Source organism: Paenibacillus sp. MER 180, assembly GCF_023713665.1.
GTDB classification, from domain to species: Bacteria; Bacillota; Bacilli; order Paenibacillales; family Paenibacillaceae; genus Paenibacillus_B; species Paenibacillus_B suaedae.
In genome coordinates, this window is record NZ_JAMAVT010000002.1 from 57672 (window position 1) to 173014 (window position 115343).

Here is a 115343-nt window from a genome sequence, read left to right on the forward strand (position 1 = left end):
GTGATGTGAATCAGACCAGCATGATGGCTCCCTATATTGGGGCTGCGACCAAGGCAGGAATTATTGGCGGTTATGAAAATGGCACGTTCCGTCCGAACGAGTCGATCAACCGTGAACAAATGGCAATTATGCTCGTTCGAGCTATGGAATATACAGGACGCAATGTGGCTTCGAACCCGAGCGCACTCAACAAGTTCAATGATCGCGGACAAGTGAGCAGCTACGCTCGCGACGGCGTAGGCAAGGCAGTATCCGCAGGGATCGTGCAAGGGATGACCGCGAATACATTCCAGCCTAAGGCTACCGCGACACGTGCGCAGGCAGCAGTTATGCTGAAACGCATGCTCGAGCAAATTGAATATTTAGGATAATCGCATTTCAGCGAAAATCCGTTGAGCAGGCAGATGGGATCAAACGAAAGAAGTTTGACAACCGTCTGCCTGCTGCTTATACTAAATTATTGGATAGGTATATGGAACAAAACGAAGACGAAAACGAGTAAGCTGAAGCCCTAGGAACAGAGAGAAGATTCCGGATCGGCATATGCCGGCTGGCTGCAAGAATCTTCACCTTGAAGAACAGCTGAACGCTAATTTCTGAGTGTGAATGGAACTTCACCGGGACGTACCCGTTATCAACGTCGAGGCGATCGCAGACGCTTTTCTTGCCCTTGCTTGCATGATACGCAGGCTTGATAAAATGGGGTATGATGTATGCGATAACCAGGGTGGTACCGCGATATATGAATCGTCCCTGATTTTCAGGGGCGATTTTTTTTATTTTTATATAACAAACTATTGGGGGCGTTTACTCATGAAGGCTAGTGAAATTCGCGAAAAATGGTTGAAATTCTTTGAAAGCAAAGGGCATCACATTGAGCCAAGCGCATCGCTTGTACCACACAATGACCCATCCTTGCTCTGGATTAATGCGGGTATGGCACCGCTCAAGCCTTATTTTGACGGACGCGTGAAGCCTGAGAACCCGCGCATCGCAAACTCGCAAAAATGTATTCGTACGAACGATATCGAGAATGTCGGCAAGACTCGCCGTCACCATACGTTCTTCGAAATGCTGGGGAACTTCTCCATCGGCGATTATTTCAAAGAAGAAGCCATTACATGGGCTTGGGAGTTCTTGACAAGCAAAGAATGGATCGGCTTCGATCCGAATCGTCTCTATGTTACTGTCCATAACGATGATGAAGAAGCGTACAAGCTGTGGAATGAGAAGATCGGCCTTCCTGCTGACCACATTGTGAAGACAGGCGACGACAACTTCTGGGATATCGGGGAAGGCCCTTGCGGTCCTTGTACAGAGATCTTCTACGATCGCGGAGAGAAGTACGGAACATTGGAAGAGGATCCAGAATGCTATCCAAGCGGAGAGAACGAGCGCTACTTGGAAGTATGGAATAATGTATTCTCTCAATACAACCATAACAAGGATGGCAGCTACACGCCGCTTCCGAACAAAAATATTGATACAGGAGCCGGCTTGGAGCGCTTCGCTTCAATCTTGCAGGATGTGGACTCCAACTTCGATACTGACTTGTTCCAGCCGATCATTCAAGCAACATGCCGCATTGCAGGCGTGAAGTATAATGAGCGTCCTGAGTTCGACGTTGCTTTGAAAGTAATCGCAGACCATGTTCGTACCGTAACATTCGCTGTAGGCGATGGCGTTCTGCCATCGAATGAAGGCCGTGGTTATGTAATCCGCCGCTTGCTGCGTCGTGCAGTCCGTTACGGCAAGATCCTCGGCATCGACCGTCCATTCATGGTAGAGCTGGTACAGACGGTATGTGAGGTAATGGGCTCACATTATAACGAAATCGTTGAAAAACGCGAGTTCATTGAGAAGGTAATCAAAAACGAGGAAGAGCGATTCCATGAGACGCTTGTAGAAGGCTTGGCGATTCTGGAAAGCTTGGCATCTGCTGCGAAGCAGGAAGGACGCACGCAAATTGGCGGACAAGAAGCGTTCAAATTGTATGACACGTATGGATTCCCATTCGATTTGACAGAAGATTATGCTTCTGAACATGGATTGACTGTTGATCGTGAAGGCTTCGACCAGGCGATGCAAGAACAGCGTGATCGTGCCCGTGCAGCTCGTCAAGATACGGGAAGCATGAAGGTACAAGGCGGGCCACTTGCTGATTACACGACTAAAAGCGAATTCGTTGGATATAATGAGTTGGTAACTGAATCCAGTGTACTGGCACTGATCGTGGATAACGAAATGGCAGAAGAAGCACAAGTAGGCTCGACTTGCCAAGTAGTGCTTGATCGCACGCCATTCTATGCGGAGAGCGGCGGCCAAGTAAGCGACAGCGGTGTCCTTACAGCAGCTGGATTCAAAGGAGCAGTCGAAGATGTATTGAAAGCTCCTCATGGCCAACATATCGCAGTAGTGCGCGTGGAAGAAGGAACACTGCGTGTCGGCATGCAAGTACAAGCTGCAGTAGCTCGCGCGATACGTGAGGATATTATTAAGAATCATACTGCGACACACTTGCTTCATAAGGCGCTCAAGCTTGTATTGGGTGAGCATGCGAACCAAGCAGGATCTCTCGTGCAGCCTGACCGTCTTCGCTTCGACTTCACACATTTGGGCAGCATTAGCGAAGAGGAGCTTGTGGACATCGAGCATCGTGTCAACGAGCAAATCTGGAAAGGCACACAGCTTGTTATCGAATCGAAATCGATTGATGAGGCCAAAGAAATGGGCGCAATGGCGTTGTTCGGTGAGAAATACGGCGATATTGTACGCGTCGTACAAGTCGGTGATTACAGCATTGAGCTATGCGGTGGCTGCCATGTTAGCAGCACCTCGGAAATCGGTCTCTTCAAGATCGTGAGCGAGAGCGGTATCGGCTCTGGTGTACGCCGTATTGAGGCTGTAACGGGTCGTCATGCGTATCAGTATATGGAGGCGCAATTGGAGCTGTTGAAGCAAGCAGGTTCCTTGCTTAAATCGAATGTAGCGGATGTACCGAAGCGTATTGAAGCTATGTTCTCACGTGAGAAGGAGCTGTCCCGCGAGAATGAATCGCTTAAGAGCAAGCTGAGCAGCATTGAAGCAGGACAATTGACAGACCAAGTTAGAACCGTTGCTGGTGTTCAATTGCTGGCTGCACAAGTCGATGCAGGCGGTATGGATGCACTTCGTACGACGGCAGACGAATTGAAGGCGAAGCTTCCAGAAGCGATTATCGCACTCGGTGCAGTAAATGAAGATAAAGTGAACTTCGTTGTTGCTGTTGCTCCAGAGCTTGTAAAGAAGGGGCTTCATGCCGGCAAGTTGATTAAAGAGCTCGCTTCTGTGTGCGGCGGTGGCGGTGGCGGCCGTCCTGACATGGCGCAAGCTGGAGGCAAAGACGCTTCCAAGCTGCCAGAGGCATTGGCTCTCGTGGATGAGCTTGTTGGGAAGCAGCTTGGCGTATAATATAAGAGAGGGGAGCCCTGCAATAGGGGCTCCCTGATCCGATTCCATAGGGAGGTTATTGTCGTCAAATTTGTGAACAATGCCAAGCTTTGGAACGGAATATTTTCTAGTTTGTTCGGGTATGTGTTATGATAAGAGTAAAGCGAGGTGTTAGCGATGAATTCCATGGATAAGACGATGAAGTTCAATGTAAAAGCGGAGGAACAGCAAGCTTCCAACGAAGATATCCTGTTGTCTGTCTATGATGCGCTTCTCGAGAAGGAATACAATCCTATTAACCAAATCGTTGGTTATCTTCTATCCGGGGATCCCGCTTATATCCCGCGGCATAACAATGCTCGAAGTATCGTGAGGAAGAAAGAGCGGGACGAACTGATTGAAGAATTAGTTCGCTTCTACTTGAATCATCACCGATAAGTCGCGAGGATGAATGCAGCACGGATAGAGAAGTAAGCATCACTGGATGAATACTGGGAGAGACTGAATGAAGATTCTTGGCTTGGATTACGGAGATCGACGGATCGGTGTCGCGATAAGCGATGCTTTTGGTTGGACGGCACAAGGACTTGAAGTCATTGAGCGTCGCAAACCAGAGAATGATCTGAAGCGACTTGGTGACATTGTGAAGGAGCACGGCGTGGAAGCCTTCGTCCTTGGACTGCCGAAGAACATGAATGGCACAGTCGGACCTCGGGGCGAGCTAAGCATGTCATTTGCAGAACAGTTGAAGCAGTCGTTCGGATTGCCCGTTCACCTGTGGGATGAACGCTTGAGTACGGTGTCGGCAGAACGCGCATTGCTGGAAGCTGACGTCAGTCGCAAGAAGCGTCGACAAGTCATCGATAAGATGGCGGCAACCATTATATTACAAACATATCTTGACTATCAATCAAGAAGGTGAGGGGTTACTATGACACGAGATGAACATTTGCAAGAAGAACCGGAGATCATTTATATTCCGGACGACGAGGGCAACGAGGAAGAATTCGAAGTCATTATGAAGTTCGATGTAGATGGCACGGACAAAAAATATATGATGGTCGTACCTGTCGATTCTGATGATGAAGATGCGGATGAAGTGTATGCGTTCCGTTATGAAGAAGAGGACGACGATTTGAAGCTGTTTACCATTACGGACGAAGAAGAATGGAATATTGTCGAGGAAACGTTCAATACGTTATTTACAGCGGATGAGGAGAATGAAGGGTGACCGAACGACTTGAACTTCAATTGACAGAACAGCTAAAGAATGCCTTCGGTCAATTCGTTGAGATGACGGATGAGGCCGGTCACAGTCGTGTCCTATCGTTAATCGCTGAATTCCGGCTTGATGATCGAGCGTATGCAGTACTTCTTCCAGAAGGTGCTCAAGAACCGGAGCAGGAACTGTATCGCATTATCGGGAGCGAAGCAGAAGGCTGGGAGCTCGAAACGATCGAAGATGATGACGAGTGGGAAGAAGTAGCTGAGCTGTATGATGAATTAACGTACCGAGACGAATTTTAATTTGTCGTTTTTAGAGTCGGTGGATGGCATCGGCTAACTGATATTTTACGGAAAAAGGGCGGATTTCCGCTCTTTTTCCATGTAGGGGAGTGTGTGGATGAAGAAAGGCTCGAAGGTGCTGTTCACAATCAGCCTTGTGCTTCTACTCGTAGCTGGCGCTGGTGTTGGTTATATATGGAGCGGGATGCGTCCGCTCGCGCAAGAAGAACGGGAGATTCCCGTTTCGATTCAACAGGGCTCTGGAACAGCAGCAATCGCATCACAGCTGGAGGAGCAGGGAATTATTCGCAATGCACTCATTTTTAAAGTGTATTTGAAATGGAACGGGGAGGGAAGCCGCTTCCAAGCGGGGAAATACGCGTTCCGTCCCGGTGTTACCTATGACGACATTATCGCGAAGCTCAACAGCGGGGAAGTCGTGCCGGAAGAAATGGTTCGCTTCACGATTCCAGAAGGCTATACCGTAGAACAAATTGCGGACAAACTAAGCAATGATGGAATTGTGGATAAGGATCGCTTCTTGAAGCTGGTGAATGATACGGCTTGGCTTAAGGGACAGGCTCCGATCGCTGCTCATATTCCGGCTGACGCCAAGTTGAAGCATCGACTTGAAGGATACTTGTTCCCTGAGACCTATGAGTTGAAGAAGGGGAGCTCTGAGGAAGAAATTATTGCACGGATGGTGCAAGAGACAGAGAAGCGATTGTCGCAGGCTTCCCCAACTTGGGAATTCGATTTGAAGACGCGCGGGCTTACGCTGCACGATATGCTGACCTTGGCTTCGCTTGTTGAGCGAGAAGCGGTTGTGGATGAAGAGCGTCCATTGATTGCGGGCGTCATCGATAATCGAATTGCGAAGGGGATGCGTCTGCAAATTGATGCCACCGTTCAATATGCACTGGACAAGCCGAAGGAACGTTTGTATTATAAGGACTTGGAAATCGACAGTCCTTACAATACGTATAAAATAGATGAATTGCCGCCAGGGCCTATTTCCAGTCCAAGTACGGCCTCCATTCAAGCAGTATTGAAGCCGGAGGCTTCAGAATATTTGTATTATGTGACGAAAAAAGACGGCACCCACACGCATCTGTTCGCCAAGACATTCCCAGAGCATCAGCGTAATATCGAACAGAGCAAGAAAACGGCAGCACAATAGAAAGCGGTGAAATGAACATGACTTATCAACCTGAATTGCTTGTTACCGCAGGCAGTGTTGAGGAATTGGAACGCTTGCTTCAAGCAGGCGCGAATGCAGTCCTCGTCGGGGAAGAAAAATATAGCATGCGCATGCCAGGCGAAATGACCATTGCAGATATCGAGGCAAGCCTGCCGATCGTCCGCAGCCATAACGCCAAACTGTATGTTGCAGTAAATAATATTATGCATAATGAGCATCTGACAGATCTGTCGACTTACTTGAAGCGACTTGAGGAACTGGGCGTTGATGCGATTGCCTATGGCGATCCAGCTGTAATTATGGTTGCACGAACAGCAGCGCCAACTCTTCGTCTTCAGTGGAATGCGGAGATGACATCGACGAACTACCGGACAGCTCAGTACTGGCAGAAGCGTGGCGCAAGCCGTATCGTTGCTGCCCGCGAGCTGAACCTTGAGCAAGTGGTAGAGATGAAGCAGCAGCTTCCGGATATGGAGGTTCAAGTTCAAATCCATGGGATGACGAATATTTATCATTCCAAGCGCCATTTAGTTCACCATTACATGCGTCATCTTGGCAAAGAAGAAGGCACATATGAGGTAGGGATGGAGCAGAAGCTGTTCCTCGTAGAGCGAGAACGTCAGGATGAGAAGTTCCCGATGTATGAAGATGCGAACGGAACACATATCATGAGCTCAGACGATATGTGCTTCATCGAAGATTTGAAGTTGCTGCTCGATGCACACATTGACAGCTTTAAGATCGAAGGAATTTTGAAGTCGATTTCATATAATGAAACTGTTGTTCGCGTGTACCGCGAAGCGATTGATAGCTATATTGCCGATCCTGAAGGGTATTCCATGAAGGAAGAATGGCTGGAACGCATTCGTGCGGTTCAAGATCCAGAGCGAGAGCTCTCATTCGGATTTTTCTATAAAGAACAAATGTATTAAGGAGGGGGCGTACAACGATGAGTACACAAACGAAACGTAAATATAACGGCAAGCGATATCGCTTGGATAAGCCGGAATTACTTGCTCCCGCCGGTAATTTGGAGAAGTTGAAGTTCGCTATTCATTACGGTGCGGATGCCGTGTACATTGGCGGACAAAAATACGGTCTGCGTTCCAATGCGGACAATTTCAGCTTTGAAGAAATGCGCGAAGGTGTGGAGTTCGCTAAAAAATATGGTGCGAAGGTGTTCGTGGCGACGAATATTTATGCGCATAATGAAGATATAGAAGGCTTAGAAGAGTATCTTCGCAACTTGGAGGATGCGGGCATTAGTGCCATTATTGCTGCAGATCCATTCATTATTGATACTGCGATGCGCGTAGCGCCGAAGCTGGAGGTTCATGTAAGTACACAGCAGTCCATCGCGAACTGGCAGACGATTCAATACTGGAAAGATGAAGGCATGCCTCGCGTCGTCTTAGCTCGGGAGACGAGCATGGATGAAATTCAGGAGATGAAAAATCACGTCGACATCGAAATTGAGGCCTTTATTCATGGTGCGATGTGTTCTTCTTATTCTGGACGCTGTGTGTTGTCCAACCACTTCACAGACCGCGATTCCAACCGTGGCGGCTGCTGTCAATCATGCCGCTGGAAATACGATCTGTTCGAGGATGACCGTGCAGATGCAATGGATATGATCAGCGAACAGGAAGCATCTGGTTCGTCTGTATTGGAGCAGTTCCGTCTAGGCGTCAATCAAAAGGCGTTGTTCGATGAGAATGACAATGCGTTCGCCATGAGTGCGAAGGACTTATGCATGATCGAGCATCTGCCGGATCTGATCGATGTTGGGGTGGACAGCTTCAAGATTGAAGGCCGGATGAAGTCGATTCACTATGTGGCTACGGTCGTTAATGTGTATCGGAAAGTTATTGATGCGTATATGGCCGATCCGGACAATTATGAGCTGAAGCAGGAATGGCTGGACGAGATTTATAAGGCGGCTAACCGTCCTGTCAATACAGGTTTCTTCTACGAAGAGCCGGATCATGAGGATCATATTTACGAGCCGGAAGACAAGCCGGCACCTTATGATTTCGCTGGATTGGTTATGGACTACGATGCTGAGACAGGCATCGCGACGGTTCAACAGCGCAATCACTTCAAGGTTGGAGCTGAGGTTGAGTTCTTCGGCCCGAACAATACGTTCTTCAAGCAGAAGGTAGAGAAGCTGTGGGATACAGAAGGCAATGAGCTGGATGCAGCTCGCCATCCGCTGCAACTTGTGCGTATGAAGGTCGATCAGCCGGTTACGTATTTCGATATGATGCGTAAGAAGAATGCCAAAGCGTAAGTGATTTAGAATAACAGAATAGTATTGAGCCCTTACCGATGGTAGGGGCTTTTTTTGTGCAGAAATAATGCCGAGTAGGTACGAACAAAAGGATAGGTTGGCGCACGATCCAACGCTTGTGGTTATCCATAAGGAGAAGTGGGCAGTAATGGTACTGATAAGGAGAAACGGACTTCGTTTGTGGATAAGGAGGTGGATGAAGTGTTGTCGCGCCAACGTTCGAAGCGGCAGAAGCTCATGTACAATCGGCTTGTTCTGCTCGCATGTGCCATTACCGTAATGATCGGAATCTATATTGTTAGATTGGGCTGGCTCCAGCTATTGTTCGTGCACAGCAAGGTGGATGATGGAGTCCATACCGTTCTGCAGCGCACCGTCATTCAACGGGCACGTGGTGTAGTGCTGGATGATGGACGTGGCTTGATCGTAGATCGGGCTGGGCGCCCGTATACGGTGCAAGTCGTGAAGGCCCTTGTCCTCTTCCCAGTGAATAAAAATGCTATTCGTACGGATGCGGTTCGGAGCATGGCGCTTTGGCTGCACGAGTCAGAACAAGAGGTTCGGCATCGATGGGAGGAGCTTACCGAACCTTACATTTGGCCGAATGAGAAGGATAAAAAATTGCCCTTCGAGCTGAGCGCGGAGCAGGCCGATCGAGTTCAATTATCTGATTGGGAAGGGATTCGAGTACTTCCATATACGGTTCGGTATCCGCTTCGTCAGCATACTCCGCAATGGGTAGGGGCTATTGCGGATATGACGGATACATCGAACTATGAGCATTTCAAGCAAAGTGGCAACAATGCTAGTTCAAGTATTGTTGGTGTATCGGGTTTGGAACGAACGTTTGAACCATTGCTCAAAGGATTGGGTGCCACGACAGTCGTCCATTATACAGATGCAAGTCAACTTCCGCTGCATGGACTCGATGTGCGCTTACGGCGTCCTGATAATCCATATTATCCATTAAGGCTTATTACGACAACGGATCAGACAATTGAAGCTGCTATTGAACAAGTACTTGATCGGTATCATATTGAGAAGGGATCGGTAGTCGTTCTTGATGCAGCAACAAGGGATGTGGTGGCGATGGTGTCCCGCCCTGCCGCAGATCCTTATCATATTGAGCCGGAGAAGGCGGCGTGGAACAATCGGGCGACCAAGGCCCTCCCTCCGGGTTCTGTCTATAAGCTGTTCATTGCGGCTGCCGCAATGGAAGCAGGGCTGACGCAACTGAATGAACGCTTTTACTGCGATGGGCATTATGGGAAGTATGGTCTAGCGTGCTGGCTGCCGGAAGGGCATGGTACGTTGACATTGCGCGAGGCATTGGCAGAGTCATGCAATGAAGTGTTTGCTGAGCTGGGAGAACGATTAACAGGGCAGCAGCTATTGGACTATGCCAAGACAATGGGGCTAAGCGGATTTGTTGGTATGGTTTCGGATGATGGGATGGGCCACCGGAGTTTGCGGCACTTCGAAGGTGAGGAAGAGAGTCGAATATTTCCTGACAATGTACAGCCGGGGAATGTGTCGGGAGGGGAACGAGCTCAATCTGGTATCGGGCAGCGGAATGTGCGATTGACACCTTTGGCTGCAGCCAACTTCGTCGTAACGCTGCTTCAGAATGGAAACTTCGGATCACCACGATTGATTCAGGAAGTGCAGTATGCCACAGGGATGCCAATCGTTCGATTCCCTGTACAAGTCAAAAAGGAGCGAGTGATGAAGCTGGAGACAGCCCGTAACGTAATGAAAATGATGGTGGATGTCGTCCAGTACGGTACGGGGCAATCGCTTAAACAGACTTCCTGGAACGTTGCAGGCAAGAGTGGTACTGCCCAAGCTGAGGCATTTGGGACGGCTAACTTACATACATGGTTTGTAGGGTACGGCCCAGTTGAGAAGCCAAAGTATGCAGTGAGTGTCGTCAGCGAAGATGACCAATCTGGCACTTCGCATAAGGCAACAGAGGTATTCCAAGCTGTAATGGATGTGCTGGCTGCACAGCCTCCACATAAATAGCAGGCCAATCTCCTCAAGGAAGATTGGCCTGCTATTTCATATCAACAAGGTATCTTGGTTTCTACTTGTTCTTTGGTTCTTCGTTATCTTTATTGTCCTCACTTTGATCAGGAGAATTGTCAAATGGATGTCCAGATACAAATTCTTCTTTAGGCATACGAATCCAACGTTTTAAATAACCTTGATCGTAAAGAGCTTTTATTAAGATCAAGAGGACGGTGGACATGACGATGCCGATAACCCCGAACAATGACATGGACACAATCATGAAGGACAGCATCGTAAATGCGGATACCCCAAGCGATGTCCCCGTAATCTTCGGATCAAGAATTTGCCGGATTAGAAGGGTGACGCCCATAACGACAGCAAGTCCAATGGCTAGCGATGTATTACCGATAATGAGCAGGTAGGCGATCCAAGGGATAAAGATAAATGGAATCCCTAAGAGCGGCAGTAAATCAAAAAGTGCCGACAATAAAGCGACTAAGAAGGAATTGCTCACGCCAAGTACAAGCAGACCGATAAACACAATGACAAAGGTAACGGAAATCAGCTTCAGTTGAGCCTTTAAGTAAGCAGATAACCCCTTCAGAACATTTTCCTTTAGAAATATGTAGGCTTTAAGAAACGTGCGCGGCGTTTTATTGCGGGCAACTCTGCGCCAAGCATCAATCTCGATGCTGAGGAAATAGCCAAGGATGATGGCGATGAAAAAGTTCAGCGTAAACGTCGAGAAGGACGTTATTTGCTTAATGAGCAGGCTGAGCAATCCGACGATAAATTCGGAAATATGCTGGGCCGCATTGCCAGCATATTCATTGATGCGGCCAGATACATCAGGCGGCAGTGATTCATACCGGTTCTGCAAGTACGTGGCGATGTTCACCAATTCACTCTGAACTGCCTTAATATAGGTAGGCAGCTTGGCTTGCAGCTCGATTGCTTGATGCACGAGAATAAAACCGAGTCCAAACATAGCTCCTAGAATGACAAGTACGAACAATAAGACGGAGATGGCCGAAGCGATAGCTTTCCGCATACCCCGCCGGTGAAGGAATGCCGCCAGCGGTTCGATGAACATGAACACGATGAAGGCTAGAAAAATAGGAGCGGCTATCGAATACAAATAGCTAAACGTGTACATGATTAAATATGCAGTCAAAATCAACAAGGCGATATCAAATGCTGTCCGCCAATACTTACGGTAAAATGCAATCATAGAACAGACTCCTTTTCACCAAATAACAATATGATAATCATTGTACACGAAACGATTTCCCGTGCCTATTCTTTGTTCATTATGTTACAATAATAACTGTTCATACGTAGAGTAAGTATACGTACATGTTCAAGTCTGAAGAGCTTGAGAACGTTGCATTTTATTATGTAAATAAGAAACGGGGAACTGGGATGGTAGAATTCATTTTATTATGGGGGTTTTACATCCTGACGTTTTATGCGTTTCTCCCTGGCTTAATCAGCCGCCTGTTTGGATTTCGTGTCTTCCAGAAGGGACGTGCAGAACGGGAACTGGCATTGACATTCGACGATGGTCCAGATCCGATCTATACACCTCAGCTGTTAGACCTATTGAAGAAATATAATGCCAAGGCAACATTCTTTGTGGTTGGCATCCACGCAGAGCAGCATCCAGACGTGCTGAAGCGAATGCACGATGAGGGTCATCTTATCGGTATTCACAATTATGTTCATAAGTCCAACTGGCTGATGCGTCCAAAAACGGTGAAACGACAAATCCGTAAAACGTCAGACATTATTGAATCAGTAACTGGCAAACGATCGAATTACTATCGACCGCCTTGGGGGATTGTCAATCTATTCGATTATGGCAGATTGGGTCACTTGCAAATTATATTGTGGTCTGTTCTATTCGGGGATTGGCGGAAGAAGCTCGGCTCTGAACGCTTGTATCGGCGTATGATGAAGCGATGTCGGGGTGGGGAAGTTCTGCTGCTGCATGATTGCGGCCTTACACTTGGGGCAGATCGGGAAGCGCCAGCGAATATGCTGGCGGCATTGGAACGGTTTCTAGACGAAGCGGAGAAGCGCGAGCTGCGCTGTGTCCGTATCGATGAGCTCATTCGATTGACCGATCAAGCCCGGATGAAGAATCCAAGCTTGCTTAGACGCATGGTCGTACGTCTCTGGTTCCTCTATGAGAAAGCTTTCCACTCCGTCTTTGCGTTGAAGACAACGAACCATGAACAGCCTGTGTTTCATTTCCGTGTTCGTCCGTATCATGGCAAGGCCGTAGTCTTAGATGACGGAGTAGAATTGAAGCATAATGACCTGGTACTGGAACTGCATTTCGACAATCGACTATTATATGATATTGGTCATCGGTCGAGGAGTGCGATGCAAATTGCAATTCAGATGATACGTTCCGTAGAACGTACGCTGCCAGAGCTTGCTGATTACTTGCTAAGCGATCAGAATTTACAGGCGAATGTGAAAGCATTGTACGGAGTAAGTATGATGCACCGGGGACCCGAGCAATTCGGATTTACGGTAAGAGATTTGCCAAGAGGATTATTCTCCTGGGTGTCTCGGAGATACTTGCGGCTGCTGATGAGCATTATTCATCCACAGGGACAGAATCGATTGAGGCAGCAAGCGGAACAGATGATTCCTAAGTTGATTATTATGTCGACAGAAACCTTGTTATCGCGTTATGGAAGAGATAGAAATTATGCATATGATGCGAACGGTTCTGAGCGGCTTGTGCTCGTCGATAAGAAAGTAGAGAATGTGGCGCATCCGTTATAATTCGATATATTTACCAAATAATAACATTTGATTTAAAAGCTTTGAAAAATGACATTGTTCATTTTTCAGAGCTTTTTTTGTATTCCTTAACGGAATGAGTATTTATGCAACTTTTATGCAAGAAAATAAAAATGCAGAAATGCACATTCTGAGAGGAATAAGTAGACAGTTATCCACTGAGGGGATACAATATAGTGAAATAGGATCAGATTTCCGTTTTTAGTATAAAAATAGTTTGATTTTTTGAGACGATTTTCCTATGATTGATAAAAAAAAGTTATCGAACGAAAATTAAAATTTTTTAAGGTAAAGCTGACATAAGCATTTACAAATACGAAATTATCAAGTAGTATTATGAAAAAATATTCGTCTCTTACGGAGGATTTGGTCATTCTTTCTTATTTTATTGACCAATGTTCTATAAAAGAGGATATAACCGAACGTTCTATTCATCCTAGGTAATATGTATACAACTTTTATACTAATTATAAATGACATCTAAGAAATAAGGGGAGAATGTTGTGAAGAAAAGTCTTAGCACTATGATTTGCTTATTGTTGTCATTGACACTTATTCTGTCTGCTTGCGGAGGCGGGAATTCCTCTGAGGGTACAGACAAGACTACTGGCCAAAATACAGAACAACCGGCTGAAGAATTGGTAACCGATGGCTTGATTAAAGCTTCGGATGCATCCTTATCACCAGAGATTGCGAAGAACCGCAAGGACACCATGATTATTGGTATGACGGCACCAAGTGGTATTTTCAACCCATTGTTTGCAGACTCTACGTACGATAACTTTGTCAATACTTCGGTATTCAGCAGCATGATTGAAGTGAACAAAGATGGTACTTATAAGGAAGGTATTGCAGAGAAATGGGAAATTTCTTCTGACAACCTTGTATACACGTTCACATTGCGCGATGGTTTGAAATTCAGCGATGGTACTTCATTGACTGCGGACGACGTAGCATTCAGCTTGACTGTATTGCACGACAAGTCCTATGACGGTCCTACCGACATTATTAAGGACGCTCATATCAAGGGCGGCAAAGAGTATAAAGAAGGCAAAGCAACATCCATCGAAGGCATTAAAGTATTGGATCCACGTACAATTCAAGTAACAACGACAGAAGTGAATGCATTGGCCTTTTCTGCAATCGGTTCTGTAGGGGTTCTTCCGAAAGCAATCTACGGCAAAGACTACAAGCAAGGCAACCTGAGCTACATGAAAGATACGTTCACGCAACCAGTCGGCAACGGTCCGTACAAGCTTGAGAAGTTCGTGCCAGGTCAAGAGGCTATTTTGGTAGCTAACGAGTTGTACTACCAAGGCAAGCCGAAGATTGAAAAATTGATCTACAAGTTTACGACTGAAGAAACCAACATCCAATTGCTGCAAGCAGGCGAGACAGATATGGACTTCATTTCCGTGAACAAAGATACAATCGAGCAGTTGAAAGAGTTCGGCTACTTGGATATTAACCTGTTCCCAGCGAACAGCTATGGTTACATCGCATTCAACCACAAGCATGACCAATTTAAAGATAAGCGTGTACGCCAAGCATTGACTTACGGTCTGAACCGTAAGGAGATCGTTGATGCCGTATATCAAGGCTATGCAGACGTTCTGAACGTTCCGCAATCCAAAGTATCTTGGGCGTACACAGATGATGTGAATAAGTACGATTTCGATCTGGAAAAAGCAAAACAATTGCTGGATGAAGCAGGCTGGAAAGTCGGTGGAGACGGCATTCGTGAGAAAGACGGCAAGAAATTCAAGATTACGTTCACAGCGACTACTCCTAACCCTGTAAACGATGCAATCATTCCACTTGCTCAAGCAAGCTACAAAGAGCTTGGCATCGAATTCGTTGCAGAACAAATGGACTTCAATGCTGCTGTAGACAAGCGTAAAAAAGGCGATTTCGACATGATGTTCTTGGCGTGGGGCTTAACACCAGATCCGCAATCCGGTGAAAATGTGTTCAAGACTGGCGGTTCCCAGAACGATGTTGGATACTCCAATCCGAAGGTTGATGAGTTGTTCACGAAAGCTGGAGCAATGGTAGACACTGAAAAACGTAAAGAGGTCTTTAAAGAACTTTATAAAGAGTTGAATGAGGATCTTCCTTACATCTTCTTGTACCAACGTCGTGATATGTGGGCGAACAACGCTCGCTTGCAAGGCTTCGATATGTCGCCATACCGCAACTTCACGTACAGCTTGCCACAATTGCAAATTCAATAGCCGCAAGGCAAATGAATTATGCCTGCAAAATGCTCAGCCTCCGGGCTGGGCATTTAGGCTTATATAAAGCTAGGAGGAATAATTATGAAGCAATACGCCATTCGGCGGCTGTTACAATTGGTTCCTACGATAATAGGGGTATCCGTTATCCTGTTCGCCGTATTTGCATTGGCACCGGGTAACTTTATCGATTCGAACCCGACGATTTCCAAAGAGCGCGCTGCTGAACTTAAAGCGATTCATGGTTTGGACAAGCCGCTTACTGAGCGTTACTTCACTTGGGCGAGCAATACACTCAAGGGAGATCTGGGGATGTCGATACAGCATAAGCAACCGGTTACAACTGTACTTAATCGCTATATGTGGAATTCCTTTATGATCGCTGCAATCGTATTAGTTTTATCATGGGCAATAGCAATTCTTGTCGGTGTATTTTCTGCTATCAGGCAATATTCATTTTTTGATGGGGTAGTTACGTTTCTCGTATTTGCCTTAATGTCATTGCCATCGTTCTTTGTTGGCTTATATGCAATTAAAGCGTTAGCTGTCGACTTCAAAATATTCCCTGTTGGCGGAATGTACACCTCCGGAAGCAATGCTACCGGATTGGCGCATTTTTGGGATTTGGTTCATCATTTAATGCTGCCAGTCATCGTACTGACTGCACTGAGTGTAGGCTCACTTACTCGTTATTTCCGTACGAGCATGCTGGAAGTTATCCGTCAGGATTACATCCGTACTGCACGTGCAAAAGGCTTGAAAGAAAGAACGGTTATTTTCAAACACGCGCTTCGCAACGCAATGCTGCCTGCAATTACGTTGCTGGGTATCGAGCTTCCGGGATTGTTCGGTGGCGCAATGATTACAGAGAAAATCTTCAACTGGCCGGGGATCGGTCGAATTAACTTAGAAGCAATCACGTCGCGTGACTACTTCCTGTTGATGGGCTTCACGATGTTCTTGGCATTGCTCACTGTAGTCGGTAACTTCTTAGCTGACGTGCTGTACCGCGTGGCTGATCCACGTGTACGCATGAAATAGAAAGGGGAAAAAGCTCGTGTCTCAAACTGCTACTAATTCTGCGGCTGCAACAGCTGCATCGAAGACGAAGCCTGCTTCCCCGTGGAGGTTGGCATTTAAGCAACTTAGCAAGAACAAATTCGCAATGGGCGGAATTTTCGTTGTAGTCTTGATGTTCATCATTTGTTTTATTGGTCCGCTGTTCTCGCCATATACTTTGGATACAATGGGCCCAATGAAAAATAAAGGTCCTTCAGCTACCCACTGGCTTGGTACGGACAACCTGGGGCGCGATATCCTGCTGCGGGTAATGCTCGCAGGACGAGTATCCTTGATCGTCGGTCTCGTTGCGATGATTATCTCTGTCACAATCGGTAGCACACTAGGAGCACTTGCCGGTTACTATCGCGGGTGGGTTGATTCCATCATCATGCGTCTAGCAGATATTATGATGTCGATCCCTAGCTTGCCGCTCTTGATCATTCTTGGTGCGGTACTATCAGATATGAAGGTTCCGCCGGACAAGCGGATTTTCGTCGTTATGTTTTTGCTCGGATTCATGAGCTGGCCAAGCTTGTCTCGTCTCGTGCGCGGACAGATCTTGATGCTGCGTGAGCAAGAGTTCATGCAAGCGGCAGAAGTGCTCGGTCTGCGTGACCGCCGCAAAATCTTCCGTCACTTGCTGCCGAACACGATTCCGATCATCATTGTCGTAGCCACATTGACGGTTGCGGGTGCAATTCTGCAAGAGTCGGTATTGAGTTACTTGGGTCTAGGGGTTGTGCCGCCGACGCCATCATGGGGGAACATGATTACGGCAGCGAACAACTTGATTGATTTCCAGAAGCGTCCATGGTTGTGGATTCCGCCGGGCGTATGTATTTTCATGACAGTAATTGCGATTAACATCATTGGTGACGGCTTGCGGGACGTCCTCGATCCGAAAATGAAGAGGTAGGGATACGTTATGTCAAATAACTTGATCGAATTTCGCAATTTGCGGACGAATTTCTATACTAGCAGTGGCGTCGTAAGAGCGGTCAATGATGTCAGCTTCTCGATTAAAGAAGGAGAAACGCTGTGCGTCGTTGGTGAATCCGGATGCGGAAAAAGCGTAACAGCGATGTCTCTTATGCGTCTTGTCTCACCTCCGGGTAAAGTGGAGGGTGGACAGATCTTATATAATGGCAAAGACTTGCTTGGAATTAAGGAACGTGAAATGCGCCAGATCCGCGGTAACGAAATCGCGATGATCTTCCAGGAGCCGATGACGTCTCTGAACCCGGTATTTACAATCGGGGAACAGCTGACAGAACCGATCCTGTTGCATAAAGGCGTTACGAAGAAAGAAGCCAAAAAACGTGCGATTGATCTGATCGAACTGGTCGGCATTCCACGTGCGGCACAAATCTTCGATGCATATCCGCATGAGCTTAGCGGTGGTATGCGTCAACGGATTATGATCGCGATTGCGCTTAGCTGTGATCCGAAGCTTCTCATTGCGGATGAGCCGACAACAGCGCTCGACGTAACGATTCAAGCACAGATCTTGGACTTGATGCGCAACATTAAGAAGGAATTCAATACGGCGATTATGATGATCACACATGACCTTGGTGTCGTAGCGGAAATGGCTGACCATGTTGTCGTTATGTATGCAGGTAAAGTGATTGAAGAAGCTCCTGTGCTTGAGCTCTTCAAAAATCCGAAGCATCCATATACGCAGGGCCTCTTGAAGGCAAAGCCGGTCATCAATGAGCGTATGGAGCGTCTATATACGATTCCGGGACAGGTTCCGAACCCTGTTGAACTCGGAGAGAACTGTTATTTCAATGATCGTTGCGAGCATTGCATGTCCATCTGTACGGATAAGCAGCCTCAGCTTAAGGTGTATGACAACAAACATAAGACAGCATGCTGGCTGTATGAAAAGGGAGGGGACGTACAATGAGTCAACAACCGTTGCTACAAGTAGACAATTTGAAAAAATACTTCCCCATCCAGGGCGGTATTTTATCCAAAACGGTAGGCCATGTTCGTGCGGTTGACGGTGTGTCTTTCAGCTTGAATAAAGGGGAAGCGCTTGGTCTCGTAGGGGAATCCGGATGCGGAAAGTCAACTACAGGACGTACGATCCTTCGCTTGCTCGACAAGACCGATGGACAAGTGTTGTTCAACGGTGTAGAGATTCATGACTTGTCGAAAAAGGATTTACGCAAAATGCGTCCGAAGATGCAGCTTGTGTTCCAGGATCCATACAGCTCCTTGAACCCACGCATCAAGATTGGCGATGCAATCGGCGAAGCCCTGATCGACCATGGCATTTCTTCGAAGAATGAAGTGCGCGATCGGGTCAAAGAGATTTTGACGATTTGCGGCTTGGCTCCGTATCATATCGATCGCTACCCGCATGAATTCTCTGGTGGTCAACGCCAGCGTATCGGGATTGCGCGCGCCTTGGTGCTGAACCCTGACTTTATCGTAGCGGATGAGCCGGTATCGGCGCTCGACGTATCGATTCAAGCACAGATCATTAACTTGCTGAGTGATCTGCAAGAGCAGAAGAACCTGACGTACTTATTCATTTCACACGATTTATCCGTCGTTGAGCATTTGTGCAACCGTATCGGGGTTATGTACTTGGGCTCGCTCGTTGAGATGGCTCCTCGTGATGAATTGTTCAGAAATCCGCTTCATCCGTACACGAAGGCATTGCTGTCTGCAGTGCCTGTACCAGATCCAACACGCAGGCCTGATCGGATCGTATTGCAGGGAGATATTCCAAGCCCGGCGAATCCACCATCCGGCTGTAAGTTCCATACGCGTTGTCCGTTTGCGACAGACATCTGTAAGCAGGCGGTTCCGGAGTATCGCGATATGGGCGGCGGACATCAGGTTGCTTGCCATTTGGTCTAATTTGAATAATTCTCGTTATTTGCAGGCTGTCTCATCCAAGATGAGGCAGCCTGTTTTGCGTACGGTGGCAGAGAGAACTTTCCTTTATTAATATGACAGAGGATGACATCATTAAGGTCTATAATGAGGGAAACAAATCAATGAAAGGGGAGGCCATTTATGGGGCGAAGAATAATTCTTGATTTAGCCGTTACGATAGATGGTTTTATTGAAGGGAAGAATGGGGAAGTAGATTGGTGCATGATGGACGCTGAGATGGGATTTACTCATTTCTTACATCAAATTGATACGATTTTGTATGGAAGAAAAAGTTATGATTTATGGGGACAATTTACGCCAGGAAGCGAAAGTACGGAAGCTGAAAAAGAAATGTGGGAACTCGTGCACAGTAAAGAGAAGTATGTGTTCTCCAAGACGCAAAAAGGAACTGATAATCAAGCGATATTCATAAATGACAATATCCTTGAAGAAGTAAATACATTAAAGAATAAGCCTGGTAAAGACATCTGGCTGTATGGTGGAGCAAGCCTTATCACAACTTTTATCCGTTTAGGTCTTGTTGATGAATTCAGATTATCCGTTCACCCTGTTATTTTGGGTGAAGGGAAACCATTGTTTATGGATATAAAACAGAGGTTGAATGTAAAGTTGGTTCATACAAGAACATTCTCCTCTGGTGTTGTACAACTAATCTATAGAACATAATATTGCATGTCAATAATCAAAACTATCATCATGAAGATCGGGATTGGATCCAGCATTGTATAGCCTACAATTTATTTTTGCAGAACAAGAAGCCCGCTCGGTATAGCAGAGCGGGCTTCCTTATTGCAACAATACGTATTAAAAATAGAATTAGATCTTTAAAATACCGCCTTGGCTTGCATTCGTAACGAGCTTGGAGTAGCGGGCGAGATATCCGGACTTCACCTTCGGCTCGAAGCCTTTCCAACCAGCACGACGTCGTTCAAGCTCTTCATCGGATACTTGGAGCTCGATCTTGCGGTTGTTAAGGTCGAGTTCAATAATATCCCCATCTTCAACGAAGGCGATTGGACCGCCTTCTGCTGCTTCAGGCGAGATGTGACCAATGCTGATGCCGCGGGAAGCGCCAGAGAAGCGTCCGTCTGTAATCAGACCTACCTTAGCGCCTAAGCCCATGCCGACAATTTGCGAGGTTGGAGCAAGCATCTCAGGCATGCCTGGACCGCCTTTAGGGCCTTCATAGCGGATGACTACTACATGGCCTTCCTTGACTTTGCCGTTCGCGATACCAGCCAATGCTTCGTCCTGGGAGTCGAAGCAGATTGCAGGGCCCATGTGATGTCCGCCAACGGATGGATCAACCGCGCCTACCTTAACAATCGCGCCTTCTGGAGCCAGATTGCCGAACAGAACGGCCAAGCCGCCGCGCTCGCTGTGCGGGTTATCCAAGGTGTGAATCACATCGGTATTGAGAATTGGGCTGTCCGACACATTCTCACGCAATGTATTGCCTGTTACGGTAATGCACTCGCCGTGAAGGGAGCCTTCCTTCTTGAACAGCTCGTTCAGAACCGCGCTAACGCCGCCAGCGTTGTGCACATCTTCAATATGATAATCGGAAGCAGGCGCAATCTTGGCCAAGTGAGGCACACGCGCTGCTACTTCGTTAATACGTTCAATTGGATATTCAAAGCCAGCTTCTCTTGCAATAGCAAGCGTATGAAGCACCGTATTCGTGGAGCCGCCCATCGCCATATCAACGGCAAAGGCATTGTCGATAGCTTCCATTGTTACGATGTCGCGCGGCTTAATGTCCTTCTCAATGAGACTCATCAGCTGCTTCGCGGATTTCTTGACGAATTCGCGGCGCTCAGGCGCTACAGCAAGGATCGTTCCGTTGCCCGGAAGCGCAATTCCGAGTGCTTCTGCCAAGCAGTTCATGGAATTGGCTGTGAACATGCCGGAACAGGATCCGCATGTTGGACAACCATACTGCTCCAATTCTTGAAGTCCTTTATCGTCAATCTTGCCGGCTTGATAAGCACCAACACCTTCGAACACGCTGGAGAGGGAGATGGAGCGGCCGTTGGAATCCTTACCAGCCTTCATTGGCCCGCCGCTGACGAATACAGTCGGGATGTTGACGCGCAATGCGCCCATAATCATACCTGGTGTAATCTTGTCACAGTTCGGAATACATACCATACCGTCGAACCAGTGTGCGGATACAACGGTTTCAAGGGAATCCGCGATAATCTCACGGCTTGGCAGCGAGTAGCGCATGCCGATATGTCCCATGGCAATCCCATCATCGACGCCAATGGTATTGAATTCAAATGGAACGCCGCCGGCTTCGCGAATGGCTTCCTTTACAATTTTACCGAATTCCTGCAAATGTACATGACCGGGAACGATATCGATATACGAGTTGCATACTGCAATGAACGGCTTGTCGAAATCTTCTTCCTTAACGCCTGCGGCACGCAGCAAACTGCGGTGAGGCGCACGATCAAAGCCCTTTTTAATCATGTCTGAGCGCATCTTTTTGGCTGTCATATGGTAAACCTCCATCTCATGTCCTTCCCGTCGCGCGGGACGAGTCCTATTTTTCTAATTCATGATTAATAGATTACAACTACTTATATTTCTAATGGTTGCCAATGGGTTTCTTAGTAGTCTATCACAACTGTTGGGGTTTTTCTACCAATCCATTCTAGGCGAACACGCTGTTGCACGCACAAAAACACCGCAAGAAAACAGCATGCAAAAATGCAGATTCTCGCGGTGTTTGGACAATGATTGTGGGCTGAAATCAGCTCGTATGTGACAACAAGAATAATCGATTAGCTGTGCTTGATTTTCGCGCGCAAAAGCTTATGGCGTATCCATCCAGCAATCGCATCCCACTTCGGCTCAATAATTGGATGGAGCCATGCCGTAACCTGCGGCTGCGCCAGCAGAACAGCACCGACAATGGACGCTGTGATCAGCAGTGCTGCGCTCCAGCCTGACGTAATATGGGCATATACACCTGTCAGCACGACGAACCGAATGATTAGCCCATGAAGGAGAAACACGTACAAAGTTCGCTTGCCTAAGCTCGTTAAATGAGTTTCCCGTATTGGCACCCAAGCCAAGAAGGCAGCGGAAGCTACTATCTGCGTCAAGTAGATGACGGTACGGTTGAATAGGGCAAGCCAACCGGACTGTGTCCATCCAAGCTCATGGAAGGTCATATGATTCATGAACCAGATAGGATTAATAGGCTCAGACATCACGTAGAGCACGACAAGCAGTGTTATGGATATGGAAATCCCTATATACCGCACGAACGGTGTCAGCCATGCCCGAAATCGCTCATAAGAGAATGTGTACCCAATAACGAAGAACGGCAAATAGACGACCGAACGAGAAATGCCGAGCCATGCGCCCTGGAGCGGCAGAAAGCCGACTAGAAATCCTAGTACAATGGAGATAAGCAGTGGATGACTTATCGAAAAACGCGTGAACATTTTCATCATAAGTCTCCAGAATAGATGGCCGACTAAGAACCAGAGCAGTAAATATGGAATGAAAAAGGAATGACTAATGCCAGGTACGCGAAACACAAGATAATCAAGCAGCGAGTAGATCGTTTGAAAAATAATATATTGAAGTGCGATTTGCTTCAGGATACGAATACCTGCCGCACCGTTTAGATTGCTGCGTGCAAAATATCCTGTGATGAACACGAATAAAGGCATGTGGAACGTAAAAATCCAAAGGAAAATAGCTTTCATCTCAGGCATGCGCATGATGAGTGGTTCAATCGCATTGCCGACAAAGACGCATACAATTAGTAGAAATCGCAAATTTAAGCCGAACGTCTCTCCACTTTTCTTTAACGTTGACGGCCCGCATCCGGGGGCAGTGGGGATACTAAGGTGCTCCCGCATGATGGTTCCCTCCTTACCTAGGTGTAGTCGGTTTACGGATTTCTCTTTGAATGTGGCACCGTAAGCCGGCGAGCTCATTAGCTGTCATTTATAGATTCAACGTAACATAGAAGGTAAGCATACATTGTGATGTTAATCACAAATAACGCTTTCAATTGTGCCCATTGTTTGCAGCCAGTTAAGACTGCTTAATTCAGTTGACTAGTTGGCAAATATAGGGTTATGATAAGCCGTAATAGAGCATATTTCTACAAGAAAAGAAGGGAGATGACAATTGCAACCGCTACCATTTTGTGGTGCGTAATTTGATTCGTAATAACTCGTGACAACCGTACTCCTTCTTAATTTGGGGCTGCGGATATTTGCTAGCATTGGTATATTCCTTTTATGGATAGAAACATAGCATTTCCCCAACATTGAGAGAGCTGCTTATCATCGGCTCGCGCGCTTGCAATGGATTCAATTAGGCATGATTGAGCCCCGACAGTCATAACATAATAGACCTCTAGCATATATGTTACGAACTATGACACATGTCTTTATTTGAGGCAGATCATAACTTTTTGAATCAAATCTTACTTCGGCACACGGTATCTAATCCGTATGCGTGCATGATCATGCATGGCATTGCACGACTTTTCACCTCAACCTTCAAGGATCTATTGGATTCTCATTCTCACATTACCACGCATCTGGGCTGTCTAGTCTTTTCATTCTATTAGATTGCAGTCATTCATTATTCACATTTCATCGATTGGTCAATTTACCCTTAGTCATTAGTGACATAAATCATACTTTGTACCATTCCATCAGACTTACCATTTTGTCATACCGTAACAAGTGCGAGTTACCAATGTTTCATTTGTGGTGCATTCGTGGTGCAGCGCAGATCACTTAGAACTGGTTCGTCACATTTAGTGCGGGTAAAGTGGTGTATTTTGCTGCCCGAATTCAGTCTAAGTTAACCTGCATCCTGCAAATCAATGCGGACGATGTGAACAACCTCCACCATTTTCGGTTCTATCTGTCTACGAGACAGCTGCACATAACGACAAAGGTTCTGCTCCCAGCGTTGTAAGCGCCGTTAGGGGAGGAGCAGTTAGGAAAGGAGTGCCTACATGGTTACACTGCCTAAAGTAAATGATCTAGGTTTTTTTGAAATCCGATTGGAATCAATCGGGGGGCTTGGAGCGAATTTGGCCGGCAAAATGCTGGCTGAAGCTGGAGTTACCGGCAGCGATTTGAACGGCGTCAGCTTTTCCTCATATGGATCAGAGAAAAAGGGTTCTCCAGTTAAGGCGCACATCCGGTTCTGCATGCCAGAAACGCTAATCCGAGATACGACACCGGTGGAACGTCCTCATATCGTGGGTGTTTTTCATGAGTCTTTATACAAGACAGTCAATGTAACGAGCGGCATATATGAGGACAGCCTCATACTCGTCAACTCTGCCAAATCTCCTGAGGAACTGAAGGAGAAGCTGAAGCTGCCGGGTGGAACCATCGCGGTGGTCGATGCAATCGGAATTGCATTGGAAGAGAAAAATCGCGTGAATATGGCGATGCTCGGTGCGCTGTTCCGCTTATGCGACTTCTTGGATGCGGAGCAAATGAAGAGCGTTATTCGCAAATCACTGGAAAAAAAATATCCGGGGGCGGTTCAGCCAGCGCTGAATACGTTCCAACGTGGATATGATGAAGTGAAATTCCAGTCATTTTCCTTCCCTGAGGGAGTTCTGCTGCCGAAGCCAATTCGTTGGGATACGCCAGCGCTTGGATATGAGACGCAGCCTATCGGCGGTACCGTCGTGAATCCAGGCAACTCCATTTTGAAGGATCTAAGCATCTCTCGTGCCGGTATGATGCCGCACTTTGCCTCAGATAAATGTATTCATTGCGCGGCCTGTGATAATGTGTGCCCTGATTTTTGCTTTGTGTGGGAAGAACAGCCGGACAAGAAGGGTCGACCGCAAATGTTCCTCCAAGGCATTGATTATCAATATTGCAAAGGCTGCTTGAAATGTGTATATGCATGTCCTACAGAAGCATTGACCGATGAGCGGGAAGAGGACGGATATGCGGATGAACATCGTGTTCCGCATATGTTCGAGCTGGCTGAACGCCATTGATAGATAGAAGGTAAGGAGGATGAGTAGCTATGGCAATTGAGTATGAAAAAGAAGTGACCGGCGGTACGGTTGAGCAGCGGATGGTGTATGAGTCAGGCAATGAAATGGCTGCATATGCCGCACATCAAATTAATTATCATGTTATGGGCTATTTTCCGATATCGCCATCAACAGAAGTGGCACAATTCCTTGATCTGATGAAGGCGAACGGACAGCATGACATTAAGCTAATTCCAGCAGACGGTGAGCATGGATCGGCAGGAATATGCTATGGAGCCTCGACTGCAGGTGGACGGGTATTCAATGCGACGAGTGCGAACGGATACATGTATATGCTTGAACAAATGCCTGTCCAATCAGGTACGCGATTCCCGATGGTCATGAATTTAGTGTGCCGCTCCGTATCGGGTCCGTTGAACATCCATGGGGATCATTCGGATTTGTACTTTGCACTGAATACAGGCTGGCCGATTCTGCTCTGCCGAGATCCACAAGCGGTGTACGATATGAACATTATGGCGCTTAAGCTTGCAGAGGATCCAGAGGTTCGGCTTCCAGTGCTAGTTGCATTCGATGGCTACTTCACCTCGCACCAGAAGCGGCGTGTTCAGACCTTCGCGAAGCGAGAAGACGTACATCGCTTCGTTGGCGAACAGCCAGTGCGCGGATTCGCTGATACACTGGATCGCAATAATCCGATCACGGTAGGGCCTTATATGAATGAGCCGGATTATATTAATAACTGCTATCAGCAGTCCATGGCTATGTATAAGGCAGAAGAGGTATTCGATCGCATCCGCACCGAATATGCTGCGCTGACGGGACGAGATTATCCGATTCTGGATTTATATCGGATGGAGGATGCAGAAGTAGCTGTATTCCTGCTTAATTCCGCAGCGGAAATTATTAAGGATGTTGTCGATCAGCTTCGGGAGCAGGGAATTAAAGCCGGTTCCATATCGCCGAACATCATCCGCCCATTCCCAGCGAAGGAGATAGCGGATGCGCTGGCTCATATTAAAGTCGTGACAGTGGGAGACCGTGCTGATTCTTATGGCGGTCACGGCGGCAATATGGTCAATGAAGTGAAGTCGGCACTGTTCACGCATGGTAACCGTGATACGATGATTATCAGCCGTATTTACGGGCTTGGCGGCAAGGATTTCTATGCTGAGGATGGTCATGCACTGTTCGAGTGTGCCATTGAGGCAGCACAGAAGGGGTATGTGGAGAAGCCATTCGATTACCATGGTCATACGCCTGGTGACCCAGCCAAGGCCCCGCAGCGTGTCATTGAACCGATGAAATATGAAGATTTGAAGACAGGACTAATTACGGTGAAGCAGGATGAGGAGTCCGGCAAGCTAAGAGTCCGCGTTCCGCCGCTGCGCCAATTGACGAAGAAGCCGAAGCGAATTGCTCCAGGCCACGGCGCGTGTCCAGGCTGCGGCATCTTTTCCGGTCTTGAGCTGTTCTTCAAGGGGATCGAGGGGGATATTGTAGCACTGTTCCATACGGGCTGCGCAATGGTTGTCACAACCGGGTATCCTTACTCTGCCCACAAGGCGACATATATTCACAACCTGTTCCAGAATGGGGCAGCAACGCTGTCCGGAGTCGTCGAAATGTTCTGGGAACGGAAGCGGCGCGGTGAGCTGGATCACCTGAACCTGCCAGATGATTTCACGTTTGTGATGATTACAGGCGATGGCGGGATGGATATCGGTATGGGGCCGGCGATTGGAGCGGCTCTGCGCAATCATAAGATGATTATTTTGGAATACGATAATGAAGGCTACATGAACACGGGTGCGCAATTATCATATTCGACTCCGCTTGGCCACCGCACTTCGACCTCTAACGTAGGCAAAGTGCAGGCGGGCAAGATGTTCCATCATAAGGATACCGCGCAAATTATGGCGGCAACGAACATTCCATATGTCTTCACAGGCAGTGAAGCATTCCCACAGGATTTGCTTAAGAAGGCGGCTAAAGCACAATGGTATGCTCAGAATGAGGGGCTTGTATACGGCAAAATTTTAATTACCTGTCCTCTTAACTGGCTGTCCGAAGACAAGCTGGGCACACAGATTGTCAATGCAGCCGTAGATTCCTGCTTCTTCCCGTTGTATGAAGTGGAACAAGGGGTTACAACAATTACGTACAATCCGGAGGATAAGAATAAGAAAGTCCCGTTACTCGAATGGCTGGTTATGATGGGCAAGACGAAGCATATGAGCAAGCCGGAGAATGCAGAGGCGCTGCAGTCGTTCGAGCAAGAAGTAGAGCGGCGCTGGAATGTGCTCAAGGCGAAGAGCGAGAACCCGTATCTATAATAAGCTAGGTATATATTTTACTCAATCCATATAGGCCTGAGAACGCATCTGTACTTGATGCCTTCTCAGGCCTTCTTCGTAGGAGCAGAAGAATAGCTTGTCAGTGTGGGATCGCGCATGCCGCCCTTGAAATCTTTCCCTAGATGAATAGGTACGGTATACTTAAAATTGAACTATTTAGGTGGAAAAGGGAGGAAGCGACGACGATGACAGAACAAATGAATCCTATTCTTCATGCTCATGCAGAGGAGCTGGCAGATTTATTGCGCAGCAGCAGGCATGTTGTTTTTTTTGGCGGAGCAGGAACATCGACAGAGAGCGGGATTCCCGATTTCCGATCGGACAATGGGGTATTTGCGGATGATGAGGCATTCCGATATCCTCCGGAAGTCATGCTGAGCCGCTCCTTCTATGATCGTGATCCGGCGACGTTCTATCGTTTCTATCGCGCGAAGATGCTGCATCCCTCTGCGAAGCCGAATGGAGCGCATCGTGCATTGGCCCGGCTAGAAGAGGATGGTATCGTGTCGGCAGTCGTCACACAAAATATTGATGGACTGCACCAAGCAGCAGGCAGCAAGGAAGTATGGGAGCTTCATGGCTCGGTGCACCGGAACCGCTGCACCGCTTGCGGAGCGGAATATGGACTGGATGCAGTGCTGAACAGTGAACAGGTTATCCCTTCCTGCAAGCAATGCGGAGGGACATTGAAGCCTGATGTTGTACTGTATGAAGAGCAGTTGAATGATGCAGTTATCTCAAGAGCGATTGAACGGATCCGGGAGTCGGATCTGTTAATCGTGGGCGGTACTTCGCTTACTGTGCAGCCAGCGGCCAGCTTTGTTCGATTAGCAACAAAGGCGAAGCTGGTGCTGATGAATCGGACGGCGACGAGCATGGATGGACATGCGGATGCGGTATATCGTGAACCAATGGGGGAATTGTTCGCACTCGCATATTACAAGATGACAGGGAAAGAGGTATAGCCCTATGCGCATGATCGGGGTTGACCTCGGGACGACCAATCGCAAGGTCGGACTATTCGATGAGTCAGGCAGACTTCTAGGACAAGCGAGTCGTCCAACCGTTACCGTAGATACGAATGAAGGCTACGTTGTATATGATCCAGATGCGATGTGGAATGACGTATCCGAAATGGTTCGCGAGCTAATGGATGCTCACGGTGAAGTTCCTGTTGATTATATCGGGATTACGAGCATGGCGGAGAGTGGACTGCTCGTGAACCGTCATACGGGCAAGGTGCAATCTCCGCTCCTGCCGTGGTTCGACACATGCTCTTCCGAGCAAGCGGAGCGGGTTCGTCAAGAAGGAACGCCGTTGGAGCTGTTCCAGCGCACAGGCTTGCACCTGTCGTTCAAGCATGGATTGCCGAAGCTGCTCTGGCTGAAGGATCGAGAGGCGGGTATGTTCGAGCAGGCTGTGTGGCTGTCCGTATCGGGATATATTGCATACCGATTAACTGGTGCAATGGCCTTCGACCCATCGCTTGCGACGCGAACATTTGCATACAGTATGGAGACGGACAGCTGGGATGTCCCGTGGATTCGGCATTTCGGATTGGATGAGCAGATTTTCCCAGAAGTTCTGCCAAGCGGCACACCCCTAGGAACTGTAGCGCCGGAGGTAGCGGGAGCCCTTGGTCTGTCTGCCCATACACGAGTTGCAATTGGCGGGCATGATCATGTCTGTGCAGCACTTGCAGTTGGGGCTGTGCAGCCGGGTGACGTATATGTTTCTATGGGAACAGCAGAGACGCTCGTTGGCACAATCGCGAAGCGTCCACTCGGACAAGCAGAGTTTGATACCGGATTATCCTACGGCTATCATGTTGTGCCGGGTTATCACTTCTGGATGGGTGGCAATGCTTCTTCAGGCGGTGCAGTGGAATGGATTCGGAGACAGCTTGCCGATGAGACATTGTCCTACGAAGAGATTAAGCAGCTCATGAACGATGTGAACGATGGCCCGGGGGAAGCTCTGTTCTTCCCGTATTTATCGGGAAGCGGCGCCCCTTATCCGAATTCGAAGACGCGTGCTGCCTTTATCGGTCTGTCCAAGTCGCACGGCAAGAAGGAGCTATTGCGGGCAGTATTTGAAGGTACGGCTTATCAGCTGGAGATGATTCGTCAAAGTGCGGAACGCAATTCGGAGCATGAGATTCGCAATATGTGCGCAGTTGGAGGCGGAACAAGGCTTCCTGCATGGTTGCAAATGAAGGCGGATATATCGAATGCAACGCTCGTCGTGCCGCCTATTGAGGAGGCGACGATGCTTGGCGCTGCATGCGCAGCTGCACTTGGGGGCGGGTATTATGCCCATGCAGAGGAAGTGCGTCAGGCGATGCAAAGTCGAGGCGTAGACACCTATCACCCTCATGCAGAGCGTCACCTTCGTTATCGACAGGTATACGACTCACGCTATATGCCTTTCGCTGAAGTGCTCCGCGAGATGTAGCGATCCATTACAGAGAAATGAAAGTTCCATCGGCGTGGAAAGACAGAGCGGGATTCATAACATAAGCATGGAAACAACTACAGCATTAGAGTGAGTATGTCAGTCACACATAAGAAGGAGCGACGCCTTTTTTCTGTTCAACAGGGCGACGCTCCTTTTTGTTAGATAGATCAGGATTTATGAGATGGATTCAGCTTGTCTACCGCACGGCGGAACAGCTCGCCAACTGCGCTAGTCTGCTTGTGATCCTGTACGTAGACTCCACCAGTATTCGTAAGGTCTTGAATAAGCTCTGAAATGGATTTGGATGCAGCTTCCTTACGACTGGATTCCGCTAATCGCGCCTGCTGCTCCCACTCTTCCTTGATGCTCAGTCTTTTCATAGGTGTTCCCTCCTAATTCTTGGTGTACATCCATACTAAGATTTACGCTGATAAGTGCTGTCGGGTTGCATAACTTGATTGCGATAGGTTGTAGGAGGCTGTCCATAGAACCGCCGGAATTGTCTCGAAAAATAGAGCGCATCAGGGATGCCGACTGAGGCGGCTATATGCTCAACCGTCAGATCAGGGCGTTCTCGAAGCAATTGGCGGCCCTTATCGATGCGCAGCTTCAACAGGAAGGTAACAGGTGTCATGTCCGTTATCCGCTTGAATATGCGAGAAAAATAGGCCCTGCTGTACCCTAAACTCTCCGCGATATGCTCGATAGATAATGGATGCGCATATTGAGTAGACATCATCTGGATAGCCTGCCGTACGGTCTGCTGCATTTCAGACTCGGGACGCAGCCTATTCGTGTCATCCAATTGCCGCTGCATGCCTGCATATTTCGCCATAATGAGATGGAGACAGCCGTGTGCAATCAGATCTGCTGCTACACTTCGCTCTTGAAATGCTGCAGTAATGTGCTTCATCTGATAGGGAACATCCATGCGATCGTCTGCACGAATAATGGGGGTTTGTTCCGAGAACCCAGCACGGCCTACGAGGTCATCAGCAGAACTGCCTTGAAAGGCAATCCAGCAGTATTTCCATGGCTGCGCTGCATCGGATTCATAGCTGACGAGGCGTCCGGGTGCGATGAGGAACGCATCTCCCGCCTGAAGCTCGTAAGTTTTCGTTTCCGTTGAAAATTTTCCCTGTCCATCCATGATATGATGAAGCAAATAGTAGTCGTAAAGTTTAGGGCCGACCTTATGAGAGGGGACGGTCTGGCTTTCCCCTGCAAATAGAACGCGTATTCCTTCTTGTTCGACGTAAGTTGGATTTGATGCAACCGTATAGGTCTCTAGAGCGCTGACGACACTAGCCTCTGCATCGATCGTTGCAGTTGCTGCCTCTGCCGCTTCATAATTAAGGGAGTCAGTCATAATGAGATCCTCCTTGCGTGTCCAATAATTGTATTGTAGCATGAAAATGATGGTAGAGTCACATAAGTCCATATGTAGCGCACATCGATATATTACGGAATCCAGCGGATATTCGTATGATTGATGTAACGGTATCGTATCCACGTGAAACAACGGGAGGTCATTGTAATGGATGCAAGCAAACTACTGGCAGGTTTTGAACAACGATATGGAACGAGTTCTGCACCGGTTCGTTTTTTCCATGCTCCAGGACGAGTGAATTTGATTGGAGAGCATATTGACTATAATGGAGGATATGTGCTCCCTGCCGCATTGGAATTCGGGACGACTCTATTAATTCGTGAACGTGAGGATCAATGCATACGACTGGCGTCGACGAATTTTGAATATCAGCTGGATATTGAGCTGCATGCACTTGGTGATGCGAAGCAGGATCAATGGACAGATTATCCAATCGGAGTCATGAATCAGCTCTCGCAATCGGCTCGTGGCTTGACTATAGGATATGAGCTGCTGTTCCACGGAGATATTCCGAATGGGGCAGGATTGTCCTCTTCTGCATCGCTGGAAGTGGTGACCGCTTATGCGCTGCTTACGATGGAAGGGCACAGTATCGATCGAACAGACATCGCTGTATTGTCCCAGCGAGCAGAGAATCAATTCGTCGGCGTGAATTGTGGCATCATGGATCAATTCGCAGTATCGCAAGGCAAGCTGGATCATGCCATTCTATTAATGTGCGATACGTTGGAATATACGCATGTACCTTTCCAGACAGAGGGGTACTGTCTTATTATCGGCAATACGAATAAGCGCCGCGGGCTAGTCGATTCGAAGTACAATGAGCGCAGAGCACAGTGTGATGAGGCGGTACGGGCGCTGCAAGCTACATATCCGCATATGACGCTGCTGGCGCAGCTTACCGCGGAGCAATTCGAAGCTGCGGCCGATACGATTGCCGATGATATCGTGCGTGCACGTGCAGCGCATGTCATTGCAGAGCATGATCGCGTGAAGCAGTCGGTTGAGGCGCTGAAGAACAATGACCTGATTCGTTTCGGCGAATTGATGAATGCATCGCATGACTCCTTGCGTGATTTGTATGAAGTCAGCTGCAACGAGTTGGATATTATGGTAGAGGAAGCACGACATATCGAAGGGACACTTGGTTCTCGAATGACGGGAGCAGGATTTGGCGGCTGCACGGTATCGCTCGTACGTGAAGGGGATGCTGAACAATTTGTCGCGCAAGTAGGTTCCGCATATGAACAGCAGACCGGATTACATCCGGAATTTTATATCTGTCGCGTAGGAGATGGGGTAAGAGAGATCAAGCCTTCTATACAGACAGCAACAATTGGTGAGGAGTGGTAATAGCATGGCAGTATTAGTTACAGGTGGAGCAGGGTATATTGGTTCGCATACGGTTGCAGAATTGCTGGCGCGCGGTGAAGAGGTCGTGATTGTAGATTCGTTAGAGACTGGACATAAAGATGCGGTTCTTGGCGGTACGCTTCATATTGGTGATATTCGCGATAGCGCATTTCTCGATTCTGTATTTGCGCAACATTCTATTGATGCAGTCATTCATTTTGCTGCCTACTCACTTGTAGGCGAGAGCATGAGCAATCCTGCGAAATATTACGATAACAATGTCCACGGCACGCTTGTTCTGCTTGAAGCGATGCGCAAGCATCAAGTGTCCCGGATTGTATTCTCATCAACTGCAGCAACTTATGGGGAGCCGGAGCGCACACCGATCGAAGAGACAGAAGCGACGAACCCGACGAATGTATACGGGGAGACGAAGCTGACGATGGAGCGGATGATGCGCTGGTTCGATCAAGCACATGATATTCGCTACGTTTCGCTGCGTTACTTCAATGCGGCTGGCGCTCATGCGAATGGCAAGATCGGCGAAGATCATAGACCTGAGACGCACCTCATTCCACTTGTATTGCAGACAGCACTTGGCCAGCGGAAGGAAATGAAGGTGTTCGGCAACGACTATCCTACAGCTGACGGCACATGCATTCGTGATTATATCCATGTCAGCGACTTGGCTGATGCCCATGTGCTGGCAGTTGAATACTTGCGCGGCGGCGGTCAGAGCGATGTGTTCAACCTGGGCAGCGGCAACGGGTTTTCGGTTCTGGAAGTGATCCAGACAGCAGAACGGGTTACGGGAAGAAGTGTACCAACTGTGGTGGAAGAGCGCCGAGCCGGAGACCCTGCTGTGCTTATCGCATCGGCTAACAAAGCGAAGTCTGTTCTGGGCTGGAATCCGAAGCGGGATGATCTGAATGTGTTGATCGAGAGTGCTTGGAAATGGCATCAAGCACGTCCACACGGATACGATAGCTGAGGAGGAATGCGAGATGACACAAGGTGTGGAAGGATTAGCTCTGTCGCGAGCATCTGCCCAGCGGGCAAGCTTCGCGGTTGAGACCTTGATTCGATATGCAGTACATCATGATCTGATGAATCGGCTTGATATGCCCTATGTTCGCAATCAGCTATTAGCTTTATTCCAATTGCCAGAGCCTTGTTCAAGCTTCCGAGATGGGCAATGGGAAGCAATTCCGGATGAACCGCATCCTATACTCGATGAGCTGCTGGATTATGCCTATGAGAGCGGCATTCTTCCAGATTGCACTATTACGCAGTGCGATCTACTTGATGCTCGGATTATGGGGCTTCTCATGGCGCGTCCTTCTGAGATGCAGGACCGTTTCCAACGGATACGGATGACGGATGGAATGGAGCGGGCAACCGATGATTTCTATCGTCTCAATCAAAAGTGCAATTATATTCGGACTGATCGTGTCCGCAACAATGAATACTGGCTCCATATGAGTGAGTTCGGTGAAATCGAAATGACGATCAACTTGTCGAAGCCGGAGAAGAATCCGCAGGAAATTGCGCTTGCTGCACAGTTGTCCGCATCTCACTATCCCGAATGTCTGCTCTGCGCGGATAATGTAGGGTATGCAGGAAGACTGGATCATCCTGCCCGGCAAAATTTGCGCATTCTCCCAGTGGAGTTGAACGGAGAATCCTGGTATTTCCAATACTCGCCGTATGTGTATTATAACGAGCACAGCATTATTTTCAACAGTGAGCATATTCCGATGAAGCTAACGCGTAATACGTTTGCACGTTTGCTGCACTTTACGGAGCAATTCCCGCATTATTTCATTGGTTCTAATGCTGACCTGCCCATTGTAGGCGGATCGATCCTCAGTCATGATCATTTCCAAGCGGGCAGACATACGTTCCCAATTGAACGAGCGCCGATCGAGACTCGGTTCACGCATTCGGCATACCCTGGCGTAACCGCAGGGATTGTTCGCTGGCCGATGTCAGTACTGCGCCTGCAAGGTGAGCAGCCGGATGTCCTGCTTCAATGTGCGGATGAAATCTATGAGCAGTGGAAGCTGTACAGTGATGACAGCGTAGGGATTGCAGCGAGTACGACTCGTGGCGGGGAATCGATTCGTCACAATACGATTACGCCAATTGTAAGGCGCCGGGGTTCGTTATTCGAGATGGACTTGGTGCTTCGCAACAATCGCACAGATGAGGTTCACCCTGAGGGCATATTCCATCCACACCGAGAGCATCACCATATTAAGAGAGAAAATATCGGCTTAATTGAAGTGATGGGGCTTGCGATTCTCCCAGGGCGTCTGAAGCAAGATATTGAGCGGATTACGACTCTGTTGTCCGAACAAGGACAATGGGGGGAGGCAAGGGATCAACTGAAAGAAACCGATAGCCTATATCCTCATCGTGTTTGGGTGGATCAATTACTGGATCAATACGGGATTATGGCAGTTGATAAGGCTAGACAGGTCATTTTGCATGAGATCGGCAATAAGTTTGTGACCATACTGGGTCAAGCGGGCGTATTCAAGCATGATGAGTTGGGACGCGAGGCCTTCTGCCGCTTCGCCATGGCATGTGGGTATGAGCAAGTAAAGCCATGAGCGAATTTTGGAAGACATCGTAATATTAACAATTGAATCCTATTGATACTTAAATATAAGTGATGCTGAATTCTATTAATACTGAGATATAAGAGATACTGAATTCTGTTGATACTGAGATGTAAGTGATAGTGAAACATAAGTATTAACGAGTGTTGCTGAGTGTTATTGATTGTTAGTATAAACGATTGAATCGCATAGATAGTAAAGTACGTAATAGTTCCATTAAAGCAGTATAGAGAGAAGATCAAAAGGGAATGAGGACGGAAGGGGGAGCGGCAGTGGCTGCTTTACAGATGAATACCATTCAGCATGAACGCTGGGGCGAGAGTTTGCACCTAGAGAATGGAACCTATGAGGTAATTGTGCCGCTAACATTTGGCATCCGAATTATGCATTTCAGCTTATGCGGTCAAGAAAATATGCTGTTCGAGGATCGTGAAGGGGCAATCCGCCAGGAGGGAGAAGCGTTCCATGCCTTAGGCAGCGACGGTTGGCTGCTTCGCGGCGGGCATCGGTTATGGGCAAGTCCAGAAGCTTATCCACGGACGTACACGCCGGATGATCGGCCTATTGAATACGTACGAACAGCGTCAGGCGTGAGATTGATTGCTCCGGTAGAACCATGGACGCAATGCGCCAAGGAGATCGAGCTGATTTTTCAGCAAGACGACGTCGTTGTCATCCACCGTATTGCCAATAAGGGAGCATGGCCGATTCAGCTGGCACCGTGGGCGATCACGGTTATGGCACCGGGTGGTACAGCTGTTGTTCCGCAGATTACAAGAGATACCGGCCTGCTCCCGAACCGCTCCATTTCGCTGTGGCCATATGCTGCTATGAATGATGAACGGGTGACATGGGGAGAACGACACATCGAAGTGAAGCAAGTTGCTCACCTGAAGCAAGCGTTCAAGTTCGGTATGCTTCAAGAGGAGGGCAAGGCGTCTTATACAAGAAATGGAATCGTTTTTGAGAAGCGCTATGAACCGATTTCTGGTGCGAGTTATCCGGACGGGGGCTGCTCCTTTGAATTGTATACGAACGAGCATATATTGGAACTAGAGTCACTCGGACCGCTTGTTACCTTGGAACCAGAAGCTGTAGCAACCCATCAGGAAGTGTGGAGCTTGGCTCCAATCAAGGTTCTGTAATTTGCAATGTGGAATGAAGCGGAGTTCAGTGATTTTCCACAATGAACGAATAGCTAATTAGATGTCTAGTACTTCCATATGATGATTGAATAGGCATTGCTACAATTGGCGCTGTTCGCTGTATTCTTGGAATATAGCTGGCAGCGCTTTTTCTATTCAGGCAGTGAGACGGTTGGAGGACTGCTGATATAGATGGAGATGAATTGCAAGAACAACTACAAGAACAACCACTAGAGTAATTGCAGGAGTAACTGCAGCCAACAGGGGATCTCCGATATATTGTTGGAATTATTTCTTTACACGGTATTCCGATGTCCTTCATAATGGTCATGAGATACATACAGCTTACGTATCGGAGCGGAATTGTAAAGGCAGGTATTCGATATGAAATGGAAAGAGGGGAAACGGGACATGAAAACATGCAAGTGGTTAGCAATGTGCATGGCGGCAGTGCTTGTGCTGCTTACAGGCTGTCAATCAATTGGCGGACTTGATGTAACGAAGGTCATGAAGAAGCAGCTGGACATCAACTCGTATGAAGCACAGCAGACGATGAGCATTCATTTTGAGCCGGCATCTGGCAAGCTGCAAGATGATGATACTGCAATGATAAAAGCATTCAACGATGCGCAATTGACGATTCAAGTGAAGGCGCAGGATGCCCAGCGTTTTTCGATGAGTGGCAAGCTGAAGGTGGCAAGCGACGAGGTTCCGTTCACAATCGGCTGGAAAGACAATCGCATGGTGCTTAAGCTGGAGGGAGCTAAATCCCCTATTGTAATGAGCAATGATATGAATACTCAACTTTTATCTACTGTTCAACCTGCCTCAAAGCAATTGAAGGCTTTTACTGAATCTACGATAACGCTATTTGGCAAGCATGCACCGAATCCTCAAAATGCATCTGTAAAGCAAGTCACAGAGCAAATAATGGGACAATCGCTGCCATTATCGCAGCTCCATATTGAATTCGGAGGCAATGAACTGGTGCCATGGGTGAAGCAACTGCTTCAATCCGCTCTGAAGGACGAAGAGGGCATGAAGGCTTGGTTTCTGGAAATGGGCAAGTGGTACGTACCGATGCTAACGGCTGCGCTAGCGCAAGCAGCTCCTGAGATGGAGGGAGAGGTTCCAGATATGCTGAAGGATGGCGAGGCATTTGGATTATCGGCGTACAAAATGTTCAAGGAACAGCTGCCATCCATCATTTCACAGCTGGATCAAGGTTATGAGGCTTGGGTGAAGAGCAATCCGGACGCGGCCGTTCTGCTCGGGCCAGATACGAAGCTCGTCTTGGATCTGTATGCAGATCAGGAATCGAATATTCGCAAGCTGAATGCATCGCTGGCGATCGCTGTTCCGGCTTCTGCTGGCGCTCCGTTCAAGAAGGTTACCATTAACCAATCAACCGAATACAGCAACCTAAATGGTAATGTGAAGGTGGATGACGTGGATTTCTCCTCTTACGTATCCCTAACAGATCCAGAGATGACGCCTGGCAAGTGGCTCAGACATTTCGACCCTTCATCTGTAGCGCACAAATGGCTGAAGCAAGTGGGAGTAACGAAGAAGTGGACGACAATCCCAGTCTCAACAACGAACTATGACGACTGGTTCTATGATGATATGGCGCTGCCGTATACGAAGAGTGGAACGATGATGGTTCCGCTGCGCTTTATTACGGAGGAATTCGATGCGAAGCTGAAATGGGAAGGCAAGACGAAGCTGACCATAACTGATGATATTACGGGAGCAGTAGCGGAACTAACGATGAATAGCAAGCAGGCGAAGGTTGGTGGGCAGACGCTTGTCATGCCGCTAGCACCAGAAGTGAAGGATGGGCAATTATATGTTCCGCTCCGCTCACTGTCGCAAATGCTAGGCTTCACGTTTACGATCAATAAACATGACGGGTCGCAGTGGCTCGAACTGAACCGTGAGTAACGGTTACGGTATGCTAATCGTACTCATCTAATAGCAAAACAACAATAAGGGAAGCGGATTAAGGGGAAGGTTCCTCTTCAATCCAGCTTCCCTTATGTATGATGAGGGCGATGCGTTGCTTGCAAGGATACGCGTCTAACTAAAGCCGTGCAGGCGCGACATCTCTTGGGTCACCTGCAGCAGCATGCTGATCCAGCGATCGACATGAGGCTCCATTCGATCACTCGGGCCGATTAAGCTAATAGATGCATGTACAGAGCCATCACCATGGAAAATCGGTGCAGCAATGCCGGTTACGCCAATATTGCGCATGTTCGAGCTCATCTCATAGCCCTGTTCACGGATATTTGCAAGACGCTCGCTCATTTGCTCGCGCTCCGTGATGGAGTAGTTCGTGAAGGCAGTCATTGGTTCTTCAAGCAAGGTCTGCTGCAGCGACTCCGAACTATAGGCCAGAATAACGCGCGAGGCACTTGTCGCATAGAGCGGAAACCGCCTATAGGCATCAATGATAAAGCGGATTGGCAGCGGGGAGTCGAGCTTGTCGACATAGATAGCATCCTGCTGATCGCGAATACATAAGCATACCGACTCCTTCGTCAAGTCTGCGAGCTGCTGCAAGTAAGGTCTTGCAAAGCTGACCATATCATCATCATTTTTTACCTTATTTCCTAATTCCAGCAGTGTATACCCTAATGAATACAGCTTCGTCCGTGGATGCTGCTTGATCAGTCCTTCGCTCTCCAAGGTGGTCAGCATTTTATGGACAGCCCCCTTAGACCACTGCAATTCGCGGCTTAAATCCGTGACTCCCCATTCCTTCGATCCGTGAAGAAACAGCTTCAGCAGTGTACAGCATTTCTGAACGGATGACAGATAGTGCTCCATATTCTCTCTCCTATGATCGTACTAGCCGATATTTTCAATTGATGGCATGATGCTGACAAATGGAAATATGGCGTTGTTCAAGTAATTGTGCGAGGCTGGGTACAAATTGTGTTAAAATGTGACAAATTTCATGGTTCTATATTGAACATACCATGCCCCTATGCTAAAATCAAACCAAGATTCACCAATTATAAACACTGTTCACGAATAGTGAACAAATTTGGGGGAGGAATACAATGAAAGCACGTCGCTGGGCATCATTGATATTAACTTTAACCTTGATCGGCTCTTTGTTGGCTGCTTGCGGATCTTCAAATTCCAGCAGCAAAGATGGAAGCGGTTCCAATGGTTCGTCTGTGGAAGGTGAACTGGTTATCGCCGGGAATGGAGCTACGGTGGAGACCTTGATGAAGGACGAAATTTTCAAAAAGTTCAATGAAAAATACCCAGACGTAAAGCTGTCCTATGTATCGGGCGTATCGACAGATATTGTGGCCAAGGTCACGGCGCAGCAGGGATCTCCGCAAATTGATGTAGCCGTCATTGAAGGTGGCGAGCAGGAGGCAGGCCGCGAGAAGGGACTATGGGAAGCACTCGATCCTGCACAGATTCCGAATATGTCCAAAGTTGACGAACAACTGAAGATCAATGAAAACAGCGGCGTAACGGTCAACTATACCCCAATGGGCATCTCATACAATGTCAAGCTGGTGAAGGAGAAGGGACTGCCTGTACCGGAGTCTTGGAATGATCTTGCTCTTCCTGCCATGAAGGGAAATATTACGCTGACAGAAATGTCGAGCAACTTCGGCCGTTCAGCCACCATTATGCTTGCTTATGCCAATGGCGGTTCTGAGAAGGACATGGCTGCAGGCTTCGATAAACTGAAGACAATCGCAGGTTATATGCCGACATTCGCGAAGACTGCGGCTCAGCTGCAGCAGAATTTGCAAAATAACACGGCAGCCTATACAGCTTGGACGATGGCAAGAAGTATCGTACAGAAGGATCAAGGCGTGGACTTGCAGTTCGTCATTCCGAAAGAAGGCGCCAACATCGTGCCGAACGTCGCTTCCTTAATCAAGGGTGCGAAGCATCCTAATGCGGCCAAAGCATTCATCGATTTCCTGCTGACGGACGAAGTACAGACGCTGTACGCGACGAAGTTGTATTACAACACGGCTGTTGATGTGAAGCTGCCTGAGGATACGGCGAAGCTGCTTGATTTTGATAAAAGTAAAATTGTGAAATTTGACTATGGTGTCATTAGTGACAATACGAAGCAATGGCTCGATCAGTTCAATAAGGAAGTAGCACCTCTCGTAGGTAAATAACTTATAGATAATCAGGATGGGGGATATGCTCATGACGATCACGTACGACGTAGAATTGCAGGGCGTTCATAAGCGCTTCGGTGGAACGGTCGTCGTTGACAATTTCAACTTGGGAGTGGAACGGGGAGAGTGTGTTACTTTCCTCGGGCCCTCGGGTTGTGGGAAGACGACGACATTAAATATGATCGCCGGCTTCTTAGAACCGGATGGAGGAGAACTGCGAATTAAAGGCAAATCCATGCGTGGTGTTCCTGCGAATAAACGAGATCTCGGCATGGTATTTCAGACGTACTCTTTATTTCCGCATATGACAGTCGGGGAAAATGTTGCATACGGCTTGAAGCTGAGAAAGACATCGAAGTCGGAGATGGCGGATCGCGTGAAGAAGGTGCTTGATCTCGTGAAGCTTCCGCATGTCATTGATCGATATCCGAAGCAATTGTCAGGAGGACAGCGGCAGCGGATCGCTATCGCTCGGGCACTTGTGACGGAGCCGTCACTGCTGCTGCTGGATGAACCGCTTAGTAATCTCGATGCGAAGCTAAGAGAGGAATTAAGGGAGGAAATGAAGCGTCTGCAGCAGGAAATCGGCGTAACGACGATATTTGTCACACATGATCAAGAAGAAGCAATGTATCTCTCTGATCGAATTGTCGTGCTTGATCACGGAGCTGTAGAGCAGATTGGGACTCCTGAGCAAATCTATCATGAGCCAGCCTCAGCGTTCGTGCATGAGTTTATTGGCAAATCCAATCGCTTCGAAGCTACTGTCGTTGCTGTAAACGATCATTGGGGGGAGCTGCGTACAGCAGGAGGAATAAGGCTGAAGGCTGAACGGAAGGGATACTCGTTCAAGGAAGGAGAGCAGGTGCTCGCTTATGTCCGGCCTGAACATATTCGAATGGAAGCGGCACGATCGGAAGCTGGAGATTCCTCGATTGAATCCAATTGCTCGCATGGAGCTGTTTCGCTGGTGTCCTTCCTTGGCTCATATGGAGAGATGGTTGTACGAACAGCCGATGGTTTGATCAGTGTGCGAACTCATTCCCAGCGTCGTCATCAGCATGTGTCAGACGAACAGCTGGTGAAGCTTACATGGGATGAGCAAGATGTCATCGTCTTCCCGCGGAAGGAGGGCTAGCATATGGCGAAGCCCGCAGGAAGTAAGTCCTGGGCAGCTCTACTGCTGCTTGTTCCCAGCCTGATCGTGATACTGGGTGTATTTGTACTGCCGATGCTGTACATGTTCGTAATTAGCATTCGTGAAGATGGAGGAACTGGTGCATTCACACTGGAGCAATATGTATTATTTTTTCAAGATCCGTACTATGTAGAGGTGCTGTGGCGAACAATCAAGCTTAGTCTGTACACAGTTATCGTGTGCCTGCTACTTGGCTATCCCGTAGCCATGTATATGGCGCAGGCAACGCCCAAAATGCGGGGATTCATTACGTTTCTCATTATTTCTCCTCATCTTATTAGCGTCGTCATCCGGAATTTCGGCTGGGTGGTCATCTTAGGCGACAATGGCTTCATTAATAACACCCTTATCTCGCTAGGAGTAATTGAGAAACCGCTGCGTCTGTTGTACAACGAGCTTGGCGTCGTTATCGGCCTTGCAGATTCATTAATTGTCTATATGGTACTTGCGATTGCAACGAGCCTATATGCAGTAGATGCTTCCCTGTATAAGGCCGCAGGGATACTAGGTGCTTCCCGTTCGCGGATGTTCTTCAGTGTGACGCTGCCGCTAAGCATGCCTGGCATATTTGCCGGCACGACGCTTGTGTTCAGCTTGGCGATGAGTGCCTTTGTCACGCCTGCACTTATGGGGGGGACATCTGTGAAGGTAATGCCGGTTATCGCCTACGAGAAGATGATGGCTGCCTATGATTGGTCGCTTGGCGCAGCGCTTGCCTTTTTGCTTCTTGGCTCGACGCTTGGCCTCGTGGCTCTATTTACACGATTGGTTGAGACGAAACGATATAAGGAGGTGTTCTCGTCATGATGAACGAATCGAAACGATTTCGAATTTCGCCGCTTGGCATCATTACGTTTCTCGTCGTTCTAATGGTCATATCGCCGCTCCTTATTATCGTGCCCACCTCATTTACTTCGACGGGGGTGCTTCGCTTTCCACCAGAGGGCTTTTCGCTGCAGTGGTATGTGAAAATTTTTGACCGTCCAGAGTTCATTGAGTCATTTTGGGTAAGTGTGAAGCTGGCATCCATTACAGCTGTAATCGCGACAATCATTGGTACACTGGCTGCATTCGCACTGCACAAATATAAGCCCAAGGGGAGTGGAGCGATCAACGCGCTGCTCTTGTCCCCATTGACAGTACCTTCCTTGATTATAGGGATATCTGCACTTCTATTTTTTACGAGAATTGGACTTGCTGGTACCTTTACGGGGTTGCTGCTCTCTCATATCTTGATCTCGGTACCATACGTCGTACGGCTTGTGCTGACCGGGCTCAGTTCCTTCGATTATACATTGGAGCGGGCTGCGGCTATTCTAGGTGCGAATCCGATTCGCACGTTTTGGGACATTACCCTGCCAGTTATCCGGCCTGCTATTTTCTCAGGAATGGTGTTTGCGTTTCTGACGTCATTCGATAATGTCACGGTATCCTTATTCTTAATATCTCCATCAACGACAACACTTCCGATGGCTATCTTCAATTATATGCAGGAATCGTTAACACCGCTTGTCGCGTCTATTTCTTCCATCATGATATTGCTAAGTCTCGTATTTATCTTCATCTTAGAACGGGTGTACGGGTTGGATCGATTGTTCGGCTCCAATTCGCAATCCCATTAAGGCAGGTAAAGTAGATATGAAATTCGTAGAGCAATTGGAACGGTGGCTGCCCGAAATGCTTGCCCTGCTGGAGCAGAGTGTGAATATGGATTCCCCATCAACGAATAAAGAGTTAACCGACCGGATGATAGATTGGTATGAGGCTTGCTTCAAGAAGGAACTTGGAGCAGTAGTAGAACGAGTTCCGAATGATAGATATGGAGATAGACTCGTCGTTCGCGTAGGCAGCGGTCCGAGGAGCATATTGCTCGTAGGCCATGCGGATACCGTATGGCCTGCGGGAGAGACGAAGAGAAGGCCATTCCGCGTAGACAGCAAACGAGCTTACGGGCCCGGTGTATATGATATGAAGGCGAGCTTGATCCAAGCATTATTTGCGATAAAAATTCTACAATTTACAAACAGACTTCCCGAACAGCTATCAATTGTGTTATTAATTAATAGTGATGAAGAAATTGGAAGTCCAACTTCGCGACAATGGATTGAATTCTATGCGAGAGACTGCGAGGCGGCCTTCGTGCTAGAGCCGCCGATGGAGCCTACTGGAGCATTGAAGACAGCTCGCAAGGGTAGTGGTCGATTCTATCTATCTGTTGAGGGACAAGCAGCACATGCGGGTGTCAATCCCGAATCGGGCGTATCTGCGGTCGAAGAGTTAGCACATCAAATTATTCAACTTCACCGTATGTCGGATCCAGAACGCGGCATACATGTGAACGTTGGTAAAATAAGCGGTGGGATTGGAGCCAATGTGGTAGCCGATTATGCCGAAGCAGACATTGATGTGCGCGTCCGGACGATGGAAGATTTCAATCGATTTGTAGAGAGGATTCATGGACTTGCTTCAATTCATCCCGATGTTCGTCTCCGATTGACTGGAGACATGAATCGTCCCCCTATGGAGCGGACAGATTCGATTGCGAAGCTGTATCAGATAGCTAGAGAAGCAGCGAAAGAACAATTGAACTTGGAGTTGGAGGAGACAAGCACGGGCGGTGTAAGCGACGGGAATTTCATAGCAGCATGTGGAGCACCAACGCTCGATGGATTAGGTGTGCGCGGAGATGGCGCACATTCACCGTCGGAATTTATTTGGCTGCATGAGTTGCCGCGTCGAACTGCATTGTTGGCTAGTATACTGGAACGTCTGTAACGTTAAGGAAGCAGTTGATTCAGGGGAGAGTGCAAGCCATGGCCAAGTCACTAGGTTCAAGCACGAATATTATTATTCGAATGGAAATTGACAAGCATGTATGTACATTTGCTCAGATTGCAGCAGCAATCGGCGAGAGCGGCGGGGATATTGTTGCGATAGACGTCATTCGCGGCACACCGGCATTTACAGTACGAGACGTTACGGTCAATGTGTATGATGGCAGTGTAGGTGATCGCATCGTACAGCGGTTGAAGCAGCTGAAGGGTGTTACGATCGTGAACGTCTCGGATCAGACATTCCTGATGCACCTCGGCGGCAAGATTGAAATGACCCCGAAAGTACCGATTCGTAACCGTGACGATCTGTCACGCGTGTATACGCCAGGCGTTGCCCGTGTATGTATGGCTATCCACGAAGATCCTAACCGCGCCTATACGCTGACGATTAAGCGGGATACGGTTGCCGTCATCTCGGATGGAACGGCAGTGCTGGGGCTTGGCAATATTGGAGCACTAGCAGCAATGCCAGTTATGGAAGGGAAGGCAATGCTGTTCAAGCAGTTTGCCAATGTAGATGCTTTCCCGATCTGTCTGGATACGCAGGACACGGAAGAAATCATACGAACGATTGAAGCGATTGCGCCGGCATTTGGCGGCATTAACTTGGAAGACATATCGGCACCGCGCTGCTTTGAAATTGAGCAGAGATTAAGCGAGAAATTGGATATTCCTATTTTCCACGATGATCAGCATGGTACATCTGTAGTCATGCTGGCGGGAATTCTCAATGCGTTGCGTATCGTTGGCAAGTCGATCGAAGATTGCAAGATTGTGCTGTGCGGCGTAGGTGCAGCCGGAATGGCATGCACGGAGATGCTGCTCACAGCAGGAGTTGTGAATATCATTGGTGTCGATCGTCAGGGTGCGCTAGTACGCGATACCGTGTATGAAAATGAAGCATGGAATCGGTACGCATCGAAGACAAATCCGAACTTAGAGAGCGGTTCTCTGAGTGATGTTATCCGAGGTGCGGATGTATTTATCGGCGTATCCGGGCCAGGTGTATTGAAGAGAGAGGATGTCATGACAATGGCTTCCGACCCAATCGTATTTGCTATGGCCAATCCGACTCCAGAAATCGATCCGGACGAAATCGAAGATATTGCTCGCATTATTGCAACAGGCCGTTCGGATTACCCGAACCAAATCAATAATGTTCTCTGTTTCCCAGGGCTGTTCCGCGGCGTGCTGGATTGCCGTGCGTCCAAGGTGACAGAACGTATGAAGCTGGCAGCGGCACATGCAATTGCTGAAGTTGTACCTGCCGATGAGCTGAATGAACTCTATATCATTCCGAGCGTCTTTAATGCACAAGTTGTGCCGAAGGTTCGTGATGCGGTCGTAGATGCGGCCTATGCGGATGGCGTGGCACGCAGACGTGATTACAGAGACGTGAACAAAGGGGTATAATCTACACGTTATGTACACGTTATTGACCGACGAATCACTACAAGAAGCTTATGAGGAAGCTGTTCGTATGCAATTGGAGGCTACATTTGTCGATATGCTTCTTGCTGAAATTGAATATCGTAGGAAGCGGATAAGTCTCGAGGCTTCCTGATGCACCTTGTTCTGCTTGCGTTTCATGCTTAGAAATACATTTGAAAACAATCATACATGACAGCCACTCTTTCAAACTACGATGTCTGAAGGGGTGGCTGTTTTATATGTAGGAGAGAAAAACACAAAAAAATGAAATAAAATACTAGAAAATGCCATATTTATCAAACGTTATTATTGACGAGTTGGAATATGTAGGTACAATATGCCTATAACGCGTTACTTGGATCATGCTTTTAAGCTTTTGTGGTTTTATGCTTTTATGTGGTAAATCATTTTTTTGTTGAAATTGACCACTGCTAACAACGTTAGTGTTGTGGTGAACCAAGAAAAATGATAGTTTACAAGAATTTATGATGTGAAAGGGAGAATGGTCATGATGAAATCTCGTCGTCATCTTGTTATGACTGCAATTATGTTGCTTCTGATGCTGTTTGCAGCTGCATGTGGGAATGGTGGATCTGCCAATAATGCCACTAGTGAAGGGAGCGGAGGAGCTAAGGGCTCTGCTGAAGGCAAGAAAGTCAAAATTGGCATTACCCAGGTTGTCAATCATGCATCCCTCGATGAGGCCTATAAAGGCTTCGTTCAAGCATTAAAGGATAATGGTTATGTCGAAGGAGAGAACTTAGTACTGGATCATCAGAATGCTCAGGGTGATCAGACAAATGCAGCTACGATCGCGCAGAAATTCGCGACGGGCGGAGTGGATCTCATTTTAGGGATTGGCACATCGGTTTCTCAAGCTGCAGCGAAGGAGACGAAGGATATTCCTGTGCTGTTTACGGCGGTTACGGATCCTGTAGGAGCGGGTCTTGTGCAGAGCATGGAGAGCCCTGGCGGCAATGTGACGGGAACGACAGATCTGCATCCGGAAGCGATCTCCAAGTTGATGGAGTTCATTAAGGACAATGTCAAAAATATTGCATCAGTAGGCATCATCGCGAATGAAGGCGAGCAAAACACCGTAGTCAATGTCCAGAAAGCTGAGGAAGCTCTAACAAAGCTCGGGTTATCGGTTGTCAAAGCCCCTGTAACGAATAGCTCGGAAGTGAAGCAAGCTGCGGAATCGCTTATTGGCAAGGTGCAGGCCATTTATGTTCCTTCTGATAATACAGTCGTAAGTGCGTTGAACTCGGTTATTGGTGTGGGCAATGACAATAAGATTCCGGTGTTCGTTGCAGAGAAAGACTCAGTAAAGAACGGCGGTGTTGCTTCCTTCGGCTTCGAATATTTCGATCTAGGTTATACGACCGGCAAGATGGCTGTTGAAATCCTTAAGGACGGCAAGAAACCGGCTGATGTTCCTGCTCGTATTCCTGAATCTCTCGATTTGGCGTTGAACCTGAAGGCTGCAGCTGCTCAAGGATTCGATGTATCGGATGCGATGAAGCAGCAGGTCAAGCCGGAGAACTTGTTCCAATAAAGACGGTAGGCATTGCTTCGCTGCACATGCGGAAGACGAAAGAGAGCAGAATCATGCTTTACCGAACCGTTCTATGAGGCTCTAATCGCGCATCAAGTGTAAGCACAGGCAGCCGCACTACTGCACTACATACGGCCTGTACGATAACGGCTTGGCGACCGCAATCATGTTGGTTGTTCGAGTTGATTTCGATACGGGCCGTTCGTTCATTTATACGAATCGAGGAAGGAGCGATGGCTCGTGGATGGATTTGGATTAGCGATGCTGAAATCGGCCGAGTTAGGCGTGTTATATGCTGTAATGGCGTTAGGGGTATACTTAACATTTCGCATACTTGATTTCCCGGATTTAACGGTAGACGGAAGCTTTACGACGGGTGCAGCGATCGCTGCATTATCAATAACTTCGGGCATATCGCCTTGGATTGGTACGCTGCTTGCATTTCTCGGTGGTGGAATTGCAGGCATGATTACGGGTCTTATTCATACGAAGGGGAAAATCAACGCACTTCTATCTGGCATATTGATGATGATTGCTTTGCATTCCATTAATTTGCGGATTATGGGCAAGGCCAATATTGGCCTGATGCAGAATGAGACGCTGCTGACGCCTCTATCGCATGGATTTACGCTGCTTTTGGTAATGGGAGCATTTGCGCTGCTTATTAAATTTGGTCTGGACTGGTTTTTGCGTACGGAAATTGGTTTGTCACTGCGCGCGACGGGGAACAACCCGCGGATGATTCGCAGCTTCGGTGTGCATACCGACAATACGATTATTCTTGGCGTCAGTCTCTCGAATGCACTTGTTGCTCTATCAGGCGCACTTGTCGCGCAATCCCAAGGGTTCGCGGATATCCAATCCGGGGTAGGCATGATTGTTGTGGGGCTGGCCTCTGTCATTATCGGTGAGGCGATATTTGGCCATCGCACGATCATGCGTGCTACGCTAGCTGTGGTGCTAGGTGCTGTGCTGTATCGGGTCATTATCGCAATTGCTTTGCGAATGCAAATGAATGCAACCGATTTGAAGCTGCTCACAGCAATTATCGTTATTGTTGCCTTAACGATACCGATGATTCGCAAGTCATGGAATCAACGTCGTGCAAGCAAGCTTCGTGCTATCCAGATGATTCAAAAGGGTGGTGAATAGGGATGCTGCATGTCAATCAGGTAAGTAAGTTTTTTAATGCGAATACGGCTGATGAGAAGATGGCATTGTCTCATATTCAACTGCATTTACAACCTGGCGACTTCGTTACGGTTATAGGTAGCAATGGAGCAGGCAAATCGACCCTAATGAATATTATTTCCGGAGTGATTGCGCCTGATGTAGGTAGCGTCTCGTTAGATGGTCATGAGGTAACATCCATGTCAGAACATCGCCGGAGTCGCTGGATCGGTCGTGTGTTCCAAGACCCGATGGCTGGAACGGCACCGGATATGACGATTGAGGAAAATATGTCTATTGCCCTGCGCCGTGCAACGAGACGGGGGCTGGGATTCGGTGTTACGCGCGCTCGCCGAACCTTGTTCAAAGAGGAATTGTCCAGACTTAAGCTTGGTTTGGAGAATCGCTTGAACGCTAAGGTGGGATTATTATCTGGCGGTGAGCGCCAAGCCTTAAGCTTATTGATGGCCACGTTCACGCAGCCTAGTATCTTGCTGCTTGATGAGCATACGGCAGCCCTTGATCCTGGCCGTGCAGAGCTTATTACTCGTCTAACAGAAGAGATTGTGCGAGCATCAGCGCTTACTACACTCATGGTGACACACAACATGGAGCAGGCCATTCGGCTAGGCAATCGCCTTATCATGATGGATAAGGGGAAAATCGTGCTTGATATTCCGTCGAAGTCGAAGCAGACATTAACGGTAGATTCCTTGCTTCGCGAGTTCGAGCGTGTTCGTGGGGAGAAATTTGTGGATGATCGGGTTGTGCTCGGAGGATAGTCCCAAGATATGTTTGAAGATACTTGAAGAGATCCTACAGGAATTAGATCGGCATAAGACGTTATAAATGTGGGGTAAGCGGGAAGTCTATAAGTGGAGGTGAGTGATATGCCGCATAACAAAGCGCAGCGAATTCATCAACAACAGAATCAGGCCAGCATCATGGAGGAGCAAGTAACTCCGAAGCTAGGCAAGATTGCCCACCGGGCAGCAAGCTTGAACCAGATTCCGAAGCAGCAAGGCTAGACGGATACTCATTCATTATATGATGCCTGATGCCTCGTACTTCCGGAAGAAGGAATGAACTTGCGTGCAATGCTGACCTTCCCAACTCATGGATGACAGACGACAAAGCACAAGACAAAGGAGTGTAAACAAATGGCACATAAACAACAAGGACATTCCCGTCAAAATACGACGACGCGTACTTCAGATGCCAATAATGCAAAAGGCAAACACAAGTAACTGCAATAACAATTAAGCATGTATACAGCAATCATGTTGGCTTATCCTCGATATTGCAGTTATGAAGTATTGCCTTTCCTGTTGTCTAACGCCTTTCAAGGAGGATGCCAAATCGATGGATCATCTGAATCTGGAGAGCGACTACTCCTGCTCTCAGGCAAGTACCGATTTGCCGCAGCTTAAGGCAGAACTTGAATCGCTTCGTTCAAAGGCGATTGGAGGCATGTCTTATGATCTGGAGCAGGAACTCAATCGAGTAGAGAATCAAATCCACTTTATTAAAAATAAGTGTTCCCTGCGTTAAATGATTGTATCGATCAGAAAGAGCGTTCACCATGTCTGCTTATGCAGACGTAGTGAACGCTCTTCTTATTGAACATGATCGATTAGGTCGTAGGGACAGCAGAAGCCGAACTCGTGCCAAGCTTCGTACTGGATAAAACTGCTGCGGTATGCTCTATAGGCGCAGCGACTGAACCTTGCTGGAGCTGGTACATCTTATAGTAACGTCCTTGCAGTTCCATAAGCTCATCATGGGAGCCTTGTTCTACAATCTCACCACGATGGAGCACAAGAATCACATCCGCACTGCGAATCGTCGATAAGCGGTGGGCGATGATGAATGTGGTACGTCCACGCTTCAATACATCGAGTGCCTCTTGAATCAGAGCCTCTGTCTCCGTATCAATGTTCGCAGTTGCCTCATCCAGGATTAAGATGGAAGGCTGGAACGCTAGAGCACGGGCGAAGGAAATCAACTGACGCTGTCCGGCTGAGAGTGTGCTTCCCTTCTCGATAACGGGCTCATCAATACCGTTCGGAAGCTGCTTCAATATTCGATCTGCGCCGACGGCCTTCAAGGCGTCCTCCACCTGTTGGCGCGAAATGCGCGGATCGCCGAGACTGACATTGCTGGCGATTGTTCCGGTGAAGAGGAACGGATCTTGCAGCACGATTCCCATATGCTCACGAATCCATTGCTTCGGAACGCTCGTGATAGGCGTACCGTCAATGCGGATTTCCCCTTTTTGCGGGTCGTAGAAACGGAAGAGCAAGTTCATTATCGAGCTCTTTCCGGAACCAGTATGGCCGACGAGAGCAACCGTCTGTCCTGGCTTCGCCTCGAAATTGATGTTCTTCAGGACGTAATCTTCCTTATATGCGAAGGAGACGCTGTCAAACTCAACATGCCCCTTATAGCGCGGCATGGAGCCTTCGTCGAGCTCTTCGCCATATTCATCCATGAGCTCGAAGACACGCCCAGCCGAGACGATGGATGAATCGAGATTGGCTAGTTGGTTCACCATTCCGATAATTGGATGGAACAAGCGGTTCAACAGATCGGTGAATGCATACAGCACACCGAGCGTGATGATCCCGGAGCCGCTCAAGGAAGCGCCAGCGAAATACCAGAGCACAACCGCAAATGCAATGTTGCGCAATACATTAACCAAGTTGTGCGAGGTGAATGCATTCAAGTTCAACATCTTATTCTGGTACGTAAAGTACTCGTCGTTCATGGCATTGAATTCATCCATTGTGTGACGCTGACGGCGGAATGCACGAATGACAGGCATCCCTTGGATCGATTCGTTGATCATGGCGTTAATGGAGCTCAGTCGCGAACGAATGATCTTGTTGTAGCGAGTTGCGAACTTACGGTACAGAATAACCCACAATACGATAAGTGGCAGCACGAACATGCAGACGAGCGCCAACTTTACATCCAAGATGAACAGTGCGACATAAATACCAGATATCGTAATGATCCCGGATGTGAAGTTCGACAGTACGGAGACGAACAAGTCTTTCACTGCTTCGGTATCATTGGTTACACGTGAGACAACCTTCCCTGCGGGCAGGTTATCGAAGTACGGGATTGGCAGACGCTGCACATGGGCATAGACATCGCCGCGAAGTGTTCGAATAACTCGGTTCGCAGCCGTCTGTAAGCCAAGTGTCTTGCCGAAGCTCATGAAGATACTCACGACAAGCAATCCAAAATAGAGAGCCATCAACTTCACGATGCTTGCAATCTCCGGCTCGTAGAAATGCAATATTTCTTGCAGAGACATGACGACAGCAGGGGAGCTATAAGCCGTATCGCCCGTTCCGATCGTCAAGGTTCCATCCTTGAATATCCGATCACCCGTTGCTTGTTCAGGAATGTGTCCATTCACGAATAGGAATTGGGAGCCGACTTGCAGAATGCGTGCTTCGGCGCCTTTCTCCTCGCCAGGCTCAAAGCGATCCTCGCGCTTTAAGGTACGTCCTTCGTATGTGATGGCACCCTCTGCTAGCGCATTAACTTCATAATAGGGCTTCTCAATCCCCAAGATATGCTTATCGATAATCGTCTTGGCGATGAATGGGCCGGACAGTTCTGCCGCCACGGCCAGCGCCAACATGAGTAGTGCAAGTATGAACGTACCTTTATATTTCAACGCATAGCGCCACAATCGTCTGCCTACATGACGAGGCGCTTCTTTTTGTTGTTCCATTTCCACGTTGTATTTCCTCCCTTCTTACAATCCAGACTCCAATTGCTGGCGGTCATACTGTTCCTTATACCAGCCGCCTTGCTGGAGCAGTTGCTCGTGCGTGCCTTGCTCGACGATGCGTCCGTCATCCATGACAATAATCATATCTGCATGCTCGATGGCAGACAGACGGTGTGTTGTAATGAGTGTCGTCTTGCCAGCACGCTGCTCACGAATATTCTTAATAATATTCGCTTCTGTCCGTGCATCTACCGCAGAGAGGGCATCATCCAAAATAAGCACTTCTGGGTCTTTAATGAAGGCACGTGCCAGAGATACACGCTGCTTCTGACCGCCAGACAGCGCCACACCTTTCTCACCAACGATCGTGTCGATACCGTTGACCAGGGTAGGAAGGTCATGTGTGAAGGAGGCCGTATCGATGGCATTCATCACATCTTGTTCCGTACCATGTTCTGAACCGTGTAGAATATTTTCTTTCACGGTTTTTGAGAATAGAATTTGCTCCTGCGGCACATAACCGATCCAGCTGTGGAGTTGATCCATTGGAATTTGATCGAGCGGCACGTCATTGATTAAGAACTGACCATTCCCAATCGGGTATTCCCGCAGCAATTGTTTAATGAACGTTGACTTGCCGCTGCCGGTACGTCCGACAATGCCCAACGTCTGACCTTTGCGCAGCGTAAGTGAAATGTCCTCCAGATTAGGCACCGTCGACGATGGATACTGGAATTTGTAATGCTTCCAAGTGAAGGTTGCTGGAACATCGACTTCCTTAGGTTGCGCTGCATCCTGTACATCTGGGGTGTAATGAAGAACTTCGTTTACCCGATCCATTGCGGCATTCCCACGCTGCATAACATTGATAAGTTCGCCAATGGCAAACATTGGCCAGATCATAAATCCAAGGTACATATTGAATGTCAGCAATTCACCTAGTGTCATCTCATTATGAATAATCAGATAAGCACCGAATCCAAGCCCGATCATGTAGCTAAGCCCGATAAACAAGCGAATAACGGGATCGAACAACGCATCAATTTTGGCAACAGCGACATTCTTCTCATACACGTCCTGTACGATGTTGCGGAAGTGCTGTTCATCTGATTTCTCTTGTACATAGGCGCGAAGTACGCGTACACCGCCAACTGATTCGAGCACCTGATCATTCATTTTGCCGAACGCATCCTGTGCAATGGTGTAGCGCTCATGAATCTTCTTGCCGAATATCTTCATCGCGATGGCGATGAAGGGCAGCGGGAGCAGCACCGCAAGTGTCAGCTTCCACTGCATTATAAGCATTGCGACAAGCACGGTCGCGAGAAATGCAGTCGAGTCGGTTAAGGTAAGCATGCCGAAGCCAGTTGTCATGGCAACGGAACGCAGGTCATTCGTTGATCGCGCCATTAAGTCGCCTGTACGATTCTTCTCGAAGAACGAAGGCGTCATCTTCAAGAACTGGCGCATCAGCTTGGAGCGCAGCTTGCGCTCCACAAGGTTGGCTCCTCCGAAGATTTGATACATCCATACATACGTAATTCCATAAATGATCACCATGGAACCGAGAATGTAAGATAGGTACTTCGTTAGAGACTGCCACGTGATCGCACCTGTTACGATCTCATCGATAGCATTACCAAGCAGTCGGGGAGGCAGAAGTTCAAGTATGCCTACTGCGATGAGCAGGGTTACCCCGATTAAGTATCTCGTTTTGTGTTCTTTAAAGAACCAGCCGAGCTTTCCTAGTACGGAAAACATACATTCACATCCTTTGTCATTTGTTGCAGATTGATCGCCAGACAATAAAAAAAGGGCATACCGTTCGTAAACGATATCCCTTGATGAATAAGGTCATATGTACGAGCGGTGAGCGCCCGTTGTCCAATCCTGATTCCACGATCCGAAATCCATCATGGCACTTGATTGGCGATTACCCAATCAGTACCTCATGATCTATCGAAATGGATTCATTCTTCCGTTCGATCTAATCGTTAGAAACCAATCAGATCGCTCGGTTCAGCAGGGCTCCACTGATATGAAATTGCTTGTGCTGCGGCTGCGTTATCAATGTGTTGATTTAGCAATTGTACTGTCAACATGGAGTTTACCTGCCTTTCTGCATGAATTTAGTTGGACGATTCATTGTTATCGTCCTGTCTGCTTGTTGATTCTAGCACTGTGGATGAAATATTGTCAATCATTTTGTTGCACAAATTTAACATTTGACGTGCCTTATCCCATTGATCATATTTGCTGCTGAACTGCTAATATGCGACAGCTAAAGCAGCTGCTATGTGAGCAAAATAGCCCTAATAGGTGATTTGCCGTATATCAGGAATCATCGTATGATGAAGATGATTCGAGGTCGTCGTTATGATTTCCCGAGCAGCAATGACAGTATGCCTGCTGCAATGAGAGGGCCGACCGGAACACCGCGGAACAAGGCCACGCCAAGAACGGTGCCTACGAGCAGACCAGCGACCACAGTTGGAGATTGAGTCATTAATTGGGCGCCGCGGCCTCCCAAATACGCAACGAGGATTCCGACGGCAATAGCTAACAGCGACTTCCAATTCATAAAGGATTGCGCGATCGTATCGATGGACATTTTGCCGCTTGCAATCGGTGCCATGACTCCGATCGTCAAGATAATGATGCCTACGGTTAGTCCGTACTTCTCAATCCAAGGGAATAGGCTCTGCATGTTCGTCACGCGGAGCAGCAGAAGAACCACCATTGCGATCGTAACGGTAGAATTGCCGCTTACAATGCCGAGTCCTGCAAATCCGAGTAGGATGAGGGAAGAAATATCTAGTTGTGACATGGTATGTATCTCCTTTCACATTCGTTGACAAGAATAGCATATTTCCTACGTATTGAAAATAAAACAGAGCGGGGTGCTGTATCGATGAGCAACACAGTAATCATCACAGGGTTTGACCCATTTGGCAATGAAACGATTAATCCTTCTTGGGAGGCAGTTAAGTTGCTTCATGGTCGCAGTATCGGACGTTACGACGTTCATGCCATCCAGCTTCCAACCTCGTTCGAGCGGGCGGGAACCGTGCTGGCGGAAACAATGGAGCAAGTGAAGCCGGAAGCCGTGATCTGTGTCGGTCAAGCCGGAGGCAGACCGGATATTACACTGGAACGTGTAGCCATTAATTTGAAGGATGCACGCATACCTGATAATGATGGGGCGCAGCCAACTGATGGAGCCATTGTCGAGAATGGGCCAGTCGCCTATTGGGCCCGTATGCCATTGAAGGCAATTCGCGCGGCTGTACAAGAAGAGGGCATCCCTTGCTCGATTTCCTATACAGCGGGAACGTTCGTGTGTAATGCGATATTTTACCGGCTGATGCACCTTCTTAATGAGCAGCAAGATCCAAATCATAAGCGCGGCGGATTTATTCATATCCCATTTTTGCCCGTACAGGCAGCTCGTTATTCCAACATGCCGAGTATGTCGCAGGATGATGTGGTGAAGGCGCTTGAAACGGTCATTCTTCACTTAGACGATGCGGAGAATGCAAACGAAAGTGCAGGGACGTTACACGGAGCCTAAGTTTAGGATATAATAGTACTTTTCGATACAGATCCTAAGAGGATTCGAATCGGCCAGCAGGCGGAAAGGAGTTGCAAGGTGAACGAACAACCATCCATGAGGGATGAGGAAGAATTATATCTAACAGGCGTGCTTCGCTTAATGGATCGCCAGATCGCTGCATTAGAAGCGACCGCTGAGGAACGTCAAGCAGAAATTGTGGAGATGAAGCGCCAATTCTGGGACGAGGTATCGGTCGATAATGACGAGATGTTCGAGACGTATGTGAGCATCATGCAGCAGGCGAAGGACTTGGCAAGTCACGAACGCGTACAGAAGCATGCAGCCAAATGGCTGAACAAGCTGCGCAAGCATATTCAGGCGCCTTACTTCGGGCGCGTTGACTTTATAGAAGATGGAGACATGGAGACACTACCAGTCTATATCGGGCTCATGTCCGTGTCGGATGAAGAGAGTGGAGAACATCTTGTTTACGATTGGCGTACGCCGATTGCTGGGTTGTTCTATGATTATGCGCCAGGTCCGGTGCAATATCGGACTCCAGCAGGAGTTATTGAAGGAGAGATGACGCTCAAGCGTCAGTTCCTCATCCGAAATGGCCGCTTGGAGGCTGTCTTCGATACCGGTATTCAGATCGGCGACGACATGCTGAAGGAGATGCTGAAGCGGAGTGCTGATACGAAGATGAAGAGTATCGTCAGCACGATACAGCGCGAGCAGAATGCCATTATCCGGGATGACCTGCATGATGTGCTTATTGTGCAGGGAGCGGCAGGAAGCGGCAAGACGTCAGCAGCTATGCAGCGAATTGCGTACCTGCTGTACAAATATCGCAGCAGCATGCGTTCCGAGCAAATTATCTTATTCTCACCGAATGATCTATTCAACGATTACGTGTCCAGCATATTGCCTGAGCTTGGCGAGGAGAATATGACGCAGACGACGTTCCAATCTTATATCGAGCATCGGCTCGTCACCGAGCGCAGCATTGAGGATATTTATGATCAGACGGAACGCCTCATGCAGGGCATGGAACGCTGGACAGCTTCTAGAGAGGCAAGAGTCGAAGCGGCCGCGGCAAGATGGAAAGCTTCGGCGGGCTATCAGCAGATCCTCGATCGCTATATTGAATCATTGCAGCGGGAAGGCATGCGCTTCATTCGCTTCGGGACGCCGAAGCGGACGATAATTAGCACCGAACAGCTTGCGGAGCAATTCTATAGCCAGCTTGCGGATTGGTCATTGCCTGCTCGGATGGACAAGCTAAGAGATTGGCTGCTGGAACAGCTTCGTGCTTGGGCAGTGAAGGAACAGAAGCGTGTCTATCGCAAGCTGCAGCAGCAGCCGAATTATTTAGGGACGGAAGAAGAGCTTCGCGACTTGAGCCGCAAGCAGGTGAACAAGTGGTTGAAGCGGTTCCGCAAGCAGGCGAAGGAGCTTCGCTTCGTCGATTGGGAAGAGATGTATTGTGACTGCATGCGCAAGATTGAGCATTGGGCGCGTCAGACAGATGGTATCGCGAGCGTCAATGGAACCATTGACGTGGAGACGATACGGGCAATTGGCCAGCGGGCAGTAAATCAATTCGAATCAGGGATGATTCCATTTGAGGACGCTTCCCCATTGCTGTATTTAATTGAAAGTGTAGAAGGATTCGACACCTTCAACCATATTCGACATGTGGTGATCGATGAGGCGCAGGACTACTCGCCGTTCCAATATGCGCTGCTGACTCGATTATTTCCACGCAGCCGCTTCACGATATTGGGCGATTGGAATCAAGCGATCTACGAATCGAATCGTATGGGGTCAGCGTCCGCGCTGCAAGCTGTATTCTCAGAGAAGAAGTCCGGTGTTATTACGCTTCGCAAGAGCTATCGCTCCACCCGAAATATTATGGAGCTCGCGAGCAGTGTGCTGCCGAATGGCGAGAAGGTAGAGCCTTTCAGTAGAGAGGGTGAAGAGCCGATTCTCATTCGCTGCGAGGACGAAGAGGAGCAGCTGGATCAAGCTAGTAAGCAGCTATTGGCATGGACAGAGGCAGGGGAGCTTGCTTCCATCGCAATTATTACGAAGGATGAAGCGACAGCGGCGCAGGTTCACGAACGCTTGCAGCACAGCTTCCCGCAGTTGAAGCGGGTATCGAAGCATACGAAGCAGTTCGTATCTGGATTATGGGTTGTCCCATCCTACTTGGCGAAGGGTCTTGAATTCGATGGAGTTATTGTATTTGACGCGCACGAGCAGGCTTATGGGAATGAAGCAGATCGCAAGCTGTTCTACACAGTGTGTACGCGAGCAATGCATCGCCTTGCCTTGTTGGCAGTTGGATCAGTGACACCGTTCCTTGATTCATGGAACCAAGGAAGAAGCTAACGGATAACAACTTATATGTAAGCAATTGAAGAAGCGCCATGTGACATTGAATCGGGAATCCGATCCTTGCCACAGGCGCTTTTTTAAATGGCTGTCTATTTCTTCAAATCCTCGATCGATTGAATACTTACATAAGAAGGGACGACAAGGCCAATCTTCGTGCCGTTTAAATTCGAGCCAAGATCGTCCACATTATTTTGGAAGCGCTCATAATAGTCCTTATGGGTAGTAGGCAGCCAAGCTGCTACAATTGCGTCAACGTCGCCATTGGCAACACCTGTCCACATTGGACCAGCCTCTACCTGAATCAGATCGACCTTATACCCGACTTCATTTTCTAATACGGAAGCAATGATATTTGTACTCGCTATTTCGGAATCCCAAGCCACATATCCAAGCTTGAGCTTCTTACCCTCAACCTTGTCGACTCCGCTCGTCCAAGCCTGGACTTTGTCTGTATTCGCCTCGATCCAAGCCGTAGCTGCATCCTTCGGCTCCTGACCATCATGAATGTCCACCATTACCTTGGCCATGTCTTCAGCCGTCCATTCGAATCGATCCAATGTCTTGTACGCGCTTGGCTCATCTTCCTTCAATCCCTTGCGAGCAATCGTATGAATCTCTTCATCGCCTCCGTAGATTCCCTTTGGATCCTCTAAGTATTTCAATTCATACTTCGCGAACATCCAGTGCGGCGTCCAGCCCGTAATAATGATAGGCTCCTGCTTCTTGATTGCTTTATCTAGAGCGGCAGTCATCGCAGCCCCAGAGCCTTCGATCAGCTTCCAATCGGTCAGCTCATAATCCTTAAGAGCTGCTTCTGTCGATTGCATAATGCCTGCACCGGCATCAATTCCGATAATCTTATAATCAACCTGCTTTCCGATGCTGCCGCCTGTTGAACTCGCGGTTCCATCATTGCCAGCCGTGCTGCTAGATGAGTCGGCGCATCCGGCCAAAGTCCAGCCTAACATAGCAACAAGTCCAGCCAGCACCCAATACTTTGTACGACGTTGTTTCATTTCCATCACGCTCCTTGTTTATTCGTTTTCCGTTTTTTCAGCCATTGTTGAGAGAAACGATCCAAGATGATGGCTAACAGTACAACAGACAGCCCTGCCTCGAATCCCTTGCCGATTTTGAGCATTGTGACAGCTCGATAGACTTCGGTGCCAATCCCTTGTGCCCCGATCATGGATGCGATCACGACCATGGATAGCGTCAGCATGATGGTCTGATTCACGCCCGCCATTAGTGTCGGCATGGCTACGGGAAGCTGTACCTTCCACAAGGTCTGCATGGATGTAGAGCCGAACGCGGAAGCGGCTTCGATCATGTCGTGCGGAACTTGACGTATGCCGAGTTCAGTTAGGCGAATGGTAGGAGGAACGGCAAAAATAATAGAAGCAATCACGCCAGGTACGATTCCTAGACCGAATAGAAATACGGCGGGAAGCAGGTAGACAAATGCCGGCATCGTCTGCATGAAGTCCAGTATTGGCTTGACAATGCGGGACAATCGGTCTATTTTCCCACAAGCGATGCCTAGTGGGACGCCGATGATGATTGATAGGATCGTGGCGACAATTACGAGCGCAAGTGTATTCATTGTGGGTTCCCAGTATCCAAGCCAATCGATGATAAAGAGTCCGATAAGCGTAAGCAGCGATAGTGACCATCGGCCGATGACAAAGGCAAGCAATGCAGCCATGAAAATGAACACATAAGACGGTGGCAGCAGAAAGAGATCCGAGATGCTCTCTACAATTCGCTCAATCCATTTGGAGAGCAGTCGGAACCATCCATCTGCGTTCGTGCTTAGCCAATTGACGGCGTGCTCGACCCAATCACCGATTCTCAGCTGCATCGAGTGTCACTCCTTCCGTAGAGCGACTGCTATTGTCTGCGTTAGCTAAGGGTTCTAGGCGCTCGAGTCCTGATGAGGCAGTTGGCATAGATTTCGTAGAATCATCCATCTCATCCGCTGAGTCAATTAGATTGCCTGCAAGCGCTCCGAGTACGGCACCGCGTACAATGGCGCCCATTAGCTTGCCATCCGGATCGACAACAGCAATAGGAAGTTTCGCTTCGCCAGATAAGGCTAGCAGCTCATGAAGAACAATAGAGGGCGATACGATGGGAACGTCGATGTGCATGACTTGTTGCAAGGATAGGCCTCTGCGAGCTGCCTCGCTAGCCTGTTCGGCTGTAACGACCCCTTGAAGGGACTTATCCTTTCCGACGACGAACAGTGTGGAAATACCGATATCCCTCATTAATTGCAGCGCCACTCGCGGACCGCGATCTAAGGATATCGTCTCTGGCCTGCGCATAATATGCGAGGCGGTAAGGACTTTGGATAAGTCTACGCCTTCAACGAATCGCTCTACATATTCGTCAGCTGGCTGCATCAACATTTGCTCGGGGGTTCCAATCTGAATAAGCTTGCCGTCTTTCAGCAAGGCGATGCGATCGCCGATGCGCAGCGCTTCATCCAAGTCATGGGTAATGAAAATGATGGTTTTGTGCATTTTCTGCTGCAGGGCAAGCAGTTCATCCTGCATATCGCGGCGGATTAACGGATCTAGTGCACTGAATGCTTCATCCATAAGGAGGATATCTGGATTATTAGCTAAGGCACGTGCCAATCCAACTCGCTGCTGCATGCCGCCGCTTAGTTCTTCCGGGTATTTGTCTTCCCAGCTACCTAGGCCGACGAGCTCTAGCGCTTCAGTGGCCCTGCGGTAGCGATGTTCCTTGGAGAGACCTTGTATTTCGAGGCCATATGCGGCATTGTCAAGCACAGTACGGTGGGGGAAGAGTGCGAATTTCTGAAATACCATCCCAATTGTCCTTCGCCTCACCTCTCGCAAATCGGCTGCATTCAGTCTCGAAATATTCCGATCCTTCAGCCAGATTTCACCTGAGGTTGGCTCAATGAGTCGGTTTAGCATGCGCACGAGTGTGGATTTGCCACTGCCAGACAAACCCATAATAACGAAGATTTCTCCTTTTTCCACGGCAAAGGATACCTGGTTCACAGCTACGGTCGCTTGTTTTTCTTTGGCGAGCCGCTCTCTTGACCACCCTTGTTGCAGTAGAGTGAGTGCTTTTTGTTCGTGCTGTCCAAATATTTTAGTCACTTGGTTGACCTTGATCATGGACAATCCTGTCACCTCTCTTGCGTATGGAATTGAGCGTTATTTACGCTATATCCATTTTAACCCTTGGAAAAAACAGAGAACAACCATGAAAACAGTTTGTAAGATACGTTCAGAAAAAACTTTATGAACTTATTCTTTTGAATACTCCAATATGCTAAATATTGCTATCCCATTTGCTTCTTTACAATTTGTTCCTATTCTCTTACAATGTTCGTGGAACATAGAGAATGAGCTTTTACAGCAATGTTCGACAAATATATATAGGGCGGTTTCGAATCGGTCTGCCATTGCTGCAGGGATAGGATTCGGCACAGGAGGAATGACTCATGACTACGTTCGCACAGTTGACACAGGAGCAGAAGAGCGCCGTGGAGAAGGCTCGCAATCGTGTCATTGAAGCGATCGGACAAAATATGGACTTGTACGGCATGACCCATTCTACTGGGCATTTGTACGGCCTACTGTTCTTCAGCGATCATCCGATGACGTTGGATGACATGAAGCAGGAGATGGAGATGAGCAAGACAAGCATGAGTACGGGCGTTCGCACACTTGTGGACATGAAGATGGTGCATAAAGTGTGGGAGAAGGGGACGCGCAAGGATTTATATGAGGCAGAACAGGATTGGCATCAGACATTTGCGGATTACTTCGGTCTGAAATGGAGAAAAGCCGTAGAAATAAACTTATCTGCGATTCGACGTTCAGTCAAAGAGCTGGAGCTTCTGCGCGGCAGCTCGGAGGATGAACAGCTTGCGGCAGTCATTGCGAAGGATATCGCCAAGATGGAGCAGGCGGAAGCGTATTATGGATGGCTTAATCAATTGATAGATGCGTTTGAATCCGGTGATATCTTTACGTATATCCCGAAGCACGAGCGCTAGTCGTCCGTTTAGATATGAATCTGGGAAAGAGCGGTGGAGAGTGGTGCATCGCTCTTTTTTGCTTCCGAATTTTCCCTAATCATTGTCTCTTCTACCTAAATGCTATATTATATATATTAAATTAATAATTAAGGATGATCTAAATGAGCTATGATTCTCGATCGCCGCTATATTTGCAAGTTCAGCGATATATTGAGGATATGATTCATACGAAACAATTGAAGACGAATGACCGAATTCCGACAGAGAAGGAACTGATGGAGCAGTTCCAAGTTAGCCGCATTACAGTTGTGAATGCGCTTGCAGCTCTTGTGAAGGAAGGATTAATTTATCGAGTCCCCGGAAGAGGCAGCTTCGTAGCGGAGCAGAAATCAGTTGGCTCCAGCTCGGTACGTGAAGAGCAAGCTGGAGGTACAGAAGGACTGGATGTCAATGGAGCAGGCTCTGGAAGCCAGGAACGAAGAAGAAATGTAGTCGGATTCATGATGCCAACTTTAGATGATTATTTTGCGATGCGGCTTATTAATTCGATTCAGCAGACGTTGAACGAGCGTGGATACTCTCTAATCGTGGCCTTTAGCGGAGGATCGAAGGAGCGGGAAGAGCAGCAAATTCGGGAGATGCTGGACATGGGCATATCAGGCTTGCTGTTATTCCCTGTGGATGAAGATATCTACAATGAAGAAATATTGTCATTGAAGGTAAATGGTTTCCCATTCGTGCTTATCGATCGATATTTGCCTGGAGTGGACACCCATTATGTATGCTCGGACAACCGCAAAGGCGCGGAGATGGCGGTAGCTCATTTATGGGAACTCGGTCACCGGAATATTGCGATCTGCACAGATGCGTTCCGAGATTGTGTGAGTGTGCAGGATCGCATAGCAGGGTATATGAATGAATATCAGAGACGGGGGGCCATGATCAATCCAGCACTCATTCTAACGGATTTTACGCTTCCTGTCGGAGAGGAAGCTGATGATTCTGTACTTGCTCGGTATATGAAGAGCGAGATGGCCACTGCGTTTATTGCGCTGCATGGCAAGCTTGGCATGCGCATGCATCAGATCGCGAAGCGGGCGGGACTGAGAGTGCCAGAGGATATCTCGATCGTAACGTTTGATGACCCGGAGCACTTGGAGGAGCGAGAGACATTCTTTAGTCATATTTATCAGAATGAAGCACAGATTGGACGCCGTGCCGCTACGATATTAGCGGATATTATGGAGCGTTCCGACCAGGAAGGGCAAGCTGGCAAAGAAGCGTACCACAAGGTTATCCTCGAGCCTCAATTCGTAAATAGACGTTCAACTGGCCCATGCCAGAGCGAACAATAACTTCTGCAATAACCTACACAAAACCGCCAATCTCTGCGGCAAGAGGAGATTGGCGGCTTCATCAATCGGGTAAATCCTACATAGTACGTGATCAAAAGCGGACTTTGTGAACAACCTCTACTTACGAGCTATACGTGAATTTGGACTAAGGACAGTACGGAGAAGAAGTGAGCAACGGAACCTGCAAGCACAAATAGATGCCATATCATATGATGGAAGGGGAAACCTCTCCATACGTAGAATATAGTGCCAAGTGTATACAGGATACCGCCAATGATCAGCATCGTCAGTCCGAAGGATGGCATAGCCTCTGTCAGTGGATGCCACGCCCACACGATCAACCACCCCATAGCAATATAGAGCAGCGTGGACATGAAGAGGAATCGCTTCGTGAAGAAGGCTTTGAATACAACGCCTCCGACAGCAATAGTCCATACGATGGCGAACAGTGTCCAGCCGATAAGCTTAGGCAATGCGATTAAGACAAGCGGTGTATAAGTGCCCGCGATGAATAAATAGATGGATGCGTGATCGAAGGTCTCGAACAAGTCCTTTACTTTTCCTTCAGGAAAGCTGTGCACCAATGTCGATGAGGTATACAAGAGAAGCATCGATATGCCATAAATCGTGAAGCTGACGACATGGATGGGTTGTCCATACAATGAGGCGAATACGATAAGCAGCGTCAGGGCAGCTATGCTCATAACGACTCCAATGCCGTGCGTAATCGCGTTAGCGATTTCTTCGCCGCGCGAATAGGTGTGAGTGTTAGCCATACGGCGGCACCTTCCTTTCTGTGGGATCCGTCCAATCGGATCTGCTTATTCATATTGTATCGAAGCAGGGAAGAAGCTGCAAATGATCAAAGGCACTTTTCGAAAAGATAACAAATTCGAGGAGATGAGGAGATACAAAAAGATTAGATGTCGTTAAAAAGCAACAGCGCCGTCATCTACCCGTTTCCGGCATAGGCTTCGGCGCTGCTCTGCTTTCTTATTCGGCACGACTTGTGTATACGGCTTCCGTGTCCAGCTTCCCCGCAGTAAGCTCGGGTCTAAATGTCCTGCGCGCTCTGACTTGCGGCGCTTGTTGGATGTCTTGCTCATAATATCCCTCCTAATTGTTCATCTCACACAGCATAACTGCTGCCAATGGAAAAATCAATAACCGTGAGTCCTAATTAAGGATCAAGGATGGCACTTCTTTCTCTTTATAAAGGTAGTACGACGATAAAGGAGTTGTATGGAAATGATTATTCGGACAAGGAAAGATGAAATCGTATGCATTGCACAGCACGACCATGGATATCTATCTGGCGAGATCGCTTCAAAGTTCCGCACGGAGTTGCTTGGTACCCGTGACAGATATGAGGATGCCATATATGCTGCCTACGAGCATGATTGCAGCTGGATCGGACTTGACGATACACCAATTTGGAATGACGCACAACAGGAGCCGTATACATTCATGGATTATCCGATGGCCTTAAAGCTTGCGTTCTATCGTAAGGGGCTGGACGATATCGAGACAGCCAATCCATATGCCAGCCTATTGTGCAGCAAGCATTTCGCCTCTTTCTTTCATGTAGAGGAGCAGCAGGACGTAATCGTATTTCTCCAGCATGAACGGCAGCGTCAGCAGCGAATTAGGGAACAAGTTGTGGATTTGTCGGATTCGACGATAGCCAATCATTTTCGAATGCTTCAATTTTGTGATGACCTGTCCCTGTATGTGTGCCTGAATGAACCAGGAGTACAAAAAGCAGAAGAGTTCCCTTGGTACCAGGACGGCTTCGAGCGCACAGAGCCTTTTAATATGGAATCAGGTGAGCAATTGCAAGCCGTGTGGCTGGATGACAGGACGATTCGGGTAACTCCAACTCCATTTACGGAACCGTTTACCGCCGTGTTATCTTATAAAGTTGTAGCCAAGGAGCAAATACACAAGTCAGGGATTGCAAGCGCCTATAAGGAGGCTGAACGGAGAGAGCAGGTCATTCATGTCACATAAAATTTTTTTCATAAAGATAATGAAGGGATTAACGAAGGGAATGTCGTCTTATGAAGCGACGTATGGATAACGAAATAGGGGTTGGGAAAGTAAAGGGAGGTAGAGGAGCTTGAATAGTAGAAGTATTAAGGCGCTCTCATTAATCGGCTTCGGTATTTTGCTGATGCTGGTTACATGGAGCGGATGGGGCGCTGAGAAATTTGCAACTGCGGGGAGCATATTCGGTTATTTTTGGCCAACATTGTTTGTCATCCCACTCGGTTTGTTTTTTCATTTTATGTTCTTCTTTGTTACCAAGGGGCGCGCAGCGGGGCTGCTTATACCTGGTGGGATCTTGATCGTTAGCGGTGTAGTATGTCAAATTGGGATGCTGTTCGATGCATTCGGTACGGTTTGGCCTGGATTTCCGCTTGCGGTGGCCTTCGGATTATTTGAATTTTATATCATGGGGAACCGTAATAAATGGCTCCTGATTCCGATATGTTTTCTGACCTGTGTTTCGCTTTTGTTCTTTGCCGTCTTTTCATTAAGCGCGTTTGCGAGCTCTTCCCTAATCGGGATTACATTAGCAGCACTCCTTATTGTGGGTGGATCAGCGATGCTGTGGAAAAAACCGGAGATTTCGGATTTTTAAGCCTATACATACGGAATTTTTTTGAGCAACAGGAATAGGGATTATTGCTCTAAATACGGGATAGCGGTGTACGCTGATGATCTGATGATCGCGGTGTCACCGCTTTATTTTTTGACCAGTAAAAAATTCATAAAAGCTTGCATATGTGCTCAATCGACCTTGAATGGCCTGTATCTTTCAGGTTTTTTTGTTTTCACGGAATGGGATATAACATAAATCACACATTTCATATAAAAATTTGTCCAAATATTGACATTAGTTATGACGGCGTGATAATATAACGTTAAAATAACGCACCATAGAAAAAACGTATTACAAATGTTCAATTATGTTGAGCAACTCAACGATTTCGAATTGAAAAAACTCCAGCATTTAGCACGGCCCTGTGCATCTACGCGATCTTTACAACGCATACATACGCGACATCTCCACATCTAAGCCATCAGGCAGCAGCGCTCATCCACGAGGGCAAGCGCATTCACATTTATCCTTCCAGATGAAACACAGCAACAGACTAGGAACGAATTTTCTGCGAAGCAGCAGAGCGAATCCCTAACATGTCTTGATACCACTAGAGAGCCTTGAAAGCCTTATATCTAAACAACTCGCTAATACGCTTTTTATCTAATTATTATATTGAAAGCGCAATCAATACCAATTATTGTTGCAAAGGAGCGAGGTTGGATGAAACTGTTTTTCCCGATTTTTATGGTTTGCTCACTGTTGCTGACAGCATGTGGGAACTCAGACGAACCGAAGGACATGGGTAAGGATGCAGACGGCAAAAAGATGATCAAAATCGGAATTGCGCAGTTCGCAGATCATCCTTCGCTGGATGGGGCGAGAGAAGGCTTTTTGCAGGCGCTGAAGGACGCTGGGTACGAGAAAGATGTTAATTTGCAAGTTGATTTCCACAATGCGCAGGGGGATATGAACAACAATCTCACGATCGCTCAAAAGCTGGTGGGCGATAAAAATGACCTCATTTTGGCAATCGCTACACCGACCGCACAGGCGATTGTGAAGGCGACGAAAGACATTCCCGTGCTGTTCACGGCTGTGACGGATCCGGTTGCATCGAAGCTGGTCAACAGTCTTGAAAAGCCAGGAGGCAATGTGACAGGCACGCGCGACACGAATCCAGACTCGATCAAGAAGACGATGGAGACGATGAAGAAGTTTTTCCCTGAGGCCCGCAAGGTAGGCGTTATCTACAATTCCGGGGAGCAGAACTCTGTTGTCAACATCGCCAATGTGAAGCAGGTGCTGCAGGAAGGCGGATTGGAGACGGTCGAGGCCACCGTGACGAACAGTTCGGAGGTGAAGCAGGCTGCCGATTCGCTGGTAGGCCGCGCGGATATCATCTATCTCCCGTCTGATAATACGGTCATTTCGGCGCTAAGCTCAGTCGTTTCGGTCGCTAATGACAAGGACATTCCGCTCTTCTGCGAGAGCAGTGAATCGGTTGGGGAAGGCGCGTTCGCATCAATCGGATTCAAATATTATGATCTCGGCTACGCGACAGGTGAGATGGCTGTGAAGGTTCTGAAGGGCACATCGCCGGCAGATATCCCCGTTGAGGTCTCAAAGAAGTTGGATCTGATGATTAACCCGAAGGCGGCGGAGGCGCAAGGAATCAAATTGACGGAAGAGATGACACAAGGCGCAATCCTGATAGAGAAATAAGTCGTTTCAAATTAGGAGGATGCTATCGTGCTATATGCGCTGACAGGTTCTTTGGAAGCAGGGGTCATTTACGCGTTAATGGCTCTGGGCGTTTACGTAACGTTTCGAATTCTCGACTTTCCCGATTTGACCGTAGATGGCAGCTTTGCCACCGGCGGGGCCGTTGCGGCTGTCATGATTACATCCGGCTATTCCCCGCTGCTCGCTACATTGGGGGCGCTGCTGGCAGGATGTGTGGCAGGAACCGTGACCGGACTGCTCCATACGAAAGGGAAAATCAATACGCTGCTGTCCGGTATTATTTCGATGATTGCTTTATATTCGATCAATTTGCGGATTATGGGTAAGGCGAATACACCGCTGCTGGGGGAAAGCACTCTATTCACACAGCTCAAATCCTTCTTGTCCAGTCTGCAGCCGCTTGCGATTTTGGCAGCCGTAGGGATATTCGTTCTGCTCATCAAATGGGCCATTGACTGGTTTTTGGATACAGAGATTGGCTTGGCGATTCGGGCCACCGGCGACAATACGAAAATGATCCGCAGCCTCTCTGCGAACACCGACAATATGAAAATTATCGGGCTGAGCCTGTCTAATGGCTTGGTAGCGCTATCCGGCGCGCTTTTCGCCCAATATCAGGAGTTTGCGGATGTCTCAATGGGAATCGGCATTATCATCATCGGTTTGGCCTCCGTCATTATGGGGGAAGCCGTGTTCGGTCATGCTTCCATTCGGCGGGCAACCTTCGCCGTAATCGGAGGAGCTATAGTCTATCGCCTCATTATTATGCTTGCACTCCGCATCGGGTTGAATCCGAATGACCTGAAGCTGCTAACCGCCGTCATTGTGGTCGCTGCCCTTGTCATGTCACGGGTTCTAACAACATGGAAAGAAAGGCGAATGAGATCCTTTCAAGAAGATGCTCCACACCTATCCATCGACCACGGAGCAAGGGGGGAAAGCCATGCTGAAACTTGAGGGGATTCGAAAAGTGTTCAACCGCAGGACGGCGAGCGAGAAAATTGCTCTGCAACATATAAACTTAACGCTTCGTGAGGGTGAATTCGTAACGATTATCGGCTCCAATGGGGCGGGCAAGTCCACGCTGATGAATATGATCTCGGGCGGGATGACTCCAGATAGCGGAGCCATTGAAATCGACGGCGAGAACGTGACCAGCCTCTCTGAATTCGAGCGCTCGCGCAAGATCGGGCGCGTGTTCCAAGACCCGATGGCTGGCACGGCGCCGACGATGACGATTGAGGAGAATCTCGCGGTTGCTTACTCGCGTGACAAAGGACGTACCCTGCACCGGGGTGTGAACAAGAAGCGGAAGGATCTGTTCCGCGAGAGCCTTGCCTCACTGCACCTAGGGCTCGAGAATCGGCTGTCAGCTAAGGCCGGACTGCTGTCAGGCGGAGAACGGCAGGCGCTTAGCCTGCTGATGGCGACCTTCACGCAGCCGAAGGTGTTGCTGCTGGATGAGCATACGGCTGCGCTTGACCCGGCGCGGGCGCAATTGATTACAGCGCTGACGAAGGAAGTGGTCGAGCGTTCCAACTTCACGACGCTGATGGTGACGCACAATATGCAGCAAGCCATCGAGCTCGGCAACCGCCTGATTATGATGGATGCAGGCGAGATTATTTTGGATGTGCCGGAAGAGGAAAAGAAGCATTTGACGATTGAGGTATTGTTGAAAAAATTCGCCCAGTTGAAGGGAGTCGCGGATGACCGATTGCTGTTGGGATAGCAAAAAAGGGAAAGGGAGCGGTATTGATGATTCAAAGTCAGGGGCATCCGTCTGCCTCGCCAGTTATAGAGAAGGCAGGAAAGAGAATGCGGCATGAAGATATGCGCGGGCTGCTTGAGCCGTATCAAGTGCTTGAACCCTATCAGGTGCTGGCGCCGGACGGAGAGCTTCGCCACCCTACCGAGGGAGCCATTGACGAGGATCTGGCAATAAAAATGTACGAGAACATGATGCTGACAAGAATGTTCGATCGGAAGGCGGTCAACCTGCAAAGGCAGGGCCGAATGGGCACGTACGCCCCTTATGAGGGGCAGGAAGCCTCGCAGGTCGGGAGTGCACTGGCACTGTCCCCCAATGATTGGTTGTTTCCCAGCTATCGCGATCATGCTGCTGCAATTACGCATGGGCAGGCGCTCAGCAGGGTGCTGCTTTATTGGATGGGCCATATGGAAGGCTCGATCAGTCCGGAAGGCCGCCATATTATGCCGCCATGCGTGCCGATAGCCACGCATTTGACGCATGCCGTAGGCACATCTTGGGCCGCTAAGCTGAAGGGTGAGAAGCAGGCGAGCATCGTGTACTTCGGCGAAGGGGCAACCTCAGAGGGAGATTTCCATGAGGCCTTGAATTTTGCCGGGGTATATCAGACGGCTACTGTATTCTTCTGCCAGAATAACGGCTACGCCATCAGCGTGCCGTTCCATGCGCAGTCCGCTTCCCGAACGATCGCCCAGCGCGCGGCTGCTTACGACATGCCGGGTGTTCGAGTGGATGGTAACGATGTGTTCGCCGTTTGGCTGACCGTACGCGAAGCGCTTGAACGCGGCTTGAACGGCGGCGGACCGACGCTTATCGAGGCAGTCACGTTCCGTTACGGGCCGCATACGACCAGCGACGATCCGCGCAAATATCGGGATCAGGCCCGGCTCTCTGCCGAGTGGAGGGAGCAGCGCGATCCAATAGAGCGCTTGAAGCGGTATCTCGTGAAGAGGGGGATTTGGGGCCAGGAGCATGAGGAGCGTCTGGTGGATCGGATCAGCGGCCTTATCGAGGCCGCGGTTGCAGAGGCGGAGAGCTATCCGAATTCCCAGCCTGAAGATATGTTCATGCACGTAAACGCTGACATGCTGTGGCCTGTGGCTGAGCAACGGGAACAGAGCGGCCTGTGTGCGGAAAGGCAGGGTGAAGCATGAGCCGGAACGTAACGATATTACAAGCGATTAATGAAGCGCTCGATCAGAAGCTGGCGGACGATCAGCGCGTCATGCTTACAGGAGAAGACATTGGCGTCAACGGCGGTGTATTTCGGGCAACGGAAGGACTGTTCGAGAAGTACGGCCAGGAACGGGTTGTGGATACGCCGCTGGCTGAAGCCGGCATTATTGGCTCAGCAATCGGGCTGGCGTTGAATGGCTTCATTCCAGTCGTTGAAATTCAGTTTTTGGCCTTCATTTATCCCGGCTTCGAGCAGATCGTCACACATGCGGCCCGCATGCGATATCGGACGCGGGGACAGTACAATGTCCCACTTGTTATTCGCACGCCTTACGGCGCGGGAATTAGAGGGCCAGAGCTTCATTCGGAGAGTGTGGAAGCATTCTTCGTTCATACGCCCGGGCTTAAGGTGGTCGTACCGAGCAATCCTTACGATGCCAAGGGTTTGCTTGTTAGCGCCATTGAGGATCCCGATCCGGTCGTATTTTTGGAACCGGCAAGGATTTATCGGGCCTTCAAGGCAGAAGTGCCGGAAGAGATGTACCGCATTCCGCTAGGGAAGGCGAACATTGTCCGGGAAGGCACAGATGTGACGCTGATTTCATGGGGGGCCATGATGCGGGTGGCGCTTGAAGCGGCGCGGCAGCTGGAGCAGGAGAAGGGCTGGTCTTGTGAGGTCATCGATCTCCGCTCGTTGTATCCGCTTGATCGGGATGCAATTGCCGCATCCGTGAAGAAAACAGGCCGCGCGATAATTGTTCATGAGGCGCAGAAAACGGCCGGCGTCGGAGCAGAAATTGTTTCGCTGATCAATGATGAAGCGCTGATGTATTTGCGGGCTCCGATTCAGCGAATTACTGGCTTTGATGTGCCAGTTCCGCAGTTCTCGCTCGAGGATGTCTATGTTCCGACGGTCGGGCGGGTAAGAGAGGGAATCGCTGCAGCGATACAGTTCTGACCGTTCAGGAGGAGGAACGCGAATGATAGAGTTCAAGCTTCCCGACGTAGGAGAAGGCATCCACGAAGGGGAGATCGGAAAATGGCTCATTAAGGAAGGGGAATGGGTGGCCTGCGATCAGCCGATCGTCGAGGTGCAGACGGACAAAGTGAACGCCGAGCTGACCGCTCCGGCGGCCGGCGTAGTGCGCAAGCTGATGTTCGCCGAGGGCGCTGGAGTTCGAGTAGGCGAGGTATTGTTCCTTCTCGAAGCGGAGGGGCGCATTCCTGCGATAGAAGCGGGCAAGGCGGAACAGGCGGCTTCAGTAGCAGCGGTTGTCAACGCTCCTTCGCCATCACCAGCAGAGGCCTTGCCATTGTCTGCAGCGGCATCGCCGTCGGTGTCTGCTGAATTACCTGTGGGAAGAGTGCGCGCAGCTCCCTATGTTCGCCAGCTTGCGAGGCAGTTGAATGTCGACATCGAGCAGGTGAAGGGAAGCGGAGCCGCCGGGCGGATATCCGAAGAGGACGTACGGCGCTATGCTGCTGCGGGCACGACTAAGGAAGCGGAAGGGGCAGGGGCAGACCTAACATGGGAAAATGCGGTTCAGCCTGCGCTGGAGCGAACGGCTTCCGTTGTCCGGCCGCAGAATGCCGCTGCCAGGTTGCAAGGGGCCGCACCGACTTCTTGTGCCGAGGAACGGCTTCCGCTGCGCGGCGTTCGCTTGAGGATCGCCGAGAGGCTGGTTAAGGCAGTGAGCATCATCCCGCATGTCACGCAGGTGGATGAACTGGAAGCCGATGCCCTGCAGGCGCTGCGTGAGCGGATTCGGCCGCTGGCGGCCGAACGGCAGGTGAAGTTGACATACTTGCCGTTTTTCATCAAGGCAATTGTCATCGCGCTTAAGGAATTCCCATTCTTCAACGCTTCGCTTGATGACGAGACGAAGGAAATTGTGTTGAAGCGCTATTATCACATCGGGATTGCGACCGATACACCGGACGGTCTAATTGTTCCGGTTATCCGGGACGCTGACCGGAAGACAGTATTTGAGCTGGCAGAAGAGATTGGGCAGCTGTCGGAGCGGGCTCGGGAAGGAAAGCTGAAGCTTGAGGAAATTACCGGAGGTACCTTCACGATCAGCAATGTCGGTTCGATTGGCAGTCTTCTCGCAACGCCGATCATTAACCATCCGGAGGCGGCCATCCTGGCGCTGCACAAAATGGAGCAGCGCATGGTCGTTCGCAATGGGGAAGGTGTTATCCGCCTCATGATGAATATGGCGCTTTCCTTCGACCATCGGCTTATCGATGGGGCGGAGGCGATTCGATTCACGAATCGGATCAAGCAGCTGCTGGAGCAGCCTGACTTATTATGGGCGGAGATGGTATAGATGGTCGTCGGTGAAATTGCAGTAGAAACGGATGTTGTTGTCATTGGCGGCGGGCCTGGCGGCTATACGTCAGCGATCCGGCTGGGCCAATTGGGCAAATCGGTCGTGTTGGTGGAAAAGGAGGAGCTCGGCGGTGTTTGTCTTCATTCGGGCTGCATTCCATCCAAGGCGCTGATTCATGCGGCCGGATTGTATGACGAAGCCAGAGCGGCTTCCAAGCTGGGACTGCGGATAGAGCCTGGGGCTCTTTCCTTCAATATGTCCGATTGGCAGTTGTGGAAGTCCGGCATTGTCGGCAGGCTGGGAAGCGGAGTGGCGCAGCTCTGCGCCGCTAACGGGGTTACGGTCGTGAAGGGGAGCGCAGTCTTCCTGTCCGATGACCGCGTCGGGGTAGAGACGGAATCCGGCTTCGAGACCTACAAGTTCAAGCAGGCGGTTATCGCGACAGGATCGCGGCCGCATCTTCCAGCATTTGCTGCGGCAGGTGGTTCCCGCATCCTCACTTCCACGGGGGCGCTGGAATTGGACAGTATACCAGAGCGTTTAGCCATTATCGGGAGCGGCTATATCGGCATCGAATTGGGCATGGCATTCGCCAAGCTTGGATGCCGCGTCACACTTATTGAGCGCGAGGAGCGGATTCTCCCCCTTGTGGAAGGCAGCCTCGCTGCGGAAGTGAAGCGGCGCGCTGGCAAGCTAGGGATGGTTATCAAGACGGGCACGGAAGTGCGCGCGATTATGGAGCATGACGATGATGTCGAGCTGCGACTCGAATCGAGACAGCAAGGGGAGGAGAGCGTCCGCTGCGACAAGGTGCTTGTGACGGTCGGACGCATGCCGAACACAGAAGGACTCGGTCTCAGTCAGGCCGGGGTACGAATGGATGAGCGCGGCTATGTTCCGGTCGATGCGGAATGCCGAACCAATGTGCGCCACATTTTCGCCATTGGTGATATTACGCCGGGGCCTGCTCTTGCTCATCGCGCCGCGAGGCAGGGCACGGTCGCCGCGGAGGTGATCGGCGGATTGCCGAGTGCTTTCGACTCGCCGTATGTGCCGTACGTTATTTTTTCTGACCCGCAAATTGCCGGAGTGGGACTGACGCGGGCGGAAGCCGAGCGGCAGGGCATTAAGGTGAAGACGGGCCGCTTTCCTTTCCGTGCCAACGGATACGCATTGGCGGCTGGGAAGACAGACGGTTTTGCGGAAGTAGTCGTCGAAGAGGAAACCGGCTTGCTGTTGGGCATGCATGCGGTGGGGGCGGATGCCGGCAGCTTGATTGGCCAGGGGGTCCTCGCCCTCGAAATGGCTGCGAGAGCGGAGGATGTGGCTATGACGGTGCATCCGCACCCGACGCTTAGTGAAGGCTGGCTGGAAGCCGCCGCCGCCGCTTTGGGGCATGCCATACACATTGTGAACGAGAGGAGGCTGGAAGATGAGTAATCGGAAGGGCCAGGATGGATCGCTGGACGACGAGCGTTTGGCGCATTTTCTGAACCGAATTGACCGGGGCGACAAGATTGAAGCGGACGATTGGATGCCAGACGATTACCGCAACCAGTTAATTAAGCTGATATCGATGCATGGCGTTAGTGAAATAATGGGGGCGCTTCCGGAGAAGGAATGGGTTCCGAAGGCGCCGACGCTGCGCCGCAAACTGGCGATTATGGCCAAGGTGCAGGATGAGATGGGACATGGACAGCTGCTGCTGCGGGTCGCGGAGGATCTAATGGCGCCGCTTGGCCAGACTCGTGAGGATCTGCTGCGCAATCTGTTCTCAGGAAAGCTGAAATTCCACAACGTGTTCCATATGGAGGCGCCCACATGGGCAGATGCAGGCGTCATCGCCTGGCTTGTTGACGGTGCGGCAATCATTACCCAGTCCATGTCGCTGGAGACATCCTACGCGCCATATGCCCGCGCGCTCCAGCGCATATGCGCGGAAGAGAAATTCCATGCTCAGCACGGCGAGAGCATCGTACTGGAGCTGGCCGAAGGAACGCCAGCGCAGCGCCGGATGCTGCAGGAGGCCGTAAACCGCTGGTGGCCTTCCTTGCTGATGTTCTTTGGCCCGCCAGAAGGCGGAACCGTGTCCAGCAACCAGCAGATGAACATGCGTTACAAGATTCGCACGCAGACGAACGAGGAGCTGCGGCAGGCCTTTTTCCATAAATATGTGAACCGGATTTATCATTTGGGCTTGACGCTTCCGGACGACACGATTCGTTACGACGAAGCGGAGGGCGTCTGGCATTACCAGCAGCCCGATTGGGATCTCTTTGTACAAATTGTGCGTGGGAACGGACCTTGCTCGGCACAGCGGCTGCGGCTCCGGAAAACGTCCTACGAAGAGGCGGAATGGGTGCGGGAAGCGATGGTGGCGCCTCCGCCCCGTACATCCTATGCGGCTGGAGGAGGGGCGATATGAGCAGCGAACGGAAAGAGAAATTTGCCGTCTATGAGGTATTCAGCCAAAAGAGCCCGTCTGCCGGCTTCGTGCACCAGTTCAGCTTGTTGGCGCCTAACCCGGAAGCCGCGCTCCTGATGGCGCGGGAGAACTTCATGCGCCGCGAGCCCTGCATCAACATCTGGGTTGTGAAGCGCGATGATATTCACGGACTGACACCGGAGGAACGCGAGAGCCTCGAACGACTGGACAACAAAAGCTACCGCGAAACAAAGGGATATGGCGACATCCAATCGAGGTGGCGGCGCCACAAGGAAGAGTATGAGAGCAAGGTGGATATCGCAGCACAGAAGGAGGGGTGAAATGTCGGAGCATATCGAAGTAGCGGCGGCGGAAGAGGCCAAGCGCCGCCCGGATTATACTCGGGCGCTGCAGGAGCTCTTGCTGCAGATTGCAGACGATGACTATATTTTGGCATACCGGGGATCGGAATGGCTTGGGCTGGCCCCTCACATCGAAGAAGATGTCGCTTTCTCCTCGATGGCGCAGGACATGATGGGGCATGCAGCGATGCTATACGAGATGCTGGAGGAGTTGGGAGCTGGCAAGGCGGATGACCTGGCGCATTTGCGCAGCCCGGAGGCTTTCCGCAATGCCATACTGCTCGAGCGACCGAATGGACCAGGCGAGTATGCGAATGAGCCGCATTACGACTGGGCGTTCGCGATTGCCCGCTGCAGCCTATACGGCATATTCAAAGAAATCCGTCTGGAAGTGTTGACCCATTCTTCGTATGTGCCGCTAAGGCAGGAGGCCAGCAAAATGCTGCGCGAGCATCAGTATCACAGCCGGTATTGGCGCTCCTGGTTCACGCGGCTGGCAGGCGGCACGAACGAGGCGCGTTCCCGATTGATTGCGGCCGTAGCCCAGGCGTGGAGCGATATAGGAAGCCTGTTCCCCCTAGGCAGCGAGGAGGAGGCGATCGTACGCTTCGGTCTGAGCATAGGTGGCGATGAATTGGCACGGCGCTGGAAGACTTCGGCGCAGAGCTTGTTCGAAGCGAGTGGGCTCGCATGGCCAGGAGACTGGATTATTCCTGTCAGGACTGGACGCGACGGGCAGCATACCGACGATTTGCAGCAAGTCGTCGCCATCTTGTCGGAGGTGTACCGGATTGACCCGGCGGCCAGCTGGTAAAGGAGGCGGTTCATCGTGACGCAGATGATGCGGCAGATGCCAACGGGGCTTGAGGAACGAATTTGGGCACTGCTGCAGGAGGTCAAGGATCCAGAAATCCCCGTTATCAGCATGATCGAGATGGGGATGATTCACAGGGTAGTTGTAGACGAGAGCGTGGTTGAGGTGGAGGTACTGCCGACCTTCATTGGCTGTCCTGCTCTGGAATTGATGAGGAGCGAAATTCAGGAGAAGCTGCTTTCCATCGAGGAAGTGCGCGAGGGGATCGTCCACTTCCTGCGGGAACCAGCCTGGATCTCGGATCGGATTAGCGACGAAGGCCGGGAGAAGCTGCGTTCATTCGGCATTGTTGCACCGCCGCGCGGTTGTACGCCGGGCGAAGAGTGGAAGGTGCGGTGCCCCTACTGCGATTCTCCGTACACACGCATGGACAATATGTTCGGTCCGGCGGCTTGCCGCAGCATTTTATACTGCAGGCACTGCAAAAATCCGTTCGAAGCTTTGAAAGTGTTGTAAGGCTAGGCTTGTATGGTTCGTAATGCCTTTAATGCTCTAGTGCTTAGTGTTTAATGCTTAATGCTTAATCTTTAGTGCTTAATGCTTAATCTTTAGTGCTCTAAGGCTTTAAGGTTTTAAGGATTAATGCCTGTAGTTCATAGCGGGATTGTGATGTTGTTAGACGTTTGGTTTGTTGCACTGCTTTTTTGTATGGTGTTACAAGGCTCTGTAAAGGTTGAACAAGTAATTTTTTTACAGGCAGCGACAAGGAAGGCAAGGAAAACGATTGCGCACATTTGCGCCGCCTCTGGAGCGGTATAAGCCGCAGAGGCAGAGGGAGGGTATCCGATTACGATGGAAAAAAGCATGCAGACTGTTGAATTGAAGTCGATGTTCATCAACGGAGAATGGACGCAAGCACAAGGCGGCGGTATGCTCCGTGTCGTTAATCCAGCAACTGGAGAAGAGGTAGGGACGGTAAGCTATGGTGATCATTTGGACGCAAGAGCGGCCATCGATGCGGCTCATCAGGCATTCCCAGGCTGGTCTCGCTTGACCGCCCGTGAGCGTTCAAAATATTTGTACCAACTATATGAATTGGTGCGCAGCCATCGTGATGAACTGGCGGGCATCATCTCGGCGGAGATGGGTAAGCCGCTGCGTGAGGCCAAAGGCGAGGTGCTGGGGGCTGCCGACAACTTCATGTGGTATGCAGAGGAAGCGAAGCGGGTGTATGGCGAGACGGTTCCATCCTCTGTGCCGAACAAGCGGATTATGGTCAGCCGCCACCCGGTCGGCGTCGTCGGAGCGATCACACCATGGAACTTCCCGGTTAATATGGTCGCGCGGAAGATTGCGCCCGCGCTCGCCGCAGGGTGCACGGTCGTTTTGAAGCCAGCCGAGAGCACGCCGCTAAGCGCAATTAAGTTATTCGAGCTGATCGCACAAGCCGGTTTCCCAGCCGGTGTCGCTAATCTGGTCATCGGCCAGCCGGAGACAGTGGGCCAGGAGCTGCTCGACAATCCAAAGGTTCGCAAAATTGCCTTCACCGGCTCGACGCACGTCGGCAAGCTGTTGATGGAAGGGGCGGCCAAGCATGTGAAGCGGGTCAGTCTGGAATTGGGCGGCCATGCGCCGTTTATTGTGTTCGAGGATGCCGACTTGGATGCGGCGGTTGCGGGGCTGTTCGAGAGCAAGTTCCGCAATTCAGGACAAATGTGCATCTGTACGAATCGCCTGTATGTGCACGAGTCTGTGGCAGAGGCATTCAGCACCAAGCTGATCGAACGGCTGAGCAAGGCGAAGGTTGGCGACGGACGCAGCAAAGAGACCGAAATTGGCCCGCTCGTTAACCAACGGGCGCTTGATAAAGTGCTGCGCCATATTCAGGATGCACAGGACAAAGGCGGGAAAGTTGTTTTCGGCGGCAAGCGCTTGATGGAGGGGGAATACGGCAAAGGCTTCTATTGCGAGCCGACCGTCATTACGGGCGTAACTAAGGAAATGGAGATTGCTGCCGAGGAAACATTCGGCCCAGTTGTGCCGATGATGACCTTCACGGATGAAACGGATGTTATCCAAATGGCGAACGACACATCATATGGCTTGGCTGCCTATGCCTATACGCGTGACAGCAGCCGCTGTTTCCGTCTGGCGGAGGCTTTGGAATACGGCATCGTAGGTATTAATGATGGTTCACCAACACAGACTCAGGCGCCATTCGGAGGCTGGAAGGAAAGCGGACTTGGCCTGGAGGGCGGACGCTACGGAATGGATGCATTTTTGGAAACGAAATTTGTTTCGTTCGGGTTGTAATCATCGTTTTGATAGATGTAATGAATGAATATTGAGAGATAAGGGAGGATTTATTCATGGTCAAATTAATCGCGATCTACCGCAAGCCTGAGGATGTCGAGGCGTTCAACGAGCATTATTTTAATACCCATTCTCCATTGGCAGCAAAAATGCCTGGACTCGTGAAGATGGAAGTGGGAACGATTTATGGAACGCCAATGGGGGATAGCGATTTGCACCTGATTTGCGAGATGTATTTTGAATCGAAAGAGGCCTTGAAGGCAGCCCTGTCATCCGCTGAGGGCAAGGCGTCCGGCAAGGATTTGATGGGGTTTGCCGGCAAATTGGTATCCATGCATATGGCGGAGGTTCATGAGTGAGCAAGCCGACGCATCGCAACCGGTTTAATGATTTGCTTGGAATCGAGATCGTTCGGCTGGATGAAGATGGATGTGTTATGCAATTGCATACCCACCCTGATCTTCATAACAGCATCGAAGGCTTCGTGCATGGCGGCGTGACGAACACGTTGGCTGACGCTGCCATGGGCCATGCGGCTGCACCCCCGATTGACGGGGTGCAGCAGTGTGTAACCGTGGAGAGCAAGATCAATTATTTGTCTCCGTCCATCGGCGAACTTCTTGTTGCGGAGTCTCGGGTGCTGAAGCGCGGGCGCAATTTAATTGTGATGGACGCGCGCATTACCTGCGATGGGAAGCTTGTCGCTGTCGCTTTGGGGACATACGCGCGCGTCAGTCCTAATCGAGGGGAACAAGGCACGGAATTGCCGTCCACGAAGCAGGAATAAGGCGATGGAGTAGGTTGTCGAGCAGACGGATCAGCGGAAAAGAGGGGGCTGAACGAATCGATGGAGATGCAGGAGCAGAGATTGAGCAAGGCGTCGGTGCAAAGTGAGGTACCGGTGCAGGATCAAGAACAGGGTCTGAATCAGCAAAATCTGAATCAGGGACATGAACAGGTGCAAGACCAGGTACAAGTTCAAGGTATGCTTCAGGAGCAAGAGACGGTACAGTCAGTGAAGCTGGATCGCCACGATCATGTTGCCGTCATTACGCTGAATCGGCCTGCCGACTTAAATGCCCTCAATTATGAAACGCTGGTGCGCCTGGGAGAAATCGTCGCGGAAATCCGGGAGGATCGTCATCAGATTCGTGTCGTTATCGTGACGGGCGCGGGCCGAGCCTTCAGCGCAGGGGCTGATCTAAAGGAACGGCGCACGCTGAATGAACAACAGGTGAGACGCAACGTGCGTGCGATCCAGGATGTGTTCACCGCCATGGAGGAGCTTCCGCAGCCGACGATTGCAGCAGTGAACGGATATGCGTTCGGCGGCGGTTTCGAATTAATGCTGGCCTGCGATTTGCGCTTAGCTGTTCGGGATGCCCGTATGGGACTTACCGAGGTGAGTCTGGGCATCATTCCCGGTGCAGGTGGAACGCAGCGGCTGCCGCGGCTTATCGGGCCAGCGCGGGCGAAGGAGCTCATCCTGACTGCGCGGAAAATGAACGCCCAAGATGCGCTGCAATACGGATTGCTGAACGGAATAGCCGATGACGCAGAGCAGCTCCACACAATGACGCTTGATTTGGCGAATGAGATTGCATCTAATGCGCCGCTCGCGGTCTATCAGGCCAAATACGCCATAAACTGGGGCAGCCATGTTGGTTTGTACTCCGGACTAGAGGTTGAGGCACAAGCCTATGAGATGATTATCCCGACGAAGGATCGGGCAGAGGCATTAGAAGCCTTTGCGGACAAACGAAAGCCTGTCTTCCGTGGGGTGTAGGAGGGTAGCGCGTGATATTCAATGTCGAAATGGAAACGATGCCGCATGAACGGATGCGGGTGCTCCAACTGGAGAGACTCCGCCACGCCGTCAAGCGGGCATATGACCGAGTACCTTTTCATCGTGCTGCGTTAGATCGGGCGGGCCTTGATCCGGAGGACATTCGCAGTTTGGAGGATATCCGCCGCCTGCCGTTCATGAAGAAATCCGATCTGCGCGATTATTATCCGTTCGGATTGTTCGCGACCGAGATGAGCGAAGTTGTACGTATCCATGGTTCATCCGGCACGAGAGGCAAGCCGATCGTTGTGGGGTACACGAAGCAAGATATTGAAGCTTGGGCTGAAATTGTTGCACGCGCCATTTGCTGCGCAGGTGGTCGGCCCGGCGATATTTTTCACAACGCGTATGGGTATGGCTTGTTCACAGGAGGATTGGGCCTGCATTATGGCATCGAGTGTCTAGGCGCGGTCGCTGTACCTGTGTCAGGAGGGAATACACCGCGCCAGATTACGCTTATTCAGGATTTCAAGCCGCGCGGCTTGTCAGGTACACCGTCCTATATTTTGAATCTGGTGGAGGAAATGCGCAAGCAGGGCATTGATACGCGGGCAACGAGCATCGAGTACGGCATTTTTGGCGCGGAGCCTTGGTCGGAGGAAATGCGCCGCCATCTAGAGGATGCTCTTGGAATTAAGGCGATTGATATTTATGGATTGAGTGAGGTGCTTGGGCCAGGTATCGCTATCGAGTGTCAGGAAGCGCAGGATGGTCTGCATATTGCCGAAGATCATTTTCTGGCGGAGGTGGTCGATCGCGAGACGGGTGAACCGCTGCCGTACGGGCAGGAAGGCGAGCTGGTGTTTACTTCACTGACCAAGGAAGCATTCCCAGTCATCCGCTACCGGACGGGCGATATTGCGTCGCTTCACCCGGGTACCTGCAAATGTGGCCGCACGACGATGCGGATGTCCCGGATTAAAGGAAGAGTAGATGACATGCTGATTATACGCGGCGTCAACGTTTACCCAACCGAGCTTGAGGCTGTGCTGCTTAACTTCTCCCAACTTGCGCCCCATTATCAAGTCGTCATTGAGCGGGACAATGCACTTGACCGCTTCGAGATTCATTGCGAGATTACGCCGGAATTCTGGAGTCGGGTAGGCAGCGTTCTGGAAAGCCAGGAGGTTGCCGAACTGGTAAAGGAGATCGGCAAGGCGATCAAATGCTCGCTCGGTGTCTCTGTTTTACTGCATGTGAATGAGCCGGATTCGATTGCGCGCAGCGAGGGAAAAGCAGTACGCGTTGTCGATAACCGCAAGCGAGCGGCAGACGTTGAAGAAAGTGAAGGAGTGGGGGCGGGATGACGAAGATGGGCAGTAGTAATGTGACCGTGTCGGTGGACGGTGCTGTAGGTGTGCTTACCCTGAATCGGCCAGACGTGTTGAATGCTTTGAATCGCGAGCTGATGCAGGAGCTTGTGGCTGAACTGGAACGAATGGATCGGGACGATGCTGTGAAGGTGCTTGTTATTACAGGGAATGATAAGGCCTTCGCCGCAGGAGCGGATATTAGGGAAATGGCGGATGAATCCGCTGTTTCGCTGCTGTTGAAGCGACAGTTCGATGTCTGGGATCGCATCGGCGGCATCACTAAACCGATCATCGCCGCTGTGAGCGGATATGTGCTCGGCGGAGGCTGTGAGCTGATGATGAACTGTGATCTTATTGTTGCCTCGGATACGGCGCGCTTCGGGCAGCCGGAAATTCGCATTGGTGTTATGCCCGGTGCTGGAGGAACGCAGCGGTTGACCAGGGCAGTGGGGCAGCGCAAGGCGATGGAACTGCTGCTGACCGGGGATACGATGCTCGCGGAAGAGGCTCTTCGCTGTGGTCTAATTAACAAGGTAGCTCCAGTTGAGCTTTATTTGGAGGAAGCGCTGAAGCTTGCGCGGCGCATTGCCGACCAGCCGCCTCTGGCTGTTTCCCTTATTAAGCAGGCCGTTCGCAAGGCGCAGGATCTTTCACTGGCCGAAGGTCTTGATTTTGAGCGGCAATGTTTCCATCTGTTGTTCGCGAGCGAGGATCAGAAGGAAGGCATGCTTGCTTTTCAAGAGAAGCGAAGTCCCCAATTCAAGGGCAGATAGGAGGAATCATGGCTGTGTATGAGACGATTCTGTACGAAGTATCAGCAGGCGTAGCCCGGATCACGATGAATCGGCCGGATAAGTACAACGCCTTCACCGGGAAGATGATCGCCGAGATAATTGATGCGTTCCGTCAAGCAGGCAAAGATGCTGCGGCGCGCTGTATTGTCCTGACCGGAGCGGGCAAAGCATTCAACGCAGGGCAGGATCTGGGCGATGTGCCAGGTGCCGGCGGTGTGGTCGGGCAGGACGGAGCTGCAAACCACGGCGACATGCTGCGTTCGCGCTACAATCCGCTCATTTTGCAAATTCGCAACACGGAGCTGCCGGTTATCGCGGCTGTGAACGGCGTAGCGGCAGGAGCAGGGATGAGCCTCGCCCTTGCTTGTGATATGCGTGTGATGTCTGAGCGGGCTTATTTTGTCAGTGCATTCATTAATATAGGGCTTGTTCCCGATTCAGGGGGATGCTACTTCCTGCCGCGTCTTGTCGGCTTGGCCAAGGCGATAGAAATTGCCACGATTCGGGATCGCGTTACGGCGAAGGAGGCGCATCGGATTGGCTTGGTTAATCGCGTATGCTCTGCCGAACGGCTGGACGAGGAAGCAGCTGAGCTTGCAGCCAAGCTAGCTCAGCTTCCGACGCGGGCGATCTGGTTGATGAAGCAGACAATGAACCGGGGACTGGAAAAGGGGCTGGCGGAGACACTGGAGCAGGAGGCATATGCCCAGGAGATCGCCGGACGCACGCAGGATCACCGGGAAGGCATGCAGGCTTTTCTAGAGAAGCGGCCGCCTATGTTCAAGGGGGTATAGCCGATGGAAGACTATGTTTCCGGAGGAAGCCCCGGCACGGTCGGTATTATTGGTGCTGGCACAATGGGAGCGGGGATTGCGCTCGTATGCGCTCGGCGGGGTCGCCGTGTTCGATTGCAGGATATTAAGCCAGAGGTGCTGGAGGCTGCGCAGGCCTATATCGGTTCGGTTCTGTCGAAGGATGTTGCGAAGGGGAAAATCTCGGCGGAAGAGAAACGGTCGACACATAATCTTATTGAGTTAGTGCAGGACATGGCAGCATTAAGCTCATGCTCGATCGTCATCGAGGCGATCCCCGAGAATCTGGAGTTGAAGCGCTCTGTGTTCGCCCGCTTAACAGAGCTTTGCAGCAGTGATGTGCTGCTGCTGAGCAATACGTCCTCCCTTTCCATTACGGAACTTGCAGCAGGCTTGCCTCATCCGGAGCGCATCATAGGCTTTCATTTCTTCAACCCTGCGCCGGTTATGCCGCTTGTGGAAATCATCCGCGGCCACAAGTCGGCAGATGCCTGCGTCGCTGCCGCCCGCAGGTTTGCGGAGGAGCTGGGCAAGGTGCCTGTGTTGGCGGAGGACTCGCCCGGATTTATCGTCAACCGCGTCGCCCGACCTTATTATAATGAAGCGCTGCGCATCATAAGCGACCGGGTGGCTAAACCGGAGCAGATTGATCGCATTATGAAGCAGGCTGGCGGTTTCAAAATGGGGCCGTTCGAGCTGCAGGATCTAATTGGTCTCGACGTGAATCTGGCGACAACGGAATCGGTCTATACCCGGTTCAATCATGAGAGCCGCTTCAAGCCGAGCCGGATACAGCAGCGCATGGTGCAGGCAGGAAGCTTAGGCAGGAAGACAGGAGAGGGGTTTTATTCATATGACCAATAACGCGATCCTGTTGGATGGAAACGGCCCGCTGCGCGAAGGCCTTCATGTGCTGCTAGAACGAAGCGGATATCAGATTATTTCCTTGGCAGAGTCGGAGGAGTGCAGGGATGCCCTCTCCTCGGTTCGATACGGTATGGAAGTAACCAATGATGATGTGGTTGAAAAACAGGCGAATATCGTGAAAATGGATCGGCTATTGCCGCCGGAAATACCAATCGCGGCTACCTCGTTAGCTCTCTCTGCCACTGAGATCGCATCCTGGGCATCTCAACCGAAGCGAATATGCGGCTTCGGAACGCTCGCACCCCTGGAAGAACGCGAGTTGATTGAAGTGGCTCCTGCCTTGCAGACATCAAAGGAAACCCTTCATAGTGTGGAGGAGCTGTTCCTCTCTTTGGGTAAACAGGTAGACATTGTGCAGGATGAGGCGGGACTTGTCTTCCCGCGCATTCTCGCCTTAATCGTAAATGAAGCCGCCTTCGCTCTAATGGAAGGGACGGCTTCCGCTACGGATATCGATACGGCTATGAAGCTGGGAACCGGTTATCCGTACGGTCCACTTGAATGGGCAGACAGAATCGGGCTGGATGATGTGCTGGCGGTTCTGAGCGGTCTCCACCGCGATCTGGGTGAAGAACGGTATCGCCCAGCTCCGCTTCTGCGCAAGCTCGTGTTGGCAGGCCGGTTTGGCTCCCGCAGCGGCCAAGGCTTCTATTCCTATGATATTGGGGGGGAACAAGATGGCAACACCCGTAATTATTGATGCGATACGTACGCCGATCGGACGCTACGGCGGAGCGCTCAAGGATGTGCGCGCCGATGATCTGGGCGCGATCGTTATTCGCAGCCTGTTGGAGCGGAATCCGGTCGCCCCTGATCGGGTAGACGGCGTTATTGTCGGCTGTGCGAATCAGGCGGGGGAGGACTGCCGCAATGTGGCGCGCATGTCGCTGCTGCTGGCTGGAATGCCGGTCGAGGTGCCGGGCGTGACGGTAAATCGCCTATGCGGATCTGGCATGGAGGCCGTTCAGCAAAGCGCCTATGCCATTATGGCAGGGGCGGGACATATGTATATTGCCGCCGGGACGGAGAGCATGACGCGGGCACCTTATGTGATGATGAAGCCGGAGGCCGCTTTTCAGCGTGGGCACCAGCAGATCTTCGACACGACTTTGGGCTGGAGGATGACCAATGACAAGCTGGCCACTCTCTATCCTCCCATCAGTCTAGGGGAGACGGCGGAGAATGTGGCGGAGCAATACGGCGTAAGCCGGGAGGCGCAGGATGAGTTTGCGCTCTCCAGCCAACGGAAGTATGCTGAAGCCCAAGCAGCGGGGAAGTTTGCAGCCGAGCTTGTTCCGGTGGAGGTGACCGGGCGCAAGGGCCAGATCATGAAGATCGAGCAGGATGAACATCCTCGTCCTGAGACGACGCTGGAGCAGTTGCAGAAGTTGAAGCCGGCCTTCAAGCAAGGGGGAACTGTGACGGCCGGGAACTCGTCGGGACTGAACGACGGGGCAGCGGCGCTGCTCATTATGGAACAGGAGGCCGCCCATTCGCTCGGACTTCGCCCACGCGCCCGCGTGGTTGCTGCTGCATCTGCTGGCGTCGATCCGTCCGTGATGGGAATCGGCCCCGTGCCGGCCGCGCGCAAAGCGCTTCAGCAGGCTGGACTGAGTATCGAGGACATTGATCTGTTCGAGCTGAATGAAGCATTTGCTGCACAGGCAATTGCCAGCATGCGGGAGTTGAATATCGACCCGGTTCGGGTGAATGTGAACGGCGGGGCGATTGCGATTGGCCATCCGCTCGGGTGCAGCGGGGCTCGGATATTAACGACACTGCTCAATGAGATGGAGCGCCGAGAGGTACGTTACGGCTTGGCTGCGATGTGCATCGGTGTCGGTCAAGGCATCGCCACGATAATTGAGCGAATATGACCAGGCCGGCAGCCTGAATGGGCATGGTTGATTTTTTTGGCGAGGAGGAATCGACGTGAAGCAAGGATTGGTTCCAGGCGCTGAAATAGCTTTTGCTGTGACTGTTACACCGGATATGTATCCTGCTTTTGACGGCACGGCCATTCACGAAGTGATGTCTACCGTCACCATGATTTACTATATGGAGAAGGCTGGTCGAGAGATGATCGTTTCTTTTTTGGACGAAGAGGAAGAAGCTTCGGGGCTCGCTCTTGATATCAAGCATATAGGGCCTGCGGTCGCCGGACAGGAGGTAACGTTTCGAGCTGTATGTGTCGAGGTGGGAGCGAAGCGCATGGTGTGCGAGGTGACAGCAGAGACGCGAATCAATCTAGTCGGGAAAGGAACGTTTACGCAGGCGATTTTCTATAAAAATACGATGGCAGAGCGGCTCACGGCTTTGCGCCGCAAGGCGGAAGAAGAGCAGAAGCTATCTTGACAAGCTGAGCGGCGGTTCCTCCACTCCGACATGCCCTCCATTTTGCTTGAGCTATGGAGAATCAAGTGATACAATTTGACGAGATACAACATTTGGAAATCACGTGATTGACTAGGAGTGGTGAACATGAGGCCGCAATCGATGCTGTTTACCATATACGGCGAGTATGTACGTCATTATGGTAGCGAAATCTGGGTTGGGAGCCTGACCGCCCTGATGGGGGAGTTCGGTTTGACCGACCAGGCCGTACGGGCCGCTATCTCACGCATGCTTCGCCAAGGGTGGCTGGAGTCGCGCAAGGTGGGAAATCGCAGCTATTACTCAATGTCCCCGCGCGGCAAGCGGCGCTTGGATGAGGCGGCGGCCCGCATTTATAAGCAAGAGACAGATGTGTGGGACGGCAAATGGTGCATTGCGAGCTACAACATTCCCGAAAAGGATCGGGGCATACGGGATCAATTGCGCAAGGAACTGGCATGGCTCGGCTTCGGCATGTTGACGACGAGCACCTGGATCAGCCCTAACGATCTAACTGACAAGGTGAGGGACATCGTGGAATCACGCGGGATATCCGGATATGTGGAAATTTTTAAGGCGGATCATATCGCTTGGAGCAAATCTAGGCAGTTGGTGCAGAAGTGCTGGAACATCGATGAGATTAATGCGGCTTATGCTGAATTTATTGAGGTATACCGCCCAAGTTATGAAAAATTGCTCACGATGATGCAGCAGGGGGATACCATACCTGACGGCTACTGCTTCGTAGAGAAGAGCAAACTGGTTCACTGGTACCGGAAGTTCTTATTCATTGATCCGGACTTCCCTGAAGAACTGTTGCCAGATGTGTGGTTAGGCAAGGAAGCGGATCAATTGTTCCACAACTACTATGATTTGCTTCATACAGGGGCCAGTCGTTTTTTTGAACAAGTATATGAACCTTCTCCTGATGCGCTTCCGCTTCGCAATATCGAGCATGCATAACACTTTTGGAACATTGGCATAGGTACATATCTCGGGAAAATGAATCTCTATGATTTTTGATTTATAAGGGCTCTTTGCATCCTTTTTGCTTCCGTGCTTTAACGTAGGGTCGTATTACCGTTGTTTTTAATGGAAGCTTGTGCGAGTCATAAGACATGGAGTGAACAGCATTTCGATGATTCCAATGGTGCGTTTTGCGGTTTATCACGTGTCACCTCATGTATGAATACTTGTCCTCATTCTGTATGCTTGTGTAAAAAGTTCTGATGATAGCTCTCTTGTTTGTGGAATCATTTGGTTGAATCCGAATTTAGTTACTAGGGAAACGTACAAATGTCCTTCATTTCAATTGCACATAAAGATAAGCGCTTTGCTTCTGTAATTTGTGCCAAATTGCAAAATAGGCAGCTAGGACATATAGGGAATTGCGAGGAATGAGTGTGTTATCACTAAGTGAGATAGCGGTGTGCGCCAATATATCGAACGGCGTGGCCGCTTTTCATTTGCAGATGGAAAAAAGGAAGCTTGACAATTCAAACTGGTTGTAACTATAATGGTTACACGAAAGGGTGAGCAGCATGAAGATAAGCAGCCGCTTTAGTGTAGCCGTCCACATTCTATCCTTGCTGGCGCTTGAACCGAACGCCCATCATACGTCGGAGTGGATGGCGGGCAGCGTCAACACGAATCCTGTTGTTATCCGGCGGGTAACGTCTCAATTGAAGAAGGCTGGGCTCGTCGATGTACGGCCTGGAACTGGTGGGGCAACGTTAAGCAAGCCAGCAGGCGATATTACGCTTCTTGATGTATATCGTGCTGTAGAGGCTGTTGAAGAGGGAGAGTTGTTCGGGTTCCATGATCATCCGAATCCGAAGTGTCCAATCGGAGCCAATATAGAATCGGTGTTACAACTAGTTATGCTGCGTGCGCAATCTGCCATGGAGCAGGTGCTGGCAGAAATGACCTTGGATCATCTGGCAGTTGACCTGAAGGATCGAATGGAAGAGAATGAGTAAATCGTTCTAGGATGCAGGCGGTTATCAATTCGAATTAGAAATACTCCAGTGACTAATGGAGTTTTTCATGGGCTAGTTGTAACTGTCTTTATTACATTAAAGTTTTATTGTGGTTGTGAGCGTGTACTGCTTACTTGAAGGTACTTACTTGAAGGCAATAACGAATATTGAATATAGAAGGGAAGATCGATGATTATGAAAATTGCAGTATATGGTGCTACAGGTACAATTGGACAACGTATTGTGAACGAGGCTTTGACTAGAGGACATGAGGTAACGGCAGTTGTTCGTGATGCTTCACGTGTTGCACAGTCGCATGCGAACTTGACAGTGGTAACCGGAGATATTCTGAATTCTGCAAGTGTTGCGGAGCGTACAGCAGGCCATGATGTTGTGATTAGTTCCATCGGTCCTAAGATGGGTGAAGAATCTGCGCTTGTCGAAGCTACTCGCGCCTTGATTAACGGGGTGAAACAGGCAGGAGTTGAGCGCTTGATTTCCGTTGGCGGAGCGGGCAGTCTTGAAGTGGCTCCAGGCGTTCAAGTGGTGGATACTCCGGACTTCCCAGATGCATGGAAGCCAATTGCACTCGCTCACCGTGACGCGCTTGATGTATATCGTCATGAATCCACATTGGCATGGACGAATGTAAGTCCTGCTGCCTTGATCGAGCCAGGAGAGCGTACTGGACAATATCGTACTGGTACTGACCAATTGGTTGTAGACGCAGAAGGCAACAGCCGCATCTCAGCAGAAGATTTCTCCGTGGCCATCTTGGATGAAGTTGAGAACCCGCAATTTACAGGCCGTCGCTTCACAGCAGCTTATTAATCGTTGCGATTTACAATTCAAACATTATGAATGGATGCCTAGCTGCGGCTAGGCTCCAGCATACAGCAATGTTGAACATTAAAGGAGAATCGAGATGCCAAAATCAATCTTTCTTAGTCACGGTTCGCCGATGATTGCCATATCGGATAATGATTATACTCGTTTTCTAACTGAGCTCGGAGCAAGCATGCAGCCGAAGGCGATTGTTCTGTTCAGTGCCCATTGGGAAACCGAAGAGACTACAATATCGTTCCAAACTGGAACGTATGAGACGATCTATGATTTCTATGGTTTTCCAGATGAACTGTTTCAGGTGAGGTATCCGGCTACAGGTTCCATCGAAATTGCCACTGAAGTAGAACGCTGCTTGTCCGCACGTGGGATTGCCGTAAACCGTGATGAATCTCGCGGTCTAGATCATGGTTCATGGTCGTTGTTGAAGCATTTGTACCCGAATGCGAATATTCCGGTCGTACAAATCTCGGTCAACCCATTCCTTCCTGCAGAGCAGCAACTGCTAATCGGCGAGGCGCTAAGTGAGTTGGATGAGGATATTCTTCTCATAGGCAGCGGAGCGACCGTGCATAATTTGCGCATGTTGAAGTGGGAGCAGACAGAGCCGGAAGCTTGGGCCGTTCAGTTCGATGACTGGCTCATTGAGAAGCTGGAGAAGAAGCAATGGAGTGAACTGGCAGCTTATCGGGAGCATGCTCCGCATGCTGCATTAGCAGTACCGCGGGCAGAACATTTTGTCCCATTCTTCATTGCGCTTGGAAGTGCAGGAGCTGCCTATGATCCGAAGGTCATTCATCGCAGCTATGAGATGGGGACACTCAGCTATATGTGCATGTCCTTTACGTAATGCTTCTGCAATCAAAAGAGAGCTATCCTTCACAGGATTACTGTGATTGGGATAGCTCTCTTCTTGCTATGCAGCACTTACGAGGTAGGACTGGTTACCAGTTATAATCTAAGATAGCCTAAGGTAACCAAAGACAAACAGATGAGCAAAGTTACCTACAGTTGTGTTATCCAATTGTGTTATCCTTCAACATGTTGCTTACCAGCTTGATCCGCCTGAGGAATTAGAATTATTGTTGTTGCCCCAGCTTGATCCCCCTGATGAGTTGCTGCTCGTATTGCGATTAACTGCTTGCCGTGCGGCAGCTTCCTCTTGCTGTCGTTCTTGTCTTATGATCGATTCATAAGCTTGCTCCATTGCTGTAAGGATGCCTGATAAGGCAGCTGCCTTGCGTGCGGCCTCGTCATAAGCGCCATTATGCATTAACCGATCAACGTCAGTGCTAATGGATGAGAACTGTGAGCCATATTGGTGAACATTCAGCCTGCTGCCATATTTGGCGCTGGATGAACGATATCGCTGCTCCATTCTAGCTAGTTCCTGTTCCACATTTTGTTTCTGAATCGCGGCTCGTTCGATTGCACTCAAGAATTGATTGGCTTCATTCAAGAACCGTGTTCCCGTATCTGTAAGTAAATCCATATCATACGGCTGCTGTGCCAGGAGCTGGCGTATGCTGGATTGCATGGCTGCCAAGCTCTTCTCCTGCTGCTGCCAATTGGAGTAGATACGATGGCGATCGATCGTATGCAAGCCTTGAGCGAAGCTGTCTTCAGCAGATGCTTGCATCTGCTTCGCTTCCTCCAACTTGCGATCGAGCTTGTGGATTAAGTCGTTGTACTGTTCAGCCGCTTGATCAAGCTTCTGAAGGAGTGCAAGGATGTGATCGAGTTCGCTTCTTGCTTGTTCATATTCCTGCACGTCCTCATCGCACCATTGAGTCACTCGACGAAGTGCGGATTGTACGGTATCTACAGCCTGAAGCTCCTCACGATACTGCCTCCAAGCCTGTTCCCAGTGCTTGCCTCGATATTGCGTCTGTGCACGTGCAGTCAATGCAGACAGTTCCCTATCCTGGGCTGCATATTGGGACAGCTTCGTTTCAATGGATTGGATATCGCGAGCGTTCTTCAACTTCAAGTCCGCTAGACGCTGCGTGATCTGGACAGCTTCAGCGAGCAGTAGGCTTGCGCGCTCGGCATGCTGTGCCGTGGCAGGAATATCTCCAAGCTTCAGGCGATCAAGCATCTGCTCATTACTCTGCTGTGCTTCTTCAATCTTGCCGTATGGATCGATACGCACGAGCTTCAAGCGATGCTCCTCGACAATCTGGGAGACGGAATTTCTAGACTGATTCATCTGCTCGGGAAAGCGCTGATACTGTTCTGCGTACTTAGATACCGATTGCTGATCCTGTTCCAATCGTTGAATTTCTTCATTCACATGAATCACTCGCTGCTCGGATTGAATCGGATCGAATACTTCCAGCTGCTTGCTGCTCAGCAATTCAGCGGATATCGCTTCTTGTCTTCGCAGCAGTTCCTCCAGCGGCCAACCGCGGCTCGCTTGATCCGCTTGGATGGAAGTAGAAACATGCTCTATCCGCTGTGCAGCATCCGCTATTGTTCGCTTCAAGTTGAGATCGAGCTGTTGAATATGTTCGATTTGAGCGGTTAGCTGCTGCGTCTCTTGTGTCATTGCCTGCAGTTCTGTATTCAGTCGCTTCAGCTCGGAACGAGTGCGTGGTTGAAGGCATTGCTGCCATCCTATGCTAGCTGCATACTGCTTCATTTCATGTAAGCGAATAATGGATTTCTCGGATTTAGCGCCTGCTTCTGTAGCCTGTTGAAGCGTTGCCCCCTGGGATAAATCTCGAATGGTGCGAATGCTCTCCAAGGCATGATTCGTCTGCACCATCAAGCTCGGTATGTCCGTTTGCAGTCGTTTCACCGTTTGCATCATGCGAACGAGATACAGGATGATGAGTGAGAGCAAACCAATTGCAATGACTAGAACAATCCACAGCCATGAGGAACTGGATTGCTGACCATGAGGTTGCCCAACCGGTGTCAGTCCGTTATTCATATTTCCGATGTTTGCTGCCAGTGCATTAGACGCACTCATCAGCTCTGATACTGCCTTCGCAAAATCGCCCTTCTTCGCATAAGGAATAAAGTGTGTATCTATGAATTGTTTCAATGCGGCACTGCCGCTTGCGCGGAAGGCTGCTGCATCCATTTGCTCCTGCAGGGCAGGATTGTTGAAGTTCATCTCAATACGCTGATCTTGTTGCGAAATCAAAATCAGCACCTCATCACTTCCCAGCTTCCATTGTTGATAAATGGCGGTAGCTGCTTGGGAAGGGGAGTCGCCATTCAAGCTGTTCAACGTAACAATATAAAAGGCGAGCGGTCCTTGGGCAGCTTCATGTTCAAGACTGGATCTCGCAGTTGAGGACAGCATGCTGGCTGTATCGAGCAGATGACCATCCTTGTCGGGAATATGTATGGCATATGATGTCATCGCAGGCAAGCTGATCAATAAGATCATGAAGATAAGGAAAAGGCGAAGCGGATGTTTCACGTATGAACCTCCTTCTAGGCGTTATTTACTAGCATTCAATCATATGGTATCAGTATACCGGAAATGATGAAGCTTCTGAATCTTGTGTAAAAATATGGTCCCTGTTTATAGATATGTGTCCCTATCCGTCATAACATCTTCTCTTCTCGAAGGAGAGGAGATCAAGCTGGGGACATTCAAACTTGTTATTGATCCCGGTACATGTAAATTGCTTCTACATGATTACGAATGTGCGGGAAAAGGGACATGTTGGATTCTTAGCAACCAGTGGATGACTATTACTGTAGTAGGCTATTAGAATGGAACAGGCGCAAATGTGCGTAGGGGGAATGGTCAAAATTTCGTCAGCAGCATATACGGATGAACAAATGCCGATCATTTGATCGGCATTTATGCGTTCTACTTATATCGAATAATAAGTTGCGAGTCTAAACGATGTTCCAATTCTTGATTTTGGTCGAGTGGGATTGCTGTCTATTGCGTCTCTGCAGATTCCTTGATCGTGTGAATGCCGGCAATAAAAGCATTGATTAGCAGTTCTAGGCTGACATCGAGGTCGAGGGGAATGCCGAAGCCTCCCTTTTGCTCCAATGATGCGAACCCGTGCAGTAAGCTGCGAAGACCGCGTGCAGCATGAATCGCAGCATCGCCAGCAAGTTCATATGCATGCAGGACTTGAACGACCAGTTCAACAATTTCCGTACTGACACGCTGCACATCCGCGTTTTGTGGATCAGGGGCTAGGAGTGTTGCATCATAGAGTCCAGGGTGATTGCGGACGAAGGCAACATATGCTTTGCCTATCGAGCGAACAGCCTCATCGCCTGAACGTCCAATAGCTGCACGTGTCAAGGCGTGGTTTAATTGCTCCAGGCCATGAATAGACAACAAAAGTCGTATTCCCTGCAAACCGTCAACGTGATTATAGAGGGACGGGGGGCGTACCTTCAGCTGCTGTGCTAATGAAGCCAGCGTAACTGCTTCGATCCCCTGTTTGTCCGCAATTAGGGTAGCTGCTTCTAGTATCATTGCGGGAGTCAAACCAACTCTTGGTGACATGTTCATTGCTCCTCTGTTGTTAAGTCATTCAGTTCATTCACTGTTAGTTAATTGTAAATAGCCAATGCCCAATAGACAATTGACCCCATCTAAATATATTATAACTAATGTAATTAGTTAATTCAATAACATCGTTTGTTTTTTGGTGTGGATTCCTATCAGATGGAGGGAGAGAGCATGGATACGTTCATCTACGTGTTACAAATATGTAATTTAGGATTGCGGTTCGTGTTGGAGCTTTGTACATTGGCAGCTTTTGCGTATTGGGGAATACAGAGGGGCAACAGTACTCTAACGAAGGTTTTGCTCGGTGGTGGTTCCGTTATCGTGGCGATGTTGATATGGGGGACATTTGGCTCTCCCAAGGCAACGATACCGCTTGAAGGCTGGATCCGAGCGCTGTTCGAGGCCGCTTTTTTTGGTCTGGCTGCATTATCGCTGCACGTGGTAGGAAAGCATGTGTGGGCTGCTATCTTTCTTATTGTTCTGGTGGGGAATTGGTTGTTGATGTATATGTGGAATCAGTAAACATCGTACTAAATAGAATGTTGCAGTGAGGCACCCAACTCGTGCGGTTGGGTGTTTATTTGTTTTACCATTACGGGCGTATGTAGAGGAAATAAAGGAAAATATTGTAGTATGATTGGGGCGGGTGTATAATTTTTGTCATATATCAGGAATGTATGGCAGAAGGAGGCATCATGAAAGTAATTGCCGTTCGAATTGACAGCATGATCAGGCTGAACGACTGGCTGCCTTTTCTATCGCCAGAGCGAAGAGAGAGGGTAGGCCGTTTCTATCGAGAGATGGACTCTATTCGTTGTGTGCTAAGTGAGCTCGTTGCCAAGAGCTTAATAATAGAGATGACAGGCTGTTCATCTGATCAAATTGCGATTCAAGCGGATCAGTTCGGCAAGCCTTATATGAGTGGGCCTTACCATCACATTCAATTCAATATCTCGCATTCGGGAACATGGGTTGTCGGTATTGCGAACGATCAGGGTCATCCAGTGGGAATTGATATAGAACAGATTGATGAAGATATGGAGCTTGGTAGCTTTGCAAGCATTTTGTCAATCGATGAGAAGCGGGTGCTTGACTCTGTACCAGTAAACGAACGGATGGAGCACTTTATTGAGCTGTGGACCTATAAGGAAAGTTATGTGAAGGCTGATGGCAAAGGGTTATCCATGCCTATTGACTTGTGTTCATTCACCCCTAGTCTGACTGGCGAAGCTGCATGGCAATTAGCGTCACCTAGCGACATCCCGTATTATTGGAAATCTTATTCCGTTCATCCTGACTATAAGATGACTGCTTGCTCGGCATATAAGCGGATGCCAGAGACCTGTGCCGTTAGTAAAGCCTCAGAATTTTTGCAGCGATATGTAGATCTGCGAGCCCATGCTGCGTCTGCAACCTGACAGATAAGGTTATTGTAGATGGGATGCAGTATAAGTGATGATTCATTGATGAGGAAATGAGGATTCGAGGAATTCACAAGTTGAAGTAGCGATGCTCCGAATCAGCGTCATACGGATAACCCATTACCAATATCATGAAATTATCATGTAATTTCATATAAGGAGATTAATCAAATTGAATAACAAAAGATGGATAACTGCTATGTTGATGATCCCTATTCTACTCGGCCTAAGCGCATGTAAGCAAGGAATATCAAATGTGCTTTCTACGAAAGATATCCCTGTTCATGTAGAGCGATCTTTGGACGCTGGGAATGTATCTCGCATCTCGATTCAGACAAAGAGTTCCAACATCCAATATAAGATTGGAACTAGCGATCAGATTCAAGTTCAATTAAAAGGCACATTCGATGGCAGCGAAGAGGAGAAAGAACAACTCCTGGCCACGGAAATGGATCAAGATCAGCTAGCGATCAAGGTGGGGCCAATAATGGGAAAGTTATATTCCAACATATCTCTATCGCTAGAGGTTGAAGTTCCCGCGAAGGTCTATGAGGAATTGAAGATAGAAGCTTCGAGCGGTAATATTACGACAGGTGAGATTGAAGCTGGCCAATTGTCTGTCGAAGCTTCGTCCGGAAACATATCTGTTGAAGGATATGCAGGGAAGGAATATAAGGTGGAAGCTAGTTCGGGCAACATTGAACTCGGAAGAATGGCGGGAAAAGGAAGTATAGAGGCCTCCTCTGGCAACGTAGATGTGGCTATTGATCCATTCCATGAATCGGTTCGCGTTCATACAAGTTCGGGCAATGCGACCATTCGAGTCCAGCCGGACGCGGTATTCCGAATTGTAGGCGATACGAAGCTGGAACGTGCCGATTTGAAAATTCCGGTAACGCTCGAGCATAAGGAAAGCAAGAGAAATTTCGAGGCAAGTGTCAATCAGGCCACATCGGAGTCGCCTGTTCTGGATGTAACGACTTCGTCTGGGAAAATGATATTGGAAAAAATCAAATAATGTCGGAAAGGGGCCGCTTCAACGCTACGGGGGAAACCCGGCCTCTTTTTCTATCGAAATTTGCGTAGCATGGTTTTTTTTCGAAATGCTGGCGGCCTCCCATTCTTCAGTTTCCTTTTTAGAACAAGGAAAGGCTAAACCCTACATATGGACAGATTACGTCCCCATTTACATCCCCTCATAAGTGCTGGGAACGAATTGGTCGTTGCGTCCCCTTTTATCCTCAATTTGCCTTAATCCGCAGGTCGTTTATTGTCGTCATATCCTATAGTTACCGAAATTATTTTTCATGTTGTCACATTCTTAGCCCAGTTGTTCGTTGTACAGAGTGGAAGGGGGAGTAGGGCTTGGATGACGCGGAGTTAAGTCAGATCATCGCAGAGGTTCTGGATGGGAACATAGCAAAATTTGAGATAATTATGGAGAAATACCAAAAACCGATTTTTCTCTATTGTTATCACATGCTCGGCAATTATACCGAAGCGGAGGATAACGCACAGGAAGTATTTTTAAAGACATTTCGCAATTTGCGGAAATATCAGAGTGAGGTCCCCTTTCGAGCCTGGTTGTACAAGATTGCTTATCATCAATGCATTGATATGATCCGCAAGCGGAAGCTGGTGAAATATTTGCCGTTTTTTTACCGGGACGAGAAGGAAAATAAAGATGTCGATTTGCAGATTGAAGCTAACTATTTTGATGAATCCGTTCATCAAGCCTTGTCAAAATTAACGGCCGAAGAGCGGAACTTATTAATTTTACGTTGCGTCGAGGATAAGAGCTACCGAGAGATCGGTTTGATTTTGGGTAAAAGCAGCGCAAGCCTGCGTAAAAAATACGAACGTACGGCTGCAAAATTCCGAGAGCATTATGCTCATGTAAAGGGGCTGGGAGTGTATGAATATGGACAAGGATCGGGATTTGAAAAAATTATTTAATGACCCGCGCATTCCCGAAGCTGACTTGACAGGAAAGGTCATGAGTATTTTGCATGCCGAACCCAAAAAAAAAGAGAGGTTTTTTGTGAAATATAAAGTTTCTTTGACTGTGATTGTAGGGACGATGTTAATGGCTTCCACGGGTTACGCGGCCGTTCAGTATCATTCATTGTCGAATAAGGATGGCGAAGTCGTATATGAGACTAAATCGGCGAAAGAGATGGGACCAGCAGAAACGAAAGATGTACAAGAGCATTTCAAGGCATTTCATGAACTTAAGGAGAAGATGTTAAAGAGCGGTGAAGCTGGACTGTTCTATCTTGTTGCCAATAACCCGGATCATCAAACAAATCTTGGAACGAAGGCGATGCCATTCCAAAATCTCTCTCAATTACGCGAAAAGATTACGGATAAATCCATCAAGATTCCAGACAGTGTCAATGGAAATTATAAATTTAAAGAAGCGGATGTGCTCTTTAGAAATGCTCAGGAAGTAAATCCACCTTCTCCGGAAGAACAAAAGGCGCTGGCGGAAAAACTGAGAAAGCAGGCGGAAGAATCCAATCAGGAATATGCCATGATGCCGGTTGAAATGACAAATCAGTTTTTCATTCTCAATGCTACGTATCAAAATGGAGAGGATAAAATCGGGGTTAATGTCACTAATCTGAGTGGAAAGGGCATGAACGCTGGATTGTATATTGACGAGAAAGTAGAGTTTAAGCAGGAGAAGGTTCAAGTGAAGGGAGTAGAAATGCTGTATACAGATTGGGGTCGTTCAAAGTGGCATGAGCTGAGATGGGTATACGAGAGCCCTGACAAAAAGGTGAAATACGTCTATATGATAGATGGAGATATAAATAAGGTAAGTAAAGAAGCCTTGATGAAAATTGCTGAAAGCTATTTGGAATAAAAAACTACTAAAAAATGGGGTCTGCTCCAAAGCGAATTGGAGCGGATTCCCGTTTTCTTTTACATATCAAAAACTTCCGGGGTCCCCGCAAAGTAATCGGAATAAGCTTCAAAGGCAGTTGTCACATTTTTAGCCCAGCTGTTCGTTGTATAGAGTGAAAGGGGGGGGAGGGCTTGAATGACGCGGAGTTAAGTCAATCATCGCAGAGGTGCCGGATGGAATACGCCAAAATTCGAGGTCGACTTGCAGATTAAAACGGGCTAATTTGATGAATCCGTGCATTCCCGATGCCGACTTGACATGAAAGGTTATGCAAATATTACGTGCTGAGCCAAAAGAAAAGGAGAGATTTTTCATGAAATATAAAGTTGCCTTGACTGCGGTTGTAGGGATGATGTTGATGGCCTCTACGAGTTACGCGGCCGTACAGTATCATTCTTTGAAGAACAAGGATGGCGAAGTCGTATATGAGACGAAATCGACGAAGACGCTAGAGGCCGGAAAAACAGAATCGAAAGATGAAAGAGAGCGGTTCAATGCATTTTTTGAACTTAAGGAGAAGGTGCTAAAGAACGGGGAAGCTGGGCTGTTCTATATGGTTGCCAATAACCCGGATCATCAAACAAATCTTGGAATGAAGCTGGCTCCATTCCAAAATCTCTCTCAATTGCGCGATAAGATTACGGATAAATCCGTTAAGATTGCAGACAGTGTCAATGGTAATTATAAATTCAAAGAAGCGGAAGTGCTCTTTAAAAATGCTCAGGAAGTAAATCCGCCTTCTCCGGAAGAAAAAAAGGCGATGGCGGAAAAGCTGAGAAAGCAGGCAGAAAAGTCCAAAAAGGGATATGCCATGATGCCAATTAAAATGACAGATCAATTTTCCAATATTTGGGTTACTTATCGAAATGGAGAGGATACAATCCAGATTACGATCACTAATCTGAACAACAAGAATGCAGGAATGTATATTGACGAGCAAAGTGAGTTTGAACAGGAAAAGGTTCAAGTGAAGGGGGTAGAAATGCTGCATACAGAATTTGGTCCTGCGCATGTGCACGATCTGACATGGGTATACGAGAGCCCGGACAAAAAGAAAAGATACGCCTATAATGTCCATGGAAACAGCGATAAAATCAGCAAAGAAAGCTTGATGAAAATTGCTGAAAGCTATTTGGAACTTATAAATAGTAAATAACAAAAACGGGAATCCCCTCCAAAGCGAATTGGAGCGGGTTCTCGTTTTTATTATTTAGGCTTTAGCCAGTTGAGAGCGTGAAACGTGAGAAACAAAAAACCACCTTTGAAGCGGTTATTTGATGATCTTGTTCATGAATACAAAAAAAGAGAAGGTGAATTCCGAATATTAACTTGATTATTTGTGAGGGTGGTTCTACAATATTTTTGATTGAATAATTAATCAATATAAAAACCACGCAAATTACTGCATTGCAGAAAGGAACATTCGTATGGAAATGAACCGAAGCAAACGAAATTGGACGATAGCAGCCCTGCTGTTAAGCATATTCCTGTCGTCCTTGGATCAAACAATTGTATCTACTGCACTACCCTCCATTGTTCAGAAGATTGGTGGGCTCGATGTGGTGTCATGGGTATTCACGATTTACATGCTGGCATCAACAGCGATCATGCCGGTAGTGGGAAAGCTGTCCGATATGTATGGGCGCAAGCGATTTTATATTGCAGGATTGGCCCTCTTCACGGGAGGCTCCCTGCTATGTGGGCTCGCAACTTCAATGACCCAGCTTATCGTCTTTCGAGGAATTCAAGGACTAGGAGCTGGTTTCCTTATGCCGATTACGTTCACGCTTGTTTTTACGATTATTCCGCAGGAACGTGCAGGAAAATTCCAAGCTCTCTTCATGGGGGTATATGCACTCTCTTCTGTCGTTGGGCCGACAATCGGCGCTTTTATTACGGAACAGTTCAACTGGCATTGGAACTTCTTCGTGAATATTCCGTTTGGAATCGCAGCAATCTTCATCATGTGCTGGTCATTGGTTGAATCACGCGCTAATACAGGCAAGCCGAAGGTAGATTATGCCGGTGCGCTGCTTCTTATTGTGACAACTGTTATTCTCTTGTTGGCATTCAAGCTGGCGGGTGAGGACTATGCTTGGGGATCGTGGGAAGTACTGCTTATGCTGCTAGGTGGGGCACTGGCACTGGTTCTATTTATCGGGATCGAGCTGCGGGCATCTGAGGCCATTATACCTCTTCACTTATTCCGCAATCGGACGATTGCTGGCGTTTCGCTAGCTTCCTTTGTTCAAGGGATGATTATGTATGGTGCTTTGCTCTACATTCCATTTTTCATTCAGGCGGGGCTTGGGGGAAACGTGAAGGATGCGGGGAATGCGCTAACGCCGATGATGTTCTCGGTTATGGTTGGTACTGTACTGGGAACAATGCTGATGAAGCGGCTCAGTTGGAGGGGATCGGTGCTGCTCGCGTCAAGTCTTATGGGAATGAGTGCATTCTTATTTACGACTCTGCCGCTTGACGTAAATATGTGGTATGTTAGGGGAAATACAGCCTTAATTGGTGTTGGAATTGGAATCCTTATGCCGAATGCGCAGACGGCTGCAACACTTACTGCACCTGAGCGATACAGAGGAGTCGCGACCTCGATGGTCACCTTCTTCCGTACGATTGGCGGTGTGCTTGGAGCGTCTATCATGGCGGCCATTGTAAATCAGCATCTGGCAACAGAAATTCAGCGGCAGGCTTCTATTCTGAAGCTGGATTCGGCAGTACTGGATAAGTTGAGCAATGCGCAAATGCTGATTGGGTCGACATCGCTGTTACCAGACCATGCAGCTGCAGCATTAAGAGCGTCGCTCGTCGCTTCCATTCACTCCGGCTTCTGGCTGCTGGTTATAGCTGCCGCCCTAGTTCTGCCGATGGGTCTCTTGATGGGGAATGAACGGTTTCATGCGGCAAATGCTGTGCAGTCGAAGCATTCGGATCATACATCTGTATAGGCATTCGTAGAATGATTCATTGTGTAAAGGAGGGGGCTCTGCCGTGCGGTTGCTAGTTCCATTAGCTGCTGTTCGTGCAGAGCTGTATGTATATGTCACCTAGAAATGCGGATCAAAATAAGTTGATTCGGGACGAGCGTAAGGAACAGATTTTAAGCAGCGCTTTAAAGGTATTTTCCAATCGAGGATTCGTAGCTACCAAGATTAGCGACATTGCGAAGGAAGCTTCTTTGAGTCATGGTCTTGTCTATCATTATTTTGAGTCGAAGGATGAGATATTCGCAACCTTAGTGGAACGGGCACTGCAATCTTCCGATCAATTGATGCTGATGACGGTGTCGGTTCAAGGGAACAGCTTGGATCAGATTGCATGGATGACGCAGCAAATTTTAAGTGCGTTCGCGGAGCGCGAAGAGGCCGTGTATTATCATCACATTATGCTGCAAGCCTCTACGTATCAATCGATGCCGGATTCCGTGAAGTCACAGATGCAGCAATTAACCAGTCCAATGAAGCATATGGTAGGGATAATAGAGGAAGGTCAGCGCAGGGGTGAGATTCACGGCGGGGATGCCAAGCGGCTGACTACGCTGTATTGGTCCATGATTCAAGGTCTGGCGCTTATGAAGATTGAAGCGGGTGAATATTTCAGCATGCCTGATTGTGATATGATTGTTCGCATGTTCAAGTAATTTCCCCGCTTGTGATTGGTAATTAATGGATTATTGAATAATAGAATAAGGCTTCATAAAGTGATGGAAATATAGGATTTGGAGCTAATGTTTTAACGATTGTTCACAATTGGGCAGAAGTCTCTGATTCGTTCGTGAGCGTTTACATATCTGCAGATTATGATAGTATAGGTTCAATGAAGTAAGGTTGCGGCTGTCTTGCCTATGCGTGTTGACGGCATATTCATAGAATCATTTCACAAAAGTGGGTTGTAGACATGGATCATGACAAACAGCGATTGAGTATTGAAGCGGCAAGATTATATTATTTATCGGATTATAGCCAGATGGACATTGCAGCCAAGTTAGGGGTATCCCGTCCGACTGTATCCCGGCTGCTGCAATATGCGAAGGAGCAAGGGTTCGTACGGATCGATATTGTCGATCCGCTTGAGGATCTGGATGCATTGGGAGCACGACTTAGACATCGGTATGGACTGGATACGGCACTCGTCTGCTATTCGCCGGTGAACGAATACAAGGAAATTCAGAAACATATTAGCAAGCGAGCAGCTGAGTATTTAGCCGAAACGGTTCAAGATACAGATATTATCGGTGTAACATGGGGACGTACGATGCATGCAGTTGCACAGCAGCTTCAACAGAAGCAGGTTCGAGGCGTTGAGGTTGTACAGCTCAAGGGAGGCATTAGCCACTCGCATGTGAATACGTATGCGGCGGAGACGGTGAATCTGTTTGCATCAGCCTTTCATACGATTGCCCGTTATTTGCCGCTGCCCGTTATATTTGACAGCGTCGCCTTGAAGCAAATGGTGGAGGAGGATCGGCATATCCGCCGAATCATTCAGCTTGGCAAGCAGGCCAATATTGCGGTGTTCACCGTGGGTACGGTGAATGATGATGCATTGTTGTTCCAGCTTGGCTACTTCAGCAGTGAAGAGAAGAAGCTGCTGCAGAGCAGAGGTGTCGGTGATATATGCTCGCGATTCTTCGATGCGGAGGGCCGCATTTGCAGTGAAGGAATTAATGATCGAACCGTAGGAATTGATTTGCCGGATTTGCGGGAGAAGGACAAGTCGATACTTGTAGCAGGGGGACAGCGCAAGATTGATGCGATCCGTGCAGCGCTTGTTGGTAAATATGCCAATATACTGGTAACCGATCAATTTACGGCGCAAGCATTATTGCAATAATTACCGCTATGCAGCGACAATGAAAGCCCTTAGAGTAGGTACGTGGAGGCGAAGCCCCATATTCTATTCTGAGGGATTTTTTATGCGCTTTTTGTTCAAAATATTGTAAGAAAGCTGTTCATAATATTGTAATGAACAAAATTTCTGAGCGATCTTTACATCTGTTCAGACCGCATGATATGATACCCATGAAATCAATATTACATTTATTAAATGGATATGACACAAGAATATAAGGGGTGTGCAGCATGAGCATAGCACGTATGATTGACCATACGATGTTGAAGGCAGACGCTGTTCAAGCGGATATTGCCAAGCTGGTTGAGGAAGCGAAGCAGTATCAATTCGCTTCGGTGTGCGTTAACCCGACTTGGGTGGCTTACTGTGCAGAGCAGCTTGCTGGTACAGAAGTTAAGGTATGTACGGTTATTGGATTCCCGCTCGGTGCATCTACATCTGCTGTTAAGGCATTGGAGACGCAAGATGCGATTGCAGGTGGTGCAACCGAAGTTGATATGGTTATTAATATTGGAGAGCTGAAGGCCGGCAACGATGATTTCGTGCAGAAGGACATCGAGGCGGTTGTGAAAGCGGCTTCAGGCAAAGCACTCGTTAAGGTCATTATTGAGACTTGCCTGCTTACTGATGAGCAGAAGATTCGCGCTTGTGAACTGGCTGTGAAGGCAGGAGCTGACTTCGTGAAGACATCTACAGGTTTCTCGACAGGCGGTGCGACTCGTGAAGATGTAGCACTTATGCGCAAGACGGTCGGCCAGCAGACAGGTGTGAAGGCATCTGGCGGCGTTCGCAGCTTGGAAGATGTGAACAACATGATTGAAGCGGGAGCAACTCGAATTGGAGCAAGCTCTGGCGTCAGCATCATGAATGGCATTACATCGACATCTTCTTATTAAAATAGAGACGTGAATCATTCCTTCGGTAGGCGAGTCGCTTATGGAAGGGATGATTCACTGTCCAATGAGGAGGATCAGCCCATGAAAGAACAGTTGATTCAAGAAGCGCTGGAGGCGCGCAAGCAGGCTTACGCACCATATTCTCATTTCCAGGTTGGGGCGGCTATTTTAGCGGATGGAACCATTTATCGTGGCTGCAACGTAGAGAACGCATCCTATGGCTTGACGAACTGTGCGGAACGAACGGCTGTATTCAAGGCTGTATCGGAAGGCAAACGTAAGGTAGAAGCTGTTGCTGTAGTTGCGGATACGGAAGGGCCTGTATCTCCGTGTGGAGCTTGTCGCCAAGTGTTGGCAGAGTTCTGCGATGGTGATACGAAGATTTACTTGACGAATCTTAAGGGTGACACAGAGGAATGGACAATGTCCCAACTGCTTCCTGGCGCGTTTTCAGGTGCCGATATGGAAAAGGATAGCGAGTAAAACAAAGATAGAAATCACGTTCGATTTGAAAGCGGTAACAAGGTGCTCTAAATCATTTTTAAGAAATCGATGCATGCTCTAGCATGGGGGGAACTTTACATGAAATTTGTAATTGCGATCATTGGTCTGCTGGCTGTATTCGGACTCACATATATCGCAAGTAAGGATCGACGCAACATTCGCTATCGTCCATTGGCCATAATGGTCGTTTTGCAGGCAATTTTGGCATTTGTGCTGTTGAATACAAGTGTCGGGGAAGTGATAATCGGCAAATTTGCTAAAGTTTTTGAATCATTGCTCGGTTATGCAGCCGAAGGCATTAACTTTGTGTTTGGCGGAATCGTGAATGATATTCAAGGCACTCAATTTTTCTTAAACGTTTTGCTGCCGATTGTTTTTATTTCCGCCTTGATTGGTATTTTGCAATACACGAAAATCTTGCCGTTCATTATTAAGTACATCGGTCTTGGATTGAGCAAGGTTAACGGTATGGGTAAGCTGGAATCATACAACGCAGTAGCATCTGCAATTCTGGGTCAGTCCGAAGTATTTATTTCGGTGAAGAAGCAAATCGGGCTGCTGCCGGAGCGCCGCTTATATACACTTTGTGCTTCTGCGATGTCGACAGTATCGATGTCCATTGTCGGTGCTTATATGACAATGATTCAGCCTAAATATGTAGTAACTGCGCTTGTATTGAACCTATTTGGCGGATTTATTATCGCTTCGATTTTGAATCCATATAAGGTATCGAAGGAAGAAGATATTCTGGAAGTGCAGGAAGAGCATAAGCAATCGTTCTTCGAAATGCTGGGCGAATACATTATGGACGGCTTCAAGGTCGCGATTACTGTTGCTGCGATGCTGATCGGTTTCGTTGCCTTGATTGCACTTATCAACGGCATCTTCGGCAGTATCTTCGGAATTTCATTCCAAGAAGTGCTTGGCTATGTGTTCGCACCATTCGCATTCCTGATGGGGGTACCTTGGAAGGAAGCGGTCGATGCGGGAAGCATTATGGCAACGAAGATGGTAGCGAACGAATTCGTCGCGATGCTGGATCTTGGCAAGCTAGCTCTGTCTGAGCGTACTACAGGTATCGTATCTGTATTCTTGGTATCGTTCGCGAACTTCTCCTCGATCGGCATCATTTCTGGTGCAGTGAAGGGACTTCATGAGAAGCAGGGCAACGTAGTGGCACGCTTCGGTCTTCGCTTGCTGTACGGCGCTACGATGGTAAGCGTATTGTCTGCGATTGTTGCAGGTATTTTCCTATAACTATATTCACAACGTCCACTTCTGGTTAAGTGGACGTTGTAAGCATCTAAATCAGCTTGGGAAAGGGGAACGACATGATGACAACATTCAAAAGGATTCATCTTATCGTTATGGACTCGGTAGGCATCGGTGAAGCACCTGATGCGGCACAATTCGATGATGTAGGCTCAGATACACTCGGGCATATCGCACAGGAATGCGGAGGGCTGAACATGCCTAATATGGCTGCACTCGGCTTGTCCAATATTCGCTCGATTCCTGGCATAGAGGTGGCCGAACGTCCCCTAGGCTATTATGGAAAAATGCAAGAAACCTCCCGCGGCAAAGATACAATGACTGGACATTGGGAGATCATGGGGCTGTATATTGATACTCCATTCCGCGTGTTTCCGGATGGATTCCCAGCGGAACTGATTGAACGCATTGAGGCGAAGACGGGACGCAAGGTAATCGGCAACAAGCCGGCAAGCGGAACTGAAATTATCGATGAGCTCGGTGAAGAGCATGTGAAGACAGGCGCTCTCATTATTTATACTTCTGCGGATTCTGTTCTACAAATTGCAGCGCATGAAGAGGTAGTTCCATTGAAGGAACTGTACGAGATTTGTGAGTTCTGTCGCGAAATTACTCGAGATGACCCTTACATGCTTGGACGGATTATTGCACGTCCATTTGTAGGGGAGCCTGGGAACTTTACGCGTACGTCGAACAGACATGATTATGCCTTGAAGCCATTTGGCCGCACAACAATGAATGAGCTGCAGGATCAAGGCTACGATGTGGTCGCATTAGGCAAAATTTCAGATATTTATGATGGCGAAGGAATTACACAAGCAATTCGAACAAAGTCTAATATGGACGGCATGGATAAATTTATCGCGACACTGGATGAGCCATTCAAGGGATTAAGTTTCATAAATCTCGTTGACTTCGATGCATTGTACGGACATCGCCGCGATCCAGCGGGTTACGGACGTGCGCTAGAGGAATATGATGCTCGGCTGCCTGAAGTATTTGCGAAGATGACGGATGAGGATCTGCTCCTCATTACAGCAGACCATGGCAATGATCCAACGTACAAAGGCACTGACCATACGAGGGAGTACGTTCCACTGATTGCATATTCTCCGCGCTTTGCAGATGGAGGCAAGGAGCTTCCACTTCGTGGAACATTTGCAGATATCGCGGCAACGGTTGCCGAGAACTTTGCAGTTGCGGCACCAGCGTATGGCAAGAGCTTTTTATCTGATTTGAAATAATTCGGATTTGAAATAATTCATCATACTGGAGGAACATAACTATGAGTGTACACATTGGAGCGAAACAAGGCGACGTTGCAGAAACGATATTGTTGCCAGGAGATCCATTGCGTGCGAAATATATCGCAGAAACGTACTTGGAAGGTATTACTTGCTACAACGAGGTTCGCGGGATGCTCGGCTTCACGGGAACTTACAAAGGCAAGCGCATTTCCGTACAAGGTACGGGCATGGGGGTTCCGACAACAAGCATTTATGTAAATGAGCTGATCAATGAGTACGGTGTGAAGAACTTGTTCCGTGTAGGTACTTGCGGTGCGATGCAGAAGGACGTTCATGTGCGTGATGTCGTGCTTGCGCAAGCAACTTGTACAGATTCCAGCATGAACCGTCATGTCTTCGGCGGATATGACTACTCTCCAATCGCCAGCTTCTCCTTGCTGAAGGGGGCTTATGAGAATGCGGTTGCGAAGGGAATGAACGTTCATGTCGGCAACATCTTCACTTCCGACATGTTCTACCGCGATGACAAGTCTGTTGTTCAGAAGCTGATGGATTATGGCGTATTGGCCGTGGAAATGGAAACAACGGCTCTGTACACACTGGCTGCGAAATATGGTGTGAATGCATTGACAATCTTAACAGTTAGCGACCACTTGCTGACAGGTGAGGAAACGACATCGCAAGAGCGTCAAACAACGTTCAATGACATGATGGAAGTGGCGTTGGAGACAGCTATTTCGCTGTAAGTAGTTTTGTCATTAGCAACAAGCAAAGGCGTTTATAGGGTTGGCATTATAGTGAATTCGTTTTTGGTTAAGAATGATGAACGAACCTGCGTTCAAGCATATATCCAATGGAGAGCGAGGAGAATCAACGATGAGAATGGTGGATCTGATTGCGAAGAAGCGTGACGGCAAGGAACTGACGACAGAGGAAATTAACTTTGTTATTGATGGCTATACCAAAGGTGATATCCCGGATTATCAAGTCAGTGCATTTGCGATGGCCATTTATTTTCAAGATATGACGGAGCGGGAGCGGGCTGATTTGACGATGGCCATGGTCAACTCCGGTGAAACGATTGATCTCTCAGCAATTGAGGGTGTTAAGGTAGATAAGCATTCAACTGGCGGTGTTGGCGATACGACGACGCTTGTACTCGCCCCTCTAGTTGCTGCATTGGATATTCCAGTAGCCAAGATGTCAGGTCGTGGGCTTGGCCATACAGGCGGTACGATTGATAAGCTTGAGGCAATCGAAGGCTTCCATGTGGAAATTACGAAGGACGAGTTCGTAAACCTGGTTAACAACCATAAAATTGCGGTAATCGGTCAGACAGGCAACTTAACGCCTGCGGACAAGAAGTTGTATGCCCTGCGTGACGTTACAGCAACTGTCAATTCCATTCCGCTTATTGCAAGCTCCATTATGAGCAAGAAGATTGCGGCAGGTTCCGATGCCATCGTGCTCGATGTGAAGACTGGAGCAGGGGCCTTCATGAAGACGGCTGAGGATGCGAAGGAATTGGCGCATGCGATGGTCAGCATCGGCAACAATGTTGGTCGCAAGACGATGGCTGTTATATCCGATATGAGCCAGCCGCTCGGACGTGCAATCGGCAACTCGCTTGAAGTACAGGAAGCGATTGATACGCTGCGTGGACATGGCCCTGAGGATCTGGAAGAGCTGTGCTTCGCACTCGGCAGACAAATGGTATTCTTAGCCGGCAAGGCATCCTCCTTGGAAGAGGCGGAAGAGAAGCTGAAGGAAGTCATTACGAACGGCAAGGCGTTGGAGAAGTTCAAGGAATTCATCGCGAACCAAGGCGGCAATCCAGAGGTCGTCGACGATCCGAACAAGCTGCCGCAGGCTGCTTATAAGATCGAAGTTCCTGCTAAGGAAGATGGCGTAGTGGCAGAAATCGTCGCTGACGAGATTGGTACAGCAGCGATGCTGCTTGGCGCTGGCCGCGCAACGAAGGAGTCCGAAATCGATCTTGCTGTAGGCTTGATGCTGAACAAGAAGATTGGAGATGCGGTTAAGGCAGGCGAGTCTTTGGTAACGATTCATGCAAATCGTGAGAACGTTGATGACGTCATTGCTAAGATTTATGAGAACATTCGGATTAGCGACCATGCAGAGGCACCAGTGCTTGTCCATGATATCGTCACGGAATAAGTTTAGGTTCAATGGAGAGCAGGATTGCGGGCAGATGCCTTGCAGCCTGCTCTTTTTCTTTTTCATGCAGATTTTTTCTATATGGATCAGAAATTATGGGGGTATACATCTTATCAAATAACGTTAACGCCTATCACTTCGCACAATACGTACCCGGCATGGATAGAGGAATCGAAATCATGCTATCATGAACTCAACAATATCGTAAGGGGGAGCTGCATGAGATATTTTCCGCTCGGAGATACGGCGGTTGTCGTGGAATTTGGTACCCTCATCGGGCAGGCTGCACATGAGCAGGTTCGGTTGTTGTCACTCTACCTTGACGAACATCCGCTGCAAGGGATGATTGAATACGTCCCTTCTTATACGACTGTAACCGTATTTTATAATCCGGGTCAGTTGCGGTATGATGAGGCACAAGCGCGGCTGGAAATTTCTGTTGCTCAATCGTTACATATGAAGCTTGAATGCAATATTCGAACTGTCGATATACCGGTATGCTATGGTGGGAACTTCGGTCCTGATTTGAATGAAGTCGCCGCGATTAACCAGCTGTCACCGGATGAGGTTGTTCACATTCATAGCAGCGGGGAATATATAGTCTATTTGCTTGGGTTTGCGCCAGGATTTCCGTTTCTAGGAGGAATGTCGAAGCGGATTGCCGCACCGAGGCGTTCCACTCCACGGCTTGCGATTCCATCAGGTACAGTAGGGATTGCCGGCATGCAAACGGGAGTGTATCCAATCGTCACGCCCGGCGGCTGGCAGTTGATCGGTCGGACACCCGTGCCGTTATTTCGTCCGGATATGAATCCTCCAACCTTGCTAAGAGCAGGGGATAGAATACGCTTTTTGCCTATTACAGAAGAGGAATACACGAAATGGGAGGAGCGCGGGTCATGTGTATCCGGGTAAAATCGGCGGGCATGCTGACAACGGTTCAGGATCTTGGCCGCTTTGGGTTGCAAAAGTATGGTGTACTAACAAGTGGCGCAATGGATGCGGTCGCACTCAGGCTGGCGAACTTGCTGGCAGGCAATGAAGAGGGCGCAGCAGCTTTAGAGATTACGTTGCTTGGGCCGCAGCTTATATTTGAAAAGGGTGCCGTAATCGCTCTAGCGGGGGGCAACTTGTCTCCTAGCATTGATGGAATGAGCATTCCGCTATGGCGTCCCGTGTATGTTCCTGCAGGAAGCACATTACAATTCGGGAGAACTGTATCGGGCTGCAGAACCTATCTGGCAATAAGCGGCGGGATATCCGTTCCGGAAGCGATGGGTAGTCGCAGCACTTATTTACGGGCAGGAATAGGTGGATTGCATGGTCGAGCGCTTGAAGCTGGAGATGTACTGGAGATGGGAGAAGCTGCTGAACCGTTCAAGTTATGTTCTCTTGAAACGATTGTCATGCCATGGGGGGCCAGCTTTGCGATTCGTCCTGCTTACAAAGAAAATCCGGTGCTTCGCGTCGTCCGTGGTCCTGAATTCGATACATTCAGTGAAGAAAGCAAGCATCGATTATGGACGGAGCCATTCCGCGTCACGACGCAGTCGGACAGAATGGGCTACCGGCTCGCAGATGTGCCGTTGACAGTGGCAGAACCTGTTGACATGATCTCGTCTGCCGTTAGCACAGGCACGATTCAAGTGCCGCCGGAAGGCAATCCAATCGTGTTGTTGGCGGATCGACAAACGGTCGGTGGATATCCGCGAATCGCTCATGTAATTAGTGTGGATTTGCCGCTCATCGCCCAAATGAGACCGGGCGGGTATATTCGATTTGCAGAGGTTACACAAGAAGAAGCACAGGATTTGTATGTGAAGCGGGAACAAGCGATTGCCCAATTCCGGCAGGGACTATCCCTGCGGATTCGTTAGGAGGGAAAGTACTATGCATCAAATCGATATAAACTGTGATATGGGAGAGAGCTTTGGCGCATATCGGCTCGGCTCGGATGAAGCAATTTTGCCGTTCGTAACATCCGTGAGTATTGCTTGTGGTTTCCATGCTGGCGATCCATCCGTCATGAAGCGGACTGTAGTAGCAGCACTTGAGCGTGGGACAGCAATTGGGGCTCATCCCGGACTACCAGATCTAGCTGGATTCGGACGGCGCAACCTCGACATCACTCCTGAGGAAGCCTATGATATGGTCGTCTATCAGGTGGGGGCGCTATACGGATTTGTCACAGCGGCTGGCGGCAAGATGCAGCATGTGAAGCCGCATGGCGCCTTGTACAACATGGCTGCAAGCAACTACGCGCTGGCTGAGGCGATTGCCCGAGCTGTCCGTGATATGAATCCAGAGCTGGTGTTATTCGGACTATCGGGAAGTGAGCTGGTAAAGGCGGGTCAAGCCGTTGGACTTCGTTGTGCGCACGAAGTATTCACAGACCGGACGTATCAAGCGAATGGTTCATTGACGCCGCGTCGGGAGTCCAATGCGCTGATCACGGATACTGAAGAAGCAGTACAGCAGGTCATTCGCATGGTAAAAGAAGGGGTTGTCCATGCTGTCCAGGGTGTTGATGTGGCGATTCAAGCCGATACGGTATGCATTCATGGTGATGGCACACATGCACTTGCCTTTGCCCAAAGCTTGCGGCAACGGTTGAGTGATGAAGGAATTGCAGTAAGAGCCGTTTTAGCGAGGTAGGAGTTGATCCTATTATAGGACTTAGAGAGTTAACGTTATCTTCGGCTCGTTGTGAATTGATTTTTATATCGAATCTATATTATCTTGTAAGTAATCGATGAACAACGGATTGTATCTGAAGATGCATGCTTATGTTCTACTATTGATACAAAATAATCGGTTCATTTTCTGGTGCGAATGTATAGTGCACATGAATTTCCCGGGGGATTCGCACCAAATAAATGTCAAAATATGTACATTGTTGAATGTTAGTAGGTAAGGGTTTATCATTATGTGAATGGAAACGTCGTTTTTATGGAACTTTCGATCATTTTTATATGTAAATTTGATTTTGTTGATCGAAATTCGCTGTCGCATCCTACGCGGATGCGTGGATTGAAATAAGGATTACGTGAAACTGGCAGCAAGTGAGCACGGTCGCATCCTACGCGGATGCGTGGATTGAAATTCCATTTTAAGGCACACAACTCACCCACTCGCATTGTCGCATCCTACGCGGATGCGTGGATTGAAATATGGAATTCAATATATGTGACTTGTTTAAGGAAATTGTCGCATCCTACGCGGATGCGTGGATTGAAATGTCCTTTGAATTCATTATACGACATTCGGACTAAAGTCGCATCCTACGCGGATGCGTGGATTGAAATTTGCACAAAGCGAAGAACACATTGAAGAAGCATTAGTCGCATCCTACGCGGATGCGTGGATTGAAATAACGAAGCCTTGAATTCCGTTGCTCAGTTAAACAACGAGTCGCATCCTACGTGGATGTGTGGATTGAAATACAGGGGAGGGGAGTAACAACCGGAAGTATAGGTAATGTAAGCATGGTATTTGAACTTCTTGCCAGGGATATTCGAAATGGTACGTTTTTATGTGCCTAATCTCCATGATGTGATTCGCTTACATCAATTGCTGGGGCTATGCGAAGCGCGGCCATCACAGGTAGCAAGCAGAAAAAATCCTAAAACGGGTAGAAAGGTGTTATGCTTCATCCCTTACAGAGGGAGTCCATCTCTTAGGAAAGCGTGGGCACCTTTTTTATATTCTATTGTGAAAACATTTTCAAAATGACGTAATAAATAATTGGATTCACCCAATTCGCTTTTATATATTGCGTATTATTTATTTATAGTATACATTAAATGAAAAAGGATAAAATATACATTTTTTTATTTGTTGGAGACGAGATGAAACAAAAACTCGGTAACAGTGGAATAGGGAGGATAACCGTGATCGCGAAAAATAAGGAAAGCACTCAATTGGCTGGTCTGTATGTAGACGAAGCTCAGAGGAACCTGGCGGTTGCCAAGCTGGTGGAGTCCGCTCTCTGCAACGGAGAAGGTCATCTGACTTCGACTGGCGCTTTGCAAGTCACAACGGGCAAATATACGGGACGTTCCCCGAAGGATAAGTTCATCGTCAGAGAGTCGGACACAGCAGACCATGTCGCTTGGGGCGAGGTGAATCAGGCAATCACCTCTGAGCAATTCGACTCGTTGTATAACAAAACGATCAACTATATGAAGAACCGCAAGCTCTTTGTATTCGACGGTTATGCAGGGGCAGACTTGGCTTATCGTTTGCCTGTCCGCTTTATTAATGAATACGCGTGGCAAAATTTATTCGTCCAGCAATTGTTTATACGTCCAACAACGAATGAGTTGTTAACCCATGAACCTGAATTTACCGTGATTGCAATGCCTGGCATGAAGGCGGATCCGGCTGTCGACGGGACGAATTCCGAGACGTTCATTGCCATTTCCTTCGAGAGAAAGACTGTACTCATCGGGGGTACCCATTACGCGGGCGAGATAAAGAAGTCGATTTTCAGCGTGTTAAACTATTTACTTCCCTTCCGTGGCGTCATGCCGATGCACTGCTCGGCGAATGTCGGGGAGGATGGAGACACGGCATTGTTTTTTGGATTATCGGGAACAGGGAAGACGACTTTGTCGGCTGATCCGGATCGCGGCTTAGTCGGCGATGATGAGCATGGCTGGTCCGATGCGGGCGTGTTTAATTTCGAGGGCGGATGCTATGCCAAATGCATCGGGCTGTCGCAGGAGAAAGAGCCGCAAATCTGGAATGCGATCCGGTTCGGCTCTGTCCTGGAAAACGTGTGGATTAATACCGTAACCGGCGAGGCAGACTACCATAGTAATACATTGACGGAGAACACGCGGGCCGCTTATCCGGTTGATTATATTCATAACTCG

The 115343-nt window shown here is 49.0% G+C and carries 105 protein-coding genes and 1 CRISPR repeat array (2 of these 106 cut by a window edge); of the genes, 89 read left to right on the plus strand and 16 right to left on the minus strand.

Translation table 11 applies throughout. The features are described from left to right. From M3661_RS02905 to M3661_RS02950, 10 genes are all read left to right on the plus strand, one after another. A protein-coding gene (locus tag M3661_RS02905; protein ID WP_251482217.1) for a SwmB domain-containing protein crosses the window boundary here: on the plus strand, positions 1-371 show its 3' portion. It extends 2974 nt beyond the left edge of the window; 371 of the gene's 3345 nt are visible here — the last part of the coding sequence; its start codon lies off the left edge, out of view; the stop codon is at positions 369-371. Positions 372-813: 442 nt separating this feature from the next. Next, positions 814-3450, plus strand: a complete 2637-nt coding sequence (gene alaS, locus M3661_RS02910; RefSeq protein ID WP_251482220.1) for an alanine--tRNA ligase — start codon at positions 814-816, stop codon at positions 3448-3450. A gap of 156 nt (positions 3451-3606) precedes the next feature. After that, a complete protein-coding gene (locus M3661_RS02915) occupies positions 3607-3867 on the plus strand; it encodes an IreB family regulatory phosphoprotein (RefSeq protein WP_005547503.1) in 261 nt (86 codons plus the stop codon). A gap of 67 nt (positions 3868-3934) precedes the next feature. Beyond that, a complete protein-coding gene (gene ruvX / locus M3661_RS02920) occupies positions 3935-4351 on the plus strand; it encodes a Holliday junction resolvase RuvX (protein WP_021257001.1) in 417 nt (138 codons plus the stop codon). 9 nt (positions 4352-4360) lie between these two features. Further along, the gene (locus tag M3661_RS02925; RefSeq protein ID WP_021257000.1) at positions 4361-4660 is read left to right on the plus strand and encodes a DUF1292 domain-containing protein; all 300 of its coding nucleotides are present in this window, start codon (positions 4361-4363) and stop codon (positions 4658-4660) included. Next, a complete protein-coding gene (locus tag M3661_RS02930) occupies positions 4657-4956 on the plus strand; it encodes a DUF1292 domain-containing protein (protein WP_065292202.1) in 300 nt (99 codons plus the stop codon). The genes M3661_RS02925 and M3661_RS02930 overlap by 4 nt, the downstream gene beginning before the upstream one ends. A 97-nt stretch (positions 4957-5053) precedes the next feature. Then, positions 5054-6115 (plus strand): endolytic transglycosylase MltG, encoded by a 1062-nt coding sequence (gene mltG / locus M3661_RS02935; protein ID WP_251482223.1) that lies wholly within the window; start codon positions 5054-5056, stop codon positions 6113-6115. A 17-nt stretch (positions 6116-6132) separates the two neighbouring features. Beyond that, positions 6133-7068 (plus strand): peptidase U32 family protein, encoded by a 936-nt coding sequence (locus tag M3661_RS02940; protein ID WP_251482226.1) that lies wholly within the window; start codon positions 6133-6135, stop codon positions 7066-7068. Positions 7069-7085: 17 nt separating this feature from the next. Further along, positions 7086-8426: a peptidase U32 family protein gene (locus M3661_RS02945; RefSeq protein ID WP_142543385.1), complete on the plus strand. Its 1341-nt coding sequence runs from the start codon at positions 7086-7088 to the stop codon at positions 8424-8426. A 138-nt stretch (positions 8427-8564) separates the two neighbouring features. Further along, on the plus strand, positions 8565-10451 hold the full coding sequence (locus tag M3661_RS02950; RefSeq protein WP_251482230.1) for a peptidoglycan D,D-transpeptidase FtsI family protein: 1887 nt from the start codon (positions 8565-8567) through the stop codon (positions 10449-10451). A gap of 61 nt (positions 10452-10512) precedes the next feature. Here M3661_RS02950 and M3661_RS02955 read toward each other — a convergent pair whose 3' ends face one another. Then, positions 10513-11670: an AI-2E family transporter gene (locus M3661_RS02955; protein ID WP_251482233.1), complete on the minus strand. Its 1158-nt coding sequence runs from the start codon at positions 11668-11670 to the stop codon at positions 10513-10515. A 191-nt stretch (positions 11671-11861) separates the two neighbouring features. On the opposite strand from M3661_RS02955, the gene M3661_RS02960 reads away from it, so the two are divergent. The 7 genes from M3661_RS02960 (at position 11862) to M3661_RS02990 (ending at position 20131) form a co-directional block, all read left to right on the plus strand. Beyond that, on the plus strand, positions 11862-13238 hold the full coding sequence (locus M3661_RS02960; RefSeq protein WP_065292214.1) for a polysaccharide deacetylase family protein: 1377 nt from the start codon (positions 11862-11864) through the stop codon (positions 13236-13238). Between the two features lie 521 nt (positions 13239-13759). Continuing rightward, positions 13760-15490: an ABC transporter substrate-binding protein gene (locus M3661_RS02965; protein WP_251482237.1), complete on the plus strand. Its 1731-nt coding sequence runs from the start codon at positions 13760-13762 to the stop codon at positions 15488-15490. Positions 15491-15574: 84 nt separating this feature from the next. Then, complete coding sequence (locus tag M3661_RS02970) at positions 15575-16531, plus strand: ABC transporter permease (RefSeq protein WP_065291988.1); 957 nt, start codon at positions 15575-15577, stop codon at positions 16529-16531. A gap of 16 nt (positions 16532-16547) precedes the next feature. Beyond that, positions 16548-17468, plus strand: a complete 921-nt coding sequence (gene opp4C / locus M3661_RS02975) for an oligopeptide ABC transporter permease (protein ID WP_065291987.1) — start codon at positions 16548-16550, stop codon at positions 17466-17468. 9 nt (positions 17469-17477) lie between these two features. Beyond that, positions 17478-18461, plus strand: coding sequence for an ABC transporter ATP-binding protein (locus M3661_RS02980; RefSeq protein ID WP_021256989.1), 984 nt, complete (start codon positions 17478-17480; stop codon positions 18459-18461). Continuing rightward, on the plus strand, positions 18458-19426 hold the full coding sequence (locus M3661_RS02985) for an ABC transporter ATP-binding protein (RefSeq protein WP_065291986.1): 969 nt from the start codon (positions 18458-18460) through the stop codon (positions 19424-19426). Before M3661_RS02980 ends, M3661_RS02985 begins: the two co-directional genes overlap by 4 nt. Before the next feature lie 159 nt (positions 19427-19585). Next, on the plus strand, positions 19586-20131 hold the full coding sequence (locus M3661_RS02990; protein ID WP_065291985.1) for a dihydrofolate reductase family protein: 546 nt from the start codon (positions 19586-19588) through the stop codon (positions 20129-20131). Positions 20132-20281: 150 nt separating this feature from the next. Here M3661_RS02990 and ilvD read toward each other — a convergent pair whose 3' ends face one another. Together ilvD and M3661_RS03000 are read right to left on the minus strand one after the other, a co-directional pair. Next, positions 20282-21967 (minus strand): dihydroxy-acid dehydratase, encoded by a 1686-nt coding sequence (gene ilvD / locus M3661_RS02995; RefSeq protein ID WP_251482240.1) that lies wholly within the window; start codon positions 21965-21967, stop codon positions 20282-20284. A 287-nt stretch (positions 21968-22254) separates the two neighbouring features. After that, a complete protein-coding gene (locus M3661_RS03000) occupies positions 22255-23346 on the minus strand; it encodes an acyltransferase family protein (protein WP_065291983.1) in 1092 nt (363 codons plus the stop codon). A 1118-nt stretch (positions 23347-24464) separates the two neighbouring features. Between M3661_RS03000 and M3661_RS03005 the strand changes: the two genes are divergently transcribed. The 4 genes from M3661_RS03005 to M3661_RS03020 all read left to right on the plus strand — a co-directional run bounded on the left by M3661_RS03005 (position 24465) and on the right by M3661_RS03020 (position 30286). Continuing rightward, a complete protein-coding gene (locus tag M3661_RS03005) occupies positions 24465-25475 on the plus strand; it encodes a 2-oxoacid:acceptor oxidoreductase family protein (RefSeq protein WP_065291982.1) in 1011 nt (336 codons plus the stop codon). Positions 25476-25504: 29 nt separating this feature from the next. Continuing rightward, on the plus strand, positions 25505-27811 hold the full coding sequence (locus tag M3661_RS03010) for a thiamine pyrophosphate-dependent enzyme (protein ID WP_065291981.1): 2307 nt from the start codon (positions 25505-25507) through the stop codon (positions 27809-27811). Between the two features lie 206 nt (positions 27812-28017). After that, complete coding sequence (locus tag M3661_RS03015; protein WP_251482243.1) at positions 28018-28797, plus strand: NAD-dependent protein deacylase; 780 nt, start codon at positions 28018-28020, stop codon at positions 28795-28797. Between the two features lie 4 nt (positions 28798-28801). Further along, the gene (locus tag M3661_RS03020; protein ID WP_065291980.1) at positions 28802-30286 is read left to right on the plus strand and encodes an FGGY-family carbohydrate kinase; all 1485 of its coding nucleotides are present in this window, start codon (positions 28802-28804) and stop codon (positions 30284-30286) included. 170 nt (positions 30287-30456) lie between these two features. Here M3661_RS03020 and M3661_RS03025 read toward each other — a convergent pair whose 3' ends face one another. Next, positions 30457-30669 (minus strand): hypothetical protein, encoded by a 213-nt coding sequence (locus tag M3661_RS03025; protein ID WP_065291979.1) that lies wholly within the window; start codon positions 30667-30669, stop codon positions 30457-30459. A 35-nt stretch (positions 30670-30704) separates the two neighbouring features. Continuing rightward, positions 30705-31658 (minus strand): AraC family transcriptional regulator, encoded by a 954-nt coding sequence (locus M3661_RS03030; protein ID WP_083189262.1) that lies wholly within the window; start codon positions 31656-31658, stop codon positions 30705-30707. A gap of 168 nt (positions 31659-31826) precedes the next feature. Here M3661_RS03030 and M3661_RS03035 point away from each other — a divergent pair, with 168 nt between their 5' ends. The 5 genes from M3661_RS03035 to M3661_RS03055 all read left to right on the plus strand — a co-directional run bounded on the left by M3661_RS03035 (position 31827) and on the right by M3661_RS03055 (position 38745). After that, on the plus strand, positions 31827-33032 hold the full coding sequence (locus M3661_RS03035; RefSeq protein WP_065291978.1) for a galactokinase: 1206 nt from the start codon (positions 31827-31829) through the stop codon (positions 33030-33032). Positions 33033-33036: 4 nt separating this feature from the next. Further along, a complete protein-coding gene (gene galE, locus M3661_RS03040) occupies positions 33037-34023 on the plus strand; it encodes a UDP-glucose 4-epimerase GalE (protein ID WP_065291977.1) in 987 nt (328 codons plus the stop codon). 13 nt (positions 34024-34036) lie between these two features. Beyond that, a complete protein-coding gene (locus M3661_RS03045) occupies positions 34037-35647 on the plus strand; it encodes a UDP-glucose--hexose-1-phosphate uridylyltransferase (protein ID WP_065291976.1) in 1611 nt (536 codons plus the stop codon). Between the two features lie 281 nt (positions 35648-35928). Then, positions 35929-36801, plus strand: coding sequence for a hypothetical protein (locus M3661_RS03050; RefSeq protein WP_028531373.1), 873 nt, complete (start codon positions 35929-35931; stop codon positions 36799-36801). Between the two features lie 411 nt (positions 36802-37212). Then, the gene (locus tag M3661_RS03055; RefSeq protein ID WP_251482245.1) at positions 37213-38745 is read left to right on the plus strand and encodes a copper amine oxidase N-terminal domain-containing protein; all 1533 of its coding nucleotides are present in this window, start codon (positions 37213-37215) and stop codon (positions 38743-38745) included. Between the two features lie 135 nt (positions 38746-38880). Here the strand turns inward: M3661_RS03055 and M3661_RS03060 are convergent, their stop codons facing one another. Beyond that, positions 38881-39633 (minus strand): IclR family transcriptional regulator, encoded by a 753-nt coding sequence (locus tag M3661_RS03060; protein WP_251482248.1) that lies wholly within the window; start codon positions 39631-39633, stop codon positions 38881-38883. 236 nt (positions 39634-39869) lie between these two features. Here M3661_RS03060 and M3661_RS03065 point away from each other — a divergent pair, with 236 nt between their 5' ends. The 12 genes from M3661_RS03065 to M3661_RS03120 all read left to right on the plus strand — a co-directional run bounded on the left by M3661_RS03065 (position 39870) and on the right by M3661_RS03120 (position 50712). Beyond that, complete coding sequence (locus M3661_RS03065; RefSeq protein WP_021256972.1) at positions 39870-40967, plus strand: ABC transporter substrate-binding protein; 1098 nt, start codon at positions 39870-39872, stop codon at positions 40965-40967. A 31-nt stretch (positions 40968-40998) separates the two neighbouring features. Then, entirely contained in the window at positions 40999-42108 is a 1110-nt protein-coding gene (locus tag M3661_RS03070) for an ABC transporter ATP-binding protein (RefSeq protein WP_065291973.1), read from the plus strand. A gap of 3 nt (positions 42109-42111) precedes the next feature. Further along, entirely contained in the window at positions 42112-42975 is an 864-nt protein-coding gene (locus M3661_RS03075; RefSeq protein ID WP_065291972.1) for an ABC transporter permease, read from the plus strand. Continuing rightward, complete coding sequence (locus tag M3661_RS03080) at positions 42972-43790, plus strand: ABC transporter permease (protein ID WP_021256969.1); 819 nt, start codon at positions 42972-42974, stop codon at positions 43788-43790. The genes M3661_RS03075 and M3661_RS03080 overlap by 4 nt, the downstream gene beginning before the upstream one ends. Before the next feature lie 16 nt (positions 43791-43806). Then, positions 43807-44943: a M20 family metallopeptidase gene (locus M3661_RS03085; protein WP_065291971.1), complete on the plus strand. Its 1137-nt coding sequence runs from the start codon at positions 43807-43809 to the stop codon at positions 44941-44943. Positions 44944-44981: 38 nt separating this feature from the next. Beyond that, on the plus strand, positions 44982-46415 hold the full coding sequence (locus M3661_RS03090) for an NAD-dependent malic enzyme (protein ID WP_021256967.1): 1434 nt from the start codon (positions 44982-44984) through the stop codon (positions 46413-46415). A 10-nt stretch (positions 46416-46425) separates the two neighbouring features. After that, positions 46426-46566, plus strand: coding sequence for a sporulation histidine kinase inhibitor Sda (sda, locus tag M3661_RS30190; RefSeq protein ID WP_083189260.1), 141 nt, complete (start codon positions 46426-46428; stop codon positions 46564-46566). 378 nt (positions 46567-46944) lie between these two features. Next, positions 46945-47991, plus strand: a complete 1047-nt coding sequence (locus tag M3661_RS03100) for an ABC transporter substrate-binding protein (protein ID WP_251482716.1) — start codon at positions 46945-46947, stop codon at positions 47989-47991. A 240-nt stretch (positions 47992-48231) separates the two neighbouring features. Beyond that, positions 48232-49143 (plus strand): ABC transporter permease, encoded by a 912-nt coding sequence (locus M3661_RS03105; protein ID WP_094183158.1) that lies wholly within the window; start codon positions 48232-48234, stop codon positions 49141-49143. Between the two features lie 2 nt (positions 49144-49145). Continuing rightward, positions 49146-49943, plus strand: coding sequence for an ABC transporter ATP-binding protein (locus tag M3661_RS03110; protein WP_065291970.1), 798 nt, complete (start codon positions 49146-49148; stop codon positions 49941-49943). A gap of 108 nt (positions 49944-50051) precedes the next feature. Continuing rightward, positions 50052-50189, plus strand: a complete 138-nt coding sequence (locus M3661_RS03115; RefSeq protein WP_175400525.1) for a hypothetical protein — start codon at positions 50052-50054, stop codon at positions 50187-50189. A 334-nt stretch (positions 50190-50523) separates the two neighbouring features. Beyond that, complete coding sequence (locus M3661_RS03120; RefSeq protein WP_021256963.1) at positions 50524-50712, plus strand: hypothetical protein; 189 nt, start codon at positions 50524-50526, stop codon at positions 50710-50712. Positions 50713-50794: 82 nt separating this feature from the next. Here the strand turns inward: M3661_RS03120 and M3661_RS03125 are convergent, their stop codons facing one another. The 3 genes from M3661_RS03125 to M3661_RS03135 all read right to left on the minus strand — a co-directional run bounded on the left by M3661_RS03125 (position 50795) and on the right by M3661_RS03135 (position 55736). After that, positions 50795-52909 carry an ABC transporter ATP-binding protein gene (locus M3661_RS03125; protein WP_251482718.1) on the minus strand — a complete coding sequence of 705 codons (2115 nt, stop codon included), beginning with the start codon at positions 52907-52909 and terminating at the stop codon, positions 50795-50797. A 24-nt stretch (positions 52910-52933) separates the two neighbouring features. Then, entirely contained in the window at positions 52934-54670 is a 1737-nt protein-coding gene (locus M3661_RS03130) for an ABC transporter ATP-binding protein (protein WP_251482251.1), read from the minus strand. Positions 54671-55283: 613 nt separating this feature from the next. Continuing rightward, the gene (locus tag M3661_RS03135; RefSeq protein ID WP_021260612.1) at positions 55284-55736 is read right to left on the minus strand and encodes a DUF441 domain-containing protein; all 453 of its coding nucleotides are present in this window, start codon (positions 55734-55736) and stop codon (positions 55284-55286) included. Positions 55737-55820: 84 nt separating this feature from the next. Between M3661_RS03135 and pcp the strand changes: the two genes are divergently transcribed. Both pcp and helD read left to right on the plus strand, forming a co-directional pair. After that, the gene (pcp, locus tag M3661_RS03140; RefSeq protein WP_251482254.1) at positions 55821-56480 is read left to right on the plus strand and encodes a pyroglutamyl-peptidase I; all 660 of its coding nucleotides are present in this window, start codon (positions 55821-55823) and stop codon (positions 56478-56480) included. A 78-nt stretch (positions 56481-56558) separates the two neighbouring features. Further along, positions 56559-58856 carry an RNA polymerase recycling motor HelD gene (gene helD / locus M3661_RS03145; RefSeq protein WP_251482271.1) on the plus strand — a complete coding sequence of 766 codons (2298 nt, stop codon included), beginning with the start codon at positions 56559-56561 and terminating at the stop codon, positions 58854-58856. Positions 58857-58951: 95 nt separating this feature from the next. Here the strand turns inward: helD and M3661_RS03150 are convergent, their stop codons facing one another. From M3661_RS03150 to M3661_RS03160, 3 genes are read right to left on the minus strand one after another with little or no spacing between them, the layout of a single operon-like run. Next, on the minus strand, positions 58952-59878 hold the full coding sequence (locus tag M3661_RS03150) for a glycine betaine ABC transporter substrate-binding protein (RefSeq protein WP_251482276.1): 927 nt from the start codon (positions 59876-59878) through the stop codon (positions 58952-58954). Positions 59879-59883: 5 nt separating this feature from the next. After that, positions 59884-60723, minus strand: a complete 840-nt coding sequence (locus M3661_RS03155; protein ID WP_251482280.1) for an ABC transporter permease — start codon at positions 60721-60723, stop codon at positions 59884-59886. Beyond that, entirely contained in the window at positions 60704-62023 is a 1320-nt protein-coding gene (locus M3661_RS03160; RefSeq protein ID WP_285852753.1) for a quaternary amine ABC transporter ATP-binding protein, read from the minus strand. The genes M3661_RS03155 and M3661_RS03160 overlap by 20 nt, the downstream gene beginning before the upstream one ends. 323 nt (positions 62024-62346) lie before the next feature. On the opposite strand from M3661_RS03160, the gene M3661_RS03165 reads away from it, so the two are divergent. Together M3661_RS03165 and M3661_RS03170 are read left to right on the plus strand one after the other, a co-directional pair. After that, positions 62347-62904: a GbsR/MarR family transcriptional regulator gene (locus M3661_RS03165; RefSeq protein ID WP_251482283.1), complete on the plus strand. Its 558-nt coding sequence runs from the start codon at positions 62347-62349 to the stop codon at positions 62902-62904. A 143-nt stretch (positions 62905-63047) separates the two neighbouring features. Beyond that, positions 63048-64241 (plus strand): GntR family transcriptional regulator, encoded by a 1194-nt coding sequence (locus tag M3661_RS03170; protein ID WP_251482287.1) that lies wholly within the window; start codon positions 63048-63050, stop codon positions 64239-64241. Positions 64242-64369: 128 nt separating this feature from the next. Here M3661_RS03170 and trhA read toward each other — a convergent pair whose 3' ends face one another. Continuing rightward, positions 64370-65017 (minus strand): PAQR family membrane homeostasis protein TrhA, encoded by a 648-nt coding sequence (gene trhA / locus M3661_RS03175; RefSeq protein ID WP_065291962.1) that lies wholly within the window; start codon positions 65015-65017, stop codon positions 64370-64372. Between the two features lie 153 nt (positions 65018-65170). Next, a complete protein-coding gene (locus M3661_RS03180) occupies positions 65171-65347 on the minus strand; it encodes a hypothetical protein (protein WP_175400524.1) in 177 nt (58 codons plus the stop codon). Between the two features lie 142 nt (positions 65348-65489). Here M3661_RS03180 and M3661_RS03185 point away from each other — a divergent pair, with 142 nt between their 5' ends. The 28 genes from M3661_RS03185 (at position 65490) to M3661_RS03320 (ending at position 91523) form a co-directional block, all read left to right on the plus strand. Beyond that, positions 65490-66251, plus strand: coding sequence for a DUF3891 family protein (locus tag M3661_RS03185; protein ID WP_065291961.1), 762 nt, complete (start codon positions 65490-65492; stop codon positions 66249-66251). A gap of 109 nt (positions 66252-66360) precedes the next feature. Next, positions 66361-66885, plus strand: a complete 525-nt coding sequence (locus M3661_RS03190; RefSeq protein WP_251482291.1) for a hypothetical protein — start codon at positions 66361-66363, stop codon at positions 66883-66885. A gap of 684 nt (positions 66886-67569) precedes the next feature. Continuing rightward, entirely contained in the window at positions 67570-68571 is a 1002-nt protein-coding gene (locus M3661_RS03195; RefSeq protein ID WP_072730402.1) for an ABC transporter substrate-binding protein, read from the plus strand. Between the two features lie 27 nt (positions 68572-68598). Continuing rightward, positions 68599-69549 (plus strand): ABC transporter permease, encoded by a 951-nt coding sequence (locus M3661_RS03200; protein ID WP_072730481.1) that lies wholly within the window; start codon positions 68599-68601, stop codon positions 69547-69549. Continuing rightward, positions 69536-70324, plus strand: a complete 789-nt coding sequence (locus tag M3661_RS03205) for an ABC transporter ATP-binding protein (protein WP_065291957.1) — start codon at positions 69536-69538, stop codon at positions 70322-70324. Before M3661_RS03200 ends, M3661_RS03205 begins: the two co-directional genes overlap by 14 nt. Positions 70325-70410: 86 nt before the next feature. Then, on the plus strand, positions 70411-71517 hold the full coding sequence (pdhA, locus tag M3661_RS03210) for a pyruvate dehydrogenase (acetyl-transferring) E1 component subunit alpha (RefSeq protein ID WP_397376489.1): 1107 nt from the start codon (positions 70411-70413) through the stop codon (positions 71515-71517). After that, a complete protein-coding gene (locus tag M3661_RS03215; protein WP_065291956.1) occupies positions 71514-72497 on the plus strand; it encodes an alpha-ketoacid dehydrogenase subunit beta in 984 nt (327 codons plus the stop codon). The genes pdhA and M3661_RS03215 overlap by 4 nt, the downstream gene beginning before the upstream one ends. A gap of 22 nt (positions 72498-72519) precedes the next feature. After that, positions 72520-73869 (plus strand): dihydrolipoamide acetyltransferase family protein, encoded by a 1350-nt coding sequence (locus tag M3661_RS03220; protein WP_065291955.1) that lies wholly within the window; start codon positions 72520-72522, stop codon positions 73867-73869. Beyond that, a complete protein-coding gene (lpdA, locus tag M3661_RS03225; RefSeq protein WP_251482294.1) occupies positions 73870-75312 on the plus strand; it encodes a dihydrolipoyl dehydrogenase in 1443 nt (480 codons plus the stop codon). Then, on the plus strand, positions 75305-76297 hold the full coding sequence (gene paaA, locus M3661_RS03230; protein WP_251482298.1) for a 1,2-phenylacetyl-CoA epoxidase subunit PaaA: 993 nt from the start codon (positions 75305-75307) through the stop codon (positions 76295-76297). Before lpdA ends, paaA begins: the two co-directional genes overlap by 8 nt. After that, a complete protein-coding gene (paaB, locus tag M3661_RS03235; RefSeq protein WP_065291952.1) occupies positions 76294-76638 on the plus strand; it encodes a 1,2-phenylacetyl-CoA epoxidase subunit PaaB in 345 nt (114 codons plus the stop codon). The genes paaA and paaB overlap by 4 nt, the downstream gene beginning before the upstream one ends. Before the next feature lies 1 nt (position 76639). Then, entirely contained in the window at positions 76640-77473 is an 834-nt protein-coding gene (gene paaC, locus M3661_RS03240) for a 1,2-phenylacetyl-CoA epoxidase subunit PaaC (protein ID WP_251482301.1), read from the plus strand. 15 nt (positions 77474-77488) lie between these two features. Then, positions 77489-77989, plus strand: a complete 501-nt coding sequence (gene paaD / locus M3661_RS03245) for a 1,2-phenylacetyl-CoA epoxidase subunit PaaD (RefSeq protein ID WP_397376486.1) — start codon at positions 77489-77491, stop codon at positions 77987-77989. A gap of 336 nt (positions 77990-78325) precedes the next feature. Then, complete coding sequence (locus M3661_RS03250) at positions 78326-79786, plus strand: NAD-dependent succinate-semialdehyde dehydrogenase (RefSeq protein WP_083189575.1); 1461 nt, start codon at positions 78326-78328, stop codon at positions 79784-79786. A gap of 56 nt (positions 79787-79842) precedes the next feature. Next, complete coding sequence (locus M3661_RS03255; RefSeq protein ID WP_065293843.1) at positions 79843-80145, plus strand: EthD family reductase; 303 nt, start codon at positions 79843-79845, stop codon at positions 80143-80145. Further along, positions 80142-80573 carry a PaaI family thioesterase gene (locus tag M3661_RS03260; protein ID WP_251482309.1) on the plus strand — a complete coding sequence of 144 codons (432 nt, stop codon included), beginning with the start codon at positions 80142-80144 and terminating at the stop codon, positions 80571-80573. Before M3661_RS03255 ends, M3661_RS03260 begins: the two co-directional genes overlap by 4 nt. Before the next feature lie 198 nt (positions 80574-80771). After that, positions 80772-81572: an enoyl-CoA hydratase-related protein gene (locus M3661_RS03265; protein WP_251482722.1), complete on the plus strand. Its 801-nt coding sequence runs from the start codon at positions 80772-80774 to the stop codon at positions 81570-81572. A gap of 11 nt (positions 81573-81583) precedes the next feature. Continuing rightward, positions 81584-82939: a phenylacetate--CoA ligase family protein gene (locus M3661_RS03270; RefSeq protein ID WP_251482312.1), complete on the plus strand. Its 1356-nt coding sequence runs from the start codon at positions 81584-81586 to the stop codon at positions 82937-82939. After that, positions 82936-83718, plus strand: coding sequence for an enoyl-CoA hydratase-related protein (locus M3661_RS03275; protein WP_217492520.1), 783 nt, complete (start codon positions 82936-82938; stop codon positions 83716-83718). Before M3661_RS03270 ends, M3661_RS03275 begins: the two co-directional genes overlap by 4 nt. A gap of 14 nt (positions 83719-83732) precedes the next feature. Next, positions 83733-84533, plus strand: a complete 801-nt coding sequence (locus M3661_RS03280; RefSeq protein ID WP_065293846.1) for an enoyl-CoA hydratase-related protein — start codon at positions 83733-83735, stop codon at positions 84531-84533. A gap of 3 nt (positions 84534-84536) precedes the next feature. Beyond that, positions 84537-85415 carry a 3-hydroxyacyl-CoA dehydrogenase family protein gene (locus M3661_RS03285; RefSeq protein ID WP_065293840.1) on the plus strand — a complete coding sequence of 293 codons (879 nt, stop codon included), beginning with the start codon at positions 84537-84539 and terminating at the stop codon, positions 85413-85415. Beyond that, positions 85405-86178: a 3-hydroxyacyl-CoA dehydrogenase family protein gene (locus tag M3661_RS03290; RefSeq protein WP_065293839.1), complete on the plus strand. Its 774-nt coding sequence runs from the start codon at positions 85405-85407 to the stop codon at positions 86176-86178. The genes M3661_RS03285 and M3661_RS03290 overlap by 11 nt, the downstream gene beginning before the upstream one ends. Beyond that, entirely contained in the window at positions 86156-87355 is a 1200-nt protein-coding gene (locus M3661_RS03295) for a thiolase family protein (RefSeq protein WP_251482315.1), read from the plus strand. The genes M3661_RS03290 and M3661_RS03295 overlap by 23 nt, the downstream gene beginning before the upstream one ends. Positions 87356-87410: 55 nt before the next feature. After that, positions 87411-87833 (plus strand): thioesterase family protein, encoded by a 423-nt coding sequence (locus M3661_RS03300; RefSeq protein WP_251482319.1) that lies wholly within the window; start codon positions 87411-87413, stop codon positions 87831-87833. A gap of 126 nt (positions 87834-87959) precedes the next feature. Continuing rightward, positions 87960-88814 carry a phenylacetic acid degradation operon negative regulatory protein PaaX gene (gene paaX, locus M3661_RS03305; protein WP_251482323.1) on the plus strand — a complete coding sequence of 285 codons (855 nt, stop codon included), beginning with the start codon at positions 87960-87962 and terminating at the stop codon, positions 88812-88814. 578 nt (positions 88815-89392) lie between these two features. Beyond that, positions 89393-89830, plus strand: coding sequence for an Rrf2 family transcriptional regulator (locus M3661_RS03310; protein ID WP_065293835.1), 438 nt, complete (start codon positions 89393-89395; stop codon positions 89828-89830). 195 nt (positions 89831-90025) lie between these two features. Then, positions 90026-90661 carry an NAD(P)-dependent oxidoreductase gene (locus M3661_RS03315; RefSeq protein WP_044353956.1) on the plus strand — a complete coding sequence of 212 codons (636 nt, stop codon included), beginning with the start codon at positions 90026-90028 and terminating at the stop codon, positions 90659-90661. A gap of 94 nt (positions 90662-90755) precedes the next feature. Beyond that, a complete protein-coding gene (locus M3661_RS03320; RefSeq protein WP_251482326.1) occupies positions 90756-91523 on the plus strand; it encodes a DODA-type extradiol aromatic ring-opening family dioxygenase in 768 nt (255 codons plus the stop codon). Between the two features lie 198 nt (positions 91524-91721). Here the strand turns inward: M3661_RS03320 and M3661_RS03325 are convergent, their stop codons facing one another. After that, on the minus strand, positions 91722-94106 hold the full coding sequence (locus M3661_RS03325; protein WP_251482330.1) for a TPM domain-containing protein: 2385 nt from the start codon (positions 94104-94106) through the stop codon (positions 91722-91724). Between the two features lie 474 nt (positions 94107-94580). After that, the gene (locus tag M3661_RS03330; protein ID WP_251482333.1) at positions 94581-95165 is read right to left on the minus strand and encodes a TetR/AcrR family transcriptional regulator; all 585 of its coding nucleotides are present in this window, start codon (positions 95163-95165) and stop codon (positions 94581-94583) included. Positions 95166-95342: 177 nt separating this feature from the next. Here M3661_RS03330 and M3661_RS03335 point away from each other — a divergent pair, with 177 nt between their 5' ends. The 19 genes from M3661_RS03335 to pckA all read left to right on the plus strand — a co-directional run. Next, entirely contained in the window at positions 95343-95693 is a 351-nt protein-coding gene (locus tag M3661_RS03335; RefSeq protein WP_251482336.1) for a YrdB family protein, read from the plus strand. A gap of 173 nt (positions 95694-95866) precedes the next feature. After that, positions 95867-96589: a 4'-phosphopantetheinyl transferase family protein gene (locus M3661_RS03340; RefSeq protein WP_251482339.1), complete on the plus strand. Its 723-nt coding sequence runs from the start codon at positions 95867-95869 to the stop codon at positions 96587-96589. A 175-nt stretch (positions 96590-96764) separates the two neighbouring features. Beyond that, the gene (locus M3661_RS03345) at positions 96765-97610 is read left to right on the plus strand and encodes a DUF4097 family beta strand repeat-containing protein (RefSeq protein ID WP_251482344.1); all 846 of its coding nucleotides are present in this window, start codon (positions 96765-96767) and stop codon (positions 97608-97610) included. A 347-nt stretch (positions 97611-97957) separates the two neighbouring features. Further along, a complete protein-coding gene (locus M3661_RS03350) occupies positions 97958-98548 on the plus strand; it encodes an RNA polymerase sigma factor (RefSeq protein ID WP_251482348.1) in 591 nt (196 codons plus the stop codon). Then, positions 98532-99461, plus strand: a complete 930-nt coding sequence (locus M3661_RS03355; protein ID WP_251482351.1) for a DUF4367 domain-containing protein — start codon at positions 98532-98534, stop codon at positions 99459-99461. The genes M3661_RS03350 and M3661_RS03355 overlap by 17 nt, the downstream gene beginning before the upstream one ends. Before the next feature lie 355 nt (positions 99462-99816). Further along, positions 99817-100659: a DUF4367 domain-containing protein gene (locus tag M3661_RS03360; protein WP_251482354.1), complete on the plus strand. Its 843-nt coding sequence runs from the start codon at positions 99817-99819 to the stop codon at positions 100657-100659. A gap of 271 nt (positions 100660-100930) precedes the next feature. Further along, positions 100931-102466: an MDR family MFS transporter gene (locus tag M3661_RS03365; protein ID WP_251482358.1), complete on the plus strand. Its 1536-nt coding sequence runs from the start codon at positions 100931-100933 to the stop codon at positions 102464-102466. A gap of 92 nt (positions 102467-102558) precedes the next feature. Next, positions 102559-103158 (plus strand): TetR/AcrR family transcriptional regulator, encoded by a 600-nt coding sequence (locus tag M3661_RS03370; RefSeq protein WP_065294068.1) that lies wholly within the window; start codon positions 102559-102561, stop codon positions 103156-103158. 257 nt (positions 103159-103415) lie between these two features. Beyond that, a complete protein-coding gene (locus M3661_RS03375) occupies positions 103416-104351 on the plus strand; it encodes a DNA-binding transcriptional repressor DeoR (RefSeq protein ID WP_065294069.1) in 936 nt (311 codons plus the stop codon). Between the two features lie 248 nt (positions 104352-104599). Beyond that, positions 104600-105265, plus strand: coding sequence for a deoxyribose-phosphate aldolase (gene deoC / locus M3661_RS03380; RefSeq protein WP_251482362.1), 666 nt, complete (start codon positions 104600-104602; stop codon positions 105263-105265). Positions 105266-105346: 81 nt separating this feature from the next. Beyond that, positions 105347-105748, plus strand: a complete 402-nt coding sequence (locus M3661_RS03385) for a cytidine deaminase (RefSeq protein WP_021256910.1) — start codon at positions 105347-105349, stop codon at positions 105746-105748. A gap of 99 nt (positions 105749-105847) precedes the next feature. Next, on the plus strand, positions 105848-107026 hold the full coding sequence (locus tag M3661_RS03390) for a NupC/NupG family nucleoside CNT transporter (protein WP_021256909.1): 1179 nt from the start codon (positions 105848-105850) through the stop codon (positions 107024-107026). A gap of 77 nt (positions 107027-107103) precedes the next feature. Further along, a complete protein-coding gene (gene deoB, locus M3661_RS03395; RefSeq protein WP_251482724.1) occupies positions 107104-108285 on the plus strand; it encodes a phosphopentomutase in 1182 nt (393 codons plus the stop codon). Positions 108286-108326: 41 nt separating this feature from the next. Further along, a complete protein-coding gene (gene deoD, locus M3661_RS03400) occupies positions 108327-109034 on the plus strand; it encodes a purine-nucleoside phosphorylase (RefSeq protein ID WP_021256907.1) in 708 nt (235 codons plus the stop codon). Between the two features lie 130 nt (positions 109035-109164). Beyond that, a complete protein-coding gene (locus M3661_RS03405) occupies positions 109165-110466 on the plus strand; it encodes a pyrimidine-nucleoside phosphorylase (protein ID WP_028531337.1) in 1302 nt (433 codons plus the stop codon). Between the two features lie 219 nt (positions 110467-110685). Further along, on the plus strand, positions 110686-111381 hold the full coding sequence (pxpB, locus tag M3661_RS03410; protein WP_251482365.1) for a 5-oxoprolinase subunit PxpB: 696 nt from the start codon (positions 110686-110688) through the stop codon (positions 111379-111381). Continuing rightward, positions 111366-112343: a 5-oxoprolinase subunit C family protein gene (locus tag M3661_RS03415; RefSeq protein WP_285852758.1), complete on the plus strand. Its 978-nt coding sequence runs from the start codon at positions 111366-111368 to the stop codon at positions 112341-112343. The genes pxpB and M3661_RS03415 overlap by 16 nt, the downstream gene beginning before the upstream one ends. Before the next feature lie 13 nt (positions 112344-112356). Then, complete coding sequence (locus tag M3661_RS03420; protein ID WP_251482368.1) at positions 112357-113121, plus strand: LamB/YcsF family protein; 765 nt, start codon at positions 112357-112359, stop codon at positions 113119-113121. 350 nt (positions 113122-113471) lie between these two features. Next, positions 113472-113908: a CRISPR direct-repeat array (repeat unit 32 nt; unit sequence GTCGCATCCTACGCGGATGCGTGGATTGAAAT). A gap of 406 nt (positions 113909-114314) precedes the next feature. Further along, on the plus strand, positions 114315-115343 hold the 5' portion of the coding sequence (pckA, locus tag M3661_RS03425) for a phosphoenolpyruvate carboxykinase (ATP) (protein ID WP_285852759.1). The gene runs 594 nt beyond the window's last position; only the first 1029 of its 1623 coding nucleotides appear in the window; the start codon lies at positions 114315-114317; its stop codon lies off the right edge, out of view.

What these genes read in the sequence shown, in the direction of transcription:
- alaS (WP_251482220.1), top strand. Translation starts at nt 814, where the DNA reads ATGAAGGCTAGTGAAATTCGCGAAAAATGGTTGAAATTCTTTGAAAGC.
- M3661_RS02915 (WP_005547503.1), top strand. Translation starts at nt 3,607, where the DNA reads ATGAATTCCATGGATAAGACGATGAAGTTCAATGTAAAAGCGGAGGAA.
- ruvX (WP_021257001.1), top strand. Translation starts at nt 3,935, where the DNA reads ATGAAGATTCTTGGCTTGGATTACGGAGATCGACGGATCGGTGTCGCG.
- M3661_RS02925 (WP_021257000.1), top strand. Translation starts at nt 4,361, where the DNA reads ATGACACGAGATGAACATTTGCAAGAAGAACCGGAGATCATTTATATT.
- mltG (WP_251482223.1), top strand. Translation starts at nt 5,054, where the DNA reads ATGAAGAAAGGCTCGAAGGTGCTGTTCACAATCAGCCTTGTGCTTCTA.
- M3661_RS02940 (WP_251482226.1), top strand. Translation starts at nt 6,133, where the DNA reads ATGACTTATCAACCTGAATTGCTTGTTACCGCAGGCAGTGTTGAGGAA.
- M3661_RS02945 (WP_142543385.1), top strand. Translation starts at nt 7,086, where the DNA reads ATGAGTACACAAACGAAACGTAAATATAACGGCAAGCGATATCGCTTG.
- M3661_RS02955 (WP_251482233.1), bottom strand. Translation starts at nt 11,670, where the DNA reads ATGATTGCATTTTACCGTAAGTATTGGCGGACAGCATTTGATATCGCC.
- M3661_RS02960 (WP_065292214.1), top strand. Translation starts at nt 11,862, where the DNA reads ATGGTAGAATTCATTTTATTATGGGGGTTTTACATCCTGACGTTTTAT.
- M3661_RS02970 (WP_065291988.1), top strand. Translation starts at nt 15,575, where the DNA reads ATGAAGCAATACGCCATTCGGCGGCTGTTACAATTGGTTCCTACGATA.
- M3661_RS02980 (WP_021256989.1), top strand. Translation starts at nt 17,478, where the DNA reads ATGTCAAATAACTTGATCGAATTTCGCAATTTGCGGACGAATTTCTAT.
- M3661_RS02985 (WP_065291986.1), top strand. Translation starts at nt 18,458, where the DNA reads ATGAGTCAACAACCGTTGCTACAAGTAGACAATTTGAAAAAATACTTC.
- M3661_RS02990 (WP_065291985.1), top strand. Translation starts at nt 19,586, where the DNA reads ATGGGGCGAAGAATAATTCTTGATTTAGCCGTTACGATAGATGGTTTT.
- ilvD (WP_251482240.1), bottom strand. Translation starts at nt 21,967, where the DNA reads ATGACAGCCAAAAAGATGCGCTCAGACATGATTAAAAAGGGCTTTGAT.
- M3661_RS03000 (WP_065291983.1), bottom strand. Translation starts at nt 23,346, where the DNA reads ATGCGGGAGCACCTTAGTATCCCCACTGCCCCCGGATGCGGGCCGTCA.
- M3661_RS03005 (WP_065291982.1), top strand. Translation starts at nt 24,465, where the DNA reads ATGGTTACACTGCCTAAAGTAAATGATCTAGGTTTTTTTGAAATCCGA.
- M3661_RS03010 (WP_065291981.1), top strand. Translation starts at nt 25,505, where the DNA reads ATGGCAATTGAGTATGAAAAAGAAGTGACCGGCGGTACGGTTGAGCAG.
- M3661_RS03015 (WP_251482243.1), top strand. Translation starts at nt 28,018, where the DNA reads ATGACAGAACAAATGAATCCTATTCTTCATGCTCATGCAGAGGAGCTG.
- M3661_RS03020 (WP_065291980.1), top strand. Translation starts at nt 28,802, where the DNA reads ATGCGCATGATCGGGGTTGACCTCGGGACGACCAATCGCAAGGTCGGA.
- M3661_RS03025 (WP_065291979.1), bottom strand. Translation starts at nt 30,669, where the DNA reads ATGAAAAGACTGAGCATCAAGGAAGAGTGGGAGCAGCAGGCGCGATTA.
- M3661_RS03030 (WP_083189262.1), bottom strand. Translation starts at nt 31,658, where the DNA reads ATGACTGACTCCCTTAATTATGAAGCGGCAGAGGCAGCAACTGCAACG.
- M3661_RS03035 (WP_065291978.1), top strand. Translation starts at nt 31,827, where the DNA reads ATGGATGCAAGCAAACTACTGGCAGGTTTTGAACAACGATATGGAACG.
- galE (WP_065291977.1), top strand. Translation starts at nt 33,037, where the DNA reads ATGGCAGTATTAGTTACAGGTGGAGCAGGGTATATTGGTTCGCATACG.
- M3661_RS03045 (WP_065291976.1), top strand. Translation starts at nt 34,037, where the DNA reads ATGACACAAGGTGTGGAAGGATTAGCTCTGTCGCGAGCATCTGCCCAG.
- M3661_RS03055 (WP_251482245.1), top strand. Translation starts at nt 37,213, where the DNA reads ATGAAAACATGCAAGTGGTTAGCAATGTGCATGGCGGCAGTGCTTGTG.
- M3661_RS03060 (WP_251482248.1), bottom strand. Translation starts at nt 39,633, where the DNA reads ATGGAGCACTATCTGTCATCCGTTCAGAAATGCTGTACACTGCTGAAG.
- M3661_RS03065 (WP_021256972.1), top strand. Translation starts at nt 39,870, where the DNA reads ATGAAAGCACGTCGCTGGGCATCATTGATATTAACTTTAACCTTGATC.
- M3661_RS03070 (WP_065291973.1), top strand. Translation starts at nt 40,999, where the DNA reads ATGACGATCACGTACGACGTAGAATTGCAGGGCGTTCATAAGCGCTTC.
- M3661_RS03075 (WP_065291972.1), top strand. Translation starts at nt 42,112, where the DNA reads ATGGCGAAGCCCGCAGGAAGTAAGTCCTGGGCAGCTCTACTGCTGCTT.
- M3661_RS03080 (WP_021256969.1), top strand. Translation starts at nt 42,972, where the DNA reads ATGATGAACGAATCGAAACGATTTCGAATTTCGCCGCTTGGCATCATT.
- M3661_RS03085 (WP_065291971.1), top strand. Translation starts at nt 43,807, where the DNA reads ATGAAATTCGTAGAGCAATTGGAACGGTGGCTGCCCGAAATGCTTGCC.
- M3661_RS03090 (WP_021256967.1), top strand. Translation starts at nt 44,982, where the DNA reads ATGGCCAAGTCACTAGGTTCAAGCACGAATATTATTATTCGAATGGAA.
- sda (WP_083189260.1), top strand. Translation starts at nt 46,426, where the DNA reads ATGTACACGTTATTGACCGACGAATCACTACAAGAAGCTTATGAGGAA.
- M3661_RS03100 (WP_251482716.1), top strand. Translation starts at nt 46,945, where the DNA reads ATGAAATCTCGTCGTCATCTTGTTATGACTGCAATTATGTTGCTTCTG.
- M3661_RS03110 (WP_065291970.1), top strand. Translation starts at nt 49,146, where the DNA reads ATGCTGCATGTCAATCAGGTAAGTAAGTTTTTTAATGCGAATACGGCT.
- M3661_RS03115 (WP_175400525.1), top strand. Translation starts at nt 50,052, where the DNA reads ATGCCGCATAACAAAGCGCAGCGAATTCATCAACAACAGAATCAGGCC.
- M3661_RS03120 (WP_021256963.1), top strand. Translation starts at nt 50,524, where the DNA reads ATGGATCATCTGAATCTGGAGAGCGACTACTCCTGCTCTCAGGCAAGT.
- M3661_RS03125 (WP_251482718.1), bottom strand. Translation starts at nt 52,909, where the DNA reads ATGGAACAACAAAAAGAAGCGCCTCGTCATGTAGGCAGACGATTGTGG.
- M3661_RS03130 (WP_251482251.1), bottom strand. Translation starts at nt 54,670, where the DNA reads ATGTTTTCCGTACTAGGAAAGCTCGGCTGGTTCTTTAAAGAACACAAA.
- M3661_RS03135 (WP_021260612.1), bottom strand. Translation starts at nt 55,736, where the DNA reads ATGTCACAACTAGATATTTCTTCCCTCATCCTACTCGGATTTGCAGGA.
- pcp (WP_251482254.1), top strand. Translation starts at nt 55,821, where the DNA reads ATGAGCAACACAGTAATCATCACAGGGTTTGACCCATTTGGCAATGAA.
- M3661_RS03150 (WP_251482276.1), bottom strand. Translation starts at nt 59,878, where the DNA reads ATGAAACAACGTCGTACAAAGTATTGGGTGCTGGCTGGACTTGTTGCT.
- M3661_RS03155 (WP_251482280.1), bottom strand. Translation starts at nt 60,723, where the DNA reads ATGCAGCTGAGAATCGGTGATTGGGTCGAGCACGCCGTCAATTGGCTA.
- M3661_RS03165 (WP_251482283.1), top strand. Translation starts at nt 62,347, where the DNA reads ATGACTACGTTCGCACAGTTGACACAGGAGCAGAAGAGCGCCGTGGAG.
- M3661_RS03170 (WP_251482287.1), top strand. Translation starts at nt 63,048, where the DNA reads ATGAGCTATGATTCTCGATCGCCGCTATATTTGCAAGTTCAGCGATAT.
- trhA (WP_065291962.1), bottom strand. Translation starts at nt 65,017, where the DNA reads ATGGCTAACACTCACACCTATTCGCGCGGCGAAGAAATCGCTAACGCG.
- M3661_RS03180 (WP_175400524.1), bottom strand. Translation starts at nt 65,347, where the DNA reads ATGAGCAAGACATCCAACAAGCGCCGCAAGTCAGAGCGCGCAGGACAT.
- M3661_RS03185 (WP_065291961.1), top strand. Translation starts at nt 65,490, where the DNA reads ATGATTATTCGGACAAGGAAAGATGAAATCGTATGCATTGCACAGCAC.
- M3661_RS03195 (WP_072730402.1), top strand. Translation starts at nt 67,570, where the DNA reads ATGAAACTGTTTTTCCCGATTTTTATGGTTTGCTCACTGTTGCTGACA.
- M3661_RS03205 (WP_065291957.1), top strand. Translation starts at nt 69,536, where the DNA reads ATGCTGAAACTTGAGGGGATTCGAAAAGTGTTCAACCGCAGGACGGCG.
- pdhA (WP_397376489.1), top strand. Translation starts at nt 70,411, where the DNA reads ATGCGGCATGAAGATATGCGCGGGCTGCTTGAGCCGTATCAAGTGCTT.
- M3661_RS03215 (WP_065291956.1), top strand. Translation starts at nt 71,514, where the DNA reads ATGAGCCGGAACGTAACGATATTACAAGCGATTAATGAAGCGCTCGAT.
- M3661_RS03220 (WP_065291955.1), top strand. Translation starts at nt 72,520, where the DNA reads ATGATAGAGTTCAAGCTTCCCGACGTAGGAGAAGGCATCCACGAAGGG.
- lpdA (WP_251482294.1), top strand. Translation starts at nt 73,870, where the DNA reads ATGGTCGTCGGTGAAATTGCAGTAGAAACGGATGTTGTTGTCATTGGC.
- paaA (WP_251482298.1), top strand. Translation starts at nt 75,305, where the DNA reads ATGAGTAATCGGAAGGGCCAGGATGGATCGCTGGACGACGAGCGTTTG.
- paaB (WP_065291952.1), top strand. Translation starts at nt 76,294, where the DNA reads ATGAGCAGCGAACGGAAAGAGAAATTTGCCGTCTATGAGGTATTCAGC.
- paaC (WP_251482301.1), top strand. Translation starts at nt 76,640, where the DNA reads ATGTCGGAGCATATCGAAGTAGCGGCGGCGGAAGAGGCCAAGCGCCGC.
- M3661_RS03250 (WP_083189575.1), top strand. Translation starts at nt 78,326, where the DNA reads ATGGAAAAAAGCATGCAGACTGTTGAATTGAAGTCGATGTTCATCAAC.
- M3661_RS03255 (WP_065293843.1), top strand. Translation starts at nt 79,843, where the DNA reads ATGGTCAAATTAATCGCGATCTACCGCAAGCCTGAGGATGTCGAGGCG.
- M3661_RS03265 (WP_251482722.1), top strand. Translation starts at nt 80,772, where the DNA reads ATGCTTCAGGAGCAAGAGACGGTACAGTCAGTGAAGCTGGATCGCCAC.
- M3661_RS03275 (WP_217492520.1), top strand. Translation starts at nt 82,936, where the DNA reads ATGACGAAGATGGGCAGTAGTAATGTGACCGTGTCGGTGGACGGTGCT.
- M3661_RS03285 (WP_065293840.1), top strand. Translation starts at nt 84,537, where the DNA reads ATGGAAGACTATGTTTCCGGAGGAAGCCCCGGCACGGTCGGTATTATT.
- M3661_RS03290 (WP_065293839.1), top strand. Translation starts at nt 85,405, where the DNA reads ATGACCAATAACGCGATCCTGTTGGATGGAAACGGCCCGCTGCGCGAA.
- M3661_RS03295 (WP_251482315.1), top strand. Translation starts at nt 86,156, where the DNA reads ATGGCAACACCCGTAATTATTGATGCGATACGTACGCCGATCGGACGC.
- paaX (WP_251482323.1), top strand. Translation starts at nt 87,960, where the DNA reads ATGAGGCCGCAATCGATGCTGTTTACCATATACGGCGAGTATGTACGT.
- M3661_RS03310 (WP_065293835.1), top strand. Translation starts at nt 89,393, where the DNA reads ATGAAGATAAGCAGCCGCTTTAGTGTAGCCGTCCACATTCTATCCTTG.
- M3661_RS03315 (WP_044353956.1), top strand. Translation starts at nt 90,026, where the DNA reads ATGAAAATTGCAGTATATGGTGCTACAGGTACAATTGGACAACGTATT.
- M3661_RS03320 (WP_251482326.1), top strand. Translation starts at nt 90,756, where the DNA reads ATGCCAAAATCAATCTTTCTTAGTCACGGTTCGCCGATGATTGCCATA.
- M3661_RS03330 (WP_251482333.1), bottom strand. Translation starts at nt 95,165, where the DNA reads ATGTCACCAAGAGTTGGTTTGACTCCCGCAATGATACTAGAAGCAGCT.
- M3661_RS03335 (WP_251482336.1), top strand. Translation starts at nt 95,343, where the DNA reads ATGGATACGTTCATCTACGTGTTACAAATATGTAATTTAGGATTGCGG.
- M3661_RS03340 (WP_251482339.1), top strand. Translation starts at nt 95,867, where the DNA reads ATGAAAGTAATTGCCGTTCGAATTGACAGCATGATCAGGCTGAACGAC.
- M3661_RS03360 (WP_251482354.1), top strand. Translation starts at nt 99,817, where the DNA reads ATGAAATATAAAGTTGCCTTGACTGCGGTTGTAGGGATGATGTTGATG.
- M3661_RS03365 (WP_251482358.1), top strand. Translation starts at nt 100,931, where the DNA reads ATGGAAATGAACCGAAGCAAACGAAATTGGACGATAGCAGCCCTGCTG.
- M3661_RS03370 (WP_065294068.1), top strand. Translation starts at nt 102,559, where the DNA reads ATGTCACCTAGAAATGCGGATCAAAATAAGTTGATTCGGGACGAGCGT.
- M3661_RS03375 (WP_065294069.1), top strand. Translation starts at nt 103,416, where the DNA reads ATGGATCATGACAAACAGCGATTGAGTATTGAAGCGGCAAGATTATAT.
- deoC (WP_251482362.1), top strand. Translation starts at nt 104,600, where the DNA reads ATGAGCATAGCACGTATGATTGACCATACGATGTTGAAGGCAGACGCT.
- M3661_RS03385 (WP_021256910.1), top strand. Translation starts at nt 105,347, where the DNA reads ATGAAAGAACAGTTGATTCAAGAAGCGCTGGAGGCGCGCAAGCAGGCT.
- M3661_RS03390 (WP_021256909.1), top strand. Translation starts at nt 105,848, where the DNA reads ATGAAATTTGTAATTGCGATCATTGGTCTGCTGGCTGTATTCGGACTC.
- deoB (WP_251482724.1), top strand. Translation starts at nt 107,104, where the DNA reads ATGACAACATTCAAAAGGATTCATCTTATCGTTATGGACTCGGTAGGC.
- deoD (WP_021256907.1), top strand. Translation starts at nt 108,327, where the DNA reads ATGAGTGTACACATTGGAGCGAAACAAGGCGACGTTGCAGAAACGATA.
- M3661_RS03405 (WP_028531337.1), top strand. Translation starts at nt 109,165, where the DNA reads ATGAGAATGGTGGATCTGATTGCGAAGAAGCGTGACGGCAAGGAACTG.
- pxpB (WP_251482365.1), top strand. Translation starts at nt 110,686, where the DNA reads ATGAGATATTTTCCGCTCGGAGATACGGCGGTTGTCGTGGAATTTGGT.
- M3661_RS03415 (WP_285852758.1), top strand. Translation starts at nt 111,366, where the DNA reads ATGTGTATCCGGGTAAAATCGGCGGGCATGCTGACAACGGTTCAGGAT.
- M3661_RS03420 (WP_251482368.1), top strand. Translation starts at nt 112,357, where the DNA reads ATGCATCAAATCGATATAAACTGTGATATGGGAGAGAGCTTTGGCGCA.